Here is a 115,343-nt window from a genome sequence, read left to right as displayed (position 1 = left end):
CAGGGGTGGGGACGGTCATGGAAGTAACTCCTGGATGTACTGACTGAATAACCGAAGCGGATTGCTCCGGGGGGATCCCAGGAGAGAAGGCGCGGCACGAAACCGGCAGCGATCGGGCACGACAAATACCGGCCAACGATCGAGCACGACGTATCCCCCGTCATCCCCCCTGCAGCGGTTGCAGCCTAGTGAGGCGCAAGGGGCGGACGGGAGGGGATTCGAGCGATCGTTCCGATTCCGTGATCCGATTCCAGCCAACTTGCGACAACTGAGCAACATAAAGCGGGCGTAAGGGATTTACGGGGGCCGGAGTGGGGAAGAAAGACAGATTCGGCCGTGACCGCTCAGTGAAGATTGCGGACGATCGTCCACGTCACCGCGATGCCCAGGATCAAGGCCTGGGTGCGGGGCTTCAGTTCGGGGCGCCAGCGGCGGCCCCGCACCCCCTCGACGAACCAGCGGCCGAGCAGGAGGAGGGCGAAGGGCGCGGCGAGCAGCAGGACCCGGTTGTCGTGCCAGGCGGCGGCGAACTGCCCGTGCAGCAGGTCGTACACCATGCGGGTGCCGCCACAGGCGGGGCAGAGCAGCCCGGTGACATAGCGGAACGGGCACTGGGGCAGCAGTTGACCGGACTCGTGCGGGTTGGTGCCGTACAGGTACGCGGCACCCGCCAGCCCGGCGGTGGCCACCGCGAGGGGGGCCGCCGCCGGATGCCGGAGGGTGCTGAGGCCGCGCTCAGCCACGCAGGACACGTCCGTTGGAGTCCGTGGTGTTGCTGCTGGTCAGCAGGATGATGCCGTCGACCAGCGACCAGATGCCGAGGCCGCCGCAGGTGAGGAGCTGCGCGACACCGAGGCCGACATGACCGATGTAGAAGCGGCCGACGCCGAAGGCACCCAGGAACAGCGAGAGGATGCCCGCGACGATCTTCGACTTGTCGGAGTACGGGCGCCCGTACGGGTCGTAGCCGTACGGGGCGTTGGGGTCGCCCGTGTACGCGCCGCCCGGCGTCGGGGGCACCTGGTAGCCGCCCTGGGGGTAGCCGCCCTGCTGGGGGTAGCCGTAGCCGGGCTGGCCCGCGCCCGGCTGCTGATAGCCGCCCTGCGGAGCCCCGTACGGGTTGGCGCCCGGCTGGCCGGGGGCCGCGTTCGGGTACCCGTATCCGGGCTGCGGGGGCTGCGGGGGCTGAGCGGGCTGCTGAGGCTGCTCGGTCACGGTACTGACTCCTGCGTGTTGTTTGCTTGAGCGGCTGAAAAACTCACTATGGGCTGTCCGTCATATTGCAGGAGGGGAGGGCCCGGAGAGAAGTTGTTACTTCGACCGGGTACCCACCGACTCCCGCGTGTGGGCGGAGTCACATCACCTCGTCGTCGGCCGTCACAGGCGCCTCACAGCCGGCTGACGATCGTCGGGTCCGTGATCTCCGTGTCCTTGGCGAGCAGCATCGCCTTGCTGAGGATGACTGCGAGCATACGGTCGCCCTCGAAGGGGAGATAGCCGGTCTGTCTGGTTCCGTTCCCGTCGGTGACGGTCGACTTGGGAACGACGCACAGATAGCGGTCGTTCGGAGACATCAGGATGTTGCCGGACCCGAGATGGATCCGGTACGTGTGCAGTTCACCCTCGACCTGGAGGAACTGCCCTTCCAGCGTGCACCGGTCGGCGATCGCGAGCCGTGGCACGAGCCGTTCCAGCAGCGCGCGACGGGTCTCGGCGCTCTGGTCCAACTCGCCGAAGCCGTACGACGTCCAGTACTCGACGAAGCGGCCCTCGCTCGCGGATCTCGAGGGCGCGGTGGTGGACTTCGAGGCCACGATCCGTTCACCCGACGTCGCGGACCGCATACGCCAACTGCTGCCCGACCTCAGCTGGTGGGCACAGGCGGGAAAGGAGCACGGATCGTCCGAGTGCGGCGACGACCCGGCTGCCTGTGTCCCGATCACGGTGCACGACTGGGATCATTCCTTGGCCTCGGCCGAGCCGCTCATCGCCGCTCTCGGCCCGGACTCGGCGGCCGTCCGCTGGGACCTCAACGGGTGGCCTGAGGTCCCCACGGCGGGCCTGGGCCTGATCACACGGAAGTACGCCTACCTCACCCTCTCGGTGAACTCCCGCGACCTCTACCAGGACGAGCCGTCCCCCGACCACACCGTCCACGTTCATGTCCGAGGCGATCAGGACACCGCCCGCGTCGAGTGGCTGGCGGCCCAGGTGGGCAGCCGGTTCTCGGGGCGGGTGGAGATTGCGCCGCTGTAGACGGGCAACACCTCGTACGCTTTCCGACGACCGTATGGGCCATGGGGCGGGTGGCCGAATTCCGTGCAACTCCTGTGACAAGCGAGGTAGTTGGTCACAGACTGCGCACATGAACGCCCTGAGGAAGGCCGCCGCCGTACTGTCGGCCGCGGCCGCGATCCTGATCGCGATACCCCCCACTGCCTCGGCAACTCCCGCCCCGCATCAGACGTACGACGGCACGCTCGTCCGGGAGAACTTCAACCGTCTTCCCCTCGGCCCGGTCACCCAGGGCCGGGGCTGGACCACCGACACGTCCAACGGCACGCTGACCGTCGAGCCCAGTGCCGACGGCCGGGGCCGTGAGCTGAATATCCGTACCGAGGGCAACGGACGTGCCTTCGTCGTCCTGTCCGACCTCGCCCCGCCCGGCAACAGCTTCTGGGCGCGGATGCGACTGCGGGTGGCCGAGTTTCCTACGGCTCCCGACTGGGCGCACTGGACCCTCGCGGAGGCCTCAGGCCCCGACTCCCCCACCCTCGTCCGCCCTCTCGGCGGCCAGTACGCGCCCACCGACAAGGGCAACTTCTGGGGTGTGGGCTCCGATCTGGGTCCCACCGGTGACTGGACCGACTGGAGGACGTCCGCCCCGGCCGTCTCCGGGAAGTGGCAGTGCGTCGAGTTCCACCTGGACGCCACCGACAACCGGGTCACCGTGTACCTGGACGGCGTGGAACAGTCCGACCTGACCGTCTCCACGCAGCAGCACGGCGGCACGGCGGACGACTTCGTCTTCCCCACGTTCGACAAGCTCAAGCTGGGCTGGCAGCTGTATCAGGCGAACCCCAGCCCGTCGTCGTACGACGTCCGGCTGGACGACATCGCGCTGAGTACGCGGCGGGTGGGCGGCTGCGGGGGCTGACGGTCGGGGTGCCGGTCAGTCGTCGAGGACGACCATGTTCGTCGGCGGCTGACCGGGCACCGGCGAGGGGCCGCGGAAGTCGCCCCGGACCAGCACATCACGGACCACGCCGTGGACGGCCCGCACCGCCTCGTTGTCGTACTGCCGGCCCGGCACCGCGAGTTCGGCGAGCGGCCCCGCTCGCACCGTTTCCGTCAACTACTGCCGTCAGAAATCACTGTGGGCCACCAGAACGCTCACTATATCGCACGGGAAGAAGTCATTATTTTTAGACGATCTCAATCGTGACGCCGAAGTGAAGTTGCAGATCACGGGCAAACTCCTCACTCCCCCTGCCGGGAACCACGTGATGCCACCAGGAGAACACCTTTGGATCGGCAAGCGCAATACGCACGGTCGCGATCTCTCGAAATCGTTCATCGACGATATGGACGGCTCGAGAGAAATCTTTAAACCCTCTCATTCCCATCAGGGAATGCTCCGCAAGTCCACGTTCGATGGCATCCCGCACTCGAAGATCATGAAAATATTCGGGGAGCACGTCGTCATAACCTTCCCCGCATGCGGCTACAAACTCCCGCCACGATGCCAAGTCCCGCAACGCGGAGACACCCTCGCCTCGCCCTGCCATAAATTGCACTTGCTCGTACCCTTGAAGGAAATCGGTTCCGCTATCCAAGATTTTTCACCACCTCTCGAAGGGACACGCAGGGCATCTGTCACTCAATGAAAGACCCTCCATATTTCGACTGCTGCTCTCGCATGTAGCTATTCAAATCCCCGCCCGGGCGGAAGAATGTCTGAATGCTACCTCGACCATCCAGCACTCCGAAATAGCCAGTTGCACTATCCGCCCGGAATAGCGTCCCATCACTCGATACCAGATCGCCACGTCGCGGACTTCCGGACATGAACGCACTTGCCGCTTCTTTATAGGCGGCGAATCCACCACGACCGTTGAATTCAGCCATATCCGGCTCGCGGTGGCCATGCACCCCCGTCCAGTTCCCCTTCTTGTTGAGCTGCACTCCAAACACATGCTTCATGTAGTGCCGGAAGGCCGACATGGAAGAATTGAATCCGGGCCCACAGTTCGAGTTGTGGACGAGGATCGGGGTCTGCCCAGCCAATACATAGTACGTGTGCAGATCGTCGACGGTGAGGTTGTAGGTAGTCGCGTGCTGCGTGTAGGCCCGGTTGCCGGTGACGAGTACCGTGTCGCCTTCGTCGGTGAGCAGCGTCATGCCCGGCTCAAGGTCGCCGGCTTCGATCCAGTCGTCCTCTGACGGCGACCAGAAGGGGTGCTCGTAGGTCGCTGTGAGCTGTTCGACGCCGTCTTCCGTGGCGATGGAGAGTTCGTTGAAGTGTTTGTCGTCCTCTGTGACGATGAGGCGGGTGACTTCACGCGCACCCGTTTCGCCGGTCTCAGGGTCCGTGGCCTGAACCTTGTCGCCGAGTTCTACGTCCTCAATGTCCTTGGTGGTCCCGTCGGCCATGAGGACGTCGGTGCCGGCGAGGAAGCACTGTGTGCAACCTCCGGCTTTCCGGCCCCCCTTACCGAGCAGACCACCTCGGCCCATGCCCAGGGCCATGACGAACTCGTCCCCGAGCTCCATCACTCGCTCCCAGACACGAGCGTCCTTCACGCATTTGTCCATATTTTCGACGCAGTAGTTGGCGGCGATTTCCTTCGCCCCGGCCACATCATCCCGGTGGGCGAGAGAATAGGCGTACGCCGCGTTGCAAGCCATGCGACCGAAGCAGACAGTTTCCGGACTGCCGAACACATTGGTCTGGGGATACCAGTAGCCACCCGCGGCGCTGGTCAAATTGTTGCTTCCGTGGCCGAAGTACTGACTAGCCACCTGGCGCGCGTCGTTCGACCTGGGAGTATGGGCCCTTACCCATTCCGCCTCTGGGGTACGGCTCGGCTCACCGACCCCGCCCCCTCCCTGGGAAGCACCCTGACGGGCGCCCACATACTCCTTCTTGGTCCCGTTGGTGCCCGTACCACCGATCGGATAGCCCACGCCGCAGGTCAGGCACAGACCCGTGGGGTCGGACTTGGAAACCGGGCTGTTGTTGCTGTACGCGTATCCGTTCATCTGCAACGGGTCCGCGATGTCGATGATCGGGTCCGCCGAGATGAAACGGCCCGAGTTCTGGTCGTACTCGCGGGCGCCGATGTGGGTCAGGCCGGTGGCCGTGTCGTCGATGCCGACGCCGATGTAGCCGCGCTTGTTGGGCCAGGACGCCGGCTTCGGGCCGCGGAGTTCGCCGTACGGCTTGGCGGCCCGGCGGGTGACCGCCTGGCCGCTCGACAGCGCCACCGCCGTGTTCGCCGTTCCCAAGTGGTCCGTGAGAAGGGCGGAAAGCTGGTGTCCCGTCGTCGCGCCGCTGGTCGCGGTGCGCGTCACCACCGGGGCGCCGGGCTGGGCGTAGGACCGCGAAGCGCGGGTCACCGCACCGGAGCTCCCCGTCGTCACCTCCGTCTCGCCCAGGTACAGGGTCGAACCGGAGGGAGAGTTCTCCAGGAGGCGGTTACCCGCGGCGTCGTAGACGTACGTCGTCTTCTTGCCGCCGACCGTGATCGTGTCGAGCTTGTTCTCCGACGTCCACTTCAGGTCCTGGGCCCCGGCCGGCAGCTCCCGGAGCTTCGTGTTGCCCACCGCGTCATACGTGTACGTGCTGCCCTGCCCCGCCGGGCTGGAGTCGATCGACGTCATCGTGTGCGGCCGCTTGGGGTTGTAGCCGTACGTGTAGGTGACGTTCTTGGTCGCGTCCGCCGGGTTCGCCTCGGTCAGGGTGGCCCGGTTGCCCAGCCAGTCGAAGGTGAAGGCCTGCTGGTAGGCGGTGGCGCCGGTGGCGACCGTGTTCGCCGCCGGGGCCGTGGCCGTCAGCGTCGACTTCAGAGAGGCGTCCGGGGCGGACGCGTCGGTCGCCGTGTCCGGAGCGTCAGCCACCGGGCCCGACGAGGTCGCGTAGTCCTTCCGCGGGCCCCACGTCGTCCCGTCCGCCGACTTGCACCCCGTGCCGCTGCCGGTGGGCGTGACGTTCGACGTCCAGGCGTTGACCAGCTCGCCCATCACGTCGTACGTGAAGCACTGCGTGTCCCAGGTGTCACCCGAAGCGTCCGACAGCTGACGGGCGTTCGACGTGATGAGGCCGGACTTGTCGTACGCGTAGTAGCTGTCAGAGATCCGGTGCGGGCCGGCCGTCTCCCGGTCCGCGACCGTGCGCTGAAGGCGACCGGTGTAGGGGTCGACGAAGTTGGTCGTCCAGACGCGGTTCGGCTGGGATCCCGACACCGTCCGAAGGGGTTCGCCGTACGGGGAGTAGGTGACGTCGGACGTGTACCAGGCGAGGCCCGAGGTCGACTCGGTCAGGCCGTCGCTGTTGTAGCGGGTGACGACCTTCTCCTGGGCCAGTCCGCCCACCGACGGGAGTGTGACCGTCTGCGGCTTTCCGGTCGGCGTGTACGTGTACTTGTACGCGTACGTCCCGGAGACCCCCGTCGTCATGGTGTTGGCCGGAACTACCGTCTCGGTTCCCGTCGGACGGTACTCGCTGTCGTATCCCGTGACGCGGCTGATGTAGTCGCCGTTCACGGTGTGCCTGGTGGAGGCCACCGGCTGGCCGAGGGCGCCCGGCAGCGAGTCGTACGTGAACGACTTGACCGGAGTGCCGGTCTCGGAGTTCTCCCGGACGAACTTGATGCGGCCGAGCTCGTCGTACTCCGTGTACGTCGTCCGCTCCTCCGCGTCCTTGACCTTGTTCGGACGGTCGGCCTCGTCGTACCAGGTGTCCGTCTTACCCACGTCCGGGTCGGTCGTGGAGGTCACTCGCCCTCGGGCGTCGTACGTGTACGTCCACTCGTTGCCGGCGGGATCCGTGACGCTGGTGCGCTGACCACGGGCGTCGTACCCGTAGGTGGTCGTGCGTCCGGCGGTCGTGCTGTCGTCCTTGTAGTGGACGATCGAGGTGACCCTGCCGAGGGCATCCGTGTGCGTCCGGATCCGCGGCGACGTCGAACCCGCCGGGTCCACGTACGTGCTGGTGTCGCCGTACTCCGTCTTCGTCGCGTGCACCACGTTCTCGTCGTGGTACTTCGACTCGCTCACCGGCCGTTCCAGGCCGTCGTACCGGAACTTGACCCGACTCGGGACGAGCGACTGCGACTTGGGGGAGAAGAGTTCGGCGGCCGGTTCGTTCTTCGCGAGGTAGGCGCTCGTCTGCTCGTCGACCAAGCCGTGATCGTTGTAGGTGGTGTCCGTGACGACGCGGCCGGGACCGTGCGCCTCCGCCTGGGTCTGGACCTGGCGCATCAGGCCGTCGAAGATCGTCACCTGACGGCTGTAAGTGCCGTCGTCCTTCAGCGTCCTGGTCGTGACGGCGGCGGGCCGGGACTCTTTCGAGGTGGCGATCGCCGGTTGGTACTCGATCTCGACGTTCGGCGACTTGCCGCCCGAGGAACGGGACGGGGACCACCCCCGTACGAATCGACCAAGTGCGTCGTACTCGTTCCGGACGACCCGGCTGTTGGCGTCGGTGACCGTCAGGGCCAGGCTGCGACCCGGGTCAAAGGTCGTGGTGACGGCGTGACCCTTGGCGTTGACCGCCTTCACGGACGTGACGGGACCGCCCGCGTCGCCGGGGGTGTACTGCATCTCCGTCGTACCCGCGCCCGGTTTCGCAACGGTACGGACCCGGCCCAGCGGGTCGTACGTCGTCTTCGTGACGACCGAGTACGAGGTCCCGGCGCCGTCCACACCGGCGGCAGCCGTGACCAGTCCCTTCGTCGGGGCGTCGCCGTACGACAGGTTGTCGTAGGTGGTGCGGGTCGCGCTGATCAGCTTCGTGGCCGGGTCGGCGATGTCATGGGCCGCGCAGGTCGTGCCCGTGGTGCGCTGCTGCTTCGGCAGTCCGATCAGCCAGGCCGACGTGTTGTGCACGTACGACGTCTTCGTGCAGATCTGGTCGGAGAAGGCCTCGCCGGAGCCGTCCGGCTTGACCACCGCCGTCTCGACCTGGATCGGGATGCCGTAGGTGTCGTCGACGGTCGTCAGGGTTCGGACGGCCTGCCAGCTGTCGTCGACCTGCCGGATCTCGTCCGTGCGCTTCACACCACTGCGGTGGGCGAGCAGCGGATCCATGTCCGCGCCGTCCTCGGCCTCACGGAACCGGGACGCGGTCTGCTTCGACCAGGGGTAGTTGAGGGTGCGCTTCTTCGGCTTCCCCTTGTCCGAGTCGAGGTAGGTGAGGCTCTCCGCCGTCATGCCCGCGTACTGCGGTTCGTCGTCGGTGACGAGCGTGTACTTGTCCGTGGAGTCCTTGACCTCGCCGCCGACGCCCTGGAAGTAGCGCGTCTCGGAGTACGACTGTGGTTGCGGCGCTCCTGTCGAGGAGGTGGTCTCGCTGCCCTTGGTGACCGCCACCTGGCGGTAGCCACGCCAGACGTTGTGCGTGCGCAGGGAGGGGCGGGTGAACTCGTCGTCGGACTTCGCCCAGGCGGGGTCCGAGTAGTCGTACGTGGTGTGGATCAGCTTGCCCCGTGCGGTGACCTTGTCGTTCTCGGTCACGGAGTCCACGACGTACTTGTTGAACCAGGACTTCGCCGGCTTCTTCTCGTCGCCGTCCGGTGACCACCGGACGGGATAACAGGTGCCGTTGTTCTTGCCCTTGTCCTCCGAGGGCTCGCTCGCGCAACCGCCCGTGTACTCGATCTCGATGTCACCGCCGTGTTCGGTGGCGACCGTGCCGATACGGGGACGGGTGAAGGGCGGGCGCTGGTCCTTCGGCCCGCTCGACACCAGGTTGGGGAGCTGACGATCCCTCAGGCGGCCCTTCAGGGGCGAGGAGGAGCCGACCGTGTACTCCCCGAAGCTGACGCCGTCCTTGTGCTGGAGGGTGCCGGTGGTGTCGCCGGGAGCGAAGCCGCGACGGGTGATCGAGTTCAGCCAGAGGCCGGGCGACGAGTAGTACCAGTCCGCGGGGAAGGACTGGTGGAGCTCGTACGTGTCCACCTTGCCCAGGCCGGTCTGGCCGGCACGGGCGGCCTTCGTCGTCACCGAGTCGAGGCGCAGCTGCGTCCAGAAGGACGGGAAGGCCGGGCACAGCTTCGACGTCGACTTGCAGTTGAGGTTTCCGGGGGTGTCCCACCAGGGACGGTATGCGCCCGGATCGGAGGTCTTGGCGAAGTTCGCCGCGTCGCAGGCCGTGGCCGATTTCAGGCAGCGCTGTGCCACACCGAACTCGACGGTCGCGGACGGCGTGGTGAGGTCCGAGCGCATGCCGTACTCGATGGTCTTCGGGTAGGCGTAACGGTCGTACTGCTCAGGCGACTTGAACTTCTTCTTGACGGCGTAGTAGTTGGTCTCCTGCTTCCAGGTGACGACCAGGGTGTTGCCGTGCACGTCGACGACCTTGTCCAGACCCCAGCGCCAGGCCTGCTTCTTGCCCGCGCCGCAGCGGGAGTCGGCGAAGGCGGTGGCGTGGCAGGGCTCGCCCGCGTGGTTGCCGAAGACGGGGACGGTCGAGACGGAGTCGGTGTCGGCGTGGCCGCCTCCGACCTGGTTGAGGCCGTAGTAGTACTTCGTGCCGTCCGTGGTCGTGACGATCCAGTACTCGCCGTTGTTGTCGCCGTTGGTGCCGCCGACGCGGTGCTCGATCCGGGTGCCGTCGTCGCTCTCCGGCCGGTAGATCTCGGTGTCGGTCTCGGGGTTACTGCCGGAGGCGGCGTCCCGCACCAGCTCGGTCGTCTTGCCACCCAGGGACATCACCGCGTTGTACGACACCCAGCACAGGTCGGACGTCTTGTCCTTCTTGGCCGTGTTGTTGGCGGTGCCGGACTTCATCTTCTTGCGGTCGTCCTGGCAGGCGCGGTAACGGCGCTCGATGTGACCGGCGTCGTAGTCCCAGCCCTCGCCGATCCAGGAGGCCTGAGGTGAGGCGACGGCCGTACGGCCGTCCACGCTCTGGGAGTTGTAGGTGAACTCGATGTTCGGCGCCGGGCCGGCGGGGGCCGCCGGGACCGTCAGCGGGTACGTCCAGGTGAACGCACCGGACGAGCCGCCGGCCGACCACTTGCCGCTGGCGGACAGCGGCGTGGCCTTGAACGTGCCGCCCGCGCCGCCGCCGGAGTCGACCGCTCCGACGACGGCCGCGTCGCCGGTCGCGGCGACCGGTGTGACCCCTGCGCCCGAAGTGCGGTAAGCCGCCTGGGCGATCGACGGTCCGTCGCTCGATGTCGTCTTCGCCGAAGCCTGAGTGACGGTCCCGTCCGCCGCCGTGTCGACCGTGGCGGTGATCGACTGGGTCTCGATGTCGTTGGTCGTCTCCAGCTCCTCGTACTCCTGACAGGCCTCGACGTCGGGCGTGGTCAGGTAGCACTCGGGAAACTGGACGAAGCGCAGACGAGAGGCCCATTCGGCGCCGTAGAGGTTCTTGAACTTCGCGTAGTCGAGCTTGACCGCGATCGGCACGGAGCCGGTTGCCGGGGCCTGGACCTTCACGACTGTGCCGTCGACTCCCTGTGACACGGCGGCCGCGCGGTCGAAGACCTGGACCTGCCAGGTACCGGTGGGCGCGGCCTGGTCCGGAGCCTGCCCGAGGCTCACGGGGAGCTTTCCTGCGGGAGTCATGGCGACCTGTCGGGCAGCCGTGGTCGTGCGGGCCGAGGCGGAGGTCGCGCTCGCGGACGAGCCGAGGTCGACCGACTCTGTCCCCGCGGCAGGTGCGGTGACCGTCCCCGTCCCGGCCTGCTGCTGGTCCGGGGGGACGTCGACCTTCAGTGTCTCCAGCTCGGGCTCGGAGACTGCTCCGGGAACGGTCTCGTCCTGGTCGAGAGTCTCCAGACTGAGGCTCTCACGGCCCTTCTCGGCCACGGCCGGATCGGGCGGCAACGCGAACGACTGCGCCGGTAGAAGGCCTACGAGAAGTGCCGCCCCGACAGTGGGCACGACAGCGGCGCGCACCCGGCGCAGCCGACGCGAGCGGACAGGCAAGAAGCGACCGAACACGGCGAGGTCCCCCCGGACCATTCGAGGCGGGACCAGGAACGGACCACGCGTGATGGCGTATCAGATGCGGGAGATTCTGTGTCGCTCTTGTGGAGTTCCGCTAGATCGTCTGTGCGGATGTGATGATCGCCACGGTACGTAGCGTCGCGTAACAGTAAGTGAAGGCTGAATCTTCGTTTACCCGAGGTTTCGGAATCCGTCACCCCTCTGCGGCCAAGCGCGCAATTAGCTAGCTCTCTCCGCAAATGCCCAGCTACCTAGGCTTGTTGTGGCGCTATCTGCTGCGCTATATCCCAAAGATGCCTACCCGCAAGGCAGTTGCCACCGCGAGCCGCCAACCACCTTTACGCGTCTCTCTGTTGTCCGACTCAATCGATTCCCTGCGCTTGCGAAGCGTGACGGCAGCCCTCTCTTGAGCCATCATCGGCTGGCCCGGCCGAGCTCTGTCCCGCGCCGGTTCCAAGGGGGGAAGGGGAACTCGCCCGATGACGCGCAAGGAGCGCAACCGGCGTCGCGTGCCCGGCGGACGGACGACCGCCGCCGTACTCACCACGGTGCTCGCTGCCACCGGCATCACGTTCGTCGGACTCGGCCTGGAGGAACCTGGTTCACGGGGCAAGTCGAGTGACGGCCGCAAGGGGAAGCCGGTCACCGAGGCCGCCGCGCTCGCGCGGGCCTCGAAGACCGGCAAGTCCGTCGAGGTCACGGCACTACGCACCACGCGGTCCACCACCTGGGCGCGACCCGACGGCAAGATGGCCAAGAAGCTCTACTCCTCTCCCGTCCGGGCCAAGGTGGACGGTGCGTGGAAGGACATCGACTACGACCTCCACCGCACCGAGAAGGGCTGGGAACCGAAGGCCACCAACACCGAGATGGTGTTCTCGGCCGGCTCCGAGGCGACGCGCGACGACAAGCAGCGGGCCTCCCGGTCCGCGGTGCACCGGGTCTCCCTGCTCAAAGGTCTCAAGGCGGCTGCCGCCGAGTCGAGCACCCTCGTCACCCTCACCGTCGACGGCCACGACATCCACCTCACCTGGCCGGGCGCGGTTCCCGCACCGATCATCGACGGCTCCCGCGCCCTGTATCCGGAGATCTTCCCCGGTGCCGACCTGGTCCTCACGGCCGACGACGACGGCTTCGCGCAGTTGCTCGTCCTGAAGAACCGGCAGGCCGCAGCCGACCCGCGCACCAAGCAGCTCACCTACGGCATCACTTCCGCAGACCTGTCGTTCCGGCTGAACCCGATCACCGGCATCCTCGCCGCCGAGGACGCGGACGGCGAAGAGGTCGCGCTGTCGCCGACGCCGCTGATGTGGGACAGCAGCGGCGCTCCGGCCGTCACCGACGGTTCGGTCGGCGCCTCCGCCCAGCCGACCGAGTCCGAGAGCCCGGACCCCGTCGACTCCTCCGCGCCCACGCCGAGCGAGGACGCGAGCCCCACGGAGGAAGAGCTCGTCGAGACGGACGAACAGTTCGACCCGGACCCCGAAGAGCTCCCGGTGGCCACCGACGGTCCCGCGCCCACTCCCTCGGACTCTCCCCCGCCGGCCGCGCCCGCCGAGCCGACGCCCGAGCCCTCGCGGACCGGCTCGGCCGCCACCCTCAGCCTGCCCGGGCTCGACGGCCCTTCCCCCGACTCCCGAGGCGAACTCGTCGAGACCGACCTCCGCGGGTCGAACTGGCTCCTCACACCCGACCAGGACTTTCTCGCCGACCCGACGACCACGTACCCGGTCTTCGTCGACCCGTCGGTGACGAAAGACATCCAGGACTGGACCACCGCGTACAGCCGACACCCCAACGCCACGTTCTACAACGGCAAGGGCTTCAACAAGGGTGGTACGCACGAGGCCAGGGTCGGCTTCGAGTCGGACACCTGGGGCACGTCGCGCTCGTACTTCAACATGGACTTCGACAAGGACCTCAAGGGCACGAAGATCGAGTCGGCGAAGCTGTACATGCTGGAGACGTACTCCTGGTCGTGCAGCGCCCGCTCGATGAGCGTGCACCTCACCGGCAAGGTCAACGGACGCACCAACTGGAAGAACGCGCCCAAGCTGCACGACGGCAACAAGATCACCACCAAGAGCTTCGCGCACGGCTACAAGTCCGGCTGCCGGGACGCCTGGGAGGCCTTCAACGTGCGATCGGCCGCACAGAAGAAGGCCGACGAAGGGCGGGACAGCATCACGTTCGGGATGCGCGCCCGGGACGAGAACTCCCAGTACGCATGGAAGAAGTTCCAGGCCAACGGCGAACACCCGCCTGCGCTCGAACTCGTCTACAACCGCAAACCCAGCGCTCCCACCTCCCTCGACCTCGGCCCGGACGCCAAGTGCACCACCACCCAGCCGTACGCCCGGATGGGATCGGGAAGCCTGACGTTCACCGCGAAGGCGTCCGACAAGGACAGGAATCTCGAGTACCTCGACTTCGACCTGTGGCCGCACGGCAAGTGGGCGACCACCGGTGACCTTCTCGGCAAGACCGGCAAGGTGACCGTGGGAGCGGACAAGGGCACCGCGCTGAGGACGACCGATGAGTTCCCCACCAGCAAGCTGACCAACGGCACCCTCTATTCGTGGCGGGTGCGAGCCTGGGACGACGCGGACGCGTCCTCCTCGTTCTCACCGGCGAAGACGCCGTGCCGTTTCGTCCTCGACACCGCCGCGCCGAAATCGCCCAAGGTCGGTTCCACGGACTTCCCCAACGCCGACACCGAGGAGAACGGCTTCGGCAGCGGCGCCGACGACTCGAAGTGGAGCGCCAAGAAGTTCGGCACGGCCGGCACCTTCACCGTGCGTGCCCTCAACACGGATGTCGTGCGGTACGAGTACGGCTTCAACGCGCCCAGCTATCCCTTTCACCTGGACCGTAAGGCCGGCACCGCGACCACCGTCAGCGCGACCCTGACCAACGCCAAGCCCCCCACCGCCGGCCCCAACGTCCTGTACGTGCGGACCGTGGACAGCGCGGGCAACGTGTCGCAACCCACCAAGTACTTCTTCTACGTCAGCCCCCGCGACCAGGCCGACTCGCCCGGTGACTTCACCGGGGACAAGCTCCCGGACCTGATGGTCGTCACCGACGCCGGCAACCTGGCCCTGTACCCCTCCCAGGCGACCAACGACCTCACCAAGGGCTCCGGTGACCTGGACTATTCGATGGCCGGCGCCTACCGGTCCAACCCGGCCAAGGATCCGAACGGCGACGACCTGCCACCGTATGTCGCCGCGCCCTCCGGCCATTTCAAGGGCGCTCTGATCACCCACAACGGGGACATCTACGGCGGTGACGGCCTCCAGGACCTGGTGGTGCGCGTCGGCGGCAAGCTGTGGGTGTATCCCGGCGACGGCTACGGCGCCGTCAACATCGACAAGCGCGTGGAGATCCTGCTTCCCGAGGGGGCTCCCAGCCCGGCCTCGTTGACGCAGATCGTGTCCACGGGTGACGCCACCGGCGACGGCCGTACCGACTTCTTCGCCACCGCGGGCGACGAACTCTGGGCCCTCACCGGCTACCACGGCGCCACCATCGACCAGACGATCCGTCTGTCGGGCTCCGCCTGGACCGAGCGCGACATCGTCACCGTCCTGGACATCACCGGCGACGGTGTGACGGACATGGTGTACCGCACGGACGTCCACGCCCAGCTGATGCTCCGCAAGGGCAAGACGGCGAGCGGCGGAGGCACCGACCTGGACTCTCTGTCCTCCGGTGCCGACTCCTCCGGCGGCACCGACCTCGAGTACGGTTCCGCAGGCTGGTCCAACGCCAACATCCCGCTGCTGATCGGGACCCCGGACGCGAACGGGGACACGATTCCCGACGTCTGGACGGTGCGTTCGGACGGTTCGGTCCGCTTCTACACCGGCGGCAAGACCGTCCTGGCCGGCTCGGGTACCGAGATCGTCGCTCCCGCGAGCTACTGGAAGACCCGCATCGCCATCGGCTGACCGCGCCGCCCGTCATGGGGCTCAGTCGCTCATCGAGGGGCTCGGCAGGGGGTGACCCTGCTGAGCCCCTCGTGTCGTCAGGGCGCGGTCTGCCATGTCGCACCAGTGCTGTCGCTCCCACCGATACGGACTCCAGCGATCTAATCTGACGACATGTCAGACAATGAGTCGTACGACCTGCTCGGTTTCGACAACGTCCTGTTCCCCGTCGGTGACCTCGGCGAAGCCGTCTCCTTCTACGAGCGGGCCGGCTTCGAGGTGGGCTTCCGGCTGGACGAGGCCGGGATCGCCGGGCTGAAGGTCGGCAAGGAGACGCCGGGGCTGCTGCTGCGGGTGGAGGAGGAGCTGCGGCAGCGGCCGCCCGCGTGGGCGGCCGCGCGGGTGTGGCTGGAGGTGCCCGACGCGCGGGCCGCCGCGCGGGCCCTCACGGCGGCGGGAGTGCCGCCGCTCGACGCCCCCTTCTCCGTCGCCACGGGGTGGACCGTCGAGTTCGCGGACCCCTGGGGGAACGTCATCGGGCTCACGGACTACAGCAAGCGGCCGGAGCTGGCCCGTACTGGATGATCGCTTCACCAACCGACCGGTTGAACGTGTTCAAAAACAGCGCTACAGTCTCCCCCAGGACGCTTTGAACGCGTTCAAGAATGCCACTGAGGGGTGGGGACATGGATCTCACGGTCGTCGCGTACGTCGTCTATTCGCTGGTCAGCGTGGGGCTGACGGTGTGGGTGGCACGGACGCTGAGCAGGAACGGGCGGATCTTCCTCTCGGACGTGCTGCGGGGGAACGAGAGCCTCGCGGACGCGGTGAACCATCTGCTCGTGGTCGGGTTCTACCTCGTGAACCTCGGCTTCGTGGCGCTGTATCTGAACGCCGACGGCGCCATCACCAGCCCACGTGAGGTGTTCGAGGCGGTCTCGGCGAAGCTCGGGGTGGTGCTGCTCGTGCTCGGGGCGCTGCACCTGGGGAACGTGTTCGTCCTGAACAAGTTCCGGCGGCGGGGCGTCATGGAGCGGGAGCAGCTGCCGCCGGTCGCACCGCAGGGCTGGGTCGCTCCGACCGGGCGCGTATGAGCGCCGCGGCCGGGCTGGCCACCGTGGACCGGGGCGCCGAGCGCGTCCCGGTCCACGGGCTCACCGTGCTGTACGACGCCGGGTGCGGGCTGTGCGCCTTCCTGCGGGAGTGGCTCGGAAAGCAGCGGCAGTTGGTCCCGCTGACCTTCGTGGCAGCGGGTTCGGAGGAGGCGCGGCGGCTGTTCCCGTCACTCGATCACGGGGCGACGCTGGAGGAGATCACGATCGTGGGGGACGGTGGGCAGGTGTACCGGGGCGCCGCCGCCTGGATCGTGTGTCTGTGGGCCCTTCGTGAGCACCGCCCGCTCGCGCACCGGCTGAGCACCCCGGCGGGGGCCCGGCTCGCGCGCACCGCCGTACTCACCGCCGCGAAGTGGCGGGGCGCCCACCGGCAGCCCGGCTCGGGCTGCGGGAGCGGCGGGGCCGAGCTGACGGGATGGGCGTACGACCGGCGGTACGGGTGGGTGTACCGGCACCCCGGCACCTGCGACACCGGTACCTGCCCGACTCGTTAGGCTCAGCCCGTGCCCGCAGCGAACGACAGCCCCAGCCCAGAGCCCTTCGACGACCAGCTCGGCGCGGAGCCCGGCGGCCCCGGGAACGGCACGGAGTCCAACGGCCCCGGGGGCGGCACGGACCAACCCGGCCCCCGGGGCACCGCCAAGTCCGAGCAGACCCGCGCGCTGATCCTTCAGACCGCGCTACGGCTCTTCCAGGAGCGCGGGTACGACAAGACGACGATGCGGGCCATCGCGAAGGAGGCCGGGGTCTCCGTCGGGAACGCGTACTACTACTTCGCCGGCAAGGAACACCTGATCCAGGGGTTCTACGACCGGATCGGCGCGGAGCACCTGGTGGCCGTGCGGCCGGTGCTGGAGCGGGAGAAGGATCTGGAGGCGCGGATCGCCGGGGTGCTCAAGGCGTGGCTGGACGTGGCGGAGCCGTACCACGAGTTCGCGGCGCAGTTCTTCAAGAACGCGGCCGATCCGCAGAGCCCGCTGAGCCCCTTCTCCCCCGAGTCGCAGGGGCCGCGCGAGGAGTCCATCGCCATCCACCGCGAGGTGCTCGCCGGGTCCAAGGCCAAGGTCCCGGACGAACTCCGGGACATCCTCCCCGAGTTGATGTGGCTCTCCCTCATGGGGCTCGTCCTGTACTGGGTCTTCGACCGGAGCGAGGGGCGCGCCCGCAGCTACCGGCTCGCCGAGCGCGGCGCCCGGCTGACCACCCGGGGCGTCTCCCTGGCCCGCTTCCGCGCCCTGCGCCCCCTGGTCCGCGAGGTGCACGAACTGTTCACGGACTTCCTGCCGGGGATGACGAAGGGGGCGCCGGGGGCGGGCGGCGAGGCACGGGCGGCGGAGTGATCACTTTCGGGTGAACGGGATCGAACGGGACACTTGGCTCCGCTCCTGCCTACGATGATGCTCTCGATACCGGCCCACAGGAGGCACGTGATGTCCGCAGCACTTGTTGAGCGGCCCCACGGCGAGCACCCGCTCATCGCGGAGGCGAATAGGCTCATCGAGCGCCTTCCGGGGTACCGCGTCGAGATCATCGGAGGCCAGATCCTCGTGTCCCCGCCGCCCGACGGCCCACACGGCGATGTCCTGACCGACTTGTTGCTGCCTTTCGCGACCGCCGGTCTCCATGGCACGGAGTCGAGGGTGATCCAAGGCATCGGCCTGTGGCTGCCGACCGGTGCAGCGGACTACGCGGTCCCCGACCTCGCCGTGGTCGACGCCGACTACCGGGACCACCTCATCGAGAACAACTGCTACGACCCCGTCTGCTTCCGGCTGGTCCTGGAAGTCACCTCCAACAATCACCGCGCCGACCTGCGCACCAAGGTCAAGGCCTACGCCGGGGCCAAGATCCCGGTCTATGTGATCGTCGACCGCAGGCACCAACGCCTCCACGTGCTCACCAACCCTGCCGGGGACGAGTACGAGAACCATCGCCCGCACTCCCCTGGCGAGATCGTCGCCCTGCCCGCCTCCATCGGCGCCGACGTCTCCCTGGATGTCACCGCAATCCTCAAGGCCGGGCAATCACCGGCTAATTGACCACGTCCACCTCCCCCTCAGTCACCCCCGCCAGCTCCACGTCGTACGCCAGTGGCCCCTCCTCCACGACCACCTGACGTGCATGCGAGAGGTACGGCGGTGAGGCACTGGTCGCCAGCAGATACGGCCCCGGGCCCGGTACGGCGACGATGTACGAACCGTCCGCGAGGGACGTCACCCGGTCCAGCTCCCGCCCGCCGCGCGACAGCAGCGTCACCTCCACGTCCGCCAGCGGCTCACCGTCCGCCGTGCGGACGAACCCGTGGACCACGGAGGCGGGACCGGCGGGATGCGGCACCGGCGACGGCTCCTCCCTCGGCTCCACCGCCAGATGCGGAAGCCGCCGCTCCAGCCCCGCCGGCAGCCACCAGTTCGCCTTCCCCAGCAGATGCATCGCGGCCGGCACCAGCGCCGTACGGAGGATGAAGGCGTCCAGGGCGACGGCGGCGGCCAGGCCGATGCCGGCCATCGCGGCCTCCAGCTCGCCGCTCAGCACGAACGCGCTGAAGACGCACATCATGATCAGGGCCGCGCAGTTGATGACCCGGCTGGTCTCGGCGAGGCCGACGCGGACGGCGCGGGCGTTGTCCTTGGTGTGGACCCACTCCTCGTGCATCCGGCTGACCAGGAAGACCTGGTAGTCCATGGAGAGGCCGAAGAGGAGCGAGAGCATGATGACCGGCAGGAACGCGGCGATCGGGCCCTCCTTGCCGATGCCGAGGAGTTCCGTTCCCCAGCCCCACTGGAAGATCGCCACCAGCACGCCGAAGGACGCGGCCGCCGCGACCAGGTTCATCAGCGCGGCCGTCAGCGGCACCACCAGGGAGCGGAAGGCGACCAGCAGGAGCAGGAAGCCCAGCGCGATGATCGTCGCGATGAAGTAGGGGAGGCGCTCGCCCGTCACCGACGCGAAGTCCTTCGACACCGCCGTCACCCCGCCCACATGGGCCTCGGCCCCGGACGCCGGGATGACATCGTCGCGCAGCCGGTCGATGAGCCGGTCCGTCTCCTCGGCCTGCGGGGACGTCGTCGGGACGACCTGGATCACCGTGACACCGTTCGTGGGCGGTACGGCGGCCACCTGGGCCACCCCCTCGGTGGCCTCGATGCGCGCGACCAGTCCCTTGGCGTCGGTGCCGTCCACGACCACCTGGAGGGGGCCGTTGAAGCCGGGACCGAAGCCCTCCGCCAGCAGGTCGTAGGCCTGGCGGGTGGTCGTGGTGTCGCGGTGGTTGCCCTGGTCGGAGGTGCCGAGGCGGATCGACAGGACGGGGATCGCGAGGACCAGCATCACGACGAGGGCGAGCACGGCGGTGGAGCGCGGGCGCCGCTGCACGTACGCCGACCAGCGGGCCGCGAGGCCGCTCGCCGACTCGGGTGCGGGGCCGGTGGCCGCGAGGCGCCGGCGCTCACGGCGGCTGAGGACGCGCGGGCCGAGGACACCGAGGAGCGCCGGCAGCAGGGTGACGGCGGCCAGCACGCTCAGCACCACCGTCAGCGAGGTCGCGATGACGACGCCGTCCAGGAAGCGGAGGTTCATCACCAGCATCCCGGCCAGCGCGATGAAGACCGTGCCGCCGGCGAACAGCACCGCGCGGCCCGAGGTGTCGAGGGCGCTGACCGCGGCCTCCTCCGGCTTCATGCCGCGCAGGATGCCGCGCCGGTGGCGGGTGACGATGAACAGGGCGTAGTCGATACCGACGCCGAGGCCGATGAGCGAGCCGAGCAGCGGGGCCACGTCCGGGATGTTCGTGGTGTGGCTGAGCAGGGACGTGGCCATCAGGCCGGTGCCGACCGCGGCGACGGCGACGACGATCGGCAGCAGCATCGCGAAGAGCGAGCCGAAGGCGAGGAAGAGGACGACCGCCGCCGCCAGGATGCCGACCGCCTCGGACGTGCCCTGCGAGGCCTCCTGGTCCCGCGCGATGGCCTGTCCGCCCAACTCGACCTGGAGGCCGTCCCGTTCGGCGCCCTGTGCGGTGTCGATGACGTCGGCGAGCAGGTCCTTGGGGACGGCGTTCGCCTGCTCGGTGAAGGTCACCTGCGCGTAGGCGATCGTGCCGTCCCGGCTGACGCCCGCGCCGCCGCCGGCCAGGTCCCCGGCGTCGTACGGGCTGGTGACGTCGCCGACGCCCGCCATCCGGCCGATCTCCGCCAGCGCGGGCTCGATGCGGGACCGTACGGAGTCGTCGTCCACCGACCCCTCGTCCACCTTCCACACCACCGTGTCGGTGTCGCCCGCGCGCTCGGGGAAGGCCTTGTCCATCAGGTCGTACGCGCGCTTGGAGTCCGTGTCCGGGAGGGAGAAGACATTCGCGTAGTCCGTGCCCGCGCCGGTGCCGGCGAAGCCGACGCCGAACACGGTCCCCACCCACAGCAACAGGACCACCAGCCGGTGCCGATAGCACCACCGTGCCAAGGTCGCCACGATCAACTCTCCTTGTTCTGCGGTCGATTGTCCGTCGGTCGGTCCCCCAGGTCCTGGCCTCACCCTCGACCGCGACGGGGGCGGGGCGACATGGCCGGGCCGGGACTCTCAAGGAACTCCAAGGCGGAGCGGCTGCCTCCGGGAACTCCCGTGCGGATACTGGGGACATGACCGGAATCGAGCGAGCGACCACCGGCCACGAGGGCGCGGCCTCCGGCCAGGACGGCGCGGCGGCCACTGGCCACGGGGAAGCGACCGTGCTCGTCGTCGAGGACGAGCCGAGCATCGCGGACGTCCTCACCATCGCCCTGCGCTACCACCGCTTCGAGGTGATGACGGCCGGAACGGTCCGTGACGCACTCGCCCTCGCCGAGCGCACCCGGCCCGACGCCGCCCTGCTGGACGTGATGCTCCCGGACGGGGACGGCCGCGCCCTCGGCCGTGAACTGCGCTCCCGGCGACCGGAGTTGGCGCTCGTGTTCCTGACCGCCCGGGACGCGCCCGCCGAGATCGTGGGCGCCCTCGGCTTCGGCGACGACTACATCACCAAGCCGTTCGACATCGAGGTGGTCGTCGCCCGCCTCACCGCCGTCCTGCGCCGCACCCGCCGCGCCGACGTCCTCCCCCAGCGCCCGCCGCTGCGCTACGGCGACCTGGAGCTGGACGAGACGACGTACTCGGTGCGCCGGGCGGGCCGCACGGTGGAGCTGACGCCCACCGAGTACGCCCTGCTGCGGTTCCTGGTGCGCAACGGCGGCCGGGTCGTGCCCAAGGACCAACTCCTGCGCCATGTCTGGCAGTACGAGCACGCGCCGGCCGAGTCGACCGTCGTCGAGACCTACATCAGCTATCTGCGGCGCAAGCTGGACGCGCTCGGCCCACCGGTGATCACCACCCGGCGGGGCGTCGGATACGGGCTGGCGTGAGGCGTCCGCGTCGTTTCGTGGCGCGGCCGCTCCGCAAGGGCGGCCTCTACTCCCTGCGCGCCAAGCTCACCCTCGCGAACGTCGTCCTGCTCGCCGTGGGTGTCGTCACGGCCACCGCGGTCAGCGCGATGGGCATGCGGATGTACCTGCTCGACAGCGTCGACCGGGAGCTGATGTCGACCCGCGACTCGATCGGGGCCGCCCGGATCGGCATGGAGCAGGTCGACGCGCTCAGCGCCCTGGTCGCCCTCAGCGACCACACCTCCGGTGAGTCCACGGCCGCCGGCGCCGACTCCCTCGTCCAGGGTGCCGTCTTCACCGCGCTGGACGACGGGGGCGAACCGCTGACCATGGGCGGCTTCCCGCCCACCGAGGAGCAGCGCGCCCTCGCCGCAGCGGTGGGCGACCCGGCCGCCCTCCTCGCGGACGACGAGCCGTACGACATCGACGTGGCGGGCGCCCCGTACCGCGTCACGGCGGCCGGGATGGACGACGGCACGACCGTCCTCCTCGCCACCTCCACCGCCTCGCTGCACGACGTCATCGCCAAGGCCCTCAAGCTGGACTTCGCCGTCGGCGGTCTGCTGCTCGCGACGCTCGCCTGTCTGACCCTGTTCAGCGTGCGGCGCCGGATGCGGCCGCTGGAGGACATGGTCGAGACGTCATCGGCGATCGCCGAGGGCGACCTCACCCGCCGCGTCCCCTCCAGCAGTGAGGCCACCCTGGAGGTCGAACAGCTGCGGCTCGCCCTCAACACCATGCTCCAGCAGGTCGAGACGGCCCACCACACCCGTGAACGCAGCGCCGCCCAGCTGCGCCGCTTCGTCGGCGACGCCTCCCACGAGCTGCGGACGCCCCTGGCCGCGATCCGCGGCTACCTCCAGCTCCACGACAAGGGCATGCTCACCGACCCCGCCGAGCGCCGGCGCGCCTGGGACCGGATGCACAACGAGGTCGACCGGATGGGCCGGCTCGTCGACGAGCTGCTCACCCTCGCCCGCCTCGACCAGCGCCCCGAACTGTGCCTCGGGAACGTCGACCTCACCCGCCTGGTCCGCGACGCCGCCGCCGACCTGCGCGCCCAGCAGCCCGACCGCCCGGTCACGGTCCGCGCCGACGGCGCCCTCCTCGTCCGGGCGGACGAGTCGGGGCTCCGCCAGCTGCTGGGCAACCTGGTGAGCAACGTCCGCACCCACACGCCGGCCGACGTGCCGGTGCGGCTCGGGGTGGAGCGCACCGCCGACGTCGTACGGCTGTACGTGGCGGACGAGGGGCCCGGCCTGTCGCGGGAGGACGCGTGCCGGATCTTCGACCGTTTCTTCCGGGCGGGGGGAGGCGCCGGCAGCGGCCTGGGCATGGCCATCGTGCAGGGCGTGGTGGAGGCCCACGAGGGTGAGGTCTCGGTGAGCACGGCCCCTGGTGATGGCCTGAAAGTGACGGTCACCCTCCCAGCAGCGCCCAGACCGTCTTCCCGTGCCGTCCCCGGCCCCACACCCCCCAGGCCTGGGCGAGGTGCTCCACGAGCCACAGCCCCCGCCCCGTCTCCTCCCAGTCCCCCGCCTCCCTGATCCGGGGTGCGCTCGTGCTCTCGTCGGACACCTCGACCAGACAGGAGCCGTCCGCGAGGGCGGTCACGGCGACCTCGAACTCCCGCTCCAGCAAAGGTCCGTGGCGTACGACGTTGGTCGCGAGCTCGGAGACGACGAGGACGACGTCCTCCAGTGCCCCGGAGCCTTCCTTGTACCCCCAGTCGGCCAGATGTTCCCGTACGCGCCGCCGGACGAGCCCGACGGACGCGGGATGGCGGGGCAGCCGGAAGGAGTTGCGTCTCAACACGTGTGCTCCTCACCCCGGACACACCCCCAGCACAGAACGATGCGGGGGCCGGGCACGCCGTGTCACTCCCGGGGTCGTCCGGCCCGCGACTTCGCGTCAGCTGTCACGCGGCGTCTGTCATATCCACCCCAGCCGCCACAGCCGGAAGATGCCGGTCCCGTCGGACAGGTACTGCGCCCCGCCGACGTCCTCGCTGCTGAGCACGTACTCCTTGCGCTGCCACAGCGGGATCATCGGCACGTCCTCGGCCACGACCTCCTGGAGTTCCTTGAAGTCCGTCGCGGCCCGGCTGCGGTCCTCGTAGCGCTGGCTGTCCTTGATCAGCCGGTCGGCCCGCGCGCTGCTGTAGCCGTTGTCGAGGGTGCCGCCGGTGCCGACCAGGGGGCCGCTGAAGGTGTCGGGGTCGGGGTAGTCGGCGACCCAGCCCACCCCGTACGCGTCCAACTTGCCCTCCGCGTACCGCTTCTGGAAGGCGGTCCACTCGTACGCCTTGGTCGTCACGTAGAACAGGCCGCTCGCCTCCAGCTGCTCCTTCAGTTCGGCGGCCTCGGCGGCTGCCGAGCCGCTGCCCTCGGCGTAGCCGAAGGTGAAGCGCACGGGCATGCCGACCCCGGCCTCGTCGAGCAGCTTGCGGGCCCGCTGCGGGTCGGGCCGGGGGTTCGCGTCGAAGAACGAGGTCGTGTGGCCCGTGAGACCGGCCGGGATGAGCGAGTACAGGGGTTCGGTGGTGCCCTGGTAGACCTCGGCGACCAGCTTCTCGCGGTTGATCAGCGTGGCCAGCGCCTGGCGCACCCGGCGGTCGTGGAAGGGCGAGTTCGCCCGCACGTTGAGGACCAGGTTGCGGGTCTCGGTGCTGTCGGCCTCGATGACGCGCTGGCCGGGGTCGCTGGGCGAGAGGGCGGCGAGCGTCGCGGGCGGCAGCGTCCGGGTGACGACGTCCACCTGCCGTGCCGTCCACGCCTTCTGGAGCGCCGCCGAGTTCGCGTAGTGGCGCATGAGGACCGGGCTGCGGGCGCCCTCGGCGGCGCCCCGGTAGTCGTCGTCGGGGGTGAGGCGGGCCTGCCCGTCCGTGTACGACGTGAGGGTGTAGGGGCCGGTGCCGTCGGCGCCGCCGTCCGTGCGCAGCCGGTTGACGGGGTACCGGGTCCGGTCGACGATCGCCCCGGCGCCGGTGGCGACCTTGAACGGGAAGGTGGCGTCCGGCGAGGAGAGGCGGAAGGTGACGGACAGCCCGTCCGCGCCGACCGAGCGGAGGGTGTCGAGCAACGCGGCCGGCCCGACGTCGGAGTTGATGCGCTTGACCCGGTCGAAGGAGTACTTGACGTCCTTGCCGGTGACCTCGCGTCCGCTGGGGAACCTCAGGCCCGGGCGCAGGGTGCAGCGGTAGACGGTGAGCGCGTTGCCGAGGAACTCGCAGTCGCGCGCGGCGTCCGGCACGGGTGCGGCGCCGCCCGGTTCGAAGGTCAGCAGTGACTGGAACACATTGTTGAACAGGGCCCAGGACCCCGCGTCGTAGGCGCCGGCCGGGTCTAGCGAGGTGATCTTGTCGGTCGTGCCGACGACGATCGTCCTGTTCCCGTCCCGCTGGGCCGGCAGCAACTGCCAGCCGCCGATCGCCGCGACCGCCACCACCAGCAGCGACGCGAGAATCCGCAAGCGAACCGACCGCATCGGCGCCCCTTCCAAGGACCCCACCCGGCCCACTGGGCACAGTGGTTCCTCGGTGGCGCCGATCACCTAACCACAGTCGCCTGTGTTGACGGAAGGCGGGTTTTGTTGAGTTGAGAAAGAACTCAGTAAGTACGCCGCCCATATGTGTCCGAAGGCTCCCGCACCGGGGACGGGAGCCTTCCTGACGGCCCGTCACGCCTGCTTCGAGGCCAGCTCCACGACGGTGATGTCCGACGGCGCCCCGACCCGCACCGGCGGCCCCCACGCGCCGGCGCCGCGCGTCACGTAGAGCTGGGTGTCGCCGTAGCGCTCCAGGCCCGCGAGGGTCGGGTTGGCGGCCTGGGCGACATAGGTCATGGGCCACATCTGGCCACCGTGCGTGTGGCCGGAGAGCTGGAGGTCGACGCCGTGGTCGACGGCGTCGTGGATCTGGACCGGCTGGTGGGCCATGAGCACCACGGCCCGCGAGGTGTCCCGGTCGCCGAGCGCCTTGGCGAAGTCGGGGCCCTGGCCCTCGTCCTCGCCCGCGATGTCGTTCACCCCGGCGAGGTCGAGGTACGGCAGCTCGCGGCGGGCGTTCTCCAGCGGCGTCAGGCCCAGCCGGCGCACCTCCTCGACCCACTGCTCGGCGCCGGAGATGTACTCGTGGTTGCCGGTGACGAAGTAGCTGCCGTGCCGTGCCGTCAGCCCGGCGAGCGGTGCCGCCGCCGGACCGAGGTCCGCCACGTCGCCGTCGACCAGGTCGCCGACCACCGCGATCAGGTCGGGCTGCGTCGAGTTGATCGTGTCGACGACCTTCTGGGCGAAGCCTCGGCCCAGCATCGGCGAGAGGTGGATGTCGCTGACCACCGCGATCCGGAAACCGTGCGCGGCGCGCGGCAGCTTCGCCAGCGGCACGGTGACCCGCTTGAGCTTGGGCCCGCGCACGACGCCGTAGGTGCCGTAGCCGACCGTGCCCAGGGCCGCGGCGGCGACGGCCCCGCCCACCACCCGGGAGACGAAGAGACGGCGGGAGGGGTCGGCCGGGGGCGCGGGGGTAGCCGGGGCCGGGGGTTGCGTCGAGTGGGGCGGGCCCGGCTGTCCGGGTTCGGTGGCCTCCGCGGAGTCGGCGGGCGGTGCGGACTCGGCGGGCGGTGCGGGCTGCGCGCCGGCCGGGACGGGTTCCGGCTCGCGCACCACGGGCTCCGGTCGTGGCTCCGGCCGAAGCGCGGGCTCCGGGGCGCGCCGCTCCAGCACACGGCGCAGGAGAGGTCGCAGAAGCTCCCCCACCAGAAGGGCGAGGAGCATGTACAGCGCGAAGGCGAGCCACATGAAGCCCGGCCAGGTCAGCGTCTGCTGCAGCCAGAAGGGCGCGTGCGCGCGTTCGGCCGCGAAGCCGGCGATCATCAGCACCGGTCCCGCGATGAACACCGCCGTGCCCACGCGTCTGGCCGGGCCCGGTCCGCGTGTCGTGTCGCGCACCAGGCGGCGCCACGCGTACCAGTGCAGCGCCCCGAAGAGGGCCAGCACCAGCACGAGCACCAGCACGAAGACGACGATCATCACGTGGCACTCCCGGTCGCGGCCCGGCGGAGGGCACGCACCCCGCGCAACCCGATGACGCCGATGGCCGTCCCCAGAACAAAGGAGACGACGGCGAGCGTCAGATGCACCCAGAAGTACGCCGTCGGATCACCCGCGTCGTCGAACGCGAGCCCGCTGCCGTCCTTCCAGAGGTTTTTGACGAAAGTGATCCAGATGACCCAGCTCCACACCCCGAAGGCGAGCAGGAACCAGGAGAGGGGGCGGCTGAGCTTCATGCGTTCAGTATCGCCGCCGTCCGTCCGGGTATCGCGCCGGGGTGTGCGCGGGGGCGTGAGCAGGAGCGTGAGCGCCACGGGGCGTTCCAGTGGGATTTACCGGTCGGAGCCATGTACTTTCTCGATCGTGCCCGCCTCCAAGAAGACCGTCAGGCGCCCCCTGCTGGTCACCTCAGCCACCCTGCTGTCCCTCTCCCTGGCCTCACTGCCGATGCTGACGGCCGGCCCGGCCTTCGCGGCGAAGCCGTCGCCCAGTCCGAGCGCCTCGCCGTCCGCGACTCCCCCGGCGAACATGTCGACCGTCGGCGGCGAACTGTTGGGCGAGCCCGGTACGCAGGCCAGTCTCGGCAGCGACGCGCCCGTGCTGCCCAAGGGCATCAGCGCCCGCTCCTGGATCGTCGCCGACGCCGAGTCGGGCGAGGTGCTGGCCGCGCACAACGCGCACTGGCGGCTGGCCCCCGCGAGCACGCTGAAGATGCTGTTCGCGGACACCCTGCTGCCGAAGTTCAACAAGGACGACGAGCACAAGGTCGTGCCCGCCGATCTGGCGGGCGTCGGCTCGGGCTCCAGCATGGTCGGCATAAAGGAGGACGAGACGTACACCGTCCATGACCTGTGGCTCGGTGTCTTCCTTCGCTCCGGCAACGACGCGGTACACGTCCTGTCGGCCATGAACGGCGGCGTGAAGCAGACCGTCGCGGACATGAACGCGCACGCCGAGGAGCTCCAGGCCCTCGACACGCACGCGGTCAGCCCGGACGGGTACGACGCCAAGGGGCAGGTGTCGTCCGCCTACGACCTGACACTGATCGCCAGGTCGGGGCTGCAGAAGAAGGATTTCCGGGAGTACTGCTCCACCGTGCGGGCGAAGTTCCCCGGCGAGACGAAGAAGGGCAAGAACGGCAAGAAGAGCCGCTCGTCCTTCGAGATCCAGAACACCAACCGGCTGCTCACCGGGGACAGCGGTCTCGACTCCTACCAGGGCATCGCGGGTGTGAAGAACGGCAACACGACGAACGCGGGCGCCACGTTCACCGGGGTCGCCGAGCGCGACGGGCGGGTCCTCCTCGTCACCGTCATGCATCCGGAGAAGGACGAGCACAACCAGGTCTACAAGGAGACCGCGAGCCTCTTCGACTGGGGGTTCAAGGCGGCGGGCAAGGTGACGCCGGTGGGTGAGCTGGTGCCGCCCAAGGGCGCGGACACCTCCGGTGGGGGTGCCGACGAGCCGAGTGCGCAGGCGGGGGCGACGGCGTCGGCGTCCTCCGGCGGGGCGGGCGGGAAGTCGGTCGCCGCGCGCGCCTCCGGCGGGGGCGGCGGGGTCGGGGTCGCCCTTGGGATCATGGGGGGCGTGTTGGTGCTGGTGGCCGGCGGGGTGTTCCTGGTGAACCGGAAGTGGCCTCTGCGGGCGAAGAAGTAGGGGCCGTCCGGGAGCGTCTGCCTGGTGGTGCCGGATGCGGGGTGCCGGTGCGTCGTGGCTGGTCGCGCAGTTCCCCGCGCCCCTTACGGGGCGCTCTCCTTGCTGTCCTCCGCCGTCCAGGCCGCGCAGTACAGCAGGAGCTTGGTGGTGAGGTTGATCCACAGGAGCAGGGCGATGGGGACTCCGAAGGCGCCGTACATGCTCTTCGAGGCGACGCCCTGGATGTAGCCGCTGAGCAGGAGCTTGAGCAGTTCGAAGCCCACGGCTCCTATGAGGGCGGCCACGACGAGGCGGCGGCGGGGCGGCTGGACGCCGGGGAGCAGCGTGAGGACGTAGAGCAGGAGCAGGAAGTCGGCCAGGACGGCGACGGCGAACGCGGCGACGCGCAGGAGGATGCCGCCCCACCCGTCGCGGTCGATGCCGAGTTGGTCGGCGAACCGGCCGACGGCCCAGGAGGCGGCGGCGGAAGCGGCCAGCGACACGAGGACCGCGCCGCCCAGACCGACCAGCAGGCCCGCGTCCTTGCCCTTGGCGAGGACGGGGTTCTCGTCGGGATCCTCCTTCTCCCAGACCGCGCGCAGACAGCCGCGCATCTCACCGACCCAGCCGATGCCGGTGAACAGCAGCAGCGCGCCGGCGATGATCCCGACCGTGCCCGCGTTGTCGACGAGGCCGGCGATGTCGAGCTGGTCGGAGATGCCGGGCACCTGCTCGGCGAGCCGGTCCTCCAGCTCCCGCTGCTGGTCCTTGCCGAGGGTCGCCGCGACGATGGCCGCCGCCACGGTCAGCAGCGGGAACAGCGCCAGGAAGCTGATGAACGTCATCGCCGCGGCCAGCCGGGTCCACTTCACCCGCTCCAGCCGCTCGAACGACCGCCACGCGTGCGTCGTCATCAGACGCTCCACCTGAGGGCCCACCCCGGGAAGCTTTTTCAGCCAGTCCATGATCCGAACTCTGCCCCAGTCGTCGACACCCGATACCGGGTACCCCCACACCGGTTCACGGATCCCCTCCGGACGTCATCGCTCCCGGCACCACCGCGTCCGGCTCACCAGTCCGCCACCGCGAGCCCGTACATCGTCAGCCACACGACGCCGATGAGGGTGAGGGCACGGTCGCGCAGGATGACGTCCTCGGGCTCGCCGGCGGTGCCCCGGTCGGCGAAGACGGCGTAGCGGAGGACGGCCAGGACGAAGGCGACCATGGACAGTTGCCGCCAGGGCAGCACGCCGGTGGTGGGTACGCCGCCTTCCTCCAGGGCCCAGAGGCAGTAGCCGAGTACGGCGACACCGGCGGCCAGTTGCCAGACGAAGCGGAGGTATCCGGCGGTGTACTCGGTGAGCAGGGCCCGGGTCGCGCCGGCCCGGTCGGCCAACTGCACGGCCTCCGAGTACCGCTTGGCGGCCACCATGAACAGCGCGCCGAACCCGGTGGTGATCAGGAACCAGCGCGAGAGCGGGATGCCCAGCGCGAGTCCGCCGATCATCGCCCGCATCAGGAACCCGGTGGTGACCACCGCCAGATCGACGACCAGGACGTGCTTGAGGCTGACGCAGTAGGCGAGTTGGAGGCCGAGGTACGCCGTCAGCAGCGCGGCGGTGTACGGCGGGCAGAGCCAAGCGGCGGCCGACGGCGCGAGCACGGCCAGGGCGCCCCCGACTCCGTACGCGACCGGTACGGGCACCTGTCCGGCGGCGACCGGGCGGTGGCGCTTGACGGGGTGCGCGCGGTCCGCGTCGGCGTCCCGGGCGTCGTTGACGAGGTACACCGCGGCGGCACAGGCCGTGAAGAGGACGAAGACGAGCGGGAGTTGGACCAGCGCGCGGGGTGTGAAGAGCTCCCCGGCGGCCGCGGGCGCGGCGACGACGAGGGTGTTCTTGATCCACTGCCGGGGGCGGGTCGTCCGGAGGAGCCCGCGGACAAGGCCGGCCCTCGGGGGCGGCGCCTGGCCGGAAACCGCCCGGCGCGCAAGGACGCCTGCGTGCCCCGCCGCGGTGCGGCCGGTCGTCGCGAGGCCGATCGTCGTGCTCTCGATCGTCGTGGGCCCGGTCGCCGTGGTCCCGGTCGCGGCGTGCTCAGTCATCGGCGCTCACCACCCAGCGTGCGCCCAGCCGTGCCGTGAGCGCCCCGAGGGCCACGCCCGCCGCCACGTCCGACGGGTAGTGCACGCCGACGACGAGCCGGGACAGGCACATCGCGGCGGCGAGCGGCGCGGCGGCGGACAGCAGCAGCGGCGCGCCCAGGGCTCCGTGGGCCACGACGGCGACCGCCGCAGCCGCCGAACTCGCGTGCGAGCTGGGGAAGGAGTGCCGTCCGACCGTGCGGACCAGGGGTTCGACGTGGGTGGGGCGCGGCCGTCGTACGACGCGCTTGACGCCCATGCTGGCCAGATGCGCCCCGGCGGTCAGCGCCGTGCCGCGCAGCCACACGCGACGCCGCTCCCGGTCGACGGCGGCGCCCGCCAGCCCGGCCGCGAGCCACAGCAGGCCGTGCTCCCCCACCCGGGAGAGTCCGCGTGCGGCGCTCGCGACACGTGGATCGGCACCACGGGCGTGCAGCGCGGAGAGCAGCCGCCGGTCCAGTCCCCGCACACCCTCGACGACGTCAACTTCATCCATGCGACGCCACTCTCGTGGGCGACCGGGTCGGAGCTACGGCAATCTTGAACGACATCCCACTAATCACCCATTTCGGTGAGGCGACAGAGCGGCCGTGCCGACGCGCCCGACTCCTCCGCATACGCGGCGATACGGTCGCGAGCATGCCAGCCGACGCCGCCTCGACCTCCCCTGCTCCCCCGCCCGCCGGCCCCCGCCGCTCCGCCCCTGCCTCCGTCCCGGGCCCCGGTCCCGCCTCCGCTCCCGTCACGGTCACCGGCTGGGGCCGCACCGCCCCGACCGCCGCCCGGCTGGTCCGCCCGCGGACCTACGAGGAGGCCGCGGCCGCCGTACGGGCGTGTGGGGCGCACGGGGCGCGCGGCGGGATCGCCCGGGGGCTGGGGCGGGCGTACGGGGACGCGGCGCAGAACGCGGGCGGCGCCGTCCTCGACATGACCGGCCTCGACCGCGTCCACGCCATCGACGCGGACGGCGGCACCGTGCTGTGCGACGCGGGCGTCTCGCTGCACCGGCTGATGGAGGTCCTGCTCCCGCTGGGCTGGTTCGTGCCGGTGACCCCGGGGACCCGTCAGGTGACCGTAGGCGGCGCGATCGCGGCCGACATCCACGGCAAGAACCACCACGTCTCCGGGTCGTTCGCCCGCCATGTGCTCTCCCTCGACCTGCTCACGGCCGACGGCGAGATCCGCACGGTCGTCCCCGGCACCCCGCTCTTCGACGCCACGGCCGGCGGCATGGGCCTCACCGGCGTCATCCTCACCGCGACCGTCCGCCTCCTCCCCGTCGAGACGTCCTGGATGTGCGTCGACACCGAACGCGCGCGCGACCTCGACGACCTCCTCGCCCGCCTGACCGCCACGGACCGCTACTACCGCTATTCGGTCGCCTGGATCGACCTGCTCGCCAGGGGCGCCGCGACGGGCCGAGCAGTGCTCACCCGCGGCGACCACGCGCCCCTGGACGCACTGGAGGCACTGCGGCACCGGAACGAGCCGCGGCCACCGGGGGCGGGATCGCCGTGGGGTCCGTCGTCGGAGTCGTGGTGGGCGTCGTCGGCGGGGGCGCCGTGGCGGGCGTCCACGCGCGCGCGTGGGGGTCGCTCCCCGTTCGGTGACGCGTTCCCGTCCACGTTCCCGTTCACGTTCCCGTTCCGGAGGGACGTGCTCGCCAGCCCGTTGGAGTTCCGGACCCCCAGCCTCCCCGCCGCGCCCTCCTTCGTCCCCGACGGTCTCCTCGGCCGCACGGCCATGGGGCTCTTCAACGAACTCTGGTACCGCCGGGCGCCCCGGGCCCGCACCGACGAACTCCAGCGGCTCTCCACCTTCTTCCACCCCCTCGACGGGGTCCCGCACTGGAACCGGATCTACGGCCGGTCCGGCTTCGTCCAGTACCAGTTCGTCGTCGGACACGGCCGGGAGGAGGCCCTGCGCCGGATCGTGGCCCGGATCTCCGCGCGCCGCTGTCCCTCCTTCCTCGCCGTCCTGAAGCGGTTCGGCGAGGGCGACCCCGGCTGGCTGTCCTTCCCGATGCCCGGCTGGACCCTCGCCCTGGACATCCCGGCGAGCATGCCCGGCCTCGGCGCGTTCCTGGACTCGCTCGACGAGGAGGTCGCGGCCGCGTCCGGCCGCGTCTACCTGGCGAAGGACGCCCGTCTACGGCCCGAACTGCTGGCCTCGATGTATCCGAGGCTCCCCGAATTCCGCGCACTGCGGCAGGAGTTGGACCCGGGCGGGGTCTTCGTGTCGGACCTGGCCCGCCGCCTCGGCCTGTGAGCGCGGTGCTCCGCACGCGGTGCGCACCTCTGTCCCACCCACACCCAGGAGCTGTCATGAAGGACGCCTTCGGCACCCCCCAGTCCCTGCTGATCCTCGGCGGCACGTCGGACATCGCGCTCGCCACGGCACGCCGTCTGATCGCCCGCCGCACCCGCACGGTGTGGCTGGCCGGGCGCCCGTCGCAGGATCTGGAGAACGCGGCCACCCATCTGCGCGGCCTCGGCGCGGAGACCCACACCATCACCTTCGACGCACTCGACCCCGAGTCCCACGAGTCGGTCCTCGGCAAGGTCTTCACCGAGGGCGACATCGACATGGTCCTCCTCGCCTTCGGTGTCCTCGGCGACCAGGCGAACGACGAACGCGACCCGGTGTCCGCCGCGCGCGTCGCGCAGACCAACTACACCGGCGCCGTCTCGTCCGCCCTGGTGTGCGCGCGGGCGCTCCAGGCGCAGGGCCACGGCTCCCTGGTCGTGCTGTCCTCCGTCGCCGCCGAGCGGGCCCGCCGCTCCAACTTCATCTACGGCTCCAGCAAGGCCGGCCTCGACACCTTCACCCAGGGCCTGGGCGACGCCCTGCACGGCACCGGCGCCCACGTCATGCTCGTCCGTCCCGGCTTCGTCCGCACGAGCATGACGGCGGGCCGCCCGGAGAGTCCCTTCGCCACGACCCCGGAGGCCGTGGCCGCCGCCATCGAACTGGGACTGCGGCGCCGCTCGGAAATGGTCTGGGTGCCGGGTTCCCTACGGCTGGTGATGACGGCCCTGAGGCACGTACCGAGGGCGATCTTCCGCCGCCTGCCGCTCTAGAAGAGCCGAGCACCTCGCTTTTCGGGGGCGCGGGGAACTGCGCGAACAACCCCCACCCATCCGCGGCCGCGAGGACCGCTCGACCACCCCTCCCGGAGCGGTCCGCCCCTCCCAGCGGCGCGCCCGGTCACCGCGCGGGAAGCGTCGTGTCCCCGACCGGCGCCCCCGCCTGCGGCGGCACGACGGACCCGCCGAACACGAACTCCCGCAGCTTGCGCCAGACCCCGTCGGAACCCTGCTCGTAGAGCGCGAACCCGGTGCAGGGCCACTCGGCCTCGTACTCGGCGAGCTCCTCGAACGCCCGGTCCATCGCCTCCTCGGCGATGCCGTGCGCCACGGTGACATGCGGGTGGTACGGGAAGTTCAACTCGCGTGCCACCGGCCCCGACGCGTCCCGGACCTGCTTCTGCAACCAGGTGCAGGCCTCGGCCCCCTCGACGACCCGCACGTACACGACGGGCGACAGCGGGCGGAAGGTACCCGTGCCGGCCAGCCGCATCGGGAAGGGACGCCCGGCCGCCGCGACCTCACGGAGGTGCTGCTCGATCGCCGGGATGTCGGTGTCCTCGACCTCGGTCGGCGGCAGCAGCGTGACATGGGTGGGGATGCCGTGAGCCGCGGCGTCGCCGAAACCCGTGCGCCGCTCCTGGAGCTGGCTGCCGTGGGGCTCCGGGACCGCGATCGACACACCGATCGTTACGGTCCCCACGTCGTCTCCTGTCGTCGTGTCATGCGAGTTGTCGTCGTGCTTGTCAGCCACGGTCCGTCGTACCGGTCGCCGGTCGTACGGACTGTCGGTCGTTCTGACTGTCGGTCGTACTGACTGCCAGTCGTACTGACTGCCAGTCGTACGGACTGTCGGTCGTACCGGCTGTCGGTCGTACCGGATATCGACTGTACGGCCACGGCGGTCCTCCCGGCAGGCGCAGCGGGAGTGATGTGCGGCGCTGTCGGTGGTGCGACCGGTGGTGCGAGAGGCGCTCGGGCGCAGAGGTGGTGCGGCTCAGTGCTTGGCGGGCAGGAAGCCCACCGCGTCGTACGCCTGGGCGAGCGTCTCCGCCGCGACCGCGCGCGCCTTCTCGGCCCCCTTGGCCAGGATCGAGTCGAGCGTCTCCGGGTCGTCCAGATACTGCTGGGTGCGCTCCCGGAACGGCGTCACGAACTCGACCATGACCTCGGCGAGGTCCGTCTTGAGCGCACCGTAGCCCTTGCCGACGTACTTCTGCTCCAGTTCCGCGATACCCGCCCCCGTCAGGGTCGAGTAGATGCTCAGCAGGTTGCTGACGCCCGGCTTCTCCGCGGTGTCGAAGCGGATCACCGTGTCGGTGTCGGTGACGGCGCTCTTGACCTTCTTCGCGGTGACCTTCGGATCGTCGAGCAGGTTGATCAACCCCTTCGGGGTCGACGCCGACTTGCTCATCTTGATCGCGGGGTCCTGGAGGTCGTAGATCTTCGCCGTCTCCTTCAGGATGTACGGCTTCGGGATCGTGAAGGTCTCGCCGAAGCGACCGTTGAAGCGCTCGGCGAGGTCACGGGTGAGCTCGATGTGCTGGCGCTGGTCCTCGCCGACCGGCACCTCGTTCGCCTGGTACAGCAGGATGTCCGCGACCTGGAGGATCGGGTACGTGAAGAGGCCGACGCTCGCGCGGTCGGCGCCCTGCTTGGCGGACTTGTCCTTGAACTGGGTCATACGGGAGGCCTCGCCGAAGCCGGTGAGGCAGTTCATGACCCAGCCGAGCTGCGCGTGCTCGGGGACGTGGCTCTGGACGAAGAGCGTGCAGCGCTCCGGGTCGAGACCGGCGGCGAGGAGCTGCGCGGCGGCGAGCCTGGTGTTGGCGCGCAGGTCCGCGGGGTCCTGCGCGATGGTGATCGCGTGCAGGTCGACGACCATGTAGAAGGCGTCGTGGGACTCCTGCAGGGCCACCCACTGGCGGACGGCGCCGAGGTAGTTGCCGAGGTGGAACGAGCCGGCGGTGGGCTGGATGCCGGAGAGCACGCGGGGTCGATCAGAGGCCATGCTCACCATTCTCTCAGGTATCCGGGGGCGTTCCGGAACCGACCGGAAACAGATGTGACACGGGTGGGAACCGATCCGGTCCGGGCGGTGTACCCATGTTGTGAGAACGCGGGAGGGGGGCCGCATCGTCGATGAGGCCGCGGTGATCGCACGCGTACGCGCCGGGGAGCCGGAGGCCTATGCGGAGCTGGTGCGCGCCCATACGGGCATCGCGCTGCGGGCGGCGCGGGCGCTCGGCGCCGGTGCGGACGCGGAGGACGTGGTGCAGCAGGCCTTCTTCAAGGCGTACTGCTCACTGGGCCGCTTCCGGGACGATGCCGCGTTCCGGCCGTGGCTTCTGTCGATCGTGGCCAATGAGACGAGGAACACAGTGCGGACAGCGGGGCGCCAGCGATCACTGGCCGACCGGGAGGCCGCCTTCGTGGAGGCCGAGCCGCTGATACCGCCCTCGGCCGACCCGGCGGTCGCCGCGCTGGAGATAGAGCGGCGTGTCGCGCTGCTGGGCGCCCTGGAGAAGCTGAGCGAGGAACACCGGCTGGTCGTCACGTACCGCTATCTGCTGGAGATGGACGAGCCGGAGACGGCGGCCGCCCTGGGCTGGCCCCGAGGCACGGTGAAGTCCCGCCTGAGCCGCGCCCTGCGCAAGCTGAGCCGTCTCCTACCGGAGTGCGAACCGGGGCAGCCGCTGGGCCGGAAGGGCGGAGGGGGTGAGGGGCGTGCGTGAGCCGGACGGGGGCGGGGAGCGGGGAGCGGGCGAGGAGCGGGGACCTGGCGAGCAGCAGGGCTGGGACGAGGACGGTGGTCGTGCCGGTGAGTGCGGCCGTGCGGAGGACCGGGGCCGGGGCCAGGACCGGGGCCGGGGCCCTGCGGAGGACCGGGGGCGTGCCGACGGGCAGGGGCGAGGGGCGTGGTGGGACGGCTCCGGCACCGAGGGTGAGGTGCGTGACGCCCGGTTGACCGGGGAGCTGCGGGCGCTCGGGCGGGCGCTGGATCGGCCGGGGAGCGACGGCGACGAGACCATGGTCGAGCGTGTCCTCCAGCAGATACTCGCCGAGCGGGTGCCGACCCCGGTGGCCGGGCCGCCGGGGGCCGGAGAGCGGCTGCGGGCGGTGCGCCGGTGGGCCCGCACACGCTGGCGCGCGCTGATCGCCGCGCTGTGCGGGCTGCTCACGGCCCTCGTCCTCACCCCTCCGGTGCGGGCGGCGGTGGCCGACTGGTTCCGCTTCGGCGGGGTCGAGGTGCGGTACGACCCGTCGGCGACGCCCTCGCCGGGCGCCCGGGTGCCCGGCTGCCCGGAGCCGGTCTCGCTCACCGAGGCCGCGCGGCGGGCGGGGTTCGCTCCGCTCGTGCCGGGCGCGCTGGGCCCCCCGGACGCGGTGTCCGTGACGCGTGCGCCGAAGGACCGCTTCGTGATCACCCTCTGCTGGGAGGAGCGGGGAGGCACCGTCCGGCTCGACGAGTACGCGGCCCTGCTCGCCCCCGAGTACGGCAAGACCGTGGCGGGCGAGCAGGCCGTGGAGTGGATCGAGCTGGGCGCGGGCGCGTACGACGCGCTGTGGTTCCCCGAGCCGCATCTGCTGCGCTTCTGGATGACCTCCGAGGACGGCTCCCGCTACACCCGCTCGGAGCGCACGGCGGGGCCCACCCTGCTGTGGGTCCACGACGACGCGTTCACGCTGCGACTGGAGGGCGTGGAGTCGAAGGCGCGGGCACGGGAGATCGCGGACTCGTTGGACTGATCGGTGCCGTCCGGGTGGGAACCCCGGCGGTTCGAGCGGTGTACCAGGAGTGACACCGCGAGTGCGGGAGGGCCGCACCGGGATCGATCGGGGGTGTCGGATGCGTGGACTGCGACAACTGACGGCGGCGATGGGCGCGTTGCTGACGGCGTTCGCCCTGGTGCTGCTGGGGGCTCCGCCTTCGGCGGCGGGCGGGCCGACCAGCGTGCTGCTGGTCTCTCCGACGAGCCAGCGGACGGCCTCGCTGTACGGCACACAGGAGGAGTACGGCGACCTGGAGAGGCTCCTCGCCACAACGGGCGGCGAGCTCGACCGGAGCCGGGAGGAGGCCCCGGAGTGGGGTCGGGAGGAGATATGGGGGGAGCGGATCAGCGACATGGTCAGCGTGACGTGGATGATCCACGACGTGACGCCGTGGCGGTTGGACCGGGTCTACACGGCCGCGCCGGACACCAAGGACATCTGGATCCACACGACGCTCGGCACCGGTGAGGAGACCTTGGGCGCTCCGGACGCCGGCGTCTGGCACCGGGCGAAGCAGCCGGACCAGCTGCGGAAACTTCTCACCGGCCTGGAGATCCTGGGCGCGGCCCCGGGCGATCCGGACTCCGGCGCCCTCGTGCGGGACGAGCCGCCTTCGAGCGACGCGCCGGGCGGGCCCGCGGCAGGCACCGCCGGTACGTCCGCCGAGGTCAGGGCCGCGACCGGCACACCCGGCCTGACCGACCGCGCGCACTGGGCGATACCCGCCCTGGCCGTGGGCCTGCTCCTCGGCTCAGGCGGTGCCACGCTTCTCCTGCGCCGCGCGGCAGCCCGGAACGGGTCCGGGCCGCCGCAGGGGCCTCGTCAGGAGCTGCTGGACGCCTGAGTGACGACCGCCGGTAGGAGCCAGGGGCGGTCAGGAGGCGCACCGCAGGTCGGCCGGGTCGGCCGGGTCAGCCGAGGTCGATCTCCGGGTACAGCGGGAAGCCGGCGACGAGGTCGGTGGCGCGACGGGAGATCTCGTCGGCGACCTTCGCGTCGAGGATGTGCTGGGCCTTGGAGGGGGCGCCCGACTTGGTGGTGCCGGGCTCGGTGGTGGTGAGGACGCGGTCGATGAGGCCGGCGACCTCGTCCATCTCGGCGGTGCCCAGCCCCCGCGTCGTCAGCGCGGGCGTGCCGATGCGGATGCCGGAGGTGTACCAGGCGCCGTTCGGGTCGGCCGGGATGGCGTTGCGGTTGGTGACGATGCCGGAGTCGAGCAGCGCGGCCTCGGCCTGGCGGCCGGTGAGACCGTAGGAGGTGGCGACGTCGATCAGGTTGAGGTGATTGTCGGTGCCGCCGGTGACCAGGGTGGCTCCACGGCGCATCAACCCCTCGGCGAGGGCGCGGGAGTTGTCGACGATGCGCTGGGCGTAGTCCTGGAAGGCGGGCTGACGGGCCTCGGCGAGGGCGACGGCCTTGGCGGCCATGACGTGCGGGAGGGGACCGCCGAGGACCATCGGGCAGCCCCGGTCGACCTGGTCCTTGAGGGAGTCGTCGCACAGGACCATGCCGCCGCGCGGGCCGCGCAGCGACTTGTGGGTGGTCGTGGTGACGATCTGGGCGTGCGGTACGGGGTCGAAGTCGCCGGTGAGGACCTTGCCGGCGACGAGGCCCGCGAAGTGCGCCATGTCCACCATGAGCGTGGCGCCGACCTCGTCGGCGATCTCGCGCATGATCCGGAAGTTCACCAGACGGGGGTAGGCGGAGTAGCCGGCGACGATGATCAGCGGCTTGAAGTCACGGGCGGAGGTGCGCAGGGCCTCGTAGTCGATGAGGCCGGTGGCGGGGTCGGTGCCGTAGGAGCGCTGGTCGAACATCTTGCCGGAGATGTTCGGGCGGAAGCCGTGGGTGAGGTGGCCGCCGGCGTCCAGGGACATGCCGAGCATGCGCTGGTTGCCGAAGGCCTGGCGGAGTTCGGCCCAGTCGGCGTCGGAGAGGTCGTTGACCTGGCGGGCGCCGGCCTTCTCCAGGAAGGGGGCCTCGACCCGGTCGGCGAGGACGGACCAGAAGGCGACCAGGTTGGCGTCGATGCCGGAGTGCGGCTGGACGTAGGCGTGACGGGCGCCGAAGAGTTCCTTGGCGTGCTCGGCGGCGAGCGACTCGACGGTGTCGACGTTGCGACAGCCGGCGTAGAAGCGGCGGCCGACGGTGCCCTCGGCGTACTTGTCGCTGAACCAGTTGCCCATGGTCAGGAGAGTGGCCGGGGAGGCGTAGTTCTCGGAGGCGATCAGCTTGAGCATCTCGCGCTGGTCGGTGACCTCCTGGCCGATGGCGTCGGCCACCCGCGGCTCGACGGCGCGGATCACATCGAGGGCGGCACGGAAGGCGGTGGACTCGGGGGAGAGGGGCTCGGCTGACATGGGGACCTCCGGACGTTGCGTTCAGCGTTCACGGTACGGCCCAGGCGCACGGCACTCATCCTGCCCGGGCCGCTCCCCGATGGTCCGTCCCATCCCAGCGCGCCAGTCACGACCCACGGCTCACCCTATCGGGCGGGCGGGAGCGGCGGGCCGGGACGTCCACCATTCGAACGACGGGAGGAGGCAGGCATGTCAGAAGATCATCAGAGGATCACATGGGGGAGGAAACGGGCGTACTCGTCCGTGATCAGGCCCGAGGACTCGCGGATACCGAGACCGGCGGACTCGTTCTCGACGACCCAGGCGCCGAGGACGACGTGGTTGTCGTCGAAGGTGGGGAGGGGGGCCAACTCCTGGTAGCAGCAGGGTTCTTCGCGGGGTTCGAAGGCGGTGTCGGGGGCGTGGAGGGTGACGCCGGCGCCCTCGCGGCCCAGGAGGGGTTTGGCGACGTAGCCGGTGGTGGTGGCCAGTTCGCGGGGGCCGTCGAGATAGGCGGGGAGGAGATGGGGGTGACCGGGGTACAGCTCCCAGAGGACGGCGAGGAGTGCCTTGTTGCTGAGCAGCATCTTCCAGGCGGGCTCGATCCACATCGTGGTCCCGGTGCCGCCGCCGTTGTCGAGGGTGGCGAGGACATGGGGGGCGAAGCGGTCGGTGGTGAGCCACTCCCAGGGGTAGAGCTTGAAGACGCTGCGGATGAAGCGGAGCTTCTTGTCGACGAAGCGTTCGGAGAGGCGGTCCCAGCCGATGTCCTCCATGGAGATCCAGTCGGTGGCGAGTCCGGCCTGTTCGGCGGTCTCCTTCAGATAGGCCACCGTCATCAGGTCCTCGCCGAGCTCGTCGCCGGCGGAGTGCGCGAAGTAGAGGGGGCTGCCCGGCGGCAGGAGCGGGGACTGTTTCCGCCAGGCGTCGACGAGGCGTTCGTGGAGGGAGTTCCACTGGTCGGCGCCCGGGAAGCGTTCCTCCATCCAGAACCACTGGGGGCTGGCCGCCTCGACGAGCGAGGTCGGGGTGTCGGCGTTGTACTCCAGCATCTTGGCGGGGCCGGTCCCGTCGTAGCGGAGGTCGAAGCGGCCGTAGACGGACGGCAGTTCGGCTCGCCGGTGCCACGCCTCGGCGACGAGGTCGACGAGGCGTGGGTCGGTGATGCCGAGGTCGGCGAAGCGGTCCTCGGCCACGATGTGCTCGGCCGCCGCGAGGCACATGCCGTGCAGTTCCTCGACGCCCTCCTCCAGCGCCTCGACCTCGGGGAGCGAGAAGACGTAGTACGCGCTCTCGTCCCAGTAGGGGCGCAGGGAACCGTCGGGGTGGCGGGTCAGCGGGTAGATGAGCCCCTGTTCCTCGACGGTCTCCTGCCAGCCGGGGCGGGGTTCGATGGTGCGGCGTTCCATGGTGCTGCCTCGTCCGCCGGGTCAGCCGCCGCTGGAGCCGGAGCCGTCGCCGTCGCCCGAGCAGCCGAAGCCGTCCCGGTCGACGGCCTCGCTGCGGCTGAAGGTGCCGTAGTCGGCGCGGCCGCCGCTGACGTCCGCGTCGTAGTACCAGGCGGCGTCGACCGAGTCGCTCCGGCTGCGGTTTCCGCTGCTGTTGCTCTTGCGGTTCTTGCCGTACGAGGACGAGGAGCTGGAGCTCGAGTTGCAGTTCTTGTCGGCGATGATCTTGTAGCCGTTGGCGTAGTCGTAGCTGTCGCGGTCCACGCAGCGGCGGTCCGGATCGGAACCGCAGGAGGTCAGGGCCGCCGCGACGACGCCCATCCCACCGAGTACGACCGTGCTGGACCGCAGCCGCCTGCGCTGTTCTCCCATGTGTGCTCCCCCGTGGGGCTCGTGAGCCCCGCCGTACCGGGCCGGTTCGCGATGCGGTACGCGAGGATCGGCCGCCGTCTTATGTGTGCTTTATCGGCGCTCAGACTAGTGATCGACTCCCGGAGGGGGCCAACCGGGTGCGAAACGGCGGCTACGGTCGGCGGATCGCCTGCAACGAGCGTTCGGCCTGGGCGCGCAGGGCGTCGGCGAGTTCGGGTGCGGCTGACGCGTCCAGGGTGAAGTCGGCGTCCACCGAAGTGATCATCCAGGCGAGGTCGCGCGGGGTCTCGGCGCCCAGGTGCAGCAGACAGTGGTCGTCGTCGAGGGGTTCGAGCACGCCCATGCCGGGCCAGAGCCGCTCTGCGACCGATGCGGCCGGCTCGTGCAGGGTGACGGTGGCGCGGAAGGGCCAGGCCCGGGACGAGAGTCGGTGGGCGAGATAGGTCGCCGCGTCGCCGTCGGGAAGAGCGCGCGGGACGAAGCGTGGTCCGGTCGGTGTGCGCGGCACGAGGCGGTCGACCCGGAAGGTGCGCCAGTCCGCGCGGTCCGTGTCCCAGGCGACGAGATACCAGTGCCGGTCGAAGCTGACGAGGCTGTGCGGTTCGACGGTGCGGACGCGAGGGGTGGAGGGCTCGGCAGCGGATGCATCGGGGGCGGAGGGCTCGGCAGCGGACGGATCGGGGGTGGAGGTGTGTGGGCCGGCGTAGTCGAAGCGGAGGCGTTCGTGGCGGCGGCAGGCTTCGGCGATGGCCATGAGGGTGTCCGGCGAGACCTTGGGGGCCGGGGCGGCTCCCGCGCGGACGGTGGCGTGGTGCAGGGTGGTCACCCGGTGCCGCAGCCGGGACGGCAGCACCTGCTCCAGCTTGGTGAGGGCGCGCAGCGAGGCCTCCTCGACGCCGGTGACCGTGCCCTCGGCGGCGGTGCGCAGGCCGACCACGACCGCGACGGCCTCCTCGTCGTCGAGCAGCAGGGGCGGCAGGCTCGCGCCGGCGCCGAGCCGGTATCCGGCGGCGCCCCGGGCGGCGTGCACGGGGTAGCCGAGGTCACGCAGTCGTTCGATGTCCCGGCGCAGGGTGCGTCGGCTGACGCCGAGCCGCTCGGCGAGTTCGGCACCGGAGCGGTCGCGGTCGCGGTGGGTCTGCAGCAGGGCGAGCAGCTTCAGCAGTCGTCCGGAGGTCTCCAGCATGGTCATGAGGGTGCCGCAGAGTTAGGACCGAAGGTGACCCAACCGGTTCGTAGCGTCGGAGCCATGACGAAGCCGACACCCGATGTCCTTCCCCAGTCCGAGCCCCGCCCGGAGGCCCACGCCCACCCCCACCTCCCCTCGAACTCCGAGCCAGCACCCGCACCCGCGCCCGCGCCCGCACCGTTCCGGATCGCGATCCCGCAGGAACGGCTCGACGATCTGCGCAGGCGGCTCGCGGACACCCGCTGGCCCGACGAACTGCCCGGTGTGGGGTGGAGCCGGGGCGTGCCGACGGGCTATCTGAAGGAGCTGGCCGAGTACTGGCGCACCGGCTTCGACTGGCGGGCGCAGGAGGCGGCGCTCAACGGGTACGACCAGTACACGGCGGAGGTCGACGGGCAGAACGTGCACTTCCTTCATGTGCGGTCGCCGGAGGCGGGGGCCACACCGTTGCTGCTGTTGCACGGGTGGCCTGGCTCGGTGGTGGATTTCCTGGACGTCATCGGGCCGTTGTCCGATCCCCGGGCCCACGGCGGGGACCCGGGCGACGCGTTTCACCTGGTCATCCCGTCGCTGCCCGGGTTCGGACTCTCCACACCGCTGGCGGGGCCCGGGATGAACGCGGCCCGGACGGCCACGGTGTTCACAGGGCTGATGTCCCGTCTGGGGTACGAGCGGTACGGGGTCCAGGGGTATGACACCGGGTCGTGGATCGCGCCCGAGATGGGGAAGCAGGCACCGGAACGGGTCGTCGGGGTCCATGTGAACGGCATGATCACCTTCCCCGTAGGGGCGGAGGGCGAGATGGACGGCCTCAGCGAGGTCGAGCAGCGGCGCTGGCACACCATGCAGGACTTCAACGACGGCTATCTCCAGTGCAATTCCAAACGGCCGCAGACGGTGGCGTACGGGCTCACCGACTCCCCCGTGGGTCAACTGGCCTGGATCGTGGAGAAGTTCAAGGAGCTGACGGACCCCGAGGACGGGCTGCCGGAGGACAGCGTGGACCGGGACCGCATGCTGACGAACGTCTCGCTGTACTGGTTCACCGGCACGGCGGCCTCGGCCGCGCAGATCTACTACGAGGAGATCTCCGCGAGTTCCTGGGGCGAGACCGACGGTGCAGGCGCGCGGGTGCCCACCGCTGTGCTGGTCTCGGCGCGCGATGTGACGGTCCGGCGTTGGGCCGAGCGGGACCACGACATCGTGCGGTGGACCGAACTCGACCGTGGGGGCCACTTCCTCGCCCTGGAGGCCCCGGAAGCTCTCGTCGAGGACCTTCGGGAGTTCTTCCGCGAGCTGCGGTGAAGAGGGAACAAATTCACCCCCGTACGCAGGTCGCTCCCGTCGGGCACAGGGAGGTGGCCGCCATCGTGACCGGCTCGCGCAGGGTGTCGAGCGGGGTCGACTCGGGGGCGCTGAGGCGGACGCCGTAGATCTGGTCGTCGGCCGTGCGGAAGCGGTGGTCGACGACCTGACGGGCGCCCAGATCGCCGTCGCCGTCGAAGCGGTAGACGACCTCGGAGTAGCTGTCGTCGTCGGCGGCGCGGTCGATGACGCGGTAGCCGGGGAGGCGGGCGAAGCCGTAGTTCTCGTTCTCGGCCAGGTCCATGGATTCGGCGGGAGTGTCCTCGCTGACCTGGAAGAGCTGGAGGATTTGGCTGCCGTCCGGGGACTCGTACGTCACGACGGTGGGTTTGCCCGTCGGTGTCTTCGCGGTCCGGTCCCAGCCGGAGGGTACGAGGACCGTGAAGCCAGCCGGGTCGTCGGAGCGCACGTAGCCGGGGGCGCCGTCCGCGCTGTCGTCCCCGTCCACGCCGCCATTCGCGCCCCCGTCCTCGCCCTCACTTGAGTCACCGTTCGACTCGTCGCCCGTGTCCGACCGCTTCGGGGTGGCCGGGGCGGTGGTCCCTTCGTCCTGTGGGCCCGCCGCCGAGAGGGAGGGCGGGGGCGTGGAGGGGGAGGTGTCCGTGGCCGTCGTACGGGCCGGGTCGTCGTCCCGGTACAGGGACCACACCCCGAATCCGGCGCCGCCGCCGAGCAGCGCGGCGAGTACGACGATGGCCGCCGTGCGCGGCCAGGGGCTGCCCCCTCCGGACGGCTCGTCCACCCAGCGTCCTTGGTGCGGGTCCCAGCGCGTCATCCCGTCCCCCTTGCCGACGTCGGCGTCTCATGACGTGCGTAGGCAGACGATAGCGGCGAACATGCCGAACAGGCCCCGTCCTGGTCGAAACCGGGACAGGGCCTGCGTGGGCAAGCTATGGGGACGTCGCCCCCGGGAGGGCTGCTCAGATGAGGCCGAGCGCGCGGACCGCCTCGCGCTCCTCCGCCAGCTCCTGGACCGAGGCGTCGATGCGGGCGCGGGAGAACTCGTTGATGTCCAGGCCCTGGACGATCTCGTACTTGCCGTCCTTCACGGTGACCGGGAAGGAGGAGATGAGGCCCTCGGCCACACCGTAGGAGCCGTCGGACGGGATGCCCATGGAGGCCCAGTCGCCCTCGGCGGTGCCGTTGACCCAGGTGTAGACGTGGTCGATGGCGGCGTTGGCGGCGGAGGCGGCCGACGAGGCGCCACGGGCCTCGATGATCGCGGCGCCACGCTTGGCGACGGTCGGGATGAAGTCCTCGGCGAGCCACTTCTCGTCGTTGACCACCTCGGCGGCGTTCTTGCCGGCGACCGTGGCGTGGAAGATGTCCGGGTACTGGGTCGCGGAGTGGTTGCCCCAGATCGTGAGCTTCTTGATCTCGGAGACCGGGACGCCCGTCTTCTTCGACAGCTGGGTCAGCGCGCGGTTGTGGTCCAGGCGGGTCATCGCGGTGAAGCGCTCGGCCGGGACGTCCGGCGCGGCGGCCTGGGCGATGAGGGCGTTGGTGTTGGCCGGGTTGCCGACGACGAGGACCTTGATGTCGTCCGCCGCGTGGTCGTTGATGGCCTTGCCCTGCGGCTTGAAGATGCCGCCGTTGGCCTCCAGGAGGTCACCGCGCTCCATGCCCTTGGTGCGGGGGCGGGCGCCGACGAGCAGACCTACGTTGGCGCCGTCGAAGGCCACGTTCGGGTCGTCCGTGATGTCGATGCCCTGAAGGAGCGGGAAGGCGCAGTCGTCGAGCTCCATGGCGGTGCCCTCGGCGGCCTTGAGCGCCGGAGTGATCTCCAGGAGGCGGAGCTTGACCGGCACGTCCGCGCCGAGCAGCTGGCCGGAGGCGATGCGGAAGAGCAGGGCGTAACCGATCTGGCCGGCCGCGCCGGTGACGGTGACGTTCACGGGAGTGCGGGTCATGGCGTTCTCCGTATGACAGCTGGCGGTGGGGCGTCCCTGCCCCGTGGGACGTACAAATGATCGATCTCTTGGCGTCAAGAGAGATCGGTGGTCAGGCTACCGCGCATCCGGGATCCCGGACGGCCGGGGTTCGTGTGGCCCACCCCACAAGTCGCGCCGCAGGGAGGACCACACGAAAAGAGGCGGCCGCCGGTCCGGGGGGGGGTGGGACCATGCGGCCGCCTGTGGGGGTGCCGGGCCGGGAGGGTGGTGCGAGGTCTCCCGGGCGGGCCGGACTCCCGTGGGGGTACTCTCCGCCTGCCCCGGAGTCGGCCGGGCATTCCACTTACACCGTGATTACTTTTCGGGCACCGGCGATGACGTGACGTGACCGCCGGCGGGCGGCTGGTCGACGGGCTTCCGGGGGCCCGCCGGGCCGCCGCCTACCCCGTGCAGCCCTTCTGGCCCGAGGCCAGCGTGACGCAGGCCGTGGCCTCGCCCGCGTCCTTGACGGCGACCATCTGGGTGTAGGCGATGTTGTCGCCGGCGGCTTCGATGGCGGCGGTCTGCTTGGTCTTCCCGACCGCGACCTCGACCTCGTCGCCCTGGGTGGCTCCGGTGATGCGCGCCCAGGCGGCCTGGCAGGCCTTGCTGTAGCGGACCTCGACCCGTGTCGTGCCGATCGTGGCCTCGTCGGTGGTCCGGACGAGGTTGCCGATGCACCCCATGGTCTCGGGGTCCTTGCCGTCACAGTCCTTGCCGCTGCACTTCACGCCGGCCGGGAGGTCGGGGTTCGTGCCGGTCGAGGTCGACGGTGAGGTCGGGGGCTTGCCCTCGGCCTGGTCCTTGCCGCCACCGTTGGTGAGGAAGAACGCCACCGCGATCACCACGAGCGCGCCGACGGCTCCGGCGAGGAACATCGTCACGCGCCGCCTCGGCCCGGAGTCGCCGCCGTCGGAACGGCCGCCACCGCCGGGCGGCGGCCCGAAGACCCCCGAGGGGGCCGAGGCGTCACCGGCGGCCCGGCCGCCACCGGCACCCGAGGCACCGGCCGGACCCCGGGACGACGACGCCGACGACACCGAGGCGGGCCCGGGGGCCGCCCCCGAGGCAGCCCCGGAGGAGACCGACGACGAACGCCCTCCCGCCAGGGCCGACGGCGAGGACGGCGAGGACGCGGACGCCGAGGATGGGGAGGCCGAGGACGGGGAGGCCGACGGGGAGGACGGGGACGACGGCGGTGCGGCTCCCCAACTGACGCGCGACGCGCCCCCGGCGACCGCCCCGGCCCCACCGACCCCGCCGTACGGCGGCGCGGAGGAGGACACGGAGGGAGCGGAGGGAGCCGACGGCGACGAGGTGGAGGGCGTGCTCGAACTCCCGTATGACGAACCCCCGTACGGCGAGCGCGAGGCGCGATCGCTCGGGGAGCGCGGCTGCGGCGGGACGGTCGGCGAGACACCCGCCGGTCCCGCCACCCCCGGAGTCGCGGTGGCACTGCGGCCCGCTCTGCCGTTTCTGCCGCCGCCCTTGACGGTGGACTGGCCGCCCGTCTCGCCGAGGGCGGCGCGGGCCTGGGAGATACGGATCGCTTCCATGGTCATGTCGTGGCGCATCTCCGAACGGCTCCAGGCGCGCTCGGCCAGCTCCCACATGGTGGTCAGATGGACGGGATCGGTACCGGTCACCTCGGCCAACGCGACGATCGCGCCTTTCGGCGCGAGCAGTCTGCCGTTGAGATACCGCTCCCAGGACGTCTTGCTGTAGCCCGTGCGGTCGGCCACCGCTGCGATGCTCAGCCCACCGCGGTCGACGAGCCGGCGGAGCTGGCCCGCGAACTCCCTGACCTGTGGATCGAGTTCATCCGGCAAGGCCCTCCAACGAGGCATTACTTCCCCCTCTTCCCCCCGTACGTCTCTCCGTACGACCCGGGGCCCTCTCCGAAGCCCCGTTCTGGCCTACCCACTGGGATGCGCCCGGCAGGGATGCCAGTTCCGCGAAAAGGGGCGCGCGGGAGCATTTCGGACCTGCACATGCGCCGTCGCACGCCCCCCAACGGTCTGCGGTCCAGTGTCCCACCGACATCCCGGATTTCCGGACGAAATCACAGGTCCAGACACGGGACGTCCCGGGCCATCCCAAATGCCCACGTTAGCCCTGGTGTCGGGCGGGGCGACCGCACATCCTCAAATATGTCAACACATCGACACAACGACCACACAGGCGCGGTCAGCGGTCACCCGACGGATCAACGCCTGAACGGGTCGACGCGTCAACAGGTCAACGGGGACCAGGGGGATCACATGCAACTCAAGGCCAGGCTGCTGCTCGCGGCCGTCACCGTGACGGCCTCGGCCGGGCTCGCGCTCGGCACCGCCGCTCCGCTCGCCACGGCTTCCGAGCCGCACGTCGTCGACGGCTCCGGTGCCGCGTACAACGACTGGGGCGACGAGGGCACGCTGTCCGTCAACTCGCACGCCAAGAGCAACGCGACGCGGCTGTGGCAGAGCGTCCTGTACGCCGACGGCGCCAAGTGGAAGGACTCCAGCGGCGATCTGCACACCTTCACCGCGTGGGACATCGACGGGATCTTCGGCTGGAAGACCCGCTCGGCGACCAAGTACTGGCAGGCGCAGGAAGACCTGGAGGACGTCGACGGGATCGTCGGCAAGGAGACCTTCGGGCAGGCCGACGGTTTCCTCGACGGGCCCTTCGGCGACGGCAAGGTGACGTACGCGGGCCTGTCGCACGCGGTGGACTTCAAGCGCCTCGACGGGGACTACTACGTCAGGATCGGCTCGAAGTGGAAGGTCGCCGCGTACGACTGGCGCGGCTGAGGGTCCGGCCGGCGCCGACCGGTGACGGCGCGTCCTTCGCCGACGCGCCATCGGGGGGCCTGCCGTCGATGGGGGTCGTCACGCCAGCGTGACGGCCCCTATCAGCGCGGCGGCGACGAGGATCAGGGCGATCAGGACGGCGAGCGCGGCGTACAGGGCGATGCGGCCGGGCGGGCGGGGAGCCGGTTCGTCGGCGGGGGTGTCCCACCAGGGGAGCGTGGGGTCGTCCTCGTACGCCTCCGCCGTGCTCTCCCCCTGCTCCCCCACCGCTCGGGGGATGGACGGCTGGGACGGCGGCACCGTCTGGGGGGCCGGGCGCGGCCAGGCCCGTAGGGCCAGTTCCCGGAGCGCCCCGAACCGTTCGGCGTCCTCCCCGGCGACCCGGCACAGGGCCACGACCGCCTGCCGGGGCGGGGGCTGGGTGCCGTTCAGGTACCGCTGCCAGGAGGACTTGCTGTACGCGGTGCGCGCGCCGAGCGCGACGAGACTCAGTCCCGTGCGGTCCTTCAGCAGGCGTAGCTGCTCGACGAAATGCTGCACCTCCGGGGGGAGTTCGTCCGGCAGCGGCTGCCAGGCGCTCATCGGGCTTGCCTCCTCGGCTCGAGGGCGGGTCTGAGCAGGTGACGACGGTTGCGGGTGCACCGGTTCCCACCAGTACGGGCGTCGGAGCCGTGGCGTTCGGTCAGTGCGCCGGGGTGTTCTGGAGTGGCGTGGAGTGACGGGGGCGGTCTGGTGAGGCGAAGCGAAGAGCACGAGGAGGGGCGCGTGAGAACGGCCCCGCGCGCCGGTGTTGACATGCCGGGATGACGTCCGGGTGCCGGCGCCGTGGCTCGATGCGGACACCTTGGCGGAATGGTCACTTCCGTGCCACAGCGGCCTGACAGGTGTTGAACAGGGCGTTCGCCGTGCAGGAACGTGGAACGCGACGGCGGGCCGTCCTTACTCGGGGGAGGGGACGGACCGCCGTCGCTTTCCGTCGGGGACCGGGGCCTGGGCGGGATGCCTCAGCCCGTCTCCTCGTCGCCCACCGTGAAGTGCAGCGTGTCCTTGAGGAACGGGATCTCCAGCCACGGCCTGGGCTGGGCCATCAGCGCGAGCAGCACGATGGCGGTGCCGAGGACGATGTACGTGGCCATGTCGGTGAAGCGGGAGCGGACGGCGAGCATGCCGACGTCCCGGACGGCCCAGCGCAGCGCGGCGCCGCCGAGCATCGCGGCGCCGATCAGGATGGTGCCGAGCCGGAACGCGTCCAGCGCGGTGAGCAGCAGCCCGAGGCCCACGGTGCTCAGTACGACGAGGATGGGCCACTGCCGGACAGGGGCCGGCGCCTCACGCGGCGCCGCGCGGCCACCGCCCTCGGGCCGCGCGGTGTCCTTGGTGAACATCGGAAACCGCCGCGTACCACGTACGGGCTTCCCATCGGCATCGGGCACGCTGATGTGATCTCGCACCTCGATCTCATCAGCCGCCCCGCCCGACTCCCGAAGGCCTCCGCCCTCACCGGCCCCGGCCGCCTGGGTCGCTTCGCCGACCTCGGTGGCCTCGCCAGGCCCGGTCGCCTCGTCGGCCCCGGTCGCCTCGTCGGCCCCGGTGGCCTCGCCAGTCCCGGTGGCCTCACCGGCCCCGGTCGCCTTGCCAGTCCCGGTGACCTCACCGGCCCCGGTCGCCTTGCCAGTCCCGGTCGCCTCGTCGGCCCCGGTGGCCTCGCCAGTCCCGGTGACCTCACCGGCCCCGGTCTCCCCGGTCGTTTCGGTCGTCCTCGACATCTGTGCCCTCTCCGGCGGCGCCGACCCGTCGCTCGCACCGGCCTCGCGCTTCGACGTGGCGGTTTCGACCGCTGTGTTCACGGGGCCGGCGTCGGCCGGCGCCCCGAGCGGCTCAGGCCGGTCGGAGGCCCCCGGGGGTCCCGACGTCCCCTCCAGCCTGTCGTCAGCCGACACTGCGCTCCGCCGCCTCGACCACATTGACGAGCAGCTGGGCGCGGGTCATGGGCCCGACGCCCCCGGGGTTGGGGGAGATCCAACCGGCGACCTCGGCGACGCCGGGGTGGACGTCACCGACGATCTTGCCCTCGGCGGAGCGGGAGACACCGACGTCGAGGACGGCGGCGCCCGGCTTCACGTCCTCGGGCCGGACGAGGTGGGCCGAGCCGGCCGCCGCGACGATGATGTCGGCGCGCTTGAGGTGCGCGGACAGATCGCGCGTGCCGGTGTGGCACTGCGTCACCGTCGCGTTCTCGCTGCGCCGGGTCAGCAGCAGCGGCATCGGACGGCCGATGGTGACACCGCGCCCGACGACCACGACCTCGGCACCCTTGATCTCGACGCCATACTGCCGGAGCAGGGTGAGGACGCCGTTGGGGGTGCAGGGCAGCGGCGCGGGCTCGTTCAGGACGAGGCGCCCGAGGTTCATCGGGTGGAGGCCGTCCGCGTCCTTGTCGGGGTCCATCAGTTCGAGGATGCGGTTCTCGTCGATGCCCTTGGGCAGCGGCAGCTGCACGATGTACCCGGTGCACGCGGGGTCCTCGTTGAGTTCCCGCACCACCGCCTCGATCTCCTCCTGCGTCGCCGTCGCGGGCAGCTCGCGCTGGATGGAGGCGATACCGACCTGCGCGCAGTCGCGGTGCTTGCCCGCCACGTACTTCTGGCTGCCGGGGTCTTCCCCGACCAGGATCGTGCCGAGTCCGGGCGTGACGCCCTTCTCCTTCAGCACCGCCACGCGGGCGGTCAGATCGGACTTGATCGCGGCTGCGGTGGCCTTGCCATCGAGAATCTGGGCGCTCATGGCCCCAATCTTCGCGGATGACCGGCGCCGGGTTCCAATCCGGTCACCAGGCGGACGCTTTCCGACCCGTTCCGAGCCGGATCGCCGGCCCCGCCGAACAAGATCGGATGTGTTGCACTTGCACAACACCCCGTGAATCTCCCTGGACATCCGGGCGGGCATATAAAACGATTGGGACACAGTGCCGCGGGCACTGCCGGGGGGCGTGACCACTTCAACAGCGCAGGGCATTCCTCCGACCCGTGCCGCGCGTCCCCGCACCAGGCAACGGAGGAAACCCCGCATGAGCTTCGGCGACCCGAACAACCCGTACGGCCAGCCCCAGCAGCAGCCGCCCGCCCAGGGCTACGGCTACCCGCAGCAGAACCAGCCCCAGCAGCCGGGGTACGGCTACCCGACCGCCCCGCCGGTCTCCCAGGGCTACGGCGGCTACCCGAACGCGCCCGAGACCATGCCCAGCACGGTGAACGCGGCCCGCATCATGCTCTGGGTCATCGTCGGCCTCCAGGTCGTCGGCGTGCTCCTCTACGGCATCGGCGCGATCGGCGTGGCGGCGGCCAGCGACAGCACCGAGGACCCGGCCCTCGCGGAGGCGCTGGGCAACATCCCCACCGGGCAGATGGTGGCGATCGCCGTCTTCGCGACGGCCTGGCTCGTCTACGCGATCATGCTGGCCGTGAAGTTCAAGTCCGGCGGCAGCGGCGTACGCGTCGCCGCGCTGGTCTTCGGCATCATCACGGCCGTCCTGGGTGTCTTCCCGTTCTTCCTGATCGGCCTGGTCCACCTGGTGCTGGGCATCCTGATCGCCGTCTTCGTCGGCAACGCCAACGGCAAGGCGTGGTTCAACCGCCCGCGCTACTGAGCGCCACCGAGCACCGAGCACCGAGAAGGGCCGTACCCCGCGGGAGGGGTACGGCCCTTCGGCGTTCACACCGGGCAGGTCCCGCTGGTCGGACGGGGCATCACGGAGCGGACGAAGCTGTCCTGGGTCTGAGTCTCGCCAGGACGGAGCAGGTAGCTGAAGGTGCCGATCACGCAGTAGTCGATGCTCGTGTTGTTGGTGGCCTCGGCGACCAACACCGAGCCCAAGTGGGCCGCCGTCCCTTGCGCCAAGCGGTACATGCGGCCCGCGCCGTTCGGGTTCTCGGACAGACACACGAACCCCTGCGGACACGGCACCACCACCGCCGCCTGCTGGTCGGCGACGGCGGTGCCGCCCGTTCCCGTACCGAGCGCGCCCGCGAGCACCGCGCCGACAGCCGCGACCCGCCGTAAGCGATTCAGCCTGTCGCGCATGACGGAACCTCCTGAGTCCAGAACGATGGGGCTGACCCCTCGACCCTCGCAGCGGAACGCACGCCTCTGCACCGGGGTATCGGCCATTCCGCATGCTCCTGCCACAGGCGACACGGAGGCGGGAAAGCGAGGGAGAACTGTTTCCTTCCGGAAACGCCGCATAAGTCGGACCTGGGCCGCTTGCCCACCCCTCCCCGTACCGTGACGCGTCCATGTCTGCCTCGGGGGAGGAAACAGTCATGCACAGCATCATCGTCGTGCCCATGGACGGAGTGCGGCCGGGCGAACAGATCCGACTCGCACCCGGCGAGTCCCTGCCCTTCGGCCGTACGCGGCGGCCGGGCACCCCGCATCTGACCATTCCGCACGAGGGCGTGTCCCGGGAGGCCGGGGAGATCACGGCCACGGGTGCCTACTGGACGCTCAGCAACCTGAGCCGCGCGCAGACGTACGTCGTGGAGAACCCGGAGGGCGCCGGCGAGCACATCAAGATCGCGCCGGGGCGGCTGGACGCGCCGGTGCCGTTCGAGTTCTCGCGGGTGGTGCTGCCCGCGGGCAACGAACTGCTCAGCTTCGACGTCTGGGCCCCGCGTCACGACTTCCTCGACCAGGCCGGTCCCCGCGACGGCTCGCCCACCGCGTCCGCGTTCCCGCTCGACCGGGGCAAACGGTACTTCCAGGTGCTGGCCGCCCTGTGCGCCCCACGGCTGCGCGGCGAACCGCACGCCGCGCTCGCCACCGCCGACGAACTGGTCGAACTGCTGCGCCCCAGTTGGCCGTCGGTGTCCCGCACCGCCGTGCAGTGGAACATCGACTACCTGGCCGTCAAGCTGCGGCTGAAGCCGGCCCCGGAGTCCGCGCCGCCCGGCGGCGCCCGCCTCAACGGCAAGAAGGACCGCCTGGTCTCCCTGGCCCTGCGCTTCGACCTCGTCCGCGAGTCCGACCTGGCCCTGCTGAAGGGCGGTGCGGGCCGATGAGCGCGCAGGAGACGTACGCCGTACCGGTGCCGAAGGGGTATCGCGTCGGTGTCTGGGAGATCCGTGAGCCGCTGGCGTCCGGGGCCTTCGGGACGGTGTACGCCGCGAGGCGCACGGAACCGGCCGAGGGGCTGCCCGCCGAAGCCGCCCTGAAGTTCCACCCCACCGGCACCCGCACCCCGCGCCAGCTACGTCATCTCCAGGAACTCGCCGAGCGTGAGAAGGAGTTGCTGCTCCGGCTGCGTCGTCCGCGCCTCATCCGCATGTACGAGACGCTCACCGTGGACGACCCGTCGGACCCGCTGCTCGACGGCGCCTCCGTCCTCGTACTGGAACGCGCCGAGGGCTCCCTCGACCAGTTCATCGACCAACTGGCCGCACGGGCGCGGGGACAGCGTGCCGTCGCCCTGCCGGGCGGGCCCTCGCTCCTCGCCCAGATCTGCGAGGGCGTCGCCCACCTCCACCACGCGGGCTGGGTGCACGGCGACCTCAAGCCCGCCAACGTGCTGCTGATGGCGGACGGTTCGGTACGGCTCGCCGACTTCAACCTGGCCGCCGAACTGGAGGGCACCCACGCCTACTCCCCGGCGTTCACCACCCCCGACTACACCCCGCCCGAGCTGCTCTGGGCCGAGGTCGGCGAGCACGGGCACCGGACCCGGCCGACCGCGGACATCTGGGCCTTCGGTGTCCTCGCCCACCTCGTCCTGACCGGCGGCCCGCCCTTCCCGGGCGCCACCCCGCCCGCCCGACGGGACGCGGTGCTGCGCTACGCGAGCGGCCGGGAGGAGCTACGGCTCTCCCCCGAACTGCCCGGTCCCTGGCGGCAGATCGTCACCGACTGCCTGGCCCCGACCCACGCCGCTCGCGCCCCGCACACCGCGTCGTCCCTGCTCCGCCGTGTCGAGACGGCGGCCGGGGCGGCGCGCTCCCCACGGCTCCCCCGCCTCAAGCCGAGGCGCGGCCCCCACCCGGCCCTCCTCGGCGGACTTGCCGCGCTCACGGTCGTGTCCCTCGCCACGGCCGGCCTGCTGGCCCTGCGCGAACCCGCCCCGCAGGGCTACGAGCGCTGCGACCGGGGCGACGTCTGCTTCTTCACCGAGGCGAACGGGCAGGGCGAGATGTGCGCCTGGTACGAGTACGACGACGACTGGCTGGGCGGGATCATCACCTGCGAGTGGGCGAAGGACACCAGGCCCAGGTCGGTCTTCAACAACGGCTACTCCGGCGACCCGCACGCCGACGTCGAACTCTTCCGCGAGCCGAACCGCGAGGACCCGTTCGGCTGTGTCCAGGAGAACGCCAAGGTCAACTACCCCGACGGCCTGGTGCTCCGCTCCCACGAATGGGTGGAGTCGTGCTGAGCGACGGGCTGCCGACCGACTGACGACCGGCTGACCCTATGACCTCCGAGGTACCGGGGAACGGACCGCACGCGGATGCTTGAGGCGTTCACAGCGAACACCCATCCGCAAACAGCGAACAGCGACGCACGAGAACACCACGGGGAAACGGGGAAACGATGACGCAGACGACGATGACGAAGACGACGGCATCCGCCACAGCCAAGCCCGCACGGCGCAGGACGGCCGTCGCGCTCGCCGCGACCGCCGTGGCGCTCTCCTTCGGCCTGGCGGCCGGGGGTTCGGCCACGGCCGCACCGACGTCCGCGGGCGAGGCGGCCGCGGCGGCCAAGCCGAAGTTCCAGATGCCGTTCAAGTGCAACACGCACTGGCGGATCGACACCTGGGGTCACAACCCGGCCATCGACATGGTGGTGAAGGGGAACACCGGCTCCTCCGGGAAGCCCGTCTACCCCGGTTACAAGGGCAAGGTCGTCAAGGCCTACAAGGACTCCGGCGCCGGCAACATGATCATCATCAACCACGGCGGCGGCTGGTACACCGCGTACTACCACCTGAAGGACAGCGCCACCAAGTACGTCAAGGTGGGCCAGACCGTCGGCGCGAAGAAGCAGATCGGCCGCGTCGGCGCCACCGGCAACAACAGCGGCAACCACGCCCACCTGCACTACGAGCAGCGGTACCGGACCAACGGGATCCCGACCGAGAAGCACCGCAAGCCGGTGCACTTCAACGGCAAGTCGTACACGGGCAGCGGCAAGACGTGGAAGGACGTCACCAGCAAGAACTGCTGATCCGAGACCGTTCGGGAACCTCAGCTCGGAAGGGCCCGCCGGACCTGCTCCGGCGGGCCCTTCCCGGCTTCGCCCGGCACGGTAGTCTCTCGTCAACTCCTGTTGCCCATGGGACCGTTGGGGCAGCGCACGACCAGAGAGAACACCACCCGGGAGACCCATGTCAGACCAGCGGCCCGGACCGCCGCCGCACTCCCCGGCGTCGGGTGACGCCTCGCTGGAGCTGACCGGCGCGACCCCGCTGCGGCCGTCGGACCCCGCGCGCCTCGGACCGTACGTACCGCTCGGGCTGCTCGGCAGCGGCGGAATGGGCCGGGTGTACCTGACACGGCTGGCCGACGACGGCCCCGGGCTCGCAGCGGTGAAGGTGATCCGGCCGGAGTACGCCGAGGACACGGAGTTCCGGCGCCGCTTCCAGCGTGAGGCGGGCGTGCACGACCGGATCCGTACGCCGTACGCCCCACGGCTGCTCGGCACCGGCTTCGATCCCGAGGACGAGCACGGGCGCGAACTCCTCTGGATGGCCACGGAGTATCTCCCGGGCCTCAACCTCACGGACGCGGTCCGCGACTGCGGCACGCTGCCGCCCGCCGCGGTCTGGCGTCTGGTGGGCGAACTCGGCCGCGCCCTGTCGGCCCTCGCGGCGGCGGGGGTGGTCCACCGCGACCTCAAGCCCTCCAACGTCCTGCTCTCCGCCGACGGCGTCCACGTCATCGACTTCGGCATCTCGCAGGCGGTGGACAGCAGCGCGATCACGATCACCGGGAGCCGCGTGGGCACGCCCGCGTACATGTCGCCCGAGTACCTCAGGGACGGCCGCTGCGACTCCGCCTCGGACGTCTTCTCCCTCGCCGGGACCCTCGTGTACGCCGTCACCGGCCACGCCCCCTTCGGCGACGGCACCGGCGTCGACGTCATGCACCGGGTCGCCTTCGAGGAGCCCAAGCCGACGCTGATGTCCGAACTGGCCTCGGCCGACCCGGCGCTGGCCGCCCTCCTCACCGCCTGCCTCGCCAAGAACCCGGCCGACCGCCCCACCCCGGCCCGCCTCACCGAGGCCGCCACCGACACCGGCCGCCCCTGGCCCGACCCCCTGAACTCCCGCCTCCTCGCCCGCCGGCAGTCCTGCACGTCACTGGCCCGCGCCACCGCCCAGGAGACGGCCCACCTCCGTCTCCCGACCCGACGCACCAAGACCTCGACCCCGGCTCCGACCCCGGCCCCGGTCCCGGGCTTCGGACCTGCGGAACCGGCGGGGGCTACGGAAGGAAGCGGGGCAGCCGGGGCAGCCGGGTCGGCTGGGGTTCAGGCTCACGGGTCAGCTGATGCGCCGGGGGCTTCCGAGACGCCCGCACCCCACGTCCCGGGCGGTCACGCCGGGCCGCCGGGCGGTCCGTACGGAGACCCCACACCAGTCGGTACGTACGGAGCCTCCCCGCCTCCTGGTGCGTACGGAGTCCCGACGCCGGCCGGGACGTATGGACCCCCAACGCCGGTCACGGCGTACGGAGCCTCGACGTCGGGCGGGGGCGGGGCGTACGGGGCGCACGCGCCGGCGCCCGGCTCGTACGGAGGGCCGCCGACCTCGGGCGGCGGTCAGGGGCTCACCGTCACATCAGTGGCACCCCGGCGGCGGAGAGGGCCGTACTTCGTCGTCGTGGCCGCGTTTGCGATGTGCGCGGTGGCCGTGGGGGCGTACTTCGTCACCCGGGCGCCCGTCGAGGACTCCGCGTCCGCCGCGCCGACCGCCGGTGCGAGCACGGCGCCCGACGGGCAGGCCGCGGCACCGCTGCCGGGGTCCCCCGACTCGCCCTCCCCCTCCGCCGAGAAGAGCAAGGAGAAGGGGGACGGGGACAGCCCGTCCGTGGGGCCCTCGCGGGCGACGGCCGACGCGACCCCCGGCGACACGGCCGACCCCACGCCCGGCGCCGGCGGCTCCTCGGGCGTCGGCGGTGACAGCGACCGCGACGCGGCGTCCACCCCCACCCCGCCCCCCACCAGGACCGCGACGAAGCCCGCCACCCCCGCCTGGATCTCCCAGTGCACTTACTACTCCGGCACCGAACTCACCGACCGGGGCGACGAGGGCCAACGCGTCGTACAGGTGCAGTGCATGCTCCAGAAGCGCGGCTACAGCGTCGGCGGCTCGGGCGTGGACGGCAAGTTCGGCAAGGACACCGAGTCGGCGGTCAAACAGTTCCAGAGCGCGAAGGGGCTGGAGGTCGACGGCCAGGTCGGGCCCAACACCTGGGCGGCGCTGCGCGGCACGACGTAGCGGAGCGAGCGGGCCCCTGCCGCTGCGAACGCGTACGACGCGGGGCCCGTCGGCTGTGGTCCGACGGGCCCCGCGTACCGCACTCTCACAGGAGCGCCCCAGTGGAGCGGCTCCGGGGAGGACTCAGGGGAGCGGCTCAGTGGAAGAAGTGCCGCGTCCCCGTGAAGTACATCGTGATCCCGGCCTTCTGCGCGGCCTCGACGACCAGCTCGTCGCGGACCGAACCGCCCGGCTGGACGATGGCCTTGACGCCGGCCGCACCCAGGACGTCGATGTTGTCCGGGAACGGGAAGAACGCGTCCGAGGCGACGTACGAGCCCCGCGCGCGCTCGGCGCCGGCCCGCTCGACCGCCAGCTTGCAGGAGTCGACGCGGTTGACCTGGCCCATCCCCACGCCCACCGACGCGCCGTCCTTGGCGAGCAGGATCGCGTTGGACTTCACCGCGCGGCAGGCCTTCCAGGCGAACGCCAGCTCGGCCAGCTCGTCGGCGGAGAGGGCGTCACCGGTCGCGAGGGTCCAGTTCGCCGGGTCGTCCCCGTCGGCCTGGAGCCGGTCGGTCACCTGGAGCAGCGCACCGCCGTCGACGGGCTTGAGCTCGACCGGGGCGCCGGGCGCGCCCGGCGCCTTCAGCACGCGGATGTTCTTCTTCTTGGCGAGGGCCTCCAGGGCCCCCTCCTCGTAGTCGGGCGCGACGATGACCTCGGTGAAGATCTCCGCGACCTGCTCCGCCATCTCCTTGCTGACCGGCCGGTTGACGGCGATCACACCGCCGAACGCGGACAGCGGGTCACAGGCGTGCGCCTTGCGGTGCGCCTCGGCGACATCCGCGCCGACCGCGATACCGCAGGGGTTGGCGTGCTTGATGATCGCGACGGCCGGCTCGTCGTGGTCGTACGCGGCACGGCGCGCGGCGTCCGTGTCCGTGTAGTTGTTGTACGACATCTCCTTGCCGTGCAGCTGCTCGGCCTCGGCGAGACCGCCGGTCCCGGAGACGTACAGCGCGGCGGGCTGGTGCGGGTTCTCGCCGTAGCGCAGGGTGTGCGCGCGCTCCCAGGTGGCACCGAGGAAGTCGGGGAACTGCGAGTCGTCCGCGGGCGCGTAGGACGACGCGAACCAGGAGGCCACGGCGACGTCGTACGCGGCCGTGTGCTGGAAGGCCTCGGCCGCGAGCCGCTTGCGGGTGGTGAGGTCGAAGCCGCCGTCCTGGACGGCGTTCAGGACATCGGCGTACCGCGCCGGGCTGGTGACGACGGCCACCGACGGGTGGTTCTTCGCCGCCGCGCGGACCATCGAGGGGCCGCCGATGTCGATCTGCTCGACGCACTCGTCGGGGGTGGCGCCGGAGGCGACGGTCTCCCGGAACGGGTAGAGGTTCACGACGACGAGGTCGAAGGGCTCGACGCCCAGCTCGGCGAGCTGGCGCTGGTGGTCCTCCAGCCGGAGGTCGGCGAGGATGCCCGCGTGGACCTTGGGGTGCAGGGTCTTGACCCGGCCGTCCAGGCACTCGGGGAAGCCGGTGAGCTCCTCGACCTTGGTGACGGGGACGCCGGCGCCGGCGATCTTCGCGGCCGTGGAGCCGGTGGAGACGAGCTCGACACCGGCCGCGTGCAGCCCGCGCGCGAGGTCCTCGAGGCCGGTCTTGTCGTAGACGCTGACAAGCGCACGGCGAATGGCCCGCTTGGCGTTGCTCTCGGCGGTCACTGGATAACTACCTTTCGTCCCTCAATGCGATAGCCGTTGCGGGCGAGCCGCCCCACGACATCGACGAGCAGCCTTCGCTCGACTTCCTTGATGCGCTCGTGCAGCGCGCTCTCGTCGTCCTCGTCCCGGATCTCCACCACGCCCTGCGCGATGATCGGTCCGGTGTCGACGCCGTCGTCGACGAAGTGGACGGTGCAGCCGGTGACCCGGGCGCCGTACGCGAGCGCGTCCCGCACCCCGTGAGCCCCCGGGAAACTGGGGAGGAGGGCCGGGTGCGTGTTGACGAACCGACCGCCGAACCGCGCCAGGAACTCCTTCCCCACGATCTTCATGAACCCGGCGGAGACGACGAGATCGGGCTCGTACGCGGCGACGGCCTCGGCGAGCGCGGCGTCCCACTCCTCGCGGGTTCCGTGGTCCTTGACGCGGCAGACGAAGGTGGGCAGTCCGGCGCGCTCGGCACGGACGAGCCCCTCGATGCCGCCGCGGTCGGCTCCGACGGCCACGATCTCGGCGCCGTAGGCCTCGACGCCGGTCGTCGCGATGGCGTCCAGCAGCGCCTGGAGGTTGGTGCCGGATCCGGAGACCAGCACGACGAGGCGCTTGGCCACGGGCTTGGCGGCCACGGTGGGGGCCCTTTCTACGGGTTCTGCGGAGACGTTCGGGTCCGCCGACGGCGCCGGTGCGTGCGGTGCACCTGCACACTTGTGCATTCATACGAATGCTTCGCGTCCCCCGATACGGGGAAGTCTACGAAGCGGCCGACCGTCAGCAACGATACCGGCACATCGGACGGCCCCCGTGGGACGGGGGCGTGGCCGGGAGGTAGCGTCTGCCAGGAGTGGCTCGGGAACGCGGTCGGTGTGTGGGGCGTTCACGGAGTGACAGCGCATGCCCTACCAGTAGATTTCACCGCCGAGATCACGACTGGGTCCACCACCGACGTCCACCGCAGACACACCGCTGAGCGCACCGCAAGGCTTCACCACTGACTCACGCTGACTCACCGCAAGACTTCACCACTGACTCATCGCCGTATTCACCAAGGGGAAGACGCACTCCTGATGCCGGACCGCAGCCTCCGCCTTCCTTCGCTCCTGCTGCGCGAGCGGAGTTCCTCGCCCACGCCTCCGCGCGAGAGCGAGGACACCCCCGAGCAGCCCGGGCAGCCCGGGCGGGGCCAGGGCTCAGGCTCTTCGGACGACAATCCGTTCGCGCCGCCGCCCGAGGGCGCGCCCGACCGGCCCTGGCAGCCGCGCCGGCCCGACGGCCGGGGGTCCGACGACGGAGCGGGGCGCGGTGGTGGTCACTCGCCGTGGGGCAGTCAGTGGAGCGACCGGCAGCCCGGCCGCTCGTCCGGCGGACCTTTCGGTGAGCGTCCCGGTGGCCAGGGCGGACCGGGTGGGCCCGGCGGTTCCGGTCAGGGCCCGGAGGGCGGTCCGGGCAGCGGGTTGCGCTGGGACCCGACGGACCCCGCCCAGCGCCGCGCGCGGTACTCGCTGCTCTGCGGCATGTGGGCCTTCTTCTTCGCCCTGTTCGCCTGGCCGTACGTGGCCCTGCTGCTCGGCTCGCTGGCCGTGTACTGGGCCGTCAGCGCGCTGCGTGCCAAGCCGTCCACGCCGGATCCGTCCCGCCCGGCGGCGCCCGGGCCGAGCGGTCGCCCGCAGCGGACGGCGGCCATCAGCGGCCTGGTGACCTCCACGATCGCGCTCGCGATCGTCGCGATCACCTTCACGGCGCAGTTCGTCTACCGCGACTACTACACCTGCGTCGACGACTCCCTCACCACGGTCTCGGCCAAGTCCTGCAAGGACCTCCTCCCGGAGGGCCCGCTGCGGGAGGTACTGGGCGCGCAGTAACCACCCCGCACACCGCCCGCCACAGTCAGCCCGCTTCCCCGGCCTCGCCGCCCCCTGCCCCACCCTCGTTCGCGTCGGACGACGAGCGGATCCCGATCCCGGGCACGGGACCGACGCCAGATACCGGGCCGGGAGTCGGCGCGGGGCCGGAGCCTGGTGCCGGGCCGGGACGGCCTGCGGGGCCGAGGTCGGTGAGGGGGGCGGACCTCGAAGGACGCCCCGGGGTCGGGGTGGGGTTCGGGTTCGGGGTCGGGGTCGACATGGGGGTCCGGGTCGGATCAAGACGATCGTCTTCGGCTCGGGCCAACGACGCCTCGCGCAGCACCGCCCAGCGGGCTTCGCGGGAAGCCGCGTCCCAGACGGGCGGCGTCGCGGGAGCGGCGGCCCTTTGGGCGTACGGGTCGAGGGCGTCGTACGGCGCAACGAGGTCGGCGGGACCGTCTCCGGAGCCCAAGCGTCGACCGGAGCCGGAGCCAGAAGCGGGGGCGGGGCCAGAACCGAGCGCGGAGCCAGAGCCGGAGACTGCGTCGGGGCCGGAACCGGAGACTGCGTCAGGGCCGGAGCCGGAGTCAGCGTAGGGGCCGGCGTCAGGGCCGGAGCCGGCGGAAGTGTTCCGGCCGGCGGCGGTCGCAGGGGCGCTCGGGGTCCGCCGGTCAGGCGCCCGCGCCCCGGCCGCCCCCTCACACTCGCTCTCAGCCCCCGGCGTCCCCAGAGCCCCCTCCCGCTCGGCCTCCGCCCCCGGTGCCTCCACGGCTCTCTCCCGTCCGGTCTCAACCCCCGCCGTTCCCAGCCCCTCCTCCCGCCCGTTCCCAACCGGCGCCTCCAGCACCCTCTCCCGCCCGATCTCGCCCCCCGGCTCCTCCACCGTCCCCTTCCGCCCGGTCTCATCCCCCGCCACTCCCACTCCCTTGGCCCGCTCGGTCTCGGCAGCCCCCGCCACTCCCACTCCCTTCGCCCGCCCGCACTCAACCCCCGCCGCCTTCGGCGCCTCGCCCCGCCCGGGCTCGACCCCCGGCGCCCCCGCCACCCTCGACCGGCCGACCCCTCTCGCCCCCGGCACTCCCGCTGCCGTTGCCCCACCCGTCGGCCGGGCGGGTGCCGTGGCTCTGTGGTGGTGGGCTCGGGCCCAGCGGGCCGTCAGCGCCACCGGGACCCCCACCGCGCCCACCCACGCGCCGGTCGCGCCGCCCGCCCGCCACCACACGGGGCCGAAATCGGTGAGCGCGGCGACGCCCAGGGGGCCACCGGCAAGGTGGGTGAGGAGCGCGAACGCGGCGGCGGACAGCAGCGCGGCGAGGAGAGCCGCAGCGGCCGTACGCCACGCGGACCACGGCGCCGAACGGTCGGCGACGGCCCGCGCCGCGACGAACCACCCGACCGTCACCCCCGCGGCGAACGGCACCGCCCCCACCACCCAGCACACCGGCGCACCCCCACCCGCCGGAACGGCGGCGAGCAGCGGGAAGGACGGCAGGAACACGGCGGGAGCGGCCACGCTCAGCGGCGCGACGGTGTGCCCGGCGCTCAGCACGAAGCCGGGGCCGAGCGCGTACGCCGCCGCCCACAGCGCCGCGTTCGGGACGAGGGCGACACACAGCAGCAGGACGGCGAACCGCCCGGACAGCCCTTCGGTGAGCTGGAGGAAGGAGTCACGGGTCGCCGCTCCGTGCCAGACCAGGGAAACCGCCACCAAGAGGGCACCCCCGCCGGTCAACACGAGCACACCCGCCCCGGCGGCCCGACCGGCGGTCGATACCAGCTGCCGCCGCCCTTCCACCTCCGGACCACCCCCGAGGAGCGCGGGCAGGGGCAGCCGGGAGCGCCCGCGCGCCGCCCACACCCCCGTGCCCGCCGCGAGCGCCGCCAAGAGGGGTACGCAGAGCGCGGCCCACAGCCATGACGGCCGCAGCACGCCCCCGGAGGCGTACAGCGTGACCACCGCGCCGACGGTCGCGTATCCGATGACCAGCCCGGCCCAGGTCGCACGGGCGCTCACCCCGGAGCCGTCGCCCGCGTGGTCGCGGGCCGAACGGTGCAGCAGGACCACCGGCAGCGCCGGCAGGAGGAGGGGGACGAGGCCGACCGGGGCGGGGGCGCCGGAGAGCGTGTCGGCGCGGACGAGTTCCACGCCGTGGGAGAGCAGCCACAGGGCCGCCGCCACGTGCAGCGCCCCGCCGGGCCCGCTGTCCGGGTACGGCGAACTGATCCAGAGCACGGTCACGAGCGCGGTGAACACCGCACATCCGAGCCCCGCCGCGAGGGCCCCGCCCAGCACCCCGGAGACGAGCTTGGACGACCGGCGGCGCGCCCGCCTCAGCAGCGGCGACAGCGGCGACCGCGGCGCCGACGAGTACAGGGACGCCGTCGACGTCCCCTGCCTCTGGGGTGCGCCAGGTGCCGTGAAGGATCCCGACCAGCCGTGGTCGGAGGGGTGGCCCGGCCCCGTGGTCGGGTCGTGCGGATCGGTCGCGTGCGTCACGTCGGCCATGCTCCCAACGACACGCGCTTTACCGGCGTAACAGACGTTTCCTGCACGTGTCGCTCAATATGTGCTTATGTGTTTTCTCGCGCGAGGGTTGGTCCGACGGAGGTCCCTACGGCGGGAGGCGATCCGGTGACCGCGCCCGGGGCCGGGCCCGGAACCGGAACCGAAGAGCCGTTCGCCCAGCGCGGGACCGAGTGGTACCAGCAGCCCCTGGGCACCGACCCCGACACCGTCGATCCCGCCGCGGCCCCGGTCCCACCCCGCCTGACGCCCGCCCAGGCCTTCGACGCGCTCTACGCCTACTGCGCCCCCACCCTCGTACAGCAGACCTATCTGCTCACCGGGCAGCGTCGGCTCGCGCGTGAGGCCGTGGAGCGCGCCTTCCAACTCGCCTGGCACCGCTGGCCGGAGGTGGCGGTCGACCGCGACCCGGCAGGCTGGGTGCGGGCAGCGGCCCACGACTACGCCCTCTCCCCCTGGCGCCGTCTGCTCCCCCTCCCCTTCCGGCACCACGAACCACCGCCGGCCGACCCCACCGACCGGGCCCTGCTGAGCGCCCTCCTGGAACTACCGCCCCCGTACCGCCGGACCCTGCTCCTCTACGACGGCGTCGGCCTCGACCTGCCCGACACGGCCGCCGAGACGGAGGCCAGCACACCCGCCGCGGCGGGCCGCCTCCTCCACGCCCGCGCGACCGTCACCGCACGCCTCCCCCAGCCGGTCGCCCCCGACGACCTCAACCGCCTCCTCGCCGCGCTCCCCTCCGACGTCCGCCCCGGCCCGACCAGGCCCCCCGACCTGCGCGCCCGGGCCGAACTGCGCGCCCGGCGCTGGATCCACGCCGCGATCGCCTTCACCACCCTCCTCCTCACCACCACCGCCCTCACCCTCCACACCGCCCCCGACCACTACGAGCCCCCGGTCCCCCCGGGCACCCCGGTCCAGGGCATCCCCCCGCGAGCGGCCCCCGGCCCCCTCTCCAAGACCGAACAGAAACTCCGGGCCAAGCTGAGGTCGGAGACGGCCGCCGGGCCGGAACGCCTGCACCCGGAGAGCCACTGAGCGGCGTCGCCGCCGCAGCGCATCCGGAGAACGCCAGTGGGCCCGCACCCCGGAAAACGGGGTGCGGGCCCACAAAGGCTCGGCCGGGCCGAGGATCAGCCGTTGAGGATCTCGCGCGCGAGCTTCGCCGTCTCGGTCGGCGTCTTGCCGACCTTGACGCCGGCGGCCTCGAGGGCCTCCTTCTTCGCGGCGGCCGTACCGGAGGAACCGGAGACGATGGCGCCGGCGTGGCCCATGGTCTTGCCCTCGGGCGCGGTGAACCCGGCGACGTAACCGACGACCGGCTTCTTCACGTTGGCCTTGATGAAGTCGGCGGCACGCTCCTCGGCGTCGCCACCGATCTCACCGATCATCACGATCAGGTCGGTGTCGGGGTCGGCCTCGAACGCGGCGAGCGCGTCGATGTGCGTCGTACCGATGACCGGGTCGCCACCGATGCCGACGGCCGAGGAGAAGCCGATGTCCCGCAGCTCGTACATCATCTGGTACGTCAGCGTGCCGGACTTCGAGACCAGACCGATGCGGCCCGGCTTGGTGATGTCACCGGGGATGATGCCGGCGTTCGACTGACCGGGGGTGATCAGACCCGGGCAGTTCGGGCCGATGATCCGGGTCTTGTTGCCCTGCGACACGGCGTACGCGTAGAACGCGGCGGAGTCGTGGACCGCGATGCCCTCGGTGATGACGACCGCGAGCGGGATCTCGGCGTCGATGGCCTCGACGACGGCGGCCTTGGCGAAGGCCGGCGGTACGAAGAGGACGGATACGTTCGCGCCCGTCTTCTCGATCGCCTCGGCGACGGTGCCGAAGACCGGGATCTCGGTGCCGTCGACGTCGACGGTCGTGCCCGCCTTGCGGGGGTTCACGCCACCGACGATGTTCGTGCCGTCGGCCAGCATGAGCTTGGTGTGCTTCATGCCCGTGGCACCGGTCATGCCCTGGACGATGACCTTGCTGTCCTTGTTCAGGAAGATAGCCATGGCTGTTCTGTCCCTCTTCCCTTACTTCGCAGCCGCGAGCTCGGCGGCCTTGTCGGCCGCGCCGTCCATGGTGTCCACGCGCTGCACCAGCGGGTGGTTGGCGTCGGAGAGGATCTTGCGACCCAGCTCGGCGTTGTTGCCGTCCAGGCGGACGACGAGGGGCTTGGTGACTTCCTCGCCCTTGTCCTTGAGCAGCTGCAGCGCCTGCACAATGCCGTTGGCGACCTCGTCACAGGCGGTGATGCCACCGAAGACGTTGACGAAGACGGACTTGACGTCCGGGTCGCCGAGGATGATCTCCAGGCCGTTCGCCATGACGGCGGCGGAGGCGCCACCGCCGATGTCGAGGAAGTTGGCGGGCTTGACGCCACCGTGCGCCTCACCGGCGTACGCGACGACGTCCAGGGTGCTCATGACGAGACCCGCGCCGTTGCCGATGATGCCGACCTCACCGTCGAGCTTGACGTAGTTGAGGTTCTTCTCCTTGGCGGCGGCCTCGAGGGGGTTCGCGGCCGCGTGGTCGACGAGCTCCTCGTGGTCGGGGTGGCGGAAGTCCGCGTTCTCGTCCAGGGAGACCTTGCCGTCGAGGGCGATGACATCGCCGGAGGCGACCTTCGCCAGCGGGTTGACCTCGACGAGGAGGGCGTCCTCCTCGATGAAGGTCTTCCACAGGGTGACGAGGATGTCGGCGACCTTGTCGGCGACCTCGGCCGGGAAGTTGGCGGCCTCGACGATGCCACGGGCGACCTCGGGGGTCACACCCACGTTGGCGTCGATCGGCGTCTTGGCGACGGCCTCGGGGCGGGTGGCCGCCACCTCCTCGATCTCCATGCCGCCCTCGACGGAGGCGATGGAGAGGAAGGTGCGGTTGGTGCGGTCGAGGAGGTAGGAGACGTAGTACTCCTCGACGATCTCCGGAGCGGTCTCGGCGATCATCACCTTGTGGACCGTGTGGCCCTTGATGTCCATCCCGAGAATGTCCGTCGAACGGGCGACGGCCTCGTCCGGGGTGGCGGCGAGCTTGACGCCGCCGGCCTTGCCTCGACCACCGACCTTCACCTGAGCCTTGACGACAGACTTGCCGCCCAGCCGCTCGGTGATCTCGCGCGCCGCCTCAGGCGTGTCGATGACTTCACCGGCCAGCACCGGTACACCGTGCTTGGCGAAGAGGTCCCTCGCCTGGTACTCGAACAGGTCCACGCGCTTCCGTCCCTATCAGTGATCGCGGTTCGTCTGATGCGTGGGCGTGCCGCGAAGGGCAACGTGACGTCCGCCGAGAGTCACAAGAGAGGCGCACACGGTGTCCGAGCGCGCGGCATGTCCGTCTCGCAGGTTATCGCTGCTTCCGGGAGCCCCCTAAATCGCGGGTCACACCTGAGCGGTGATACCTGTCACATGATGCCGCGCTCACTGGCACGGCGTGCCGCGCGTGCGGGACCTCACCGGACGGGGGCACGTCCGGTGAGGTCCCTGAGGGCCCTTCACCGACTTCGAAGGGCCCCGACGGGCGATCTCCTCCCCATGGGAGACCGACCGTCACCGCCCCCGGAATCCGCCCGGACCGGGCCGACGGCTTTCGGCCGTCCGGGGATCCGCCGGAGGGTCGGTCGACTGTGACCGCGCGTCTAGTACGGACGTAACTGGCGCTACGGCGTAGGGGCGGCGCGGTACGCGAACGGGGATCGGGGTGACCTGTCGGGGTGACCTGAGGGCGGGAAGCGCGACCGGTGACATCGCCGCGCCGGGCGGCGGCTGTGCGCGGTCCGCCGCTGCTCCGCGAACGCGTCGCGGAGAGCGCCCGGACGGCGGGCGGCCATGGTCGGCCCGCACCGGGCTACAGGTCTGCGCTACAAACCAGAGCTACAGGTCTGGGGGGTGGGAGACCGTCCCTAGCCGGGGAACTCGGGGATGTCCCGGTGCCGGTCCCGTGTCCCGTACGCGGCGTCGGCCACGGGGGCGCCGGGCACGAGGCTCATCGGCGCCGAGGGGAGAGCGGCGACGGCGTGCGGCTCGGAGTGCCGCGGCCCGTGGTTGTCGACGGCGGAGTGCCGGCCGAGGGTGCCCGTCGGAAGACCGTCCGGGTTCTGCTGCGCGGGCACACGCGCACTGGGCGCACCCCCGTTGTCCCCGTCAGCGGCGGCCGGGGCAGGAGCCCGCACGATCGCCGGGCCGCCGACAACGACCTTCGGCCCATACGCGACGGCAACGGAAGTCGGCCCGGTGGCCCGTCCGGCGTCACGCCCGCCGGCACCGTCCGAGGCCGGGCCGGGCCTCTCGGCCTCCGTCGGCCCCGACTCCTGCGGCACCGCACCGGCAGGCGTGGGCAGGGACTCCACCGGCAGGGTGGTCCCCCCGGGGAGCTCGGGCAGCTCGGGCACCTCAGGAAGCCCCGGCACCCCGGGCAGCGACGGCAGACTCACCGGCGGCAACTGCGACGTCACTCCGCCCAGCCCCTCGGTGACCGACTCCACGAGGTCCCCCACCGGCACCACGACACCCTCGGTGACGGGCACCACGACGCTCTCGGCGACGGGCTCCACCACGCTCTCGGTGACCGGCCGCACGACCGATTCGGCGACCTCGGTGACCTCGGTGACCGGCCGCGCCGCCTGCTCTGAGACCGGCCGCGCCGCACGCTCGGTGGCCGGTCGTGCGACGTGTTGCGTGACCTGTTGTGTGACGTGTTGCGTGACGGTGGTCAGGAGGGGCGGCGAAGTCGGTGCCCCGTCCGCGGCGCTGGCCCGCTCCCCGCACAGAACGCCCAGCACGAACAGCCCGCCCACCAACAGCGCCACCCGCACCGGACGGCACCCGGCCGCCCCGCGCGCCACGCGCAGGACGGCACCGGCACCGGGAAGCGCGGTCACTGAGGTCAAGACGGACAATCCTCCGGTGCGGCGGAACGGCGGAGCACGGGGCGAAAATGCGCGAGATGCGAACACCCGTGTGAAGGGTGTGAAGTGTTGCCGATCCTCGCACGGGACGCCCGCCGTCGCGCAAGCCCCCCGTCACCGACGCGTTCTCATGTCCGCTTTTCAACCTCCCTTGTCCGGTTACCGCTTACCACTTACCGCCTGGAGCGCCGGACGTCGGCCACCGCCCCACGCGCTCACGCGCTCACGCCGGATCACACAGGGTCCGGTATCGGCAGCGGCCGCTTCTCGATCGCCGCCGCCATCACCTCCGGGAAGAGGTCGGGCGTACAGGCGAACGCCGGTGCGCCGAGCGCTGCCAAGGCCGCCGCGTGCTCGCGGTCGTACGCCGGCGCGCCCTCGTCGGAGAGGGCGAGCAGCGTCACGAACTGCACCCCCGACGCCTTCATCGCCGCCACCCGCTTCAGCATCTCGTCGCGTATGCCGCCCTCGTAGAGGTCGCTGATCAGCACGACCACGGTGTCCGCGGGCCGGGTGATCTGCGACTGGCAGTACGCCAGGGCCCGGTTGATGTCCGTGCCCCCGCCGAGTTGGGTGCCGAAGAGCACGTCGACCGGATCGTCGAGCTCGTCGGTGAGGTCGACGACGGCCGTGTCGAAGACGACGAGCCGGGTGCTGATGGACCGCATGGAGGCCAGCACCGCCCCGAACACGGAGGCGTAGACGACGGATGCCGCCATGGACCCCGACTGGTCGATGCAGAGGACGACCTCCTTCTTCACCGACTGCGAGGCCCGGCCGTACCCGATGAGCCGCTCGGGGACGACGGTCCGGTACTCCGGCAGGTAGTTCTTGAGGTTGGCCGCGATCGTGCGGTTCCAGTCGATGTCGTGGTGGCGCGGCCGGTTGACGCGGGCGCTGCGGTCGAGGGCGCCGGTGAGGGTGGCCCGGGTGCGGGTCGCGAGCCGCTTCTCCAGGTCCTCGACGACCTTCCGCACGACGGCCCGCGCGGTCTCCTTCGTCGTCTCCGGCATGGCCTTGTTGAGGGAGAGGAGGGTGCCGACGAGGTGGACGTCCGCCTCGACCGCCTCCAGCATCTCCGGCTCCAGCAGCAGCGCGGACAGCCCGAGCCGATCGATGGCGTCCCGCTGCATCACCTGGACGACGGAGGAGGGGAAGTAGGTCCGGATGTCCCCCAGCCAGCGCGCCACGGACGGCGCCGACGCCCCGAGCCCCGCCGAACGGTTCTGCCCCGCCCCCGCCTTGTCGCCCTTCCCGTACAGGGAGGTCAGCGCCTGGTCCATCGCCGCGTCCCGCCCTCCGAGCGCGCACCCGGTGCCGTCCGCCGCCTCCCCGCCGAGCACGAGCCGCCAACGCCGCAACCGCTCGGCGGCCACATCCACCTCGGCCCCGGCCGTCATCCGCGCACCCCCGCACGGAACCGGACCCAGAGGGGCATCACCGTGACGGTCGTCGGACGGTCGCCCGAGCGCGGCCCGTGGCCGTGACCGTGTCCGTCCCTGCCGTCCATCGCTCCGGCTACCCGCCTCGGCTCGCGCAGTCCGTCGTTCGTCATCCCGCCACCCCCACAAGGTCGTTGCCACCGGTCTTCTCCTGCCCGGCGTTCACCCGGCCGCCGAGGTCCGCCTGAGCGCCCTCGCGGTCGTCGTCCAGGCCCAGCAGCAGTCGCACCACCGGCAGCACCGCATCCGCGCGGTCGCCGTCGAGTTCGTCGGCGAAGCCCGGTATGCCGCCACCTCCGGCCGTCGCGCTGGCCCGTCGGCCGGGTCCGCGGCGGACCAGCTCGCCGAGTGTGCGGCGCACCCCCGGCTCGTACGCCGAGAACGTCCGCCGCAGCAACGGCAGTACGTCCGTGAACGCGTCCGCCGGCACGCCGGTGAGCCAGGCGTCCACCAGGCCCAGGAGCCGTTCGTCGTGGACCAGCAGCATCCCGCCGCCGGAGCCTCCGCCGACGAAGCCCTCGATCCAGGACGCCGCGTCGGCCGGTGCCGTACCCGGCGAGAGCACGAGCCCCATGAGCCGAGCCGCCTCGTCCAGCGCCAACTCCCCGTCGTCCAGCAGGAGTCGTACGGCCCGCCCCCGGACGACACCGGGCACCGTGTCCCGGACCGACAGGACATGGAGCACCGAGTGCCAACGGGGCCGCAGACCGGCGCCCCGTACGCCCTGCACGGCCTCGTCCCGTACGACCCGTTCGCCCTGCACGGCCTCGTCCCGTGGCGCTCGCTCCCCCGGCACGGCGTCGGCCAGGAGCCCCACCGCCCCGTGCACGGCGTCGACATGGCGGCGCATCTCCTGGGCCGCCTCCGCGTCGAGCGCGGCGCACGCGGGCGGCAGGCCGACAAAGACGCGCTCCGCGAGCCCCGCGGCGACCTCGGCCAGCGCCCGCGTGTCGGTGGCGCGTACGTCGCCGTAGCGGAGGGAGCGGACGAGCGCCGGGAGCGCCTGGGCGAGGTGGCCGACGTCGGCGTCGAGGGCGGCGCGGTCGGCGAGGACGCGCATCACCACGGGCAGGGCGTCCGGGAGTTCGGCGAGGAGGCAGTGCTCGGCGAGGCCGGTGATGTCGGCGAGGGAGCGGGCCGTCACGGCGTCCGCCTCGGCCTTCGCGGTCGTCGCGGCGAGCACGGTGGTCCCCCAGACCCCGGCCTCGGCGACGCGCACGGACAGCTCGGGCTCCCAGCGCAGCCGCCAGGTCTCCCGGAACGTGCCCGTGCTGCCGCGCGAGGTGGTCGGCTCGCCCCAGGAGACGCCGAGCAGCCGCAGCCGGTGCAGCAGCCGGCTGCGCTCGGCGTCGTTGTCCTTGCGCAGGTCGAGCTCCAACTCCCGCTCCAGCGCCTCCGGCTTGAGCCGCAGCCGCCGCTGGAGCCGCGTGAGGTCCCGCTGCAACGGCACGGCCGGCGCGGACTCCGGCACCTCCCCCAGGACATCCCCGACCACCAGCCGGTCCCGCACCAGCGACAGCGGTACGTCCGAGCCGTCGCACATCACCGCTCGTACGGCGTCGGTGGTCTCGGTCAGGCCAGGCAGCGGACGCCCGCGCATCGCGGCGAGCGTCTCGGCCAGCCGTACCGCCTCGATGACGTGCGCGGAGGAGACGATCCGGTCCTCCTCACGCAGCAGGCCGGCCACCTTGGTCAGCCAACGCTCCACGGGACGGTCGGGCGCGCCGAACAGGTGCCCGTACCAGCCCGGCGAGTCGATGCCCGCGCCGTAACCGCCGGCCCGGGCCAGTCGCCGGTTCGTCCACGGCACCCAGGTCATATCGGCCTTGACCTTGGGCAGCCCCTTCAGCAACGCCCGGTCGGCGGCCACGGTCCGCTTCGGGCGCAGCGCCGGAACGTGCCAGGCCCCGCACACGACGGCCACACCGTCGTCCCCGAACTCCTTCTGCGCGGCCCGGATCTGCAACCGCATGTACGCCTCACGCACCAGGTCCTGGTCCCGCCCCCCGGTGCCGTACGCGTCCCGGAGCGCCCCCATGGCCTCCTCCAGCACGGTGAACGGGGCGAAGACGTCCCCGCCCGTCCCCCGGTGTTCGACCACGTCCTCCCACCACCGCTCGGCGTCGTCGTACCCGGCGGCCTCGGCGAGTGCGGCGAGCGGGTCACTCCGGAGCGGTTCCTCCTCCGGCGGCGGGGTCTCCCCCGGCTCGGCTTCGGCGTCCTCCTCACGCGCCCGGGCCAGCGAGTGCGCGGCCGGCAGGTCGATGAAGCGGGCCGGTACGCCGTGGGCGAGGGCCCAGCGGATGGCCACCCACTCCGGGGAGAACTCGGCGAAGGGCCAGAAGGAGGACCGACCGGGCTCGTCGACCGCGTGGGCGAGGAGCGCGACCGGGGGCCGCATGTCCTCCTCGGCCGCCAGCGGAATCAGCCCGTCCGCCTCCGGCGGCCCCTCGATCAACACCGCCCGGGGCCGAGCCGCGTCCAACACGGCCCGCACCGCCCGGGCCGACCCCGGCCCGTGATGCCGCACCCCCAGCAGCAAGGGCCCACCACCGCGCGCCCGGACCCCGCCGCCCCGCTGCCCGGCCTCGACCCCGGCACCTGTGTCGGCCCGCACCCCCGGCCACCCAGCCGCTTCGGCCTCCGCCTCCACCTCCACGCCCACTCCGACGCCAGTGGTCTCCGCGTCCGCGCCTACTCCGACGCCAGTGGCTTCCGCCTCCGCGCCCACTCCGATCCCAGTGGCTTCCGCCCCGGCACCCGCCGGTACGGGCCCGGGCGCCGCCGCGCCGGTGGTCCGGCCCGCCAGGTGGGCCCTGTCCGCTCCCTCGGCCGGCTCCGCCCCGGTTGCCTGGTCCGCCCTTGTCACCTGGTCCGTTCGGTTCGCCTGGTCCGTTCGGCTCGTCAGGTCCGCCCCGTTCGCCTCGTACGCCCAGCCGACCCGACCGTCCCCACCGCCCGTCGCCGCGGCCTCCCCCCGCTCGCTCACACGCTCACCTCCCGGCAGGCGCGGTAGAAGTCGGTCCAGCCCTCACGCTCGCGGACGACGGCCTCCAGGTACTCCTGCCAGATGACGCGGTCGGCGGCGGGATCACGGACGACGGCGCCGAGAAGGCCTGCGGCGATGTCGGAGGGCCGCAGGACGCCGTCCCCGAAGTGCGCGGCGAGGGCGAGCCCGTTCGTGACGACGGAGATCGCCTCGGCGGTGGACAGCGTGCCGCTGGGCGACTTCAGCTTCGTCCGGCCGTCCGTCGTGACGCCGTCGCGGAGCTCCCGGAAGACCGTGACGACTCGGCGGATCTCGTCGACGCCGTCGGGCACGGCCGGCAGGTCGAGGGACCGGCCGATCTGGTCGACACGGCGCGAGACGATGTCGACCTCGGCGTCGGCACTCTCCGGCAGCGGCAGCACCACGGTGTTGAAGCGGCGACGCAGGGCGCTCGACAGGTCGTTCACCCCACGGTCGCGGTCGTTGGCCGTGGCGATGAGGTTGAAGCCCCGGACGGCCTGCACCTCCTGCCCCAACTCCGGTATCGGCAGCGTCTTCTCGGACAGGATCGTGATCAGCGTGTCCTGGACGTCGGCCGGGATCCGGGTCAGCTCCTCGACGCGTGCCGTCATGCCCTCCGCCATGGCCCGCATGACGGGGCTGGGCACGAGGGCGTCGCGGCTCGGGCCGTGGGCGAGCAGCTGCGCGTAGTTCCAGCCGTACCGGATGGCCTCCTCCGGTGTGCCCGCCGTGCCCTGCACGAGCAGCGTGGAGTCGCCGCTGACGGCCGCCGCCAGGTGCTCGGACACCCAGGTCTTGGCGGTGCCGGGCACGCCCAGCAGGAGCAGCGCGCGGTCGGTGGCGAGCGTGGTGACGGCAACCTCGACGATGCGGCGGGGTCCGACGTACTTCGGTGTGATCACCGTGCCGTCCGGCAGGGTCCCCCCGAGCAGATAGGTGGCGACGGCCCACGGAGAGAGCCTCCAGCGGGCCGGCCTGGGCCGGTCGTCCTGGGCAGCCAGCGTGGCGAGTTCATGGGCGAAGGCGTGCTCGGCGTGCGCCCGCAGCACCACACCGTCCGAACGGGTGTCCGGGCGGGTGTCCGTGTGCGCGTCCCCACGCGTGTCCGGGTGCGCGCTCGTGTGCGTGTTCGCGGGCGCGGACTGGTTGTGGCTCGGGTCGACAGTGGTCGTTCCAGCAGACGCAGGCATGGCTGAGTCCCCCTCCAGCTCGGCCGGTTCGGATCTGCTGACCACACTGCACCACGCCACTGACAATCCAGTCTGACCTGGGGAAATTGGATCGCGCAAGCCAATTGTCAGTGGTGGGATCTACCTTCAGAACATGACTCAGCAGGGGGTGCGCTGGACGGCTGAGCAGGTGCTGGCATTGGCACCTGACGCAGCGTCGCGCAAAGCCGGAAGCAAACTCGCCGTGGCCGGACCTTGGTCGGCGGCGGGTACTTCGGACGAGGGGACGGTGTGGGGACTATGCAAAGGCAGTGGCAGCAAGCCGTATCAAACAGTGATCGACGTCGCGGACTCCACCGGGCCCGCCTACAAGTGCAGTTGTCCGAGCAGGAAGTTCCCGTGCAAGCATGCGCTGGGACTGCTCCTGCTCTGGGCGGGCGACGACACCGCGGTGCCTCCTGGGCAGGCGCCGGACTGGGCGGAGCAGTGGCTTGCCGGCCGCCGCACACGCGCAGCGGAGAAGACGACGAGGACGGACGCGGCATCTGGGGCCACGTCCGCTGACCCCGAGGCGGCGCGTCGCCGAGCCGAGCGGCGCGCCGACCGGATCACCGCGGGCGCGGCGGAGCTCGAACAGCGCCTGACCGACCTGTTCCGCGGCGGCCTGGCCGCCGCGGAACAGGCGGGATACGGGCTCTGGGAGGAGACGGCGGCCCGTATGGTCGACGCCCAGGCGCCCGGACTGGCGGCTCGGGTGCGGGAGTTGGGTGCGATACCGGGCTCGGGCCCGGGCTGGCCGGTCCGCCTCCTGGAGGAGTGCGCGCTCCTCCATCTGCTGGATCAGGGGTGGCTGCGCCGCGCACACCTCCCGGAGGGCCTCGCGGCCACGGTCCGCTCCCGGATCGGCCTGTCCGGCTCCCCGGACGGCCCCCCGGTCCGCGACCACTGGCTCACACTCGCCCAGTACGACACCTCCGACTCCCGCCTCACCACCCGCCGGATCTGGCTGTACGGCACGAGGTCGGGCCGTACAGCGCTGCTCCTCTCCTACGGAGCCTCCGGTCGCGCCCCCGAGCTGTCGCTCCCGGTCGGGCTGGCCTTCGAGACGGAGGTCGCGGCGTATCCGGGCGCGGGACAACTGCGCGCGGCCCTGGGCGAGCGATTCACGGCGCCCGAGCCCTCGTCCGTACGCCCGCCGGGCATCACCCCGTCCGAAGCGGCGGCCCGGTACGGCACGGCCCTCCAGGACGACCCGTGGCTCGACTCGTACCCGGTCACGCTCACCCGTGTCATACCCGCCCCGGACGGAGACTCCTGGCAACTCGTCGACGCCGACAGCGATCTCGCCCTTCCCCTCACCTCATCCGCCCGCTCCCGCCCCGGCCTCTGGCGGCTCGTCGCGCTCTCCGGCGGGGCACCTCTCACGGTCTTCGGCGAGTGCGGCCACCACGGCTTCACACCACTGACGGCCTGGGCCGCCGAGGGAACGAACACCCAGGAACCCACCGGGCAGGCGGTGCCACTGTGTTGAGACGAGACGTCGACCAGCCGAACGAAACCACGACGGCAGGCGGCGATGATGCCGGCGGCGGAGTTTTCGTGCATCCCCTCTTCCCCGGCCCCGCCGCACCCATCCCGCTTCACCCAACCGTCGCCGTACGGAAGGACCCCACATGACCAGTACCAGTGGCGACCCCTCCCCCACAGCGGGCACGTCAGCGCTCGCCTGGGAGGAGCTGGTCACCACCGCGTTGCTCGGCACGGACCGGCGTACGCCACCGGGGGCCCGGTCGGGCCGGGAGGCGCCGGTCGCGCTGCTGGACGCGGCGGCCGTGGCGGCCGTACGGCGCAGGGCGGGGATACGGCCGGTGCGGGCGGCGGCGCGGCCCGCACCGGCGGCTCCCGACCCGCGTCCACCCCTGCCACCGGCAGCGACGCGGCGGTTGACGACGCTGCTGACCGACCGCCCCGGCACCGGCGGCGGCCGCCGGGGCGCGGCGCCCGATCTGATGGAACTCCTCCCCCAATGGCTGGCGTTGGCCAACGCCTACGGATACGCGGCGCCTCCGGAGGTCCTGCCCGCCCTGCTGGACGCGGCCCGCGGCCGTACGGATCTGCGTCCCGCCGTGCTGGCCTTCGCGGGCTCGCGGGCCCTGTGGCTGGCCCGGTTGAACCCCGACTGGCGTTTCGCGTTGCGCGCGGCGCCCGGCGGCGGCGCGTCGCTCCCCGGTCCGGACGAGCCCGAACGGGTCCGACAGCTCTGGCAGGAAGGCCTGTTCGCGGAGCGCGTCGCCCTGCTCACGGCGGTACGGGCGCGGGATGCCGCCTCGGCACGTGAGGTGCTGTCGTCCACGTGGTCGACGGAGCGGGCCGAGGACCGGCTCATGTTCCTCGACACGCTCCGTACGGGACTGGAAGCGGCGGACGAGCCCTTCTTGGAGGCCGCGTTGGCCGACCGCAGCCGGAACGTGCGGGCCACGGCGGCGGAGTTGCTGTCCGCGCTCCCGGACTCGGCGCTCGCGCGGCGGATGGCGAAGCGGGCGACCGCGTGTGTGGCCGTCGATCACACCGGCAGCGCGTCCACGGTCCCGGGGGCGCCCACGATCGTGGTGGAGGCCCCGCACGAGTGCGACCCCGGCATGGAGCGCGACGGTGTGCTGCCCAAGGCCCCGGCGGGCCGGGGTGAACGGTCGTGGTGGCTGGGGCAGCTGGTGGAGGCGGCACCGCTCGGGGCCTGGTCGCGGCGGTTCGGGGGGCGTACGCCGGAGGAGATCGTGGCGTTGCCGGTCGCGGACGACTGGCGGAGCGAGCTGCACGGAGCGTGGTGCCGGGCGGCCGTGCGGCAGCGGGACCCGGGGTGGTCGCGGGCGTTGCTGGGGGCGCCGTCCACGCCGGAGGCCGGCGGGCCGGGCGCGGTGTCGCTGGCCGAGCGGGCGAAGCTGCTGGCGACCTTGGAGAGCGGGGAGCGGGCCGAGTGGGTGGCGGGGTTCATCGCCACGCACGGCTTGTCGGAGGCGTTCCAGCTGCTCGGGGTCTGCGCGGTGCCGTGGGCTCCGCCGCTGGGGCGGGCCGTGGTGGACGCGCTCAACATCGCGCGGGACGCCGGCAGTTATCCCTGGAGCTTCAGCGGTGTGATGGGGCTGGCGGAACGGTGCCTGGACCCGGCGGAGACGGTGCGTCTCGAACCACTGACGGCCACGCCGGAGGACGCGGAGGATGCGGCGCCGGGGGCGGGCGGCTACTGGGCCGAGGCGTTCCAACGCCTGACGACGACCTTGCGCCTCCGAGCAACGATGAGAACGGAGCTGGCACGGGCAGAGGGGACCGCCGACTAGGACCCGGGGAGGGCTGGGCGCGTGATCGGGTGCGGCCCGGTGGGGCTGGTCGCGCAGTTCCCCGCGCCCCTGAAAGCTCAGGCCCTGCGGGCCTGAAAAGCGAAGCGGGGCGCAGCCCCTGCTTGGCTTTTCGGGGGCGCGGGGAACTGCGCGAGAAGCCCCACCGGGCCGCACTCGACCACGCGACCACGCGACCACGCACCCGACCCCGCCCCCAACCAACCGCTCAAGCCCCCGCAGGCTGCCGCACATTCGCCCGCACCCACTCCACGATCGACGCCGTCGTCGCCCCCGGAGTGAAGATCTCGGCAACCCCCTTGTCCTTCAGCGGCGCGATGTCCGCCTCGGGGATGATGCCGCCGCCGAAGACGAGGATGTCCTCGGCGTCGCGCTCCTTGAGGAGTTCGATGACGGCCGCGAAGAGCGTGTTGTGGGCGCCGGAGAGGATGGAGAGGCCGATCGCGTCGGCGTCCTCCTGGATCGCCGTGCCGACGATCTGCTCGGGCGTCTGGTGGAGCCCGGTGTAGATGACCTCCATACCGGCGTCGCGCAGCGCCCGCGCGATCACCTTGGCCCCGCGATCGTGGCCGTCGAGTCCCGGCTTGGCCACCACCACGCGGATCGGACCGGCTGCCACACCCATCGCTGCCTCCATGAAACGACTACCCCAACCGATGACGGAACACGGCCGAAACTGCCGCGCGAACCAGGCGAACCGCGCACATCACGGTCCCAGGTCCATGGAACACCTACCCACTCCGCACACCGGGGAAGTGAACGAACGTTATCTTCAGGATCCCGTAACCGGCAGTTTCGCACTGGAGAGCGAGGGGGAAATCACTCGGTGGGACACGTTCGCCGCGCACTGCTCCCGGATTCCGCGGCTCACGCGTCGCGGGGACCGAGGTGATCACGGAGGTGATCGCGGCATCCGGACAGTTTCCGGGCCGCCCGCCCAGGGCCCCCGTGGCGTGCGCGCCACGAGGAGGCATGCGCAAAGGAGAGTCGTCGGAAGGGGCCGCACCGACCCACCGCCCGCGGGAGGCCACGGCGGCGGGACAGGATCGGCACCTGCGGACGGCAGAGGGCAGGGCCGCGGGGAGTCAGGAGTTCAGGACCCCTCGTCGCGTGATCGACGCCTCACACGTCGCACACGCACCGCACGTCACGCATGCCACACGCACCGCGTCACGTCGCATCGCACCCGCCGTCCGCCACCCGCACCGCCGGTCTTTTCACTAGGGCACACGGGGGACAGAGGCGTCCGCCCGTCTGCCGACGGGAGGTCGGGCATGAAGGTCACCAGGGCGGTAGCGCCCCTTGTTCCGCTCTGTGAGCGTTTTCTGCCGACCCGGCTGACAGGCCTGTCCGTGGCCCTTCTCAAGGCGACCGCCCTGGAGTTGGCGATCCTCGCGGGCCATCTGCTGCTCTATCCGTCCGGGATGACACAGGAGCGGAGGGCCGCGCCCACGCTCCCCCCGTCCGACGCGCCCCGGCTCCCCACCGAGGAGAAGCCCCCGGTCGTCCTCCTGCACGGCTTCATCGACAACCGCTCGGTCTTCGTCCTGCTGCGCCGCACCCTCGCGCAGCACGGCGGCCGACACCTCGAGTCGCTCAACTACTCGCCCCTCACCTGCGACATCCGTGCGGCTGCCGACTTGCTCGGCCGGCACATCGAGGACATCTGCGAGCGCACGGGCCAGGAGCGGGTGGACATCGTCGGCCACAGCCTCGGTGGGCTGATAGCCCGGTACTACGTGCAGCGGCTCGGCGGTGACCACCGCGTCCGCACACTCGTCACGCTCGGCACCCCGCACGGCGGCACCCGGGCCGTGCCGCTGGCGGACGCCCACCCGATCGTCCGGCAGATGCGGCCGGGTTCGGAGGTACTGGAGGAACTGCGGGAGCCGGCACCTGGCTGCCGTACGCACTTCGTGGCGTTCTGGAGCGATTTCGACCATGTGATGGCCCCGCTGGAGAGCGCCTGTGTCGATCATCCGGACCTGATGGCGCAGAACATCAGGGTCACCGGAATCGGCCACCTCGCCCTGCCCGTGCACCCCGCCGTCGCCACCGGCATACGGGAGGCCCTCGACACCTCGCGGACGGGCACCCGCACCACCGCCCGCCCCGGCGGCCTCACGGTGGCCTGAGCCCACAACCCACGACGCACGACTCACGACCCACGGCCCACGGCCCACGACCCCGGGGACAGTGACGCTCGCCACAGGGCGGCGAAACCCGGACGTAAGGCGGTAAACGCGGCGCACACTCACGCGCCCCCGCCACGCGCCCGATTCGCGACACCCCTCCCGACGGCACCTACGCGCCCCACGCCGACCCCGCGACCACCCGCCGAAACGCCTCATCCCCGTCGCCACGGGCATCCCACATGCCGCACACAGCGATCGACTATCGAACAACCTTCGAACGCCAGGCCAAAGTCGTACCCACAGACCGCCGAAAGACGCTCGAATGCCCGTTTCCTGCGCGGGTGAAACCCGTTGAAGATTGTCGCGCCCGCATACCGCCGGGTACAGTCACCGCACTGCTCTGCCAGCCCCTGTCGTCGAGGCGAAAGAGAAGTTGGTGAACGATCGTCACCCGTCGGGGACCGCAACACCCCCGGCTCCGGCTTCTGAAGCCGACCCGGCGCACTACGCGTCGTACGGCCACCAGGAAGCCGGCTACGGCGACTTCACCACGTACGCCGATTACCCCGCCACCGGTTTTGAAACCGGCTCCCACGCGAACACCGCGAACGCCACGGGCACCTTCGCGGTCGACCCCCTCTTCGGCGACATGCCGGGCCACGACAGCGGCACCGGCTCCTACGACGCCACTCAGTGGTCGACGGGCAGCCACCAGACGCTGAACTACGACCCGTACGCCGCGCAGCACCAGGCCGCGTACGACACGGGCAGCTACGAGACCACGTCCTGGTCGTCCGGTTACGAGCACCTCTCCCAGGTTCCGACGCAGTCGACGAGCCCCGACGCGAGCGGCCAGTGGGACGCGAGCGGTTGGCTGCGGCCCGAACAGTCCGACGACGCGGACCAGTTGGGGCAGGCCGACCAGACCCAGCAGTGGATCGGCACCCAGCACTTCGACACGGGCGCCTTCGACGCCACCCAGTGGAACGGCGACGGCACACCCGTCGGCGACGAGCACGGCGGCAGCACGTCCGAGTCGTACGAACACTCCGGCAGCGCCCCCGATGCGTACGACGAGCACGACCACCCGAAGACCGTCATGGTGGACCTCTCGGCAGAGGCCACGGATTTCCACCAGCAGGCGACCGCCACCTTCGAGCACATCGCCCCGTACGACCAGGACGAACACCTGTCGACGGACGGCGAGTTCGAGACCGACGGCACGGACCGCGCGGTGCTCCTCGACGGCGAGGAGGAGGTCACCACGTCGACAACCCGCAGCGCGGGCCCCGGCCGGGCGGCCACCCGCGCGGCATCGCGGTCGCGCCGGAAGCCTCCGGCCAAACGTTCCGCCCTGCTGACCGTGGCCGTTCCGTCGGCCTGTGTCATGGGGGTCGCCGGAATCGCGGCGGCCTCGGTCGGTGCCACGTCGGACGACACGGAGACGACGGCGTCGATCAAGTCGGACGCCACCGCGGTGAAACCGTCCACCGCCAACAACCAGCTCGACACCCAGCTGGAGAGCCTCTCCGCCGAGGCCGACGACTTCGCCGACCGGGCCAGCCGGACGCAGGAGCGCATCGACCTCAAGGCCCAGCAGGAGCTGGAGCAGAAGAAGGCCGCCGCCGAGGCAGCCCGCAAGGAGCGACTGCGGCCGAAGTTCGCGCTGCCGGTCGCCAAGCACGGGCTCAGCGCGTACTACGGGCAGTCCGGTGTCAACTGGATGTCCCTGCACACCGGCATCGACTTCCCCGTCTCGTACGGCACCCCGGTGATGGCCGCGACCGACGGCACCGTGCGCACCCAGTGGAACAGCGCCTACGGCAACATGGTCATCGTGACCGCCAAGGACGGCACCGAGACCTGGTACTGCCACCTCTCCACGTACAAGGTCGCCTCCGGTACGACCGTCAAGGCCGGCGACACCATCGCCTACTCGGGCAACTCGGGCAACTCGACCGGCCCGCACCTGCACTTCGAGGTCCACCCGGTGGGCGGCTCCGCCATCGACCCGCTCCCGTGGCTACGCAGCCACGGACTGGACCCGACGTAACAGTCACCTCTCGCGGGCGCCCCCGGCGGGCGCAGCACACAGACACGAGAACCGGGCCCCTGCCGAGCAGGGGCCCGCGTCGTGTGCGCGGCGCGGGGCCGGCCGCTACAGCTTCTCCACCGGCGCGTATCGCAGTAGCAGGCGCTTCGGCTTGGTGTCGCCGAAGTCGATCGTCGCCTCCGCGTTCGCTCCGGAGCCCCCGACGCCGACGACCGTGCCGAGGCCGAACTGGTCGTGGGTGACACGGTCGCCCACGGCGAGGGAGACCACCGGCTTCTCGTCGCCGCGGCGGGTCGCGAAACCGGACGCGCCGCGGGCCGAGGAACGGGAGCGGGAGGACGACAGCGACGCCGCGATTCCGGCCGCCGGCCCCGAGGACACCGGCGCGGAGGCGCCCGTGCGCTTCCACTGCAGATGGGAGGCCGGGATCTCCTCCAGGAACCGGGACGGCGGGTTGTACGAGGGCTGGCCCCAGGCGCTGCGGAGGGTGGACCGGGTGAGGTAGAGCCGTTCGCGTGCGCGGGTGATGCCGACGTACGCGAGGCGGCGCTCCTCCTCCAGCTCCTTGGTCTGGCCGAGGGCGCGCATGTGCGGGAAGACGCCGTCCTCCATGCCGGTGAGGAAGACCACCGGGAACTCCAGGCCCTTGGCGGTGTGGAGGGTCATGAGCGTGATGACGCCCGAGCCGTCCTCCTCCTCGTCGGGGATCTGGTCGGAGTCGGCGACCAGCGCCACCCGCTCCAGGAAGTCGGAGAGCCCGGCCGAGGTCGTACCCGCCGCCTCGGCCTCGCCCTCTCCGGCCCCGGCCTCCTGCTCGAACTCCAGGGCGACCGCGGCGAGTTCCTGGAGGTTCTCGATACGCGTCTCGTCCTGGGGGTCGGTAGAGGCCTGCAACTCGGCCAGATAGCCCGTGCGTTCGAGGACGGCTTCCAGAACGGTGGCCGGTCCGGCGCCGGACTCGACGACGGTCCGCAGGTCCTCCATCAGCGTGTTGAACCGCTTGACCGCGTTGGTCGACCGGGCCGCCATGCCGTACGCCTCGTCCACCCTCTTCAGCGCCTGCGGGAAACTGATCTTCTCGCGCTGGGAGAGGGCGTCGATCATCGCCTCGGCACGGTCGCCGATGCCGCGCTTGGGCACGTTGAGGATACGGCGCAGCGGGACGGAGTCCTCCGGGTTGGCCAGGACCCGCAGATACGCGAGGACGTCCCTGACCTCCTTGCGCTCGTAGAAGCGGACGCCGCCGACGACCTTGTAGGGCAGGCCGACGCGGATGAACACCTCTTCGAAGACGCGGGACTGGGCATTCGTCCGGTAGAAGACGGCGACGTCGCCGGCCTTCGCGTCGCCCGCGTCCGTCAGGCGGTCTATCTCGTCGGCGACGAACTGGGCCTCGTCGTGCTCGGTGTCGGCGACATAGCCGGTGATCTGGGCGCCCGCGCCGGCGTTGGTCCACAGGTTCTTCGGGCGGCGGGACTCGTTGCGCTCGATGACCGCGTTGGCCGCGCTCAGGATGGTCTGCGTGGAGCGGTAGTTCTGCTCCAGCAGGATCGTGGTCGCGTCCGGGTAGTCCTCCTCGAACTGGAGGATGTTGCGGATGGTCGCACCGCGGAAGGCGTAGATCGACTGGTCCGCGTCACCCACGACGCAGAGCTCGGCCGGGGGGACGTCCCACTCGTTGGGCGGGACGTCGACCGGGTGCTCGGAGGTGCCGACCAACTCTCTGACCAGGGCGTACTGGGCGTGGTTGGTGTCCTGGTACTCATCGACGAGGACATGGCGGAAGCGACGGCGGTAGTGCTCGGCGACGTCCGGGAAAGCGCGCAGCAGATTGACCGTCGTCATGATCAGGTCGTCGAAGTCCAGCGCGTTCGCCTCGCGGAGGCGGGACTGGTAGAGCGCGTAGGCCTGCGCGAGGGTCTTCTCGAAGCCGTCGGCGGCCTGGGCGGCGAAGTCCTCCTCGTCGATCAGCTCGTTCTTCAGGTTCGAGATCTTGGCGCTGAAGGACTTGGGCGGGAAGCGCTTCGGGTCGAGGTCCAGATCACGGCAGACGAGCGCCATCAGCCGCTTGCTGTCGGCGGCGTCGTAGATCGAGAACGAGGACGTGAAGCCGAGCTTCTTCGACTCGCGGCGCAGGATCCGGACGCACGCGCTGTGGAAGGTCATGACCCACATCGCGTTCGCGCGCGGGCCGACGAGCTGCTCGACGCGCTCCTTCATCTCACCGGCGGCCTTGTTGGTGAAGGTGATCGCGAGGATCTGCCCCGGGTGGACCTGCCGCTCGCCGAGCAGGTGGGCGATGCGGTGGGTGAGCACCCGGGTCTTGCCGGAGCCCGCGCCGGCGACGATGAGCAGGGGGGATCCGGCGTGCACCACGGCCGCGCGCTGGTTCTCGTTCAGCCCGTCCAGGAGGGCCGCCGCGTCGATGGCCGGGCGGGGGGCGCCGCCTCTGTAGTACTCGTCCCGGTCCGGTGGCACGTCGAACTTCCCGCCGAACAGATCGTCCGGAAGCGGCTCCGGCACGTGATCGTCCTCGGGCGGCGGCGGGGGCTCCTCCGCGTGGCCGCGGGGGGCCTGGAGGTCCGCCAGGAAGCTGTCGTCAAAGAGGCTGCTCATCGCTCTCCGAGTCTAGGCGCCCCCACTGACAGCGAGGGGCCGCCCCGGGAAGTCCACACCCACCACCCACCGCGTCCACCTCACGACGGTGAGCGATCGAGCGTACCGCCTGTCGCGCGGAAGAGGCTAAGGTCACGAAAACGTATCGGGCATATCGAACATCAACCTTCACACGGGCCACACGAGTTGGCTAGCTTCTTCTTTAGGTCGTACGACACAACCGGCGAACGTCGCCGGGCCGCACGGCCTCCGCCGAGTCCGGTACGCCTCTCCCGGCGCCGGAACCGGGGACCCACCGACCTCTGGGGTGAATCGACCCGACCGCCGCTCGCGGCAAGGGTCGTAGGGCAAACCTTCCGAAGCTTGCGCCCGAACCCGACAGCTAACTCGGTAGGCGGACAACGGAAGGAGACGCCGCACCATGGCGCCGCACCGCAAGCCGCGTCCGACCGGCCGGACGCGCGCGGGCATACGCACCCCCGCTCTCGCCACGGCCGCCCTGACCTCCGTGGCCCTGCTCTCCCAGACGGCCACCGCCGCGCCCTCCGCCGACGACAGGCCGAGCCTGGAGGAGGTCGAGAAGAAGGTCGACGACCTCTACCGCCAGGCCGGGTCGGCGACCGAGAACTACAACGCGGCCAAGGAGCGGACGACCAAGCAGAAGAAGAAGGTCGACACCCTCCTCGACGACGTCGCCCAGCGCACGGAGAAGCTCAACGAGGCGCGGGAGGAACTGGGTTCGTTCGCGGCGGCCCAGTACCGCACCGGCGCAGCCGCTCCCGACCAGGCCTCGCTGCTCCTGGCGGACAACCCGCAGGACTACTTCGACCAGAACCAGCTGATGGACCGGTTGACGGACCGTCAGAAGGTAGCCGTCGACGCGTACGTCACCGAGCAGGCCGACGCGGCGGAGCAGCGCCGGACGGCGAGCGACAGCCTCGAAAAGCTCACCGAGTCGCAGAACGCCCTCAAGACCAGCAAGGCCAAGGTCCAGGCGAAGCTCGCCGAGGCCCGCGAACTGCTCTCCACCCTCACCGCCCAGGAGAAGGCCCGGCTCGCCGCGATCGAACAGCGCGAGCAGGAGGAGGCCGACCGCAAGGCGGAGGAGCTCGCGCGGCAGCAGGCGGCGCAGGCGAGCCAGGAGACCCCGACCGCCCAGGAGACCCAGGAGGCCCCGGGAGGGACCGCCGGCGGCACGGAGACGTCGCCGGGCACCACCGGGACCACCGCCCCGGTCGAGGACTCCACCTACGCGGCGAAGGCCACCAAGGCCCTGGCCTTCGCCCGAGCGCAGATCGGCAAGCCGTACGTCTGGGGTGCCACCGGCCCCGGCTCCTACGACTGCTCCGGCCTCACCCAGGCCGCCTGGAAGGCCGCCGGCGTCGACCTCCCGCGCACCACCTACGACCAGGTCGAGGCGGGCACCACCGTCCCCCTCGCCGACGCCAAGCCGGGTGACCTCGTCTTCTTCTACGACAACATCGGCCACGTCGGCCTCTACATCGGCAACGGCATGATGATCCACGCCCCCAAGCCAGGCACATACGTCCGCGAGGAGTCGGTCTTCTACGACGGCGAGTCCTCGATCCACAGCGTGGTACGACCGGCGTGACCCCCGCCGGGCCCGTCCGACGGGCTCGGCGCAGCGGCTCGCCTCAGGTCCAGAGCACCGCGATGAAGACGTTCGCGGTGGTCAGCGCGCCCACCAGGGCGAAGAGCGGCTTCTCCACCGTCTCCTCGTCGCGCTTCACGTAGACCAGGCCGAGGATCACGATCAGCAGGGCGAGCTTGATGCCGATCTTGATGTTGTTGACGGGCTGGTCGTCGGCCTGGTTGAGGCCGACGAGGAGGACGCCGGTGACGAGCATGGTGAGCGCGCCGTGCAGCATGGCGGGGACGAAGCGGGCCGCGCCCTGGCCCATGGCCTTCAGCTGGGTGAGGAATCCGCCCAGGAGGGAGGCGATGCCGATGATGTGGAGGCCGACGAGGATGTGGATGAGTACGTCCATGCGCGGAGCCTAATGAGGGGTCCGCAGCCGGTCGGGCACCGGGGGCGGACGCTGCGGGAACCCGCGATCGGCACTTCTCGATGATCTTGCATATATGCGCTCCATAGCACCGCCCCTCCCCCACCCGGTCCGAAATCACCGCATCGGTCATCGCACAGCGTGAAGTCGTCGGCTCCAGACCAGGATCTCGGTCACATACGGTCACCTCGTTATCGGTGCGCGCCACTTCCGTACAACGCGTTACCGAGCCATCACAGCCAGGTTTAGCGTCCTCCCTCAGGTGACCGGCTCCCCACCGCCGCCCGGGCCAGGGGCGGCAGTCGGCCACCACCGCCGAGAAAGGTCCGGCGGCGTCCCGCTCCCCCTGTGCGGGCCGCCGCCGGACGCGTAACCGCTCCCCCCAAGCGGTCCGTACGGACAGACGATGTTCGTACTGCGGACGGCGGTCGTACGGAGAGGACGTGGACTCCACGTGGCAGCGCACCGCAAGCCCAGACAGCGCTCGATCGGCGGCCATACGGCCCGCACGGCCGCGACGATCGCCCTCGCGGGCGCGGCGACCGCGACCGGTTTCGACGGCACCGGGCACGCCGATCCCCAGCTCACACCGGAGCAGGTGAAGGCGAAGGTGGCCAAGCTGTACCAAGAGGCCGAGGTCGCCACGGAGAAGTACAACGGTGCGAAGGAGAAGGCCGACAAGGCGCAGGAGAACCTGGAAGAGCTGCGCGATCAGGCCGCCCGCCGCACCGAACGGCTCAACTCGGCCCGGGACGAACTCGGTTCGCTGGCCGCGGCGCAGTACCGGGACGGCGGAATCGCCCCCTCCTGGCAGCTCGCCCTCTCCGCCGATCCCGACCAGTACCTGGACGGCGCGGCCCTCGCCGAGCGCGTCGGCAGCCGCCACTCGGCGGACGTGGCGAGCGTGCGGAAGCAACTGCTGGAGATCGAACGGCTGCGCGGCGCCGCCCGCGTCGAACTGGGCACGCTCAAGACCCGCCAGACGGAGCTGAAGCGGCACAAGAAAACCGTCACCTCCAAACTGACCGACGCCCGTCAGCTGCTCGGCCGGCTCACCACCGAGGACCGCACCCGCCTCGACACCCGTAGCGGCGGCACAGGGCACACTTCGCGCTCCTCCACCGGGGCCCAGCGCAGCCTCTCCGGCCCGGCCTCCCCCGTCTCCGCCCCGGCCGACGCCCCCAACTCCCGCGCCGCCGCGGCGGTCTCCTACGCCTACTCCAAGATCGGCAGCCCGTACGTCTGGGGCGCCACCGGCCCCAACGCCTTCGACTGCTCCGGCCTCACCCTGGCCGCCTATCGCGCCGCCGGCGTCTCCCTCCCCCGCACCACCTACTCCCAGATCAACGCCGGCCCCCGCGTCGCCCGCTCCGAACTCCGCCCGGGCGACCTCGTCTTCTTCTACTCCGGCATCAGCCACGTGGGCATCTACATCGGCAACGGCCAGATGATCCACGCCCCCAACCCCTCGGCCCCGGTACGCGTGGCACCTCTGGACGAGATGCCCTACGTGGGGGCAACCCGGGTGGCCTGAGCCGGGCCCCGAGGCCTGATGGCCCGAGCGCGGCGGCTGGGAGCTGCACCACCCGTGCGGGAAGCACGCCGGGCGCGTCCGGTGTGCCCGACGGCCCTGGCCGCCCCGGCTCCCCCTGGCCCACCCGCGCTCGCCCACGTCACCGGCAGCCGCACGACCGGCAGAGCGGCCCCGGAGCCTCCGCCCCTCACACCAGGCGGCGTGCCGTCGCCCACCTCGTCAACTCGTGGCGGTTGGAGAGCTGCAACTTCCGCAGGACGGCGGAGACATGGGACTCCACCGTCTTCACCGAGATGTAGAGCTGCTTGGCGATCTCCTTGTACGCATAGCCGCGCGCGATGAGCCGCAGCACCTCGCGCTCGCGCTGGGTGAGACGGTCGAGGTCCTCGTCGACGGGCGGGGCGTCGGTGGAGGCGAAGGCGTCGAGGACGAAGCCGGCCAGCCGGGGAGAGAAGACCGCGTCGCCCTCCTGCACCCGGAAGATGGAGTCGACCAGATCCGAGCCGGTGATCGTCTTGGTGACATAGCCGCGCGCGCCGCCCCGGATCACCCCGATCACGTCCTCCGCCGCGTCCGACACGGACAGCGCGAGGAAGCGGACGGGCTGCTCGGCGTCCGCCATCAACGCCGAACACCGGCGCAGCACTTCGACACCACCGCCGCCGGGCAGGTGCACATCGAGGAGCACCACCTCGGGCCGCGTACTCGTGATCACCGAGACCGCCTGATCGACGTCGGGGGCCTCCCCGACCACCTCCACCCCCGTGCGGTCCGTCTGCCCGATCTCGGCCTGGACTCCCGTACGGAACATCCGGTGATCGTCCACCAGCACCACGCGGACATGCCGCCCGGGCCCGGATGGTCCGGGTGGGGCAGGTGCGGCAGGCGCGGCAGGCGCGGCAGGCGCGGCAGATGCAGTGGTGCCGTCGGGCGTGGGTGCCTGGCCGGGTGCGGCCTGCGGGTCGGCCTCCCCGGGGAGACCCTCGGCCGGACCTGTGCCCCGCGCGGCCGAACCTCCCGGGCCCCCGCTCGACGTCGTGCCCGAACCGCCCTGTGCGGCAAGGTCGTTCGCCCCGCTCGTGTCACTCATGACGTCGTCTCCGCCCTCTCCATCTCCAGCTCGACCTCCGTGCCGCCGCCCGGTACGGCGCGGAGCCGTGCCGTGCCTCCGTTGCGCTCCATGCGGCCGATGATCGATTCTCTGACGCCCATGCGGTCGGCGGGTATCGCGTCGAGGTCGAAACCTGGGCCGCGGTCGCGGACGGACACGAAAACCGTCCTTCCCTCGACCTCGGCGAAGACCTGCACGGCACCGCCCTCGCCACCGTACTTGGCGGCGTTCACCATCGCCTCGCGCGCGGCCTGCATCTGCGCGGTCAGTCCCTCGTCGAGGGGGCAGTCACCGACGACCACCACCTCTATGGGGACGCCGTGCTGGTCCTCGACCTCCGCCGCGTTCCGTCGTACGGCCTCGGCGAGGGTGTCGGGCTCGTCGTCCTCGTCCTTTCCCGTGCCCTCGGGCTTGTACAGCCAGTTCCGCAGGTCGCGCTCCTGCGCGCGGGCGAGGCGGCGGACCTCGTTCGGGTTGTCCGCGTTCCGCTGTATCAGTGTCAGGGTGTGCAGCACCGAGTCGTGGACGTGGGCCGCGACCTCCGCGCGCTCCTGGGCGCGGATGCGCATGAGGCGCTCCTCGGAGAGGTCCTGGGTCATACGGACGAGGTACGGTCCGGCCAGCAGGGTTATGCCCACGAGGACCGCGAGCGCTGCCTGCAGGACCGAGCCGAGGTGAGCGGCTGAGCCCTGCAGGACGAATATCCCCGAGACACCGGCGGTGACCAGCAGGACACCGGCTACGGAGCGCAGCAGGGTGATCGTGCGTCGACGGCGGCCGACCTCGGCCCAGCGGGCCCGGCGCGCGTTGTCCGCCTGGCGCCAGACCAGGGCGACGCCGGCGGCGACGAGCACGGTCGGCCAGAGATACGCCGTGGCGCCTTCTCCGAGGTTCACGTTGCCGACGAAGACCATGGCCACGACGACCATGAGGAGCAGGGCGACTATCTGGCCGCGGTCGGGCTTGCGGGCCACGAGTTTGCGGCGGCCGTCGGGGGAGGTTTCGGTGGCGATGGCCGGAGGCCGCTGGTTGTCGACGCCTCCCACGCCGAGCGGGACGAAGAACCAGAACGCCGCGTAGACGAGGGCGCCGAGGCCGTCGGCCAGGAAGAGACCGGCGAACACGAGCCGCACCCAGGTCACAGGCAGGCCGAGATGTCCGGCGAGCCCTCGCGCCACGCCTCCGAGCCAGCGTCCGTCGCTGCTGCGGTAGAGCTTGCGCGGGGGCCGCGGAGTGTCGACTGGCAGTGCTGCGGCTTCCGGCATGCCATCGATGTTCACACGCATGGCCGAGCGAGGCATCAGGGTCGACCCCCGAGACGCCCCTGATCTTCGACGCGAGCCTGATCGAACACATCCCCCGGCGGATATCAGGGTTCGACCAGGGTCATCCCGACTGCCATCGGACCGGCTCGGCGGTCACGATGGACGCATGACGGATCACCAGCACGCGGCAGAGGAACCGGGCCCCGGTTCGGGTCCGGACGCCCTGCGGCCCACCACGGAGCCGCAGGACGCCATGCCCCCACCGGGCACGGGCTCGGAGGAGCCGCGCGCGCACGGAGGCGCGGGGGCACGCCCCCACACGGGCGCCCGAACGCCTGCGGGCGCGGGCCCGCAGGCGGGCGCGCACACGGGCACGGGCGCAGCCGCGGAGGATCGGTCGGGTGCCGCCGGCCCCGACGATCCGGCAGCTGCCTCCGCCGCCCCGCACAGGTTCCGCCGCGACCGGCGGTACAAGATGCTGGGCGGTGTCTGTGCCGGGCTCGGGCGGCAGTGCGACATGGATCCGGTGATCTTCCGGGTGGTGCTGGCGGTGCTCTCCCTCACCGGGGGCCTCGGCCTCGTCTTCTACGGCTTCGCCTGGTTGTTCGTCCCGTACGACGACGAGGAGGAGAACGAGGTACGCAAGCTGCTGACCGGCCGGGTCGACGGCCAGGCCCTCACGGCCGTGCTCTTCGCGCTGGTCGGCTGCGGTGTCTTCCTCACCATGCTGGGCAACACCACCGTCCTGACCTTCTCGGTGGTCGTCTCCCTGCTCCTGGCCGGCGCGGGGTACTGGTCGCAGCACCGCGGCGCCCCCGACCCCGATCCACTGGCCGCCCAGGCGGTGGCCGACGCCCCGCCGGAGGCCCAGGCACCCCCCGTGGCCTCCGCCTACCCTTCGTGGTGGCGCGACCCCATAGTCAAGGACGGAACCCACATCGGCGGCACGGGCTACCTGTGGGGCCCATGGGGCACCCGCGACCGGGACATAGCCGCGGCCGTCAACATCGCCCAGGGCATACGCCCCACCCGCCAGGACATACGCGTCGCGCGTCCGCCGAAGCCGCGGGGGCCGCGCTGGATCGGCGGCTGGATATTCCTGCTCGCGCTGCTCGCCGGCGGCATCGGTACCGGCGCGACCTGGGAGGGCCGCACCCTGGCGGCGAGCCTGCAGACCGGCCTGGCCTGTGCGCTGACGGTGTTCGGTCTGGGCATAGCCCTCAGCGCCTTCCTCGGCCGTACGGGAGCGGGCTCGATCTTCCTGGCCGTGGTCACGGCGGGCCTCCTGGCGGGCACGGCGGCGCTTCCGTCGAACATCACCACCGACTGGGCCCGTACGGAGTGGACACCACGGAACGCGGAGAGCGTGGCGGCCCGCTACGAGCTGGGAACCGGCGTGGGCACGCTGGATCTGTCCGGGGTGGACATACCGAAGGGCGAGTCGCTGACGACGAGCGTGGAGGTGGGCGCGGGCAAGGTGAAGGTGGTGGTTCCACCGGACGTCACCGTGCGGCTCGACGTCGAAGTGGGCCTGGGTGACATCCAGTTGCCGGGTGACGACAAGGAGGACGTGGACGTGGCACCGGACAAGAGCGAACGGCTGACGCTGGTCCCCGAGAAGGGCTCGGGCGGCGGCGGGACGCTCACCATCGACCTCGAAGTCGGTCTGGGACAGGCGGAGGTGACCCGTGCTGCGGCATGAGTTCCGGCCGGCGAAGCTCGTCGCGGGCCTCTTCCTCACCGCGGCCGGTGTCGTGTACCTCGGCGACGCGGGAGACGCCTGGGAGGCCCCCTGGTTCGTGGCGATACCGCTCGTGGTCGGGGGGCTGTGCATCGCGGGGGCGGTGGCGACCCTGGACCACGCGATACGGGGGCGTCGGGGCGGGGGGCGGACGGGACCCACGGGGGTGACGGGTACGCGAGGACCGGCGGGGGCGACGGGGCGGCCGGAAGGTCCGGCGGGAGCGACGGAGCCGGGAGGGACTGCGGGGCCGACGGGAGCGAAGGGGGCGACAGGAGCGGGCGGATCACCCTGGAGGGACGGACACGGCTGAGACCGGCGGCAACGGATGTGCGTGGCTGGGAGCGGGCGGGCAGCCAGTCGGCGCGGCTGAGGGCGGGCCCAAGAAGGGTGAGCGCGGGAGGGGGATGGGTGGACGCGGCTGGGAGCAGATGGGGGGGCAGCTGTGTCGCTGAGTCGTGGCCCGGTCGCGTCGGCTGAGCCGTGATGGGTGGAGGGCAGCCTGTGGGCCGGATTGGGCAGCGAATGGGGGCGGAGTGTGGGGGCGGGGCCGGCTGAGCGGGGCCTTGTGGGGTCAGTGGTAGGCGTCCGCGCGGTGCCTGCTGGTGGTGCCCCGGCGGCGGGAGCGGATGGCGGCGTCCACGGAGAGGACCGGTGCCCCGGCGAGGATCAGGGGGATCCAGGCCATGAGATAGGGGAGGTCGTTGCCGTAGTAGTACGGGGATGCCGACCAGCTGACGGTGAGCCAGAGGCTGAGGGAGATCAGGGCTCCGCCGAGGGCGGCGAGGCGGGTGAGGAGGCCGAGGAGGGTGCCGATGCCGACGGCGAGTTCGCCGATGGCGATGGCGTAGCCGAAGCCGACGGGGTTGTTCAGGGCCATGTCGATCATGGCTGGGATGGCGGAGGAGTCTCGGGCGGCGCTCATCATGTCGCCGATGGAGCCGGAGCCGGAGTCCGCCATGAACGCGCTGTCGGTGAGTTTGTCCAGGCCGGCGTAGATGAAGGTGACGGCGAGGAAGACGCGTAGGGGCAGGAGGGCGTAGCGGGTGGCGGTGTCCCGCCAGTCGGGGCCCTCGTCGAAGTAGGGGGTGTGGGAGTCCGAGCGAATGTCGTGAGTCATGGTCTGCGCCGCCTCTTGTCCGCCGTGCCGTTGACCCCTCAACAGACGATACGTTCACAGGGGTGGGGGTGCTCAATGGTTCGGGCGTGTTTTTCCGGGTCGGAGTGCCTTGTCGGGGAGGCGGGGTGTGGTTCCGGGGACTTCCTCGCCCCCGCTGCCCTCACCCGTCGTATCCCAGGGGCTGGGCCCGTTCGACCCCGCCCCCGCCCCCGCGCGCGTCCGCCGGGTGCTCCGTCCGCTGCATCCGGCGGGGTGCCGAGCCGCACCCGGCGAGGGACACAGTGCCTCGCCTCTCCCCCGCTCCCGCCGCCCTCCCCCGTCGGCGGCTGTCAGTCCGCTGAGACCTCGATGGTGTAGCGGTTGGTTTCCACGCCGGCCGCTGTCACTACCTGGACTTCGACCTTGCCGGGTTCGACGTCGGCGGGGACGGGGGCGGTGAGGACGGCGTCGGTGGGGTTGCTGAAGCCGCCGGCCACGGGGACGAGGGGGACGTGGACGTGGACGGGGCCGATGCGGACGACCATGCGGGAGAGGTGGTCGGCGGTCTGGGCGCCGAGTGGGACGAAGCCGGAGCCGCGGATCTCGATGTCGTCGCCGTTGCGGATGGGGGCGTCGAGGTCGCCGGCCTCGCGGGCGCGGACGACGGAGAGGATGACGGGGCGGCCGCCCTCGGCGTATTTGCCGGCGACGTAGGTGGCGGCCGAGACCAGGACGAGGAGGGCGAGGCCCCAGGGGAGGTCGGGGAGTTGGTCGGGGCGGCGGGCGAGGCGGACCGCCGCGAAGGCGAGGGCGACGGAGCAGATGAGGACGTACTGGATGTCGGAGAAGCTGCCGCGGCCCGAGTCGTCGGTGAGGAGGTCGGCGGCGCGGGGGCGGTGGGCGCGGACCTTCTGGAGGCGTTGGGCGAGGACACGGAGACCGACCACGCGGCGGACCAGGACGGCGATGCCGCAGACGACGGCGAGGACGGTCACGATGCCGGCGCCGCGGGCGAGGTCGAGGCCGGCGATGAGGGCGTCGCGTTCACGGTGGTCGGAGGCTGCGGCGAGGCGGCCGACGAGGACGAGGACCGCGAAGACGACGAAGAGCACCCAACCGGCCGCGATCGCGCGGGAGGTGGAGAGACGGTTGTCCTCGCCGATGACGGGGGCGAGGGCACCGCCGCGCGCCCGGTGCAGATAGCCGGCGCCGGTGAGCGCCGCGGCGACCAGCAGGGCGGCGAGCAGGCCGGCGGTGCGGGCCGCCGTCCAACCGGCGCCGATCGCGGTGAGGGACTGGACGAGGAGGAGGGTGACGACGGCGGCCCAGACCACGAGGGCCGTGCGCAGCCACAGGCGGGCCAGCCAGGCCTCGCCCTCGACCCGGCCGCGTTCGGCGACGAGGGCCGCGGACTGGGTGAGTTCGTCGGAGACCCACTGGCGGGAGGCGGACGCGGAGTGCGCGACGGCCGCCGGCAGTCCGTGCCCCGACGCGAACTCCTCCCGCTTCAGCAGGAACTCGGCGACGGCGCGCCGGTGTCCCGCGCGCGCCCCGTGCGGGCAGTCCCCGCACGTGCACCCGCCTTCATGGGCGCCCGCGCCCATGCCCGCTCTCGCCTCCTGCACCGCCATGCCCGAGCCCGCCTTCCCGCGCCGACGTCCGTGTGCGTCTGCGCGCCCACGTCCGCGTACTTCGGCCTTCGCCGCCACCGTCATTGCCCTCTGCCGGCAATGCTGTTACCGCTGATACTTCCGAGTCGATACCGCCGTCGTGCGGGTCGTACGTACGTCCGCTCATTACCACAGCCGTGCGGACGTACAACTGCCCTGCGATGACAGCGAATTGTGCCGTATGGAACACGGTCCGCATTCGGCAGGGCCACTCCGTGCGTGGGAGGCGCGGGGTGAAGTGCCGGTGCTCGTGTTGACCCGGCTGGGAGAATCCTCCTATGGCCGAGATCATCCAGCGCGACGGCGTCTGGGCCTTCGACGGCAGCACGGTCCGGATCACGCCGGGCCTGCACCGTTCCGTGGCGCTGTTCCGGCAGACGTACGGGGAGATCGCGGTGCCCCTGGAGGCGGTGGCCGGTGTCGTCTACGAGCCCGAACGCAGGCGCGGACGGCTGCGGTTGCGGCTTCGCGAGGGCAGTGATCCGCTGCTTCAGGCCACGGGCGGGCGGCTGCCGGACGCGGCCGACCCGTACCGGCTCACGGTCGATCTCGACCGGTCGGGGATCGCCGAGTACGTGGCCGAGGAGATACGGCAGTCGATGCTGCTGGAGCAGACGCCGAAGGAACCCGCCAGTGCCTATCTGCTGCCCGGTCCGCCCGTGCCGGTGTCGGTGCGGTCCAGTGACGGCACGGTGTCGTTCGACGGGACGCGGGTGCGGATCGACTGGAACGACACCTCCGACCGGGTCAAGCGCGCGACCGGCCCCCGGATCATCGACGTGGGTGAGCTGGTGCAGGTCGAGTGGCTGCCCAACTCCGGTTACGAGGACGGTTTCCTGCGGTTCGTGACGCGCGAGACCGTGTTCTCGAAGCTGCCGCCGGAGCGGGATCCGTTCGCCCTCGACCTGTGGGGCAGTACACGTCGCGACCTGCTCACGGCCCTCGTCGCGACGGCGGTCACGGCGCGGCTCCCCCATCCGTCGACACGGGCGAACGACCACGCGGACCGGTCGGGGCCGGCCGGGACCGTCACGGCCCGGCCTCCGGCCCCCGACCACCATGACACGCTCCTGCGCCGGCTCCGCGAACTCGGTGAGCTGCATCGTGGCGGTGTCCTCACGGACGAGGAGTTCGCGGCCACGAAGGCGGCGGTGCTGCGCGACTTCTGACGGCTCGCGCTCAGGCGCCGTCCTCAACTCAGCAGGTCCGGCTCGCTGCGGCTGATGTCCTGCCACAGCGGCTGGTAGTTGATCCACGCCACCAGGTCGCCGCCCGCCTGTTCCCGTGTCGCGACGGCCAGCCGGTGTTCGATGAGCAGGGGCCGGCCCGCCGCCTTCGCGGTGAGCTGCACCTGCGCCGAGCGTTCCATGGACAGGAACCACCAGGCCGCCGCGTCGACCGAGTCGCCGACGGTCAGCAGACCGTGGTTGCGGAGCACGAGGGCCTTGCGGCTGCCGAGGACCGCGGCGATGCGGCGGCCCTCGTCCGCGTCCACAGCGACGCCCGTGTAGTGGTCGTAGAGCGCCTGGTCCTCGTAGAAGGCGCAGGACTCCTGGCTGATCGGGTCGAGCAGCTCGCCGAGGGCGGAGAGGGCGCGGCCGTGCACGGAGTGACAGTGGGCGACGGCGACGACGTCGGGGCGGGCGGCGTGCACCTGGGCGTGAACGGTGAAGGCGGCCTGGTTCACGTGGTAGCGGCCCTCGATGACCTGGCCGTCCTGGTTGGCGAGGACCAGGTCACTCACCGTGACGTGCTTGAAGGGCATCCCGAACGGATTGACCCAGAAGCAGTCGCTGTACTCCGGGTCGCGCGCGGTGATGTGTCCCGAGACCCCCTCCTCGAACCCCATACGCCCGAAGATCCGCAGGGCCCCGGCCAGCCGTTCCTTGCGGTGCCGCCGCTCGTCCTCCGGCGACTCGTGCATCGGCGGCATGGCGAACCGGAGCTGGTCGGTGGGTAGGGGCAGGGGCGGTGTGGGCCCGTGCATGTGTCCTCCAGAGTGACTTCCTTTACAAAGCGGAAGTTACCGTCGGTCCCCCACGGAGAACAGGTCCGTCCGGTGAAGAGGGTGCGCAACCGTTACGCAAGTCACCGAAGCGCGTCAGATGGCACTCCGCCGGGCGGGCCGGGCGACACGGTACGTCGCTCGGGGTAACCGGACAGTGGTTGTCGGGTATCCGCGTGAGACTCGACGTATGCCGGAGAATCTTTCGAACTGGGGCGCCTTCGTCGCCGCCGCACCCGAACTCGCACAGACGGTCGAGGCGCGCTTCGGCGCCTTCACCCATCACGTCCTCGCCACCCTCCGCAGGGACGGCTCGCCGCGTACGACCGGGCTGGAGGTCCGGTTCGTGAACGGGGAGCTGTGGCTGGGGATGATGCCCGGCTCGCGCAAGGCGCTCGATCTGCGCCGCGACTCCCGCTTCGCGTTGCAGGCCAACCCCGGGCCGGGCACGGAGATGGGCGGCGGGGACGTACGGGTGAGCGGCCGGGCGATCGAGGTCGACGATCCCGCGGTGAAGGCCGCATACGGCGAAGAGGTGGAACCGCCGGAGCCGTTCCACCTCTTCCGCACCGAGCTGACGGAGGTCGTGCGGACCTACGTCGAGGACGACAAGTACCTGGTCGTCCAGGTCTGGAAGCCCGGAGAGCCGGTGCGGACCCTCAAGCGGACCTGACCGCTCAAACGGGAGTCACTCCCACTCGATGGTGCCCGGGGGCTTGCTCGTCACGTCGAGGACGACGCGGTTGACGTCGGCGACCTCGTTGGTGATGCGGGTGGAGATCTTCGCGAGGACGTCGTACGGCAGCCGGGACCAGTCGGCGGTCATGGCGTCCTCGGAGGAGACCGGGCGCAGGACGATGGGGTGGCCGTAGGTGCGGCCGTCGCCCTGGACGCCGACGGACCGGACGTCCGCCAGCAGCACCACCGGGCACTGCCAGATGTCGCGGTCGAGGCCGGCCGCCGTCAGCTCCTCGCGGGCGATGGCGTCGGCCTCGCGGAGCAGGTCGAGCCGGTCCTTGGTGACCTCCCCGACGATCCGGATGCCGAGGCCGGGGCCGGGGAACGGCTGGCGCTGGACGATCTCCTCCGGAAGGCCCAGCTCCTGGCCGACCATCCGGACCTCGTCCTTGAAGAGCTTGCGCAGCGGCTCGATCAGCTTGAACTCGAGGTCTTCGGGGAGGCCACCGACGTTGTGGTGGGACTTGATGTTGGCGGTGCCGGTGCCGCCGCCGGACTCGACCACGTCGGGGTACAGCGTGCCCTGGACCAGGAACGCGACCTCGGGGCCCTCGTCGGCGATGATCTCCGCCTGGGCCTGCTCGAAGACGCGGATGAACTCGCGGCCGATGATCTTCCGCTTCTGCTCGGGGTCGGAGACCCCGGCCAGCGCCTTCAGGAACCGCTCCTCGGCGTCGACGACCTTCAGCTGTACGCCGGTCGCGGCGACGAAGTCCTTCTCGACCTGCTCGGTCTCGTTCTTGCGCATGAGGCCGTGGTCGACGTAGACGCAGGTCAGCTGGGAGCCGATGGCCTTCTGGACGAGGGCCGCGGCGACGGCGGAGTCCACGCCGCCGGACAAGCCGCAGATCGCGCGCTTGTCGCCGACCAGCTCGCGGATGGCCTCGACCTGCTCCTCGATGACGTTGCCGGTGGTCCAGCTGGGGGTGATGCCCGCGCCGCGGTAGAGGAAGTGCTCCAGGACCTGCTGGCCGTGCGTGGAGTGCATGACCTCCGGGTGGTACTGGACGCCGTAGAGCTTCTTCTCGTCGTTCTCGAAGGCGGCGACCGGGACGACGTCGGTGGAGGCCGTGACGGTGAAGCCCTCGGGGGCGGCGGAGCAGGCGTCGCCGTGGGACATCCAGACGGACTGCTCGTCGGGGGTGCCCTCGAAGAGGGTGCTGCCGGACTTGGAGACGTGCAGGGGGGTACGGCCGTACTCGCGGGCGCCGGTGTTGTCGACGGTGCCGCCGAGGGTGGTGGCCATCAGCTGGAAGCCGTAGCACATGCCGAAGACGGGGACGCCGGCCTCGAAGAGTTCGCGGTCGAGGCGGGGGGCGCCCTCGGCGTAGACCGAGGAGGGGCCGCCGGAGAGGATGATCGCCGCCGGGTTCTTGGCGAGCATCTCCGCGACCGGCATGGTGCTCGGCACGATCTCGCTGTAGACCCGGGCCTCGCGGACGCGGCGGGCGATGAGCTGGGCGTACTGGGCGCCGAAGTCGACGACCAGGACGGTGTCGGGGGCGGCGTTCGCTGATGACACGGGGTGCCTTCCGGCGGTTGGGCGGGGTCTGTGTGTGTCCGAGTCTACCGGGGTGCGCGCTCCTGAAGTGGGCCCACCGGTCGCTCCGCCGAGAGGGCACACCGGCCCCGGCGGAGGCCCCGGCAGGAGAGAGCCCCTGGGGTGGGGGCGGCAGGGCGCAACCTCGCGACGGACGCGGACGGCACGAGCGGCTCGCGGCGGACGGAGGCGACGCGGAGGGATGCCTCACGTTGGGTGGGGGGGTTCCGGAAGCGGCGGCGCACGCGACCGAGGCGACGGAAGGGCGCGGTTGGCCGGGACGGCGAACGCAGCTCGGTCGACCAGACAGTGGAAGAGCACCTGACCGGTCAGCGCGGCGAGGCATCTCGGCCGGCCGGGACGGGGCAAGCAACTCGTCGACCGGGTTCGGCGGTATAACCGCAGGCGAACGGGGCTGTGGAGGAGCGCGCGGGAGGTCGGGCGGGCGCACAAGCCGCAAGCCGCAAGCCCTCGAGGCTCCGGAAGAGCACGCAGGCGACCAGAGCGCAGTAAGAAACCGCAAGCCATCGGGGCGGTGGAAGAAGCCGCAAGCCATCGGGGCGGTGGAAGAAGCCGCAAGCCGTCGGGGTGGTGCAAGAAGCCGCAAGCCATCCACGCTGCAGAAGAACGCCCAGGCGGCCAGGGCGAAGGCAGAAGCCGCAGGCCGTCGAGGCTGCGGAAAGCGCGCGGACGGCCGGGGCGGTGGAAGAGGTGCGAGCCGTCGGGGGCAGAAGAACGCGTCGGCGGTCGGTCGGGCGGGCGGGCGGAGTCATGGGGGGTGGGGAGGGGGGTGTGGCATAGTGGGGGCATGTTCGCGCACTCGACCTTTGTCTTTAGCTATGGCACCGGGCCCACCGGCTGCCATGGTCGTGCTGCTTGAGCTACTGACAAGCGACTTCCCCAGGCGCCCCGGGCCGACAAGGTCCGGGGCGTCTGGCGTTTTCCGGGTCTTGCCGCTCCGGGGAGTCCGTTCGACTTCCGACGAGGAGCCCCAGAGATGACCATCACCTCCACCGAGAAGACCGGCGCCCGTACCTCCGAGGCGGCTGGTCTGATCACCGGCGCCCGGGAACGCATCGACGCCCTGGACGACCGGATCATCGGCCTCATCCAGGAACGCGTGGCGGTCTCCGCCGTGATCCAGGAGGCACGGATCGAGTCCGGCGGCAGGCGCGTGAACCTGTCGCGCGAGATGGAGGTCCTGGCCCACTACAGGGACGCCCTCGGCAAGCCGGGCACCGCGCTCGCCATGACCCTGCTGGAGCTGTGCCGAGGCCGCATCTGACCGGCGCGCTCCGGCGGCGCACGTACATACGCCTGCCGTCTCACCCGTACGGCGCGTGACCGCCGTACGACACGCTTCGTTGGTGTCGGTGTCCGTGCCAGCCAGGTGCGGGCCCGAAAGAACCACGCGTGGCTCCGCTGGAGCGATGAGGCGTCCGGATCGTGCCGTGCGCCGTGGGACCTCGCTCCGGGGTTGTGACCGGACGGCAGGGGACAGCAGCCCGGTCACGCAAGAGATCGGCCGGCTCCGGGGACGCCCGGGGCCGACCGGCGGAACTGTTCCAGGGCGGGCAGACCGGTCGCGGAGGCCGTTCTCCCCCTTACGACGCGGAACGAACCGCCGACACGACCAGGCAAAAAAGGACGGAGGGCCCCGCGGTCGGCCTGTTACAGCCGTCCCCGGGGCCCTTGGTCCCACCGCGTCCGCTCAGCCGGCGACCTTCTCCAGCTTCGCGACCTGTGCGTCCAGGACTTCGGCGGGCACCTCGGCCTTGTCCGCGTCGAGCATGTTCATCGACGAGAACGTGATGAGCGTCGAGCCGCTGCGCACCACCGTGAAGGACATCGGGATCTTCGCGCCCTCGATGTCGCCCTTCAGCTTGTACGCGACGGCCTCGTCGCCCTGCTTCGGTGTGGTGAGGGTCTCGATGTCGGTGTACTTGTTGCCGACCTGCTCGTACCCGTCGCAGCTCTCCGTCGCCTTGCGCAGGTCGGCCATGACCTTCTCGGCGTCGCTCTGCTCGTGCGCGGCGAGGGCGACGGCCAGCACGGTGGCGGACAGCTCGTCCACTGCGGTGACCCTGCGTCCGGCACGGTCCTTCGCCTGCGGGTCGGAGGTGAAGTAGAACATGTTCGCAAGGGCCTGGCAGGCGGCCGGCTCCGCGGGAACAGGTACGGCGGGCATGTCGTCCGCCGGCATCTCGGAGATCGTGTAGCCCTTCACGTCCCCCTTCGCGAGGGCCGCCTCCTTCAACTGGGCCTCGGTCAGCGCGGGCTTCCCGGCCTCGTCCTTCCCGTCCCCGGCGGCCGAGGCGCTGTCAGCGGCCGACGGCTTCGCGTCAGCGCCCTTGTCCTCGTCGCCGCCCCCACCACACGCCGCGGTGAATCCCAGCGCGACCGCGACCGAGACGGCCACCGCCACCCGCGACATCGTCGACTTCATGTCCCCCACCTCATGCTTTTCGCTTCATGCATCACAGAGGCCCCACAGGCCCCATCGAACATGTATGTGACGGCGGGGCGCGCCCATCGGTTGTGCTCCTCACGCCCTCTTTGCGCGTGACTCGCGTCACACAAAAAAACTGTCATCGCGAGGGCAACCCTTCGCACCACTCACCAGTCACATCTGGCACACGAGAGAAGAACCCGCGCTCGGAGGGGGGTGCGGGTCCTTCTCCGTAACTCTTTCCTCCCCTGGCTACTTCTTCGGCGGCACCGTCGGTACCGGCACCAGCGGCAGACGCAGCGCGCCGAACGCGTCCGCCGGGACCGCCGGGTGCAGGGGCTCGACGGGGCTGAGGCGCTCGTAGGCCTCGCCGGGGGCCGGGCGCCGGTCCGGCTCGCCGTTGTTCGGCCAGTACGACATCGCCCGCTCGGCCTGCGCCGTGATCGTCAGGGACGGGTTGACGCCCAGGTTCGCGGAGACAGCGGCCCCGTCGACGACGGAGATGCCGGGGTGCCCGTAGAGGCGGTGGTACGGGTCGATCACGCCGTCGTCCGCCGTGGCACCGATGGGGCAGCCGCCGAGGAAGTGCGCGGTGAGCGGGGTGCCCATCAGTTCGCCCACGTTGCTGCCGGCGAAGCCGTTGATCTCGGCGGCGATGGCGGACGCGGCCTGCGAAGCGGCCTCGATCTGCTTGGGGTTGGGCGCGCCATGGCCCTGACGTGCCGTCAACAGCCCCTTGCCCAGGCCCTTCGGCTTCAGGTGCGTCGACAGGGAGTTGTCCAGGGACTGCATCACCAGACCGATGATGGTCCGCTCCGACCAGCGGCGGTTGGAGAGCGAACGGGCCACCAGCAGGGGGTGTTTGGCCGCGTACCCGAGCCAGCCGAGGACCCGGGTGGCGCCCGATGCGGTGCCACCCGCGTACGGGACCTGGAGGATCGACAGACCGCCCATCGCGTTGGAGCCCTTGCCGTAGCGGACCGGCTCGATGTGGGTGCTGTCGTCGGGGTGGATGGAGGAGGTGATCGCCACGCCCCGGGTGAAGTCGACCTCGGGCGCGCCGTGCGCCTTGCGGTAGCGGCGGTTGTCGGTCTGGGCGCCGACCAGCGCTTCGGAGTTGGTGCGGGTCAGCATGCCCAGGCGGTCCGAGAGGTGCGGCAGTTGGCCGTTCGCCTTCATCCGGTGCAGGAGGGTCTGGGTGCCGTAGGTGCCGGCGGCGAGGACGACGCGGCGGGCCCTGAGCACCCGGCCCTCGCCCTTCCTGCGGTTGTCGGTCGGGAGGGTCGTCACGGCGTAGCCGCCCTGCGAGTCCTCCGTCAGGGCCACGACCGTCGTCATCGGGTGGACGACCGCGCCCGCTTTCTCGGCGAGGTGGAGGTAGTTCTCGTTGAGGGTGTTCTTCGCGCCGTGGCGGCAGCCGGTCATGCACTCGCCGCACTCGGTGCAGGCGGTGCGGGCGGGGCCCACACCGCCGAAGTAGGGGTCAGCCGCCTGGTCGCCGGGGGCTGCCTTCGTCTTGCCGTCGGCGTCCTCGCCGTCACCGAAGAAGACGCCGACCGGGGCGAGGTGGAAGCTGTCGGCGACGCCCATCCGCTCGGCGGCGGCCTTCAGGTGCACGTCCGACGGGGTCATCGTCGGGTTGAGCCGTACGCCGAGCATGCGGCGGGCCTGGTCGTAGTACGGCTTCAGCTCCTCCTGCCAGTCGGTGATGTCCTTCCACTGCGGGTCCTCGAAGAACGGTTTCGGCGGTACGTAGAGGGTGTTGGCGTAGTTGAGGGAGCCGCCGCCCACGCCGGCTCCGGCCAGCACCATGACGTTGCCCAGGAGATGGATGCGCTGGATGCCGTACATGCCGAGGGCGGGGGCCCAGAGGTAGTTCTTCAGGTCCCAGGAGTTCTTGGGGAGCGACTCGCGCGTGAACCGACGGCCCGCTTCGAGGACGCCTACCTTGTAGCCCTTCTCGGTCAGGCGCAGGGCGGTGACCGAACCGCCGAAACCGGATCCGACGACGATGACGTCGTAGTCGTACGACACGTGCTCTCCTCGTTGAGAACGGTGGGCGGGCCCGAAGACCTAGCGGAGCCTCAGTGCCTTCATCACCTTCAGGCTGCGGCTCATGAACTGGGCGTACTTCTCGTCGTCCATGCCGAGGGACGGGGCCATGGGCAGCAGACGCTGCTGGGCGACGGTCTGGGCCTCCGTGTACTTGAGGATGCCCTCGGAACCGTGGCGGCGGCCGAGACCGGAGTCCTTCATGCCGCCCATCGGGGACTGCACGGAGCCGTAGGCGGAGGCGTAACCCTCGTTGACGTTGACCGTGCCGGCGCGGACACGGGAGGCGACCTCGCGGCCGCGGCGGCCGTCCTTGGTCCAGACGGAGGCGTTGAGGCCGTACGCGGTGGAGTTGGCCTCCGCGATCGCCTCGTCCTCGTCCGTGAAGCGGTAGAGGGAGACGACCGGGCCGAAGGTCTCCTCCGTGCACACGGACATGGGTTCCGTGACGCCGTCGAGGATGGTCGGCTCGTAGAAGTAGGGCCCGATGTCGGGGCGGGCCACGCCGCCCGCGACGACCGTCGCGCCCTTCTCCACGGCCTCGTCGACGTGCCGGGTGACGGTCTCCAGCTGGCGTTCGCCGACGAGGGAGCCCATGTCGGCGCCGTACGCGAGGGACTTGCCGAGGCGCATGGCCTTGGTGCGGGCGGCGAAACGCTCCAGGAAGGCGTCGGCGACGGACTCGTGGACGTACAACCGCTCGATGGAGATGCAGAGTTGGCCGGCGGAGGAGAAGCAGGCGCGGACGGCGCCCGCCGCCGCCTTCTCTATGTCGGCGTCCTCGAGGACGAGCATCGCGTTCTTGCCGCCGAGTTCGAGGGAGACGCCGACGAGGCGGGCGGCGGCGCCCTGCGCGACCTCGCGGCCGGTTCGGGTGGAGCCGGTGAAGGAGACGTAGTCGGCGTGCTTGACGACCTCGGGGCCGATGACAGGGCCCTCGCCGAGGACGACCTGGAAGACGTCGGCGGGCAGGCCGGCCTCGATGAGCAGGTCGCGGGCCCACAGGGCGGTCAGGCAGGTCTCCGTGTCGGGCTTCATCACGACGGCGTTGCCCGCGACGAAGGCCGGTATCGCGTCGCCGACGGAGAGTTCGAGCGGGTAGTTCCAGGGGGCGATCTGGCCGATCACACCGCGCGGGTGGCGCAGTTCGGTGACCTTGGTGAGGGTCGGTACGGCGCCGGTGTGCCGCTTCGGCTTGAGGTAGAAGGGGGCCTTGCGGCCGTAGTGACGGGCTGCGACCGCTACGGCCTGGACCTCCTCGTGGGCGTGGAGGCGGGCCTTGCCGGTCTCCAGCTGGATGAGGTCGAGCACCTCGCCCTGGCGCTCCAGCACCAGGTCGTGGAAGCGGAGGAGTACGGCGGCGCGCTCGCGCACGGGCCGCTGTGCCCAGACGGCCTGGGCGGCGCGGGCCCGCTCGTAGGCCGTCGCCACGTCCTCGGGGGTGGACTCCGGCAGGTCGGCGAGCTTCTCGCCGGTGAAGGGCGTGTGGTTGGCGGTGCGGCCGGAGCCGACCACGCCCTTGGTGAGCTGGGCGACCAGTTCGGGGGTGACCACGTCGGCGGCGGTACGGGCGCCCTGCGGGGCCGCCGCGAGGGGGTTGGTGCCGGTCGTCCGTGCCGTGCCGGTCGTTCCCGTGGTGGTCGTGCCGGTCTTTTCGGGGGCCTGCGAGTCCGTCATGACGCGCAGGGTATTCCGGACCGGACGACTTTGGGTACCCGGCGGTAACAGGGTTTCACCGGGACGCTCGCACCACGCCAGTGATCGCTGGCAACGAAGTCGCTGATCAGGGCGGCGGACGGTGCCGTGCGGCCACGAATGCGGCGTCGATCACTTCCGTGCCGGAAGACGGCCACGGTCCGGTCACCGGTGCCGGCTTGGCGGCCTACGGCCCGGTTTCCAATGCCGGCGCGGGCTACGGTCCGGTCTCCAGTGCCGGTCGGCGGCCTACGGCCCGATCTCCAGTCGCTCGCGCGCGCCCTTGAAGACGGCCGTGCCCTTCTTCTCGTCGGCCGTGCCCTTCGGCATGTCGACGCGCAGTTCGTACATCCGGTCGTCGTCGGTGCGGACGATCAGTTCCAGGACCCTGGTGGGGGTGCCGTCCAGGTAGTGGGTGGTGTCGGCGAGGACGGCCTCCTGGTCGTGGAAGCTCGTGGCGGTGAAGTTGGCCATCGACTTCACGTCGCCGGCCACGATGTCCGTGGAGTCCTTGGCCTGTTCCATGGGTGAGGCGGGCGCCTGGTCCCACTGCGTCAGCCGTACCCGGACGACCTTCTCGCCCTCGTAGGTGACCGTACGGGGCCGCCCGTCGTCGCCGTCGCCGCCCTCCGCGCGGAGCCGTTCGTAGGGGCCTGGGAGGGAGAGGACGGCGTCCATGGCCTCCTCGCGGTGGGCCACCCAGCGTGTGCCGGGGGTCGGGGTCGGGCTGGGGGACGCGACACGGGCGTCCACCCATCCGACCTTCGGCTCGGCGACCTCGGTGACACCGCCGTCCTTGTCGAACGCGACCCCGGCCCAGGCTCCCCCACCGGCCAGCAGCAGCCCGGCGGCGGTCGCGACGGCGAGACGACCGGCGCGCGCCCTGCGCCGGGGGCGCGCGGCTCCGGGCCGCACGACCTCGGTGTCCCGCACGACCTCGGGCGCATGCAGCTCACCCCGTACGTCCTCGCGCTCCTCGCCCCGTACGTCCTCGCCGTCCTCACCCCGTACGCCGAGCCGCAATGTCCCCGCGTCCTCGCCCAACTCACGGAGCCCGGCAGGGGTCTGGGTGTCGGGTGTCCGGTCCTCGGCCACGTCGCGCAGGAACCCGGCGGTCTCCTCGGCGTCCGGGCGCAGCGCGGGGTCCTTGGCCAGCAGTCGTACGAGCAGGGGTCCGAGGGGGCCCGCCCGCTCCGGCTCGGGGGGCTCGGCGGCGAGGATCGCAGCGAGCGTGGACTCCAGGGTGGTGCGGCGGAAGGGGGACCAGCCCTCGACGGCGGCGTAGAGGAGGACGCCGAGCGACCAGAGGTCGGAGGGCGGGCCGGCGGCTCCGGGCCCGGCCATCCGCTCGGGCGCGACGAATTCGAGCGACCCGACGAACTCCCCTGTCACGGTGAGCGATTCCTCGCCCTGGACATGGGCGATGCCGAAGTCGGTGAGGACGACCTGGCCGTGCGGCCCGAGGAGGACGTTGGCGGGCTTGACGTCGCGGTGCACGATGCCGACACCGTGCGCGGCGTGCAGCGCGCCGACCACGGCGAGGCCGATGCGGGCGGCCTCGACGGGGGTCAGGGCGCCGCGTTTGAGGACCTCGTGGAGCGACTCCCCGCGGACCAGTTCCATGACGATCCACGGGGCCCCGTCCTCGACCACGACGTCGTGGATGGTGACGGCGGACGGGTGGTCGACGCGGGCGGCGGCGCGGGCCTCGCGGTAGAGCCGGTTGGCGGCCCGCCGACGGGCGTCGTCCTCAGGACCGACGGGGCCATCGGGGCCGCCGTCCGGGCTGCCCGGGGCGTCCGGGCCGGCGGGGCCGTGCGGGTCACCGGGCAGCCTGGGCTGTTTGACGGCGACTTCGCGGTCGACGAGTTCGTCGACCGCCCTCCACACGGTGCCCATGCCGCCGGATCCGACGCGCTCCATGAGGCGGTAACGGCCGCCCACCAGGCGACCGGTGCTCCGGAACGTCCTGATGCCGGACGGGAGTTCGTCGCGCGGATGTTCGCCGTCGTCGCTCATGCCCCATCAGTACCGTGTGGGGCCGGAGCTTGTCGACGCGGGCCCGGTGGACCGGTGTCGACAACGCTCGCGCGCAGTAAGTCTAGCGACGCCGGTTCCACAACTCCTCGGCCCAGTCGTACCGTTCGCGGTGCTTGGGCAGGGCGGTGCGGCCGACGGCGGCGGCGAGTTTGCGCAACCGGCGCCAGTCCAGGGGCGGTTTGGGCTCGGGGACACCGGGGCGGTCGCGGGGCACCCGGACGCGCACCGCCTTCGGCGAGACCCGGCAGTGGACAGGGGTGGGCAGGACGAGTGCCTCGCCGTCGACGCCGACCTCGATCTCCGGCCGGTCGGCCTCGACGACGATCTCGTCGGCGACGAGGAGGCTCAGGCCGGGGGCGTTCGGGCCGAGGACCAGCCCGGCGGCCTCGGCGGCGCTGTCGACACGGATGCCGACGACGCCGAGCACCCCGGCGTCCAGCCGTTCGCGGCGGCCGAGCCCGACGAGGTCGTCGCTGCGGTAGACGTTGTTGCTGACGAGGACGGCCTGGGGCGCGTCGATGACGGCGTCCCCGATGCGGGCGGTGAGGTGCGGGCCCCGCTGGTGCGTGAGCAGTTCGGGCAGCAGTTCCAGGGTGGTGCGGACCTTGTCGTCGCGGTAGGCGGGGCTCTGCACGACGGCGGCGTACGCGCCGAACGAGGCGTTGTTGACGAAGGGGTGGCCGCTGGCGTAGCCGAGGTCGACGTGGAGTTCGACGCCCTTGTCGGTGAGGGCGTCGAGGCAGGCGGCGGGGTTGTCGCGGTCGAGGCCGAGGTCCATGGCGAAGTGGTTGCGGGTGCCTGCGGAGATGACGAGCAGGGGGACGTCGTACGCGGCGGCGATGGCGGCGACCTGGGCCTGGGTGCCGTCGCCGCCGGCGACGCCGAGGAGGTCGGCGCCGTTCCTGACGGCGTCCCGGGCCAGCACGGCGACGTCCTCGTGGCGGGCGGGGTCGAGGAGGTGGACCGTGGCGCCGAGCCGTTCGGCGCGTTCCTTCAGCCGGAAGCGTTCGACCTTTCCGCCGCCGGACTTGGGGTTCATGATGAGGAAGGGGCGGGTGGGGGCGGGGACGCGGTGCTCGGGGACATGCACCTGGTGGGACTTGGTGCTGCTGAGGGCGAACTTGCCGGACCAGACGGCGACGCCCCACAGGGCGGCGGAGACGATCACGACCCAGAGCAGGTTGACGACGGCGAACCACCAGACGACGCTGACGGGCGCGGCCACGGCCAGCACTCCCGCCGCGATCCGGGCGGCGCCGCGCCGGGTCAGCACCCACCACAGCGAGGCCACGGTGAGTCCGGCGCCCAGCACGACTCCGGCGACGAGCAGCAGGCTCGCCCCGCGCGCGAAGCCGAGGGGCAGCAGCACGGCGAGGACCGCGCAGCCGAGGGCGGCCCTCGCCGCCCAGCGTTGTCTCGCGTGTGCCCGTACGTCCAGGTGTTCGATGCCCACGCTCGCTCGCCCTTCGCGCCGATCATGCACTTGACACGGCATGTTAGGGGCAAGGGGGCACGAGCGGGCGACGACCCGGGGAGCCGGACCCTGCGGGAAGCCGGACTACCCGGGACGGCGGACTACCCGGGACGGCGGCTCAGTGCTTCCAGTCGGCCAGATAGAACAGTTCGAGCTGTCCGTACTCGTCGTCCACGTCCGAGAGGTCCTGCGCGATGGTGTGCAGGAGCGAGACGGAGCGGACGAACCCGTGGACGTCGGCTCCGAGGAACACGGCACTCGACGAGAGGACCAGCGCGATCCGGAACGGCGTTTCCGCCCCCCGGTCCCGGAGGATGTCCGTCAGGGCGTCCCAGTTCTCGCCGTAGTGGTCCGGCGCCGACAGCGCGCGCCCCAGAACCCTCAGCAGGTCCGATTCCGTCGTCACGTCGGCCAGATCGGCCTCCAGGACGGTGAATCCGGCGCCGCTCAGTTCCTCGACCACTTCCTCGCGACGGCTCTGCGGCGCGAAGTACGGTTCCGACGGCAGCCAGGGCAGGACGTCCCGGGGGTCCACCCAGGAATCCTGGAGATCATCCGTCGTCATCGCACCCGCGCAAACGTCTTGTAGTGACCGGTCCGGTGCGCGATCGTACCCCTCCCCCTGGTGCCAAGCCGCTCAGGCCGGGTCCGTCAGGCCAACTCGCCTGCCCCGATTGACGGTTGCTCGCGCGGGCCGCCTATAGTCCGGTTGCTCACGCAAGCAGGCCGTATGGGCGCCCCCATGCCGTGGACCATTCGGTCGGATCCCGTGCCCGGGGAGGGCGTCGCCTGCCGTCAGGTCACTCGAAGGGCAGGTAGCCGTGCGTCGGCTCTGGGGTTGTCTCATTCTTTGCGTCGCCACCGTTGCGGGGTTCCTCCTCCACGACATCCGCGACAGCGCGGCGGCCGACCGCAACGAGAGCTCCCACGCCTACGGTTCACACCCCCGGCAGACCCTCGACGCCTACTGGAACGCCGCTGGTGAGGAGCGAGGCGGGAAGCAGCCGGGCATCGTGATCCTGCACGGCGGCCACTGGTACGAGGACACCGGGTGGGCCACCTGGTCGCGCACCTTCGCGGACGCGGGGTACGCCGTCTTCGCCGTCGACCACCGGCTGAATTACGACGCTCCCTGGCCGGCCCAGCGGACCGACGCGCTGTCCGCGCTGGACTGGATCCGCGCCCATGCCGCCGACTTCGACGTCGACACCGACCGGCTGGTCCTGCTGGGCTCCTCCTCGGGCGGCCAGATCGCCACGGCCGTCGCCACGTACGGCTCCGGCACCTTCCGCGTCGACGGCGTGGTGGCCCTGTCCCCCGTCAACGACCCGTACCGCGCCTGGCGCGACGGCAACGCCGACGACGCGACCGCCAGGCAGCGCAAACTGCGCGACAACGCCACCCTCCTGGCCCGCTGTCACCCCGAGACGGTCGACAACTCCGCCTCGGCGCATCCGGGTTGCAAGGACACCTGGACGGACATGGTCGTCAGGAACCGTGCCTCGGGCGGCGACGACGCCCCCATGCTCCTGATCCACTCCGCGGGCGACTTCGTGCCCGTCCGGCACTCGCTCGACCTCGAAGCCGCCGAGGAGAAGGACCACAACATGCCCGCCAACGGGGTCACGGTCGAGACGGTGGCCGGTACCGCGCACGGCGGAGCACTGTTGAAGGAACCGGGGGTGGCCGACCGGGTCCTGGGCTGGATCGCCGAGAGGACGCACTGAGCGCCCCGAGCTGATGTCCCGGCCCTCCGCCGCGGTCCCGCCCACCGAGGTGCTCCCCCACAGGAGGCGTACGCTGCCGGGCGGCGGCCCCCCCTACATCGCGTCGATCTTCAGGTTCGCGATGGCCGTGCGGGCGATCTCGCGGCCCTGCTCGGTGAAGTGCCCCTTGCCCGGATAGTCGATCCAGAGCCGGTACATGTCACCGTTGCCCGCCCGGTAGTACAGGACCCGCGCCTCACGCAGGCGCGGGGCCTGGGTGTCCGTGGTCGTGTACCTGATCGTGTTCTCGGCGGCCTCACGGTCCTGGAACTTCGCCTCCTGCGGCCGCCCCTTCGGCGCGGGAACGTCGGCGATGTCCAGCGAGTACTCGCCGTCCTTGACCACCTCCCAGTCGGCGTACGCCCTGTCCAGCGCGACCCCCGGGATCTCGTTCTCCTTGCCGTCCTTCTCGATGTCCCGGTCGACGTTGATCCGGATCAGCCCGCTCGGGTCGCTGTACTGCGCGAACGTGCCGTCGGTCTCGTCCGGCTCGAACCGGTCCTTCACGAAGTCCGCGGGCACGCCCACGCTCGCGGCGACCTTCGTACCGAGGTCCCGCTGCTTCCAGCCGTCCGGCAGCGGTCCCGCGAAGGGGTCCGCGATCACCACGTAGGCCGTCACCGCCGCCGCCACGCCCAGCACGCCGAGCCCGGCGACCGCCGTCGCGACGACCGCCGCGCCGACCCCGGCGAGGGTCTTGGCGCCGATCCTGATGCCCTTGGAGTCCCCCGCGTGGGGCCCGGCGGTCGTCTGGACCACCTGGATGGGCGCGGGCGGGTTCGCGGCCGCCTCCAGCAGTTCGCGGACACGCGCGGCGCTCGGGCGGCGCGCCGGGTCCTTCTGCAGCAGGCCGTTGATGGCCTCGGCGAGCGGGCCGGTGGCCGAGGCGGGCGCCGCGGGCGTGGCGTTGAGCACGGACTGCAGGGTCGCCGGCGTGTTGCTGCGTCGGAAGGGCGACACGCCCTCGGTCGCGGCGTAGAGGACGACGCCGAGCGACCAGAGGTCCGACGCGGGGCCGGGGCGCTGGCCGAGCACCCGCTCGGGGGCGATGTACTCGGGCGAGCCGACGAAGCCGCCGGTGTCCGTCAGATTGGTCTCGCCCTCGATCTGGGCGATACCGAAGTCGGTGAGGACGACCCGGTCGTGCCGACCGAGGAGGACGTTGTCCGGCTTGACGTCCCGGTGCAGGATGCCCGCCGCGTGCGCGGCCTCCAGCGCGCCGAGCACGTCGAGGCCGATTCTCGCCGCGTCACGGGCCCCGAGGGTGCCCTCCTGGAGCGCGTCGCCCAGCGAACGCCCTCGTACCAGCTCCATGACGATCCACGGCCGGTCCTCCACGACCGCCACATCGTGCACGTTCACGACCGACGGATGATCGAGCCGGGCCGCCGCACGGGCCTCGCGGCGCATCCGCTCGAAGGCGTTGGCCCGTTCGCGCTCGGGAAGATGGTCGGGTACGCGAGGCTCCTTGACGGCGACCTCCCGGTCCACCGTCTCGTCCTGCGCCCGCCACACCGTGCCCATACCGCCGTGCCCGAGCTTGGCGAGCAACCGGTAGCGCCCGGCGATCAACCGCCCGGTGCCGGGGTCCTGCGAGGACGGCGCCGACTGCGGGGGCGGGGTGGGCCGAGCCGTCTGCGCCGGCTGTGGCTGCGGCTGCGGGACCGGGGAAGGCACCGGCCCGGCCGCGACCGGGCTCGGCTGCGCGTAGGGGTTCCCCGGGTACGGCGCACTCGGCTGCGGCGGTTGTAGTCCGAAACTCGTCGGCTCGTCGGCTCCATAGCCGGGCCCAGGCCCTGATCCGTAAGGGGCGCCCCCGTTGCTGCTCATACGTTCATCTGTATCGCGGGAAGCGCTTCGGCATCCAGCCCCGTCGCTTTCCGGTCACAGACCCGTGACGCGGAACACCACTTATCTCCGCCTATCGCCGCCTATCGCCGCTTCAGTCACGTACGAACGAGTCCACCGCCACGTCGAAGTACTCCTTCGCCTCGCTCACCCTCCCGACCGGCGCCGACACCCACACGTCGTACAGCCGCCCATCCCGCTCCCAGCACAGGTCGTACGTGTGCCGGGGCCCCTCCGCCGCGCTGAAGCCGTCCCAGGTGAACTCCCAGAGCGCGGCCTGCCGTCCGTCGTGCGTGGTCTCGGTGACCCGGCCGTCGCGGTAACCGGGGTTGGTGGACGGCCCCTTCGCATGGGCGCGCCGCATCACCCCTGCCGGCCCGCCCGCCTCCGGGTCGTCGACCTTGACCCCGATCCGGATGACCTGCCCCGGCGACATGTAGAAGACCCGCTCGCCTTGCGGCTCCCGGGTGAAGTCGTCCGGCACCGCGAGACTGAAGCCCCGCTCGTCCTCGGCCAGCCGGTACCCCGAGGGCACGGTCGGCGCGGTGGCCGCCCGCGAGCGCGTCACGGTGGGCGCCGCGTCGCCCGACGTGCCGGATGTACCCGATGCACCGGACGTACCACCGGGCTCTCCGGATCCGCCCGACACACCCGGAGTGCGCGAAGCACTCGGCGTGCCGGACCCTCCCGACTCGCCCGGCGATCCCGACTGGCCGGACTGCCCGGACTGCCCCGACTCGCCCGCCGTGCTCGACCCGCCCGGCGTCCGCGGCGCCGAAGTGCCCGGTGTGCCGCCCCCACCGCCCCCCTCCCGCATCAGCAGCGCCGCCGCCGAGACACCCGCCCCGGCCATCGCCGCCACCAGCGCCGCCGCGACCAGCACGCTCCGGGTGGAGTGCGGCGGCCGCCGCTGCCCGGGCTGCTCCCGCAGCGCCGCCGAACCGGGCCGGCCCGGCCCCGACGGCGACGGTCCGCCCCCGGCCGCCGTTACGTCCTGGGCGGCGGCCCCGGCGGCCCCGGCGTCCCCCGCGGCATCCGTACGCCCCGCGTCCCGCCCCGGGCGCGGCACGTCCCGCCGGGTCGGGGTGTAACCGGGCGACGTCCTCGGGTACTTCGTCGTACGCGGCGTCCGGCCGGTCTCCCGGAACGCCCGCAGCAACCGCTCGGCCTCCTCCGCGTCGAGCCGCCGGTCCGGATCGCGCTCCAGCAACCCTCGTACGACCGGGAGCAGCGGCGCGGCCTGCGCGGGCGGCCGGATCTCGTCGACGACGACCGCGTGCAGGATCCCGCCCAACGAGTCGCGCCGGAACGGCGATTCCCCGCTGAGCACGGCGCACAGCAGCGCGCCCAGCGACCACAGGTCGGACTCCGGCCCGGTGCGGACCCCGGACATGCGCTCCGGGGCGGTGTACTCGGGCGAGCCGACGAAGGACCCGCTCTCGGTGAGCGTGGTCGCGCCGGCGACCTGGGCGATCCCGAAGTCGGTGAGGACGACCCGGTCGGTGCCGTTCTCCAGCAGGACGTTCGCGGGCTTGAGGTCGCGGTGCAGGACCCCGGCGTCGTGCGCCCGCCGCAGCGCGCCCAGCAGAGCGATCCCGATCCGCGCGGCCTCCCGCGCGTCGACGGGGCCCTGCTCGTCGATCCGCTCCGCGAGCGAGGCTCCGTCGATCAACTCCATGACGATATAGGGCCGTTCGTCCTGCTCGACGACGTCGTGCACGACGATGATGTGCGGGTGGCCGAGCCGGGCGACCGCCCGTGCCTCCCGCAGGGTGCGCTCGCGCCGTTGCCGGGAGCGCTCCTCGGGGAGCGAGTCGTCCAGGGCGAGTTCCTTGACCGCCACCTGCCGACCGAGGAGCTGGTCGGTGGCCCGCCACACGATCCCCATACCGCCGCGGCCGATCCTGGCCTCCAGCCGGTAACGCCCGGCTATGACACGGACGTTCTCCCCCTCGGTCCCCATACGCCTCATCATGCCGCACCGGACCCGAACCCTCCGGTGCCGCGCGACCGGCTGGCCGACAAGCGCCGCACACACGTCTCACGAGCGTCTCACGAGCGCCTTGCGAGCGCTCCGCGAGCGCCGCGTTGGGCGGTCCGGCGGCGTTGGGCGGCCCGGCGGACGCGGGCCGGTCGGCGGACGTTGGGCGATCCGGCGGTGGCGGGGCGGTCGGCGGACGTTGGGCGATCCGGCGGTGGCGGGGCGGTCGGCGGACGTTGGGCGATCCGGCGGTGGCGGGGCGGTCGGCGGACGTTGGGCGATCCGGCGGT

89 protein-coding genes, 1 pseudogene and 2 riboswitches (1 of these 92 running past the window's edge) are annotated in these 115,343 nt (G+C 71.4%); of the genes and pseudogenes, 36 read left to right on the top strand and 54 right to left on the bottom strand.

The features are described from left to right. The 4 genes from PUR53_RS07895 to PUR53_RS07880 form a co-directional block, all read right to left on the bottom strand. A protein-coding gene (locus tag PUR53_RS07895; RefSeq protein WP_005481016.1) for a TM2 domain-containing protein crosses the window boundary here: on the bottom strand, positions 1-19 show its beginning. Its footprint begins 245 nt before the window's first position; 19 of the gene's 264 nt are visible here — the first part of the coding sequence; its start codon is at positions 17-19; the stop codon falls past the left edge of the window. Between the two features lie 325 nt (positions 20-344). After that, the gene (locus PUR53_RS07890) at positions 345-743 is read right to left on the bottom strand and encodes a DUF2752 domain-containing protein (RefSeq protein WP_329907834.1); all 399 of its coding nucleotides are present in this window, start codon (positions 741-743) and stop codon (positions 345-347) included. Beyond that, positions 736-1,215 carry a TM2 domain-containing protein gene (locus PUR53_RS07885; protein WP_329898679.1) on the bottom strand — a complete coding sequence of 160 codons (480 nt, stop codon included), beginning with the start codon at positions 1,213-1,215 and terminating at the stop codon, positions 736-738. Before PUR53_RS07885 ends, PUR53_RS07890 begins: the two co-directional genes overlap by 8 nt. 173 nt (positions 1,216-1,388) lie before the next feature. Beyond that, the gene (locus tag PUR53_RS07880) at positions 1,389-1,814 is read right to left on the bottom strand and encodes a DUF7737 domain-containing protein (RefSeq protein WP_443080274.1); all 426 of its coding nucleotides are present in this window, start codon (positions 1,812-1,814) and stop codon (positions 1,389-1,391) included. Here PUR53_RS07880 and PUR53_RS07875 point away from each other — a divergent pair. Together PUR53_RS07875 and PUR53_RS07870 are read left to right on the top strand one after the other, a co-directional pair. Beyond that, positions 1,798-2,256: a hypothetical protein gene (locus PUR53_RS07875; protein WP_329907833.1), complete on the top strand. Its 459-nt coding sequence runs from the start codon at positions 1,798-1,800 to the stop codon at positions 2,254-2,256. The genes PUR53_RS07880 and PUR53_RS07875 overlap by 17 nt on opposite strands. Before the next feature lie 109 nt (positions 2,257-2,365). After that, positions 2,366-3,157: a hypothetical protein gene (locus PUR53_RS07870; protein WP_329898676.1), complete on the top strand. Its 792-nt coding sequence runs from the start codon at positions 2,366-2,368 to the stop codon at positions 3,155-3,157. 15 nt (positions 3,158-3,172) lie between these two features. Here the strand turns inward: PUR53_RS07870 and PUR53_RS07865 are convergent, their stop codons facing one another. The 3 genes from PUR53_RS07865 to PUR53_RS07855 all read right to left on the bottom strand — a co-directional run bounded on the left by PUR53_RS07865 (position 3,173) and on the right by PUR53_RS07855 (position 11,196). Next, on the bottom strand, positions 3,173-3,343 hold the full coding sequence (locus PUR53_RS07865; protein WP_329907832.1) for a hypothetical protein: 171 nt from the start codon (positions 3,341-3,343) through the stop codon (positions 3,173-3,175). An 82-nt stretch (positions 3,344-3,425) separates the two neighbouring features. Beyond that, positions 3,426-3,836 (bottom strand): hypothetical protein, encoded by a 411-nt coding sequence (locus PUR53_RS07860; RefSeq protein WP_329907831.1) that lies wholly within the window; start codon positions 3,834-3,836, stop codon positions 3,426-3,428. 40 nt (positions 3,837-3,876) lie between these two features. Beyond that, the gene (locus tag PUR53_RS07855; RefSeq protein ID WP_443080273.1) at positions 3,877-11,196 is read right to left on the bottom strand and encodes a polymorphic toxin-type HINT domain-containing protein; all 7,320 of its coding nucleotides are present in this window, start codon (positions 11,194-11,196) and stop codon (positions 3,877-3,879) included. A gap of 464 nt (positions 11,197-11,660) precedes the next feature. Here PUR53_RS07855 and PUR53_RS07850 point away from each other — a divergent pair, with 464 nt between their 5' ends. From PUR53_RS07850 to PUR53_RS07825, 6 genes are all read left to right on the top strand, one after another. Continuing rightward, positions 11,661-15,134, top strand: a complete 3,474-nt coding sequence (locus PUR53_RS07850; protein ID WP_329907828.1) for a DNRLRE domain-containing protein — start codon at positions 11,661-11,663, stop codon at positions 15,132-15,134. A 153-nt stretch (positions 15,135-15,287) separates the two neighbouring features. Continuing rightward, positions 15,288-15,698, top strand: coding sequence for a VOC family protein (locus PUR53_RS07845; protein ID WP_329907827.1), 411 nt, complete (start codon positions 15,288-15,290; stop codon positions 15,696-15,698). Positions 15,699-15,799: 101 nt separating this feature from the next. Next, positions 15,800-16,207 carry a hypothetical protein gene (locus PUR53_RS07840; protein WP_329898670.1) on the top strand — a complete coding sequence of 136 codons (408 nt, stop codon included), beginning with the start codon at positions 15,800-15,802 and terminating at the stop codon, positions 16,205-16,207. Beyond that, entirely contained in the window at positions 16,204-16,722 is a 519-nt protein-coding gene (locus PUR53_RS07835) for a thiol-disulfide oxidoreductase DCC family protein (protein WP_329907826.1), read from the top strand. The genes PUR53_RS07840 and PUR53_RS07835 overlap by 4 nt, the downstream gene beginning before the upstream one ends. 9 nt (positions 16,723-16,731) lie before the next feature. Beyond that, complete coding sequence (locus PUR53_RS07830; RefSeq protein ID WP_329898668.1) at positions 16,732-17,568, top strand: TetR family transcriptional regulator; 837 nt, start codon at positions 16,732-16,734, stop codon at positions 17,566-17,568. Between the two features lie 90 nt (positions 17,569-17,658). Continuing rightward, positions 17,659-18,267 (top strand): Uma2 family endonuclease, encoded by a 609-nt coding sequence (locus PUR53_RS07825; protein ID WP_329898667.1) that lies wholly within the window; start codon positions 17,659-17,661, stop codon positions 18,265-18,267. Here PUR53_RS07825 and PUR53_RS07820 read toward each other — a convergent pair. After that, positions 18,260-20,686, bottom strand: a complete 2,427-nt coding sequence (locus PUR53_RS07820; RefSeq protein WP_329907862.1) for an MMPL family transporter — start codon at positions 20,684-20,686, stop codon at positions 18,260-18,262. The genes PUR53_RS07825 and PUR53_RS07820 overlap by 8 nt on opposite strands. Before the next feature lie 266 nt (positions 20,687-20,952). Here PUR53_RS07820 and PUR53_RS07815 point away from each other — a divergent pair, with 266 nt between their 5' ends. Both PUR53_RS07815 and PUR53_RS07810 read left to right on the top strand, forming a co-directional pair. Then, a complete protein-coding gene (locus PUR53_RS07815) occupies positions 20,953-21,621 on the top strand; it encodes a response regulator transcription factor (protein ID WP_329907861.1) in 669 nt (222 codons plus the stop codon). Then, positions 21,618-23,189: an ATP-binding protein gene (locus tag PUR53_RS07810; protein WP_443080272.1), complete on the top strand. Its 1,572-nt coding sequence runs from the start codon at positions 21,618-21,620 to the stop codon at positions 23,187-23,189. Before PUR53_RS07815 ends, PUR53_RS07810 begins: the two co-directional genes overlap by 4 nt. Here PUR53_RS07810 and PUR53_RS07805 read toward each other — a convergent pair. From PUR53_RS07805 to PUR53_RS07790, 4 genes and pseudogenes are all read right to left on the bottom strand, one after another. Continuing rightward, a pseudogene (locus PUR53_RS07805) lies at positions 23,071-23,457 on the bottom strand (ATP-binding protein); the annotation flags it as partial. The gene PUR53_RS07810 and the pseudogene PUR53_RS07805 sit on opposite strands and share 119 nt — an antisense overlap. Before the next feature lie 117 nt (positions 23,458-23,574). After that, positions 23,575-25,128 (bottom strand): ABC transporter substrate-binding protein, encoded by a 1,554-nt coding sequence (locus PUR53_RS07800; protein ID WP_329898665.1) that lies wholly within the window; start codon positions 25,126-25,128, stop codon positions 23,575-23,577. Between the two features lie 192 nt (positions 25,129-25,320). Further along, positions 25,321-26,670: a metallophosphoesterase gene (locus PUR53_RS07795; RefSeq protein ID WP_329907859.1), complete on the bottom strand. Its 1,350-nt coding sequence runs from the start codon at positions 26,668-26,670 to the stop codon at positions 25,321-25,323. Then, complete coding sequence (locus PUR53_RS07790) at positions 26,670-26,927, bottom strand: SCO4848 family membrane protein (RefSeq protein WP_329898664.1); 258 nt, start codon at positions 26,925-26,927, stop codon at positions 26,670-26,672. The genes PUR53_RS07795 and PUR53_RS07790 overlap by 1 nt, the downstream gene beginning before the upstream one ends. 127 nt (positions 26,928-27,054) lie before the next feature. On the opposite strand from PUR53_RS07790, the gene PUR53_RS07785 reads away from it, so the two are divergent. Beyond that, positions 27,055-28,347: a D-alanyl-D-alanine carboxypeptidase family protein gene (locus tag PUR53_RS07785; RefSeq protein ID WP_329898663.1), complete on the top strand. Its 1,293-nt coding sequence runs from the start codon at positions 27,055-27,057 to the stop codon at positions 28,345-28,347. An 83-nt stretch (positions 28,348-28,430) separates the two neighbouring features. Here the strand turns inward: PUR53_RS07785 and PUR53_RS07780 are convergent, their stop codons facing one another. The 3 genes from PUR53_RS07780 to PUR53_RS07770 form a co-directional block, all read right to left on the bottom strand. Continuing rightward, positions 28,431-29,291, bottom strand: a complete 861-nt coding sequence (locus tag PUR53_RS07780; protein ID WP_329898662.1) for a YihY/virulence factor BrkB family protein — start codon at positions 29,289-29,291, stop codon at positions 28,431-28,433. Positions 29,292-29,395: 104 nt separating this feature from the next. Beyond that, complete coding sequence (locus PUR53_RS07775; RefSeq protein ID WP_329907823.1) at positions 29,396-30,430, bottom strand: decaprenyl-phosphate phosphoribosyltransferase; 1,035 nt, start codon at positions 30,428-30,430, stop codon at positions 29,396-29,398. Continuing rightward, complete coding sequence (locus PUR53_RS07770) at positions 30,423-30,965, bottom strand: phosphatase PAP2 family protein (protein ID WP_329907821.1); 543 nt, start codon at positions 30,963-30,965, stop codon at positions 30,423-30,425. Before PUR53_RS07770 ends, PUR53_RS07775 begins: the two co-directional genes overlap by 8 nt. A gap of 143 nt (positions 30,966-31,108) precedes the next feature. On the opposite strand from PUR53_RS07770, the gene PUR53_RS07765 reads away from it, so the two are divergent. Both PUR53_RS07765 and PUR53_RS07760 read left to right on the top strand, forming a co-directional pair. Further along, positions 31,109-32,737: an FAD-binding oxidoreductase gene (locus PUR53_RS07765; RefSeq protein WP_329907820.1), complete on the top strand. Its 1,629-nt coding sequence runs from the start codon at positions 31,109-31,111 to the stop codon at positions 32,735-32,737. Positions 32,738-32,793: 56 nt separating this feature from the next. Next, complete coding sequence (locus tag PUR53_RS07760) at positions 32,794-33,549, top strand: decaprenylphospho-beta-D-erythro-pentofuranosid-2-ulose 2-reductase (protein ID WP_329907818.1); 756 nt, start codon at positions 32,794-32,796, stop codon at positions 33,547-33,549. Between the two features lie 127 nt (positions 33,550-33,676). Here PUR53_RS07760 and PUR53_RS07755 read toward each other — a convergent pair whose 3' ends face one another. After that, positions 33,677-34,258: a 2'-5' RNA ligase family protein gene (locus tag PUR53_RS07755; protein ID WP_239756832.1), complete on the bottom strand. Its 582-nt coding sequence runs from the start codon at positions 34,256-34,258 to the stop codon at positions 33,677-33,679. A gap of 294 nt (positions 34,259-34,552) precedes the next feature. Then, the gene (trpS, locus tag PUR53_RS07750; RefSeq protein WP_239756831.1) at positions 34,553-35,566 is read right to left on the bottom strand and encodes a tryptophan--tRNA ligase; all 1,014 of its coding nucleotides are present in this window, start codon (positions 35,564-35,566) and stop codon (positions 34,553-34,555) included. A gap of 100 nt (positions 35,567-35,666) precedes the next feature. On the opposite strand from trpS, the gene PUR53_RS07745 reads away from it, so the two are divergent. The 3 genes from PUR53_RS07745 (at position 35,667) to PUR53_RS07735 (ending at position 38,173) form a co-directional block, all read left to right on the top strand. Next, positions 35,667-36,290, top strand: coding sequence for an RNA polymerase sigma factor (locus tag PUR53_RS07745; RefSeq protein WP_329907817.1), 624 nt, complete (start codon positions 35,667-35,669; stop codon positions 36,288-36,290). A 214-nt stretch (positions 36,291-36,504) separates the two neighbouring features. Further along, positions 36,505-37,305: a hypothetical protein gene (locus PUR53_RS07740; RefSeq protein ID WP_329898740.1), complete on the top strand. Its 801-nt coding sequence runs from the start codon at positions 36,505-36,507 to the stop codon at positions 37,303-37,305. 100 nt (positions 37,306-37,405) lie between these two features. Then, positions 37,406-38,173: a hypothetical protein gene (locus tag PUR53_RS07735; RefSeq protein ID WP_329898656.1), complete on the top strand. Its 768-nt coding sequence runs from the start codon at positions 37,406-37,408 to the stop codon at positions 38,171-38,173. Positions 38,174-38,240: 67 nt separating this feature from the next. On the opposite strand, the gene PUR53_RS07730 is transcribed toward PUR53_RS07735, so the two are convergent. From PUR53_RS07730 to PUR53_RS07715, 4 genes are all read right to left on the bottom strand, one after another. Next, positions 38,241-39,689, bottom strand: coding sequence for a glycine hydroxymethyltransferase (locus PUR53_RS07730; protein ID WP_329907816.1), 1,449 nt, complete (start codon positions 39,687-39,689; stop codon positions 38,241-38,243). Between the two features lie 31 nt (positions 39,690-39,720). Further along, positions 39,721-39,809, bottom strand: a riboswitch (ZMP/ZTP riboswitch). A gap of 83 nt (positions 39,810-39,892) precedes the next feature. Continuing rightward, positions 39,893-41,077 carry a glutathionylspermidine synthase family protein gene (locus PUR53_RS07725; protein ID WP_329907815.1) on the bottom strand — a complete coding sequence of 395 codons (1,185 nt, stop codon included), beginning with the start codon at positions 41,075-41,077 and terminating at the stop codon, positions 39,893-39,895. A gap of 21 nt (positions 41,078-41,098) precedes the next feature. Then, the gene (locus tag PUR53_RS07720) at positions 41,099-41,488 is read right to left on the bottom strand and encodes a hypothetical protein (RefSeq protein ID WP_239756826.1); all 390 of its coding nucleotides are present in this window, start codon (positions 41,486-41,488) and stop codon (positions 41,099-41,101) included. A gap of 151 nt (positions 41,489-41,639) precedes the next feature. Continuing rightward, entirely contained in the window at positions 41,640-42,674 is a 1,035-nt protein-coding gene (locus PUR53_RS07715) for a helix-turn-helix transcriptional regulator (RefSeq protein WP_329898653.1), read from the bottom strand. A 63-nt stretch (positions 42,675-42,737) separates the two neighbouring features. Between PUR53_RS07715 and PUR53_RS07710 the strand changes: the two genes are divergently transcribed. Beyond that, positions 42,738-43,982 (top strand): epoxide hydrolase family protein, encoded by a 1,245-nt coding sequence (locus PUR53_RS07710; protein WP_329907814.1) that lies wholly within the window; start codon positions 42,738-42,740, stop codon positions 43,980-43,982. Positions 43,983-43,995: 13 nt separating this feature from the next. Here the strand turns inward: PUR53_RS07710 and PUR53_RS07705 are convergent, their stop codons facing one another. The 3 genes from PUR53_RS07705 to PUR53_RS48100 form a co-directional block, all read right to left on the bottom strand. Next, positions 43,996-44,817 (bottom strand): hypothetical protein, encoded by an 822-nt coding sequence (locus PUR53_RS07705; protein WP_329898651.1) that lies wholly within the window; start codon positions 44,815-44,817, stop codon positions 43,996-43,998. 145 nt (positions 44,818-44,962) lie between these two features. Then, complete coding sequence (locus tag PUR53_RS07700) at positions 44,963-45,952, bottom strand: malate dehydrogenase (protein ID WP_329898650.1); 990 nt, start codon at positions 45,950-45,952, stop codon at positions 44,963-44,965. 422 nt (positions 45,953-46,374) lie between these two features. After that, the gene (locus tag PUR53_RS48100) at positions 46,375-47,820 is read right to left on the bottom strand and encodes a DUF2690 domain-containing protein (protein ID WP_443080271.1); all 1,446 of its coding nucleotides are present in this window, start codon (positions 47,818-47,820) and stop codon (positions 46,375-46,377) included. 414 nt (positions 47,821-48,234) lie between these two features. Between PUR53_RS48100 and PUR53_RS07680 the strand changes: the two genes are divergently transcribed. Continuing rightward, positions 48,235-48,768: a peptidoglycan-binding domain-containing protein gene (locus PUR53_RS07680; RefSeq protein ID WP_329898649.1), complete on the top strand. Its 534-nt coding sequence runs from the start codon at positions 48,235-48,237 to the stop codon at positions 48,766-48,768. A 78-nt stretch (positions 48,769-48,846) separates the two neighbouring features. Here the strand turns inward: PUR53_RS07680 and PUR53_RS07675 are convergent, their stop codons facing one another. From PUR53_RS07675 to PUR53_RS07665, 3 genes are all read right to left on the bottom strand, one after another. Next, positions 48,847-49,350 (bottom strand): helix-turn-helix domain-containing protein, encoded by a 504-nt coding sequence (locus PUR53_RS07675; RefSeq protein ID WP_329898648.1) that lies wholly within the window; start codon positions 49,348-49,350, stop codon positions 48,847-48,849. Between the two features lie 422 nt (positions 49,351-49,772). Further along, positions 49,773-50,225 (bottom strand): DUF3017 domain-containing protein, encoded by a 453-nt coding sequence (locus tag PUR53_RS07670; protein WP_329898738.1) that lies wholly within the window; start codon positions 50,223-50,225, stop codon positions 49,773-49,775. 472 nt (positions 50,226-50,697) lie between these two features. Next, positions 50,698-51,552 (bottom strand): bifunctional methylenetetrahydrofolate dehydrogenase/methenyltetrahydrofolate cyclohydrolase, encoded by an 855-nt coding sequence (locus PUR53_RS07665; protein WP_257566678.1) that lies wholly within the window; start codon positions 51,550-51,552, stop codon positions 50,698-50,700. 283 nt (positions 51,553-51,835) lie between these two features. Between PUR53_RS07665 and PUR53_RS07660 the strand changes: the two genes are divergently transcribed. Beyond that, positions 51,836-52,414, top strand: coding sequence for a hypothetical protein (locus tag PUR53_RS07660; RefSeq protein WP_329898647.1), 579 nt, complete (start codon positions 51,836-51,838; stop codon positions 52,412-52,414). A gap of 65 nt (positions 52,415-52,479) precedes the next feature. On the opposite strand, the gene PUR53_RS07655 is transcribed toward PUR53_RS07660, so the two are convergent. Next, positions 52,480-52,848: a peptidase inhibitor family I36 protein gene (locus tag PUR53_RS07655; protein ID WP_329898646.1), complete on the bottom strand. Its 369-nt coding sequence runs from the start codon at positions 52,846-52,848 to the stop codon at positions 52,480-52,482. Positions 52,849-53,087: 239 nt separating this feature from the next. Here PUR53_RS07655 and PUR53_RS07650 point away from each other — a divergent pair, with 239 nt between their 5' ends. The 4 genes from PUR53_RS07650 to PUR53_RS07635 all read left to right on the top strand — a co-directional run bounded on the left by PUR53_RS07650 (position 53,088) and on the right by PUR53_RS07635 (position 58,258). Beyond that, positions 53,088-53,825: an FHA domain-containing protein gene (locus PUR53_RS07650; RefSeq protein ID WP_329907813.1), complete on the top strand. Its 738-nt coding sequence runs from the start codon at positions 53,088-53,090 to the stop codon at positions 53,823-53,825. Beyond that, a complete protein-coding gene (locus tag PUR53_RS07645; RefSeq protein ID WP_329907812.1) occupies positions 53,822-55,189 on the top strand; it encodes a protein kinase domain-containing protein in 1,368 nt (455 codons plus the stop codon). Before PUR53_RS07650 ends, PUR53_RS07645 begins: the two co-directional genes overlap by 4 nt. Positions 55,190-55,347: 158 nt before the next feature. Continuing rightward, on the top strand, positions 55,348-55,983 hold the full coding sequence (locus PUR53_RS07640; RefSeq protein WP_329898643.1) for a M23 family metallopeptidase: 636 nt from the start codon (positions 55,348-55,350) through the stop codon (positions 55,981-55,983). Between the two features lie 160 nt (positions 55,984-56,143). Next, entirely contained in the window at positions 56,144-58,258 is a 2,115-nt protein-coding gene (locus PUR53_RS07635) for a serine/threonine-protein kinase (RefSeq protein WP_329907811.1), read from the top strand. 136 nt (positions 58,259-58,394) lie between these two features. On the opposite strand, the gene purH is transcribed toward PUR53_RS07635, so the two are convergent. Both purH and purN read right to left on the bottom strand, forming a co-directional pair. Then, positions 58,395-59,960: a bifunctional phosphoribosylaminoimidazolecarboxamide formyltransferase/IMP cyclohydrolase gene (purH, locus tag PUR53_RS07630; RefSeq protein WP_329898641.1), complete on the bottom strand. Its 1,566-nt coding sequence runs from the start codon at positions 59,958-59,960 to the stop codon at positions 58,395-58,397. After that, entirely contained in the window at positions 59,957-60,586 is a 630-nt protein-coding gene (gene purN / locus PUR53_RS07625) for a phosphoribosylglycinamide formyltransferase (RefSeq protein ID WP_329898640.1), read from the bottom strand. Before purN ends, purH begins: the two co-directional genes overlap by 4 nt. Positions 60,587-61,024: 438 nt before the next feature. On the opposite strand from purN, the gene PUR53_RS07620 reads away from it, so the two are divergent. Next, a complete protein-coding gene (locus PUR53_RS07620) occupies positions 61,025-61,819 on the top strand; it encodes a hypothetical protein (RefSeq protein WP_329898639.1) in 795 nt (264 codons plus the stop codon). Between the two features lie 25 nt (positions 61,820-61,844). Here PUR53_RS07620 and PUR53_RS07615 read toward each other — a convergent pair whose 3' ends face one another. Then, positions 61,845-64,307, bottom strand: a complete 2,463-nt coding sequence (locus PUR53_RS07615) for a cell division protein PerM (protein WP_329907810.1) — start codon at positions 64,305-64,307, stop codon at positions 61,845-61,847. 126 nt (positions 64,308-64,433) lie between these two features. Between PUR53_RS07615 and PUR53_RS07610 the strand changes: the two genes are divergently transcribed. Next, positions 64,434-65,366, top strand: a complete 933-nt coding sequence (locus PUR53_RS07610) for an RNA polymerase subunit sigma-70 (RefSeq protein ID WP_329907809.1) — start codon at positions 64,434-64,436, stop codon at positions 65,364-65,366. A gap of 95 nt (positions 65,367-65,461) precedes the next feature. Here the strand turns inward: PUR53_RS07610 and sucD are convergent, their stop codons facing one another. The 6 genes from sucD to PUR53_RS07580 all read right to left on the bottom strand — a co-directional run bounded on the left by sucD (position 65,462) and on the right by PUR53_RS07580 (position 74,741). After that, a complete protein-coding gene (sucD, locus tag PUR53_RS07605) occupies positions 65,462-66,346 on the bottom strand; it encodes a succinate--CoA ligase subunit alpha (RefSeq protein WP_329898636.1) in 885 nt (294 codons plus the stop codon). A 21-nt stretch (positions 66,347-66,367) separates the two neighbouring features. Continuing rightward, positions 66,368-67,546 carry an ADP-forming succinate--CoA ligase subunit beta gene (gene sucC, locus PUR53_RS07600; RefSeq protein ID WP_329898635.1) on the bottom strand — a complete coding sequence of 393 codons (1,179 nt, stop codon included), beginning with the start codon at positions 67,544-67,546 and terminating at the stop codon, positions 66,368-66,370. Between the two features lie 689 nt (positions 67,547-68,235). Continuing rightward, entirely contained in the window at positions 68,236-69,213 is a 978-nt protein-coding gene (locus PUR53_RS07595; RefSeq protein WP_329907857.1) for a hypothetical protein, read from the bottom strand. Positions 69,214-69,473: 260 nt separating this feature from the next. Then, entirely contained in the window at positions 69,474-70,640 is a 1,167-nt protein-coding gene (locus tag PUR53_RS07590) for a VWA domain-containing protein (protein WP_329907807.1), read from the bottom strand. A gap of 151 nt (positions 70,641-70,791) precedes the next feature. Next, complete coding sequence (locus PUR53_RS07585) at positions 70,792-73,224, bottom strand: DUF5682 family protein (protein WP_329907856.1); 2,433 nt, start codon at positions 73,222-73,224, stop codon at positions 70,792-70,794. Positions 73,225-73,667: 443 nt separating this feature from the next. Further along, positions 73,668-74,741 (bottom strand): AAA family ATPase, encoded by a 1,074-nt coding sequence (locus PUR53_RS07580; protein WP_443080275.1) that lies wholly within the window; start codon positions 74,739-74,741, stop codon positions 73,668-73,670. Between the two features lie 274 nt (positions 74,742-75,015). Here PUR53_RS07580 and PUR53_RS07575 point away from each other — a divergent pair, with 274 nt between their 5' ends. Next, a complete protein-coding gene (locus tag PUR53_RS07575; protein WP_329907805.1) occupies positions 75,016-76,392 on the top strand; it encodes an SWIM zinc finger family protein in 1,377 nt (458 codons plus the stop codon). A 142-nt stretch (positions 76,393-76,534) separates the two neighbouring features. Continuing rightward, the gene (locus PUR53_RS07570) at positions 76,535-78,196 is read left to right on the top strand and encodes a DUF5691 domain-containing protein (RefSeq protein ID WP_329898631.1); all 1,662 of its coding nucleotides are present in this window, start codon (positions 76,535-76,537) and stop codon (positions 78,194-78,196) included. A gap of 226 nt (positions 78,197-78,422) precedes the next feature. Here PUR53_RS07570 and PUR53_RS07565 read toward each other — a convergent pair whose 3' ends face one another. Next, positions 78,423-78,839: a cobalamin B12-binding domain-containing protein gene (locus PUR53_RS07565; RefSeq protein WP_329898630.1), complete on the bottom strand. Its 417-nt coding sequence runs from the start codon at positions 78,837-78,839 to the stop codon at positions 78,423-78,425. Between the two features lie 649 nt (positions 78,840-79,488). Here PUR53_RS07565 and PUR53_RS07560 point away from each other — a divergent pair. Together PUR53_RS07560 and PUR53_RS07555 are read left to right on the top strand one after the other, a co-directional pair. Further along, complete coding sequence (locus PUR53_RS07560) at positions 79,489-80,349, top strand: lipase family alpha/beta hydrolase (RefSeq protein ID WP_329898629.1); 861 nt, start codon at positions 79,489-79,491, stop codon at positions 80,347-80,349. Between the two features lie 436 nt (positions 80,350-80,785). Further along, on the top strand, positions 80,786-82,402 hold the full coding sequence (locus PUR53_RS07555) for a M23 family metallopeptidase (protein WP_329907804.1): 1,617 nt from the start codon (positions 80,786-80,788) through the stop codon (positions 82,400-82,402). A gap of 105 nt (positions 82,403-82,507) precedes the next feature. On the opposite strand, the gene pcrA is transcribed toward PUR53_RS07555, so the two are convergent. Further along, a complete protein-coding gene (gene pcrA / locus PUR53_RS07550) occupies positions 82,508-85,018 on the bottom strand; it encodes a DNA helicase PcrA (protein ID WP_329898627.1) in 2,511 nt (836 codons plus the stop codon). Between the two features lie 254 nt (positions 85,019-85,272). Next, positions 85,273-85,430, top strand: a riboswitch (cyclic di-AMP (ydaO/yuaA leader). Positions 85,431-85,439: 9 nt separating this feature from the next. On the opposite strand from pcrA, the gene PUR53_RS07545 reads away from it, so the two are divergent. Beyond that, positions 85,440-86,630: a C40 family peptidase gene (locus PUR53_RS07545; protein ID WP_329907803.1), complete on the top strand. Its 1,191-nt coding sequence runs from the start codon at positions 85,440-85,442 to the stop codon at positions 86,628-86,630. Between the two features lie 43 nt (positions 86,631-86,673). Here PUR53_RS07545 and PUR53_RS07540 read toward each other — a convergent pair whose 3' ends face one another. Beyond that, the gene (locus PUR53_RS07540; protein ID WP_329898625.1) at positions 86,674-87,027 is read right to left on the bottom strand and encodes a hypothetical protein; all 354 of its coding nucleotides are present in this window, start codon (positions 87,025-87,027) and stop codon (positions 86,674-86,676) included. Between the two features lie 472 nt (positions 87,028-87,499). Between PUR53_RS07540 and PUR53_RS07535 the strand changes: the two genes are divergently transcribed. After that, entirely contained in the window at positions 87,500-88,579 is a 1,080-nt protein-coding gene (locus PUR53_RS07535) for a C40 family peptidase (RefSeq protein WP_329907802.1), read from the top strand. 187 nt (positions 88,580-88,766) lie between these two features. On the opposite strand, the gene PUR53_RS07530 is transcribed toward PUR53_RS07535, so the two are convergent. Together PUR53_RS07530 and PUR53_RS07525 are read right to left on the bottom strand one after the other, a co-directional pair. Further along, positions 88,767-89,669 (bottom strand): response regulator transcription factor, encoded by a 903-nt coding sequence (locus PUR53_RS07530; protein ID WP_329907801.1) that lies wholly within the window; start codon positions 89,667-89,669, stop codon positions 88,767-88,769. Further along, entirely contained in the window at positions 89,666-90,955 is a 1,290-nt protein-coding gene (locus PUR53_RS07525) for an ATP-binding protein (protein ID WP_329898622.1), read from the bottom strand. Before PUR53_RS07525 ends, PUR53_RS07530 begins: the two co-directional genes overlap by 4 nt. Before the next feature lie 166 nt (positions 90,956-91,121). Between PUR53_RS07525 and PUR53_RS07520 the strand changes: the two genes are divergently transcribed. Further along, positions 91,122-92,657, top strand: coding sequence for a PspC domain-containing protein (locus tag PUR53_RS07520; RefSeq protein ID WP_329907800.1), 1,536 nt, complete (start codon positions 91,122-91,124; stop codon positions 92,655-92,657). A gap of 613 nt (positions 92,658-93,270) precedes the next feature. On the opposite strand, the gene PUR53_RS07510 is transcribed toward PUR53_RS07520, so the two are convergent. Further along, complete coding sequence (locus PUR53_RS07510; RefSeq protein ID WP_329898619.1) at positions 93,271-93,816, bottom strand: DoxX family membrane protein; 546 nt, start codon at positions 93,814-93,816, stop codon at positions 93,271-93,273. Positions 93,817-94,145: 329 nt separating this feature from the next. After that, positions 94,146-95,426, bottom strand: coding sequence for a hypothetical protein (locus tag PUR53_RS07505; RefSeq protein WP_329907799.1), 1,281 nt, complete (start codon positions 95,424-95,426; stop codon positions 94,146-94,148). A gap of 317 nt (positions 95,427-95,743) precedes the next feature. Here PUR53_RS07505 and PUR53_RS07500 point away from each other — a divergent pair, with 317 nt between their 5' ends. Then, a complete protein-coding gene (locus tag PUR53_RS07500) occupies positions 95,744-96,634 on the top strand; it encodes a DUF4429 domain-containing protein (RefSeq protein ID WP_329898617.1) in 891 nt (296 codons plus the stop codon). 23 nt (positions 96,635-96,657) lie between these two features. Here the strand turns inward: PUR53_RS07500 and PUR53_RS07495 are convergent, their stop codons facing one another. Beyond that, complete coding sequence (locus PUR53_RS07495) at positions 96,658-97,452, bottom strand: class II aldolase/adducin family protein (protein ID WP_329898616.1); 795 nt, start codon at positions 97,450-97,452, stop codon at positions 96,658-96,660. A gap of 208 nt (positions 97,453-97,660) precedes the next feature. Here PUR53_RS07495 and PUR53_RS07490 point away from each other — a divergent pair, with 208 nt between their 5' ends. Further along, entirely contained in the window at positions 97,661-98,143 is a 483-nt protein-coding gene (locus PUR53_RS07490) for a pyridoxamine 5'-phosphate oxidase family protein (protein WP_329907798.1), read from the top strand. 15 nt (positions 98,144-98,158) lie between these two features. Here the strand turns inward: PUR53_RS07490 and guaA are convergent, their stop codons facing one another. After that, positions 98,159-99,730 (bottom strand): glutamine-hydrolyzing GMP synthase, encoded by a 1,572-nt coding sequence (guaA, locus tag PUR53_RS07485; RefSeq protein ID WP_329898614.1) that lies wholly within the window; start codon positions 99,728-99,730, stop codon positions 98,159-98,161. Between the two features lie 1,015 nt (positions 99,731-100,745). Here guaA and PUR53_RS07480 point away from each other — a divergent pair. Further along, positions 100,746-101,033, top strand: coding sequence for a chorismate mutase (locus PUR53_RS07480; RefSeq protein WP_239756786.1), 288 nt, complete (start codon positions 100,746-100,748; stop codon positions 101,031-101,033). Positions 101,034-101,459: 426 nt separating this feature from the next. Here PUR53_RS07480 and PUR53_RS07475 read toward each other — a convergent pair whose 3' ends face one another. The 6 genes from PUR53_RS07475 to PUR53_RS07450 all read right to left on the bottom strand — a co-directional run bounded on the left by PUR53_RS07475 (position 101,460) and on the right by PUR53_RS07450 (position 110,023). Then, entirely contained in the window at positions 101,460-102,194 is a 735-nt protein-coding gene (locus tag PUR53_RS07475) for a hypothetical protein (protein ID WP_329907797.1), read from the bottom strand. Between the two features lie 255 nt (positions 102,195-102,449). Then, a complete protein-coding gene (locus tag PUR53_RS07470; protein ID WP_329898611.1) occupies positions 102,450-104,231 on the bottom strand; it encodes a GMC family oxidoreductase in 1,782 nt (593 codons plus the stop codon). Positions 104,232-104,270: 39 nt separating this feature from the next. Then, complete coding sequence (locus PUR53_RS07465; RefSeq protein WP_329898610.1) at positions 104,271-105,926, bottom strand: succinic semialdehyde dehydrogenase; 1,656 nt, start codon at positions 105,924-105,926, stop codon at positions 104,271-104,273. Between the two features lie 267 nt (positions 105,927-106,193). Continuing rightward, positions 106,194-107,963, bottom strand: a complete 1,770-nt coding sequence (locus PUR53_RS07460) for a serine/threonine-protein kinase (protein WP_329907796.1) — start codon at positions 107,961-107,963, stop codon at positions 106,194-106,196. Positions 107,964-108,045: 82 nt separating this feature from the next. Further along, entirely contained in the window at positions 108,046-109,437 is a 1,392-nt protein-coding gene (locus PUR53_RS07455) for a diacylglycerol/lipid kinase family protein (RefSeq protein WP_329907795.1), read from the bottom strand. A 139-nt stretch (positions 109,438-109,576) separates the two neighbouring features. Continuing rightward, on the bottom strand, positions 109,577-110,023 hold the full coding sequence (locus PUR53_RS07450) for a barstar family protein (RefSeq protein WP_329898607.1): 447 nt from the start codon (positions 110,021-110,023) through the stop codon (positions 109,577-109,579). A 256-nt stretch (positions 110,024-110,279) separates the two neighbouring features. On the opposite strand from PUR53_RS07450, the gene PUR53_RS07445 reads away from it, so the two are divergent. Beyond that, on the top strand, positions 110,280-111,185 hold the full coding sequence (locus PUR53_RS07445; RefSeq protein WP_329907794.1) for an alpha/beta hydrolase: 906 nt from the start codon (positions 110,280-110,282) through the stop codon (positions 111,183-111,185). A 93-nt stretch (positions 111,186-111,278) separates the two neighbouring features. On the opposite strand, the gene PUR53_RS07440 is transcribed toward PUR53_RS07445, so the two are convergent. After that, complete coding sequence (locus PUR53_RS07440; protein ID WP_329898605.1) at positions 111,279-113,054, bottom strand: serine/threonine-protein kinase; 1,776 nt, start codon at positions 113,052-113,054, stop codon at positions 111,279-111,281. A 112-nt stretch (positions 113,055-113,166) separates the two neighbouring features. Beyond that, positions 113,167-115,035, bottom strand: a complete 1,869-nt coding sequence (locus tag PUR53_RS07435) for a serine/threonine-protein kinase (protein ID WP_329907793.1) — start codon at positions 115,033-115,035, stop codon at positions 113,167-113,169. Between the last annotated feature and the right edge of the window lie 308 nt (positions 115,036-115,343).

Source organism: Streptomyces sp. SP18BB07, from assembly GCF_036322545.1.
GTDB lineage: Bacteria > Actinomycetota > Actinomycetes > Streptomycetales > Streptomycetaceae > Streptomyces > Streptomyces deccanensis.
This window is presented reverse-complemented; position numbering and strand designations above follow the sequence as displayed.

Excerpts from the sequence above, each read along its gene's own strand:
- PUR53_RS07870 (WP_329898676.1), top strand. The coding sequence starts at position 2,366 with ATGAACGCCCTGAGGAAGGCCGCCGCCGTACTGTCGGCCGCGGCCGCG.
- PUR53_RS07855 (WP_443080273.1), bottom strand. The coding sequence starts at position 11,196 with ATGGTCCGGGGGGACCTCGCCGTGTTCGGTCGCTTCTTGCCTGTCCGC.
- PUR53_RS07850 (WP_329907828.1), top strand. The coding sequence starts at position 11,661 with ATGACGCGCAAGGAGCGCAACCGGCGTCGCGTGCCCGGCGGACGGACG.
- PUR53_RS07845 (WP_329907827.1), top strand. The coding sequence starts at position 15,288 with ATGTCAGACAATGAGTCGTACGACCTGCTCGGTTTCGACAACGTCCTG.
- PUR53_RS07840 (WP_329898670.1), top strand. The coding sequence starts at position 15,800 with ATGGATCTCACGGTCGTCGCGTACGTCGTCTATTCGCTGGTCAGCGTG.
- PUR53_RS07835 (WP_329907826.1), top strand. The coding sequence starts at position 16,204 with ATGAGCGCCGCGGCCGGGCTGGCCACCGTGGACCGGGGCGCCGAGCGC.
- PUR53_RS07825 (WP_329898667.1), top strand. The coding sequence starts at position 17,659 with ATGTCCGCAGCACTTGTTGAGCGGCCCCACGGCGAGCACCCGCTCATC.
- PUR53_RS07800 (WP_329898665.1), bottom strand. The coding sequence starts at position 25,128 with ATGCGGTCGGTTCGCTTGCGGATTCTCGCGTCGCTGCTGGTGGTGGCG.
- PUR53_RS07795 (WP_329907859.1), bottom strand. The coding sequence starts at position 26,670 with ATGATCGTCGTCTTCGTGCTGGTGCTCGTGCTGGTGCTGGCCCTCTTC.
- PUR53_RS07790 (WP_329898664.1), bottom strand. The coding sequence starts at position 26,927 with ATGAAGCTCAGCCGCCCCCTCTCCTGGTTCCTGCTCGCCTTCGGGGTG.
- PUR53_RS07780 (WP_329898662.1), bottom strand. The coding sequence starts at position 29,291 with ATGGACTGGCTGAAAAAGCTTCCCGGGGTGGGCCCTCAGGTGGAGCGT.
- PUR53_RS07775 (WP_329907823.1), bottom strand. The coding sequence starts at position 30,430 with ATGACTGAGCACGCCGCGACCGGGACCACGGCGACCGGGCCCACGACG.
- PUR53_RS07770 (WP_329907821.1), bottom strand. The coding sequence starts at position 30,965 with ATGGATGAAGTTGACGTCGTCGAGGGTGTGCGGGGACTGGACCGGCGG.
- PUR53_RS07765 (WP_329907820.1), top strand. The coding sequence starts at position 31,109 with ATGCCAGCCGACGCCGCCTCGACCTCCCCTGCTCCCCCGCCCGCCGGC.
- PUR53_RS07760 (WP_329907818.1), top strand. The coding sequence starts at position 32,794 with ATGAAGGACGCCTTCGGCACCCCCCAGTCCCTGCTGATCCTCGGCGGC.
- trpS (WP_239756831.1), bottom strand. The coding sequence starts at position 35,566 with ATGGCCTCTGATCGACCCCGCGTGCTCTCCGGCATCCAGCCCACCGCC.
- PUR53_RS07735 (WP_329898656.1), top strand. The coding sequence starts at position 37,406 with ATGCGTGGACTGCGACAACTGACGGCGGCGATGGGCGCGTTGCTGACG.
- PUR53_RS07730 (WP_329907816.1), bottom strand. The coding sequence starts at position 39,689 with ATGTCAGCCGAGCCCCTCTCCCCCGAGTCCACCGCCTTCCGTGCCGCC.
- PUR53_RS07725 (WP_329907815.1), bottom strand. The coding sequence starts at position 41,077 with ATGGAACGCCGCACCATCGAACCCCGCCCCGGCTGGCAGGAGACCGTC.
- PUR53_RS07720 (WP_239756826.1), bottom strand. The coding sequence starts at position 41,488 with ATGGGAGAACAGCGCAGGCGGCTGCGGTCCAGCACGGTCGTACTCGGT.
- PUR53_RS07715 (WP_329898653.1), bottom strand. The coding sequence starts at position 42,674 with ATGCTGGAGACCTCCGGACGACTGCTGAAGCTGCTCGCCCTGCTGCAG.
- PUR53_RS07710 (WP_329907814.1), top strand. The coding sequence starts at position 42,738 with ATGACGAAGCCGACACCCGATGTCCTTCCCCAGTCCGAGCCCCGCCCG.
- PUR53_RS07705 (WP_329898651.1), bottom strand. The coding sequence starts at position 44,817 with ATGACGCGCTGGGACCCGCACCAAGGACGCTGGGTGGACGAGCCGTCC.
- PUR53_RS07700 (WP_329898650.1), bottom strand. The coding sequence starts at position 45,952 with ATGACCCGCACTCCCGTGAACGTCACCGTCACCGGCGCGGCCGGCCAG.
- PUR53_RS48100 (WP_443080271.1), bottom strand. The coding sequence starts at position 47,820 with ATGCCTCGTTGGAGGGCCTTGCCGGATGAACTCGATCCACAGGTCAGG.
- PUR53_RS07680 (WP_329898649.1), top strand. The coding sequence starts at position 48,235 with ATGCAACTCAAGGCCAGGCTGCTGCTCGCGGCCGTCACCGTGACGGCC.
- PUR53_RS07675 (WP_329898648.1), bottom strand. The coding sequence starts at position 49,350 with ATGAGCGCCTGGCAGCCGCTGCCGGACGAACTCCCCCCGGAGGTGCAG.
- PUR53_RS07665 (WP_257566678.1), bottom strand. The coding sequence starts at position 51,552 with ATGAGCGCCCAGATTCTCGATGGCAAGGCCACCGCAGCCGCGATCAAG.
- PUR53_RS07660 (WP_329898647.1), top strand. The coding sequence starts at position 51,836 with ATGAGCTTCGGCGACCCGAACAACCCGTACGGCCAGCCCCAGCAGCAG.
- PUR53_RS07655 (WP_329898646.1), bottom strand. The coding sequence starts at position 52,848 with ATGCGCGACAGGCTGAATCGCTTACGGCGGGTCGCGGCTGTCGGCGCG.
- PUR53_RS07650 (WP_329907813.1), top strand. The coding sequence starts at position 53,088 with ATGCACAGCATCATCGTCGTGCCCATGGACGGAGTGCGGCCGGGCGAA.
- PUR53_RS07645 (WP_329907812.1), top strand. The coding sequence starts at position 53,822 with ATGAGCGCGCAGGAGACGTACGCCGTACCGGTGCCGAAGGGGTATCGC.
- PUR53_RS07640 (WP_329898643.1), top strand. The coding sequence starts at position 55,348 with ATGACGCAGACGACGATGACGAAGACGACGGCATCCGCCACAGCCAAG.
- PUR53_RS07635 (WP_329907811.1), top strand. The coding sequence starts at position 56,144 with ATGTCAGACCAGCGGCCCGGACCGCCGCCGCACTCCCCGGCGTCGGGT.
- PUR53_RS07620 (WP_329898639.1), top strand. The coding sequence starts at position 61,025 with ATGCCGGACCGCAGCCTCCGCCTTCCTTCGCTCCTGCTGCGCGAGCGG.
- PUR53_RS07615 (WP_329907810.1), bottom strand. The coding sequence starts at position 64,307 with ATGGCCGACGTGACGCACGCGACCGATCCGCACGACCCGACCACGGGG.
- sucD (WP_329898636.1), bottom strand. The coding sequence starts at position 66,346 with ATGGCTATCTTCCTGAACAAGGACAGCAAGGTCATCGTCCAGGGCATG.
- PUR53_RS07590 (WP_329907807.1), bottom strand. The coding sequence starts at position 70,640 with ATGACGGCCGGGGCCGAGGTGGATGTGGCCGCCGAGCGGTTGCGGCGT.
- PUR53_RS07575 (WP_329907805.1), top strand. The coding sequence starts at position 75,016 with ATGACTCAGCAGGGGGTGCGCTGGACGGCTGAGCAGGTGCTGGCATTG.
- PUR53_RS07570 (WP_329898631.1), top strand. The coding sequence starts at position 76,535 with ATGACCAGTACCAGTGGCGACCCCTCCCCCACAGCGGGCACGTCAGCG.
- PUR53_RS07565 (WP_329898630.1), bottom strand. The coding sequence starts at position 78,839 with ATGGGTGTGGCAGCCGGTCCGATCCGCGTGGTGGTGGCCAAGCCGGGA.
- PUR53_RS07560 (WP_329898629.1), top strand. The coding sequence starts at position 79,489 with ATGAAGGTCACCAGGGCGGTAGCGCCCCTTGTTCCGCTCTGTGAGCGT.
- pcrA (WP_329898627.1), bottom strand. The coding sequence starts at position 85,018 with ATGAGCAGCCTCTTTGACGACAGCTTCCTGGCGGACCTCCAGGCCCCC.
- PUR53_RS07545 (WP_329907803.1), top strand. The coding sequence starts at position 85,440 with ATGGCGCCGCACCGCAAGCCGCGTCCGACCGGCCGGACGCGCGCGGGC.
- PUR53_RS07540 (WP_329898625.1), bottom strand. The coding sequence starts at position 87,027 with ATGGACGTACTCATCCACATCCTCGTCGGCCTCCACATCATCGGCATC.
- PUR53_RS07530 (WP_329907801.1), bottom strand. The coding sequence starts at position 89,669 with ATGAGTGACACGAGCGGGGCGAACGACCTTGCCGCACAGGGCGGTTCG.
- PUR53_RS07525 (WP_329898622.1), bottom strand. The coding sequence starts at position 90,955 with ATGCCGGAAGCCGCAGCACTGCCAGTCGACACTCCGCGGCCCCCGCGC.
- PUR53_RS07520 (WP_329907800.1), top strand. The coding sequence starts at position 91,122 with ATGACGGATCACCAGCACGCGGCAGAGGAACCGGGCCCCGGTTCGGGT.
- PUR53_RS07510 (WP_329898619.1), bottom strand. The coding sequence starts at position 93,816 with ATGACTCACGACATTCGCTCGGACTCCCACACCCCCTACTTCGACGAG.
- PUR53_RS07505 (WP_329907799.1), bottom strand. The coding sequence starts at position 95,426 with ATGGCGGTGCAGGAGGCGAGAGCGGGCATGGGCGCGGGCGCCCATGAA.
- PUR53_RS07500 (WP_329898617.1), top strand. The coding sequence starts at position 95,744 with ATGGCCGAGATCATCCAGCGCGACGGCGTCTGGGCCTTCGACGGCAGC.
- PUR53_RS07495 (WP_329898616.1), bottom strand. The coding sequence starts at position 97,452 with ATGCACGGGCCCACACCGCCCCTGCCCCTACCCACCGACCAGCTCCGG.
- PUR53_RS07490 (WP_329907798.1), top strand. The coding sequence starts at position 97,661 with ATGCCGGAGAATCTTTCGAACTGGGGCGCCTTCGTCGCCGCCGCACCC.
- PUR53_RS07480 (WP_239756786.1), top strand. The coding sequence starts at position 100,746 with ATGACCATCACCTCCACCGAGAAGACCGGCGCCCGTACCTCCGAGGCG.
- PUR53_RS07475 (WP_329907797.1), bottom strand. The coding sequence starts at position 102,194 with ATGAAGTCGACGATGTCGCGGGTGGCGGTGGCCGTCTCGGTCGCGGTC.
- PUR53_RS07465 (WP_329898610.1), bottom strand. The coding sequence starts at position 105,926 with ATGACGGACTCGCAGGCCCCCGAAAAGACCGGCACGACCACCACGGGA.
- PUR53_RS07460 (WP_329907796.1), bottom strand. The coding sequence starts at position 107,963 with ATGAGCGACGACGGCGAACATCCGCGCGACGAACTCCCGTCCGGCATC.
- PUR53_RS07450 (WP_329898607.1), bottom strand. The coding sequence starts at position 110,023 with ATGACGACGGATGATCTCCAGGATTCCTGGGTGGACCCCCGGGACGTC.
- PUR53_RS07440 (WP_329898605.1), bottom strand. The coding sequence starts at position 113,054 with ATGAGCAGCAACGGGGGCGCCCCTTACGGATCAGGGCCTGGGCCCGGC.
- PUR53_RS07435 (WP_329907793.1), bottom strand. The coding sequence starts at position 115,035 with ATGGGGACCGAGGGGGAGAACGTCCGTGTCATAGCCGGGCGTTACCGG.